Annotated in this window: 101 protein-coding genes, 1 tRNA gene and 2 riboswitches (1 of these 104 running past the window's edge); of the genes, 44 read left to right on the top strand and 58 right to left on the bottom strand. The window is 71.4% G+C overall.

Annotation, left to right across the window (positions count from 1 at the left end):
- Positions 1-1148, bottom strand: the 5' end (the start) of a protein-coding gene (locus LEL83_RS01370; protein WP_225557467.1) for a UPF0182 family membrane protein. It extends 1885 nt beyond the left edge of the window; only the first 1148 of its 3033 coding nucleotides appear in the window; the start codon lies at positions 1146-1148; its stop codon lies beyond the left edge, outside the window.
- 165 nt (positions 1149-1313) lie between these two features.
- Positions 1314-2423, bottom strand: a complete 1110-nt coding sequence (locus LEL83_RS16110) for a YlbL family protein (RefSeq protein WP_225557466.1) — start codon at positions 2421-2423, stop codon at positions 1314-1316.
- Positions 2424-2575: 152 nt separating this feature from the next.
- On the opposite strand from LEL83_RS16110, the gene LEL83_RS01360 reads away from it, so the two are divergent.
- Both LEL83_RS01360 and LEL83_RS01355 read left to right on the top strand, forming a co-directional pair.
- Entirely contained in the window at positions 2576-4015 is a 1440-nt protein-coding gene (locus tag LEL83_RS01360) for a zinc-dependent metalloprotease (RefSeq protein ID WP_225557465.1), read from the top strand.
- Positions 4016-4075: 60 nt separating this feature from the next.
- Positions 4076-4933 carry a TOMM precursor leader peptide-binding protein gene (locus LEL83_RS01355; RefSeq protein ID WP_225557464.1) on the top strand — a complete coding sequence of 286 codons (858 nt, stop codon included), beginning with the start codon at positions 4076-4078 and terminating at the stop codon, positions 4931-4933.
- Here LEL83_RS01355 and LEL83_RS01350 read toward each other — a convergent pair.
- The gene (locus tag LEL83_RS01350) at positions 4824-6590 is read right to left on the bottom strand and encodes an ATP-dependent helicase (protein ID WP_225557463.1); all 1767 of its coding nucleotides are present in this window, start codon (positions 6588-6590) and stop codon (positions 4824-4826) included. The two genes, LEL83_RS01355 and LEL83_RS01350, sit on opposite strands and share 110 nt — an antisense overlap.
- Positions 6587-7522 (bottom strand): NAD(+) diphosphatase, encoded by a 936-nt coding sequence (nudC, locus tag LEL83_RS01345; RefSeq protein ID WP_225557462.1) that lies wholly within the window; start codon positions 7520-7522, stop codon positions 6587-6589. Before nudC ends, LEL83_RS01350 begins: the two co-directional genes overlap by 4 nt.
- A 116-nt stretch (positions 7523-7638) precedes the next feature.
- Between nudC and LEL83_RS01340 the strand changes: the two genes are divergently transcribed.
- Positions 7639-8637 (top strand): phosphotransferase, encoded by a 999-nt coding sequence (locus LEL83_RS01340; RefSeq protein ID WP_225557461.1) that lies wholly within the window; start codon positions 7639-7641, stop codon positions 8635-8637.
- Positions 8638-8748: 111 nt separating this feature from the next.
- On the opposite strand, the gene LEL83_RS01335 is transcribed toward LEL83_RS01340, so the two are convergent.
- Together LEL83_RS01335 and LEL83_RS01330 are read right to left on the bottom strand one after the other, a co-directional pair.
- Positions 8749-12048 (bottom strand): ATP-dependent helicase, encoded by a 3300-nt coding sequence (locus tag LEL83_RS01335; RefSeq protein WP_225557460.1) that lies wholly within the window; start codon positions 12046-12048, stop codon positions 8749-8751.
- Complete coding sequence (locus tag LEL83_RS01330; RefSeq protein ID WP_225557459.1) at positions 12045-15200, bottom strand: UrvD/REP family ATP-dependent DNA helicase; 3156 nt, start codon at positions 15198-15200, stop codon at positions 12045-12047. The genes LEL83_RS01335 and LEL83_RS01330 overlap by 4 nt, the downstream gene beginning before the upstream one ends.
- A gap of 129 nt (positions 15201-15329) precedes the next feature.
- Here LEL83_RS01330 and LEL83_RS01325 point away from each other — a divergent pair, with 129 nt between their 5' ends.
- Positions 15330-15554, top strand: coding sequence for a DUF3107 domain-containing protein (locus LEL83_RS01325; RefSeq protein WP_198657930.1), 225 nt, complete (start codon positions 15330-15332; stop codon positions 15552-15554).
- 4 nt (positions 15555-15558) lie between these two features.
- Positions 15559-15855, top strand: a complete 297-nt coding sequence (locus tag LEL83_RS01320) for a hypothetical protein (protein WP_225557458.1) — start codon at positions 15559-15561, stop codon at positions 15853-15855.
- 58 nt (positions 15856-15913) lie between these two features.
- Here the strand turns inward: LEL83_RS01320 and LEL83_RS01315 are convergent, their stop codons facing one another.
- Entirely contained in the window at positions 15914-16630 is a 717-nt protein-coding gene (locus tag LEL83_RS01315; RefSeq protein ID WP_225557457.1) for a ferritin-like fold-containing protein, read from the bottom strand.
- 104 nt (positions 16631-16734) lie between these two features.
- Here LEL83_RS01315 and LEL83_RS01310 point away from each other — a divergent pair, with 104 nt between their 5' ends.
- Complete coding sequence (locus LEL83_RS01310; RefSeq protein ID WP_225557456.1) at positions 16735-18207, top strand: DEAD/DEAH box helicase; 1473 nt, start codon at positions 16735-16737, stop codon at positions 18205-18207.
- 153 nt (positions 18208-18360) lie between these two features.
- Here the strand turns inward: LEL83_RS01310 and LEL83_RS01305 are convergent, their stop codons facing one another.
- Positions 18361-19233 carry a PHP domain-containing protein gene (locus tag LEL83_RS01305; protein WP_198657927.1) on the bottom strand — a complete coding sequence of 291 codons (873 nt, stop codon included), beginning with the start codon at positions 19231-19233 and terminating at the stop codon, positions 18361-18363.
- 68 nt (positions 19234-19301) lie between these two features.
- On the opposite strand from LEL83_RS01305, the gene LEL83_RS01300 reads away from it, so the two are divergent.
- On the top strand, positions 19302-20786 hold the full coding sequence (locus tag LEL83_RS01300) for an aminopeptidase P family protein (RefSeq protein ID WP_225557455.1): 1485 nt from the start codon (positions 19302-19304) through the stop codon (positions 20784-20786).
- Between the two features lie 9 nt (positions 20787-20795).
- On the top strand, positions 20796-21284 hold the full coding sequence (locus tag LEL83_RS01295) for a GNAT family N-acetyltransferase (RefSeq protein WP_198657925.1): 489 nt from the start codon (positions 20796-20798) through the stop codon (positions 21282-21284).
- A gap of 137 nt (positions 21285-21421) precedes the next feature.
- On the opposite strand, the gene LEL83_RS01290 is transcribed toward LEL83_RS01295, so the two are convergent.
- On the bottom strand, positions 21422-22477 hold the full coding sequence (locus LEL83_RS01290; RefSeq protein WP_225557454.1) for a YflT domain-containing protein: 1056 nt from the start codon (positions 22475-22477) through the stop codon (positions 21422-21424).
- A 132-nt stretch (positions 22478-22609) separates the two neighbouring features.
- On the opposite strand from LEL83_RS01290, the gene LEL83_RS01285 reads away from it, so the two are divergent.
- From LEL83_RS01285 to LEL83_RS01265, 5 genes are all read left to right on the top strand, one after another.
- Entirely contained in the window at positions 22610-23929 is a 1320-nt protein-coding gene (locus LEL83_RS01285) for a magnesium transporter MgtE N-terminal domain-containing protein (protein WP_198657923.1), read from the top strand.
- A 52-nt stretch (positions 23930-23981) separates the two neighbouring features.
- Positions 23982-24482, top strand: coding sequence for a DUF1003 domain-containing protein (locus LEL83_RS01280; RefSeq protein WP_225557504.1), 501 nt, complete (start codon positions 23982-23984; stop codon positions 24480-24482).
- Entirely contained in the window at positions 24475-25635 is a 1161-nt protein-coding gene (locus LEL83_RS01275) for a P-loop NTPase (RefSeq protein WP_225557453.1), read from the top strand. Before LEL83_RS01280 ends, LEL83_RS01275 begins: the two co-directional genes overlap by 8 nt.
- Positions 25636-25645: 10 nt before the next feature.
- Positions 25646-26494 (top strand): class I SAM-dependent methyltransferase, encoded by an 849-nt coding sequence (locus tag LEL83_RS01270; protein ID WP_225557452.1) that lies wholly within the window; start codon positions 25646-25648, stop codon positions 26492-26494.
- A gap of 182 nt (positions 26495-26676) precedes the next feature.
- Positions 26677-27972 (top strand): carbohydrate-binding protein, encoded by a 1296-nt coding sequence (locus LEL83_RS01265; RefSeq protein ID WP_225557451.1) that lies wholly within the window; start codon positions 26677-26679, stop codon positions 27970-27972.
- A gap of 78 nt (positions 27973-28050) precedes the next feature.
- On the opposite strand, the gene LEL83_RS01260 is transcribed toward LEL83_RS01265, so the two are convergent.
- The gene (locus LEL83_RS01260; protein ID WP_198657919.1) at positions 28051-28449 is read right to left on the bottom strand and encodes a twin-arginine translocase TatA/TatE family subunit; all 399 of its coding nucleotides are present in this window, start codon (positions 28447-28449) and stop codon (positions 28051-28053) included.
- Positions 28450-28483: 34 nt separating this feature from the next.
- Here LEL83_RS01260 and LEL83_RS01255 point away from each other — a divergent pair, with 34 nt between their 5' ends.
- Positions 28484-29116, top strand: a complete 633-nt coding sequence (locus LEL83_RS01255; RefSeq protein WP_198657918.1) for an O-methyltransferase — start codon at positions 28484-28486, stop codon at positions 29114-29116.
- 13 nt (positions 29117-29129) lie between these two features.
- On the opposite strand, the gene LEL83_RS01250 is transcribed toward LEL83_RS01255, so the two are convergent.
- The 4 genes from LEL83_RS01250 to dapE form a co-directional block, all read right to left on the bottom strand.
- Positions 29130-29849 carry an AAA family ATPase gene (locus tag LEL83_RS01250; RefSeq protein WP_225557450.1) on the bottom strand — a complete coding sequence of 240 codons (720 nt, stop codon included), beginning with the start codon at positions 29847-29849 and terminating at the stop codon, positions 29130-29132.
- A 105-nt stretch (positions 29850-29954) separates the two neighbouring features.
- Complete coding sequence (locus LEL83_RS01245; protein WP_017887054.1) at positions 29955-30125, bottom strand: DUF3117 domain-containing protein; 171 nt, start codon at positions 30123-30125, stop codon at positions 29955-29957.
- Positions 30126-30231: 106 nt separating this feature from the next.
- The gene (locus LEL83_RS01240; protein WP_225557449.1) at positions 30232-31476 is read right to left on the bottom strand and encodes a putative hexosyltransferase; all 1245 of its coding nucleotides are present in this window, start codon (positions 31474-31476) and stop codon (positions 30232-30234) included.
- The gene (gene dapE / locus LEL83_RS01235; RefSeq protein WP_225557448.1) at positions 31461-32543 is read right to left on the bottom strand and encodes a succinyl-diaminopimelate desuccinylase; all 1083 of its coding nucleotides are present in this window, start codon (positions 32541-32543) and stop codon (positions 31461-31463) included. Before dapE ends, LEL83_RS01240 begins: the two co-directional genes overlap by 16 nt.
- 111 nt (positions 32544-32654) lie before the next feature.
- Here dapE and dapD point away from each other — a divergent pair, with 111 nt between their 5' ends.
- Complete coding sequence (dapD, locus tag LEL83_RS01230) at positions 32655-33620, top strand: 2,3,4,5-tetrahydropyridine-2,6-dicarboxylate N-succinyltransferase (RefSeq protein ID WP_225557447.1); 966 nt, start codon at positions 32655-32657, stop codon at positions 33618-33620.
- 377 nt (positions 33621-33997) lie between these two features.
- On the opposite strand, the gene LEL83_RS01225 is transcribed toward dapD, so the two are convergent.
- From LEL83_RS01225 to typA, 7 genes are all read right to left on the bottom strand, one after another.
- Positions 33998-35296, bottom strand: coding sequence for a citrate synthase (locus tag LEL83_RS01225; protein ID WP_198658609.1), 1299 nt, complete (start codon positions 35294-35296; stop codon positions 33998-34000).
- Positions 35297-35472: 176 nt separating this feature from the next.
- On the bottom strand, positions 35473-36591 hold the full coding sequence (dapC, locus tag LEL83_RS01220) for a succinyldiaminopimelate transaminase (RefSeq protein ID WP_225557446.1): 1119 nt from the start codon (positions 36589-36591) through the stop codon (positions 35473-35475).
- A gap of 14 nt (positions 36592-36605) precedes the next feature.
- Positions 36606-36923 carry a ferredoxin gene (gene fdxA / locus LEL83_RS01215; protein WP_225557445.1) on the bottom strand — a complete coding sequence of 106 codons (318 nt, stop codon included), beginning with the start codon at positions 36921-36923 and terminating at the stop codon, positions 36606-36608.
- A gap of 34 nt (positions 36924-36957) precedes the next feature.
- Complete coding sequence (locus LEL83_RS01210) at positions 36958-38142, bottom strand: PIG-L family deacetylase (RefSeq protein WP_225557444.1); 1185 nt, start codon at positions 38140-38142, stop codon at positions 36958-36960.
- Between the two features lie 18 nt (positions 38143-38160).
- Positions 38161-38721 carry a hypothetical protein gene (locus LEL83_RS01205; RefSeq protein ID WP_225557443.1) on the bottom strand — a complete coding sequence of 187 codons (561 nt, stop codon included), beginning with the start codon at positions 38719-38721 and terminating at the stop codon, positions 38161-38163.
- 164 nt (positions 38722-38885) lie between these two features.
- Entirely contained in the window at positions 38886-40079 is a 1194-nt protein-coding gene (locus tag LEL83_RS01200) for an amidohydrolase (protein ID WP_225557442.1), read from the bottom strand.
- Between the two features lie 100 nt (positions 40080-40179).
- Positions 40180-42102, bottom strand: coding sequence for a translational GTPase TypA (gene typA, locus LEL83_RS01195; protein ID WP_225557441.1), 1923 nt, complete (start codon positions 42100-42102; stop codon positions 40180-40182).
- Positions 42103-42223: 121 nt separating this feature from the next.
- On the opposite strand from typA, the gene LEL83_RS01190 reads away from it, so the two are divergent.
- The 3 genes from LEL83_RS01190 (at position 42224) to LEL83_RS01180 (ending at position 44285) form a co-directional block, all read left to right on the top strand.
- Positions 42224-42973, top strand: a complete 750-nt coding sequence (locus LEL83_RS01190; RefSeq protein WP_225557440.1) for a CPBP family intramembrane glutamic endopeptidase — start codon at positions 42224-42226, stop codon at positions 42971-42973.
- An 86-nt stretch (positions 42974-43059) separates the two neighbouring features.
- Positions 43060-43539 (top strand): peroxiredoxin, encoded by a 480-nt coding sequence (locus LEL83_RS01185; RefSeq protein ID WP_225557439.1) that lies wholly within the window; start codon positions 43060-43062, stop codon positions 43537-43539.
- A gap of 194 nt (positions 43540-43733) precedes the next feature.
- A complete protein-coding gene (locus LEL83_RS01180; protein ID WP_225557438.1) occupies positions 43734-44285 on the top strand; it encodes a PH domain-containing protein in 552 nt (183 codons plus the stop codon).
- A gap of 96 nt (positions 44286-44381) precedes the next feature.
- On the opposite strand, the gene LEL83_RS01175 is transcribed toward LEL83_RS01180, so the two are convergent.
- Positions 44382-46100: an ABC transporter family substrate-binding protein gene (locus tag LEL83_RS01175; protein WP_225557437.1), complete on the bottom strand. Its 1719-nt coding sequence runs from the start codon at positions 46098-46100 to the stop codon at positions 44382-44384.
- 257 nt (positions 46101-46357) lie between these two features.
- Between LEL83_RS01175 and LEL83_RS01170 the strand changes: the two genes are divergently transcribed.
- The 3 genes from LEL83_RS01170 to LEL83_RS01160 are packed head-to-tail and all read left to right on the top strand — an operon-like array spanning position 46358 to position 50417.
- Positions 46358-47338: an ABC transporter permease gene (locus LEL83_RS01170; protein WP_198657904.1), complete on the top strand. Its 981-nt coding sequence runs from the start codon at positions 46358-46360 to the stop codon at positions 47336-47338.
- Positions 47339-47341: 3 nt separating this feature from the next.
- Positions 47342-48280 carry an ABC transporter permease gene (locus tag LEL83_RS01165; RefSeq protein WP_225557436.1) on the top strand — a complete coding sequence of 313 codons (939 nt, stop codon included), beginning with the start codon at positions 47342-47344 and terminating at the stop codon, positions 48278-48280.
- A complete protein-coding gene (locus LEL83_RS01160; RefSeq protein ID WP_225557435.1) occupies positions 48273-50417 on the top strand; it encodes a dipeptide ABC transporter ATP-binding protein in 2145 nt (714 codons plus the stop codon). The genes LEL83_RS01165 and LEL83_RS01160 overlap by 8 nt, the downstream gene beginning before the upstream one ends.
- Before the next feature lie 165 nt (positions 50418-50582).
- On the opposite strand, the gene LEL83_RS01155 is transcribed toward LEL83_RS01160, so the two are convergent.
- The 8 genes from LEL83_RS01155 to gcvT form a co-directional block, all read right to left on the bottom strand.
- Positions 50583-51089, bottom strand: coding sequence for a PH domain-containing protein (locus tag LEL83_RS01155; protein WP_225557434.1), 507 nt, complete (start codon positions 51087-51089; stop codon positions 50583-50585).
- A 62-nt stretch (positions 51090-51151) separates the two neighbouring features.
- Positions 51152-52894, bottom strand: coding sequence for a dipeptide ABC transporter ATP-binding protein (locus LEL83_RS01150; protein WP_225557433.1), 1743 nt, complete (start codon positions 52892-52894; stop codon positions 51152-51154).
- Positions 52891-53841, bottom strand: coding sequence for an ABC transporter permease (locus tag LEL83_RS01145; protein ID WP_225557432.1), 951 nt, complete (start codon positions 53839-53841; stop codon positions 52891-52893). The genes LEL83_RS01150 and LEL83_RS01145 overlap by 4 nt, the downstream gene beginning before the upstream one ends.
- On the bottom strand, positions 53831-54760 hold the full coding sequence (locus tag LEL83_RS01140) for an ABC transporter permease (RefSeq protein ID WP_198657898.1): 930 nt from the start codon (positions 54758-54760) through the stop codon (positions 53831-53833). The genes LEL83_RS01145 and LEL83_RS01140 overlap by 11 nt, the downstream gene beginning before the upstream one ends.
- 224 nt (positions 54761-54984) lie before the next feature.
- Complete coding sequence (locus tag LEL83_RS01135) at positions 54985-56607, bottom strand: peptide ABC transporter substrate-binding protein (RefSeq protein WP_225557431.1); 1623 nt, start codon at positions 56605-56607, stop codon at positions 54985-54987.
- A 349-nt stretch (positions 56608-56956) separates the two neighbouring features.
- Positions 56957-59878 carry an aminomethyl-transferring glycine dehydrogenase gene (gene gcvP, locus LEL83_RS01130; RefSeq protein ID WP_225557430.1) on the bottom strand — a complete coding sequence of 974 codons (2922 nt, stop codon included), beginning with the start codon at positions 59876-59878 and terminating at the stop codon, positions 56957-56959.
- On the bottom strand, positions 59875-60252 hold the full coding sequence (gene gcvH, locus LEL83_RS01125; RefSeq protein ID WP_198657895.1) for a glycine cleavage system protein GcvH: 378 nt from the start codon (positions 60250-60252) through the stop codon (positions 59875-59877). Before gcvH ends, gcvP begins: the two co-directional genes overlap by 4 nt.
- A 4-nt stretch (positions 60253-60256) precedes the next feature.
- Complete coding sequence (gene gcvT, locus LEL83_RS01120) at positions 60257-61375, bottom strand: glycine cleavage system aminomethyltransferase GcvT (RefSeq protein WP_225557503.1); 1119 nt, start codon at positions 61373-61375, stop codon at positions 60257-60259.
- Between the two features lie 49 nt (positions 61376-61424).
- Positions 61425-61526: riboswitch (glycine riboswitch) on the bottom strand.
- Positions 61527-61664, bottom strand: a riboswitch (glycine riboswitch).
- A 95-nt stretch (positions 61665-61759) separates the two neighbouring features.
- On the opposite strand from gcvT, the gene LEL83_RS01115 reads away from it, so the two are divergent.
- Genes LEL83_RS01115 through LEL83_RS01100 form a run of 4 tightly spaced genes read left to right on the top strand, consistent with a single transcriptional unit; the run spans position 61760 to position 63660 of the window.
- Complete coding sequence (locus LEL83_RS01115; RefSeq protein WP_225557429.1) at positions 61760-62134, top strand: BlaI/MecI/CopY family transcriptional regulator; 375 nt, start codon at positions 61760-61762, stop codon at positions 62132-62134.
- 13 nt (positions 62135-62147) lie between these two features.
- Entirely contained in the window at positions 62148-62885 is a 738-nt protein-coding gene (locus LEL83_RS16105) for a M48 family metalloprotease (RefSeq protein WP_225557428.1), read from the top strand.
- Positions 62886-62926: 41 nt separating this feature from the next.
- Positions 62927-63409 carry an FBP domain-containing protein gene (locus LEL83_RS01105; RefSeq protein WP_198657892.1) on the top strand — a complete coding sequence of 161 codons (483 nt, stop codon included), beginning with the start codon at positions 62927-62929 and terminating at the stop codon, positions 63407-63409.
- Entirely contained in the window at positions 63406-63660 is a 255-nt protein-coding gene (locus LEL83_RS01100) for a hypothetical protein (RefSeq protein ID WP_111084959.1), read from the top strand. Before LEL83_RS01105 ends, LEL83_RS01100 begins: the two co-directional genes overlap by 4 nt.
- Before the next feature lie 22 nt (positions 63661-63682).
- Here the strand turns inward: LEL83_RS01100 and LEL83_RS01095 are convergent, their stop codons facing one another.
- On the bottom strand, positions 63683-64567 hold the full coding sequence (locus tag LEL83_RS01095) for a LysR substrate-binding domain-containing protein (protein ID WP_225557427.1): 885 nt from the start codon (positions 64565-64567) through the stop codon (positions 63683-63685).
- Positions 64568-64635: 68 nt separating this feature from the next.
- On the opposite strand from LEL83_RS01095, the gene LEL83_RS01090 reads away from it, so the two are divergent.
- Positions 64636-65136 carry a GNAT family N-acetyltransferase gene (locus tag LEL83_RS01090; RefSeq protein WP_225557426.1) on the top strand — a complete coding sequence of 167 codons (501 nt, stop codon included), beginning with the start codon at positions 64636-64638 and terminating at the stop codon, positions 65134-65136.
- Positions 65137-65218: 82 nt separating this feature from the next.
- On the opposite strand, the gene LEL83_RS01085 is transcribed toward LEL83_RS01090, so the two are convergent.
- A complete protein-coding gene (locus LEL83_RS01085) occupies positions 65219-66406 on the bottom strand; it encodes a MalY/PatB family protein (RefSeq protein WP_225557424.1) in 1188 nt (395 codons plus the stop codon).
- A gap of 112 nt (positions 66407-66518) precedes the next feature.
- Between LEL83_RS01085 and LEL83_RS01080 the strand changes: the two genes are divergently transcribed.
- The 3 genes from LEL83_RS01080 (at position 66519) to LEL83_RS01070 (ending at position 68557) form a co-directional block, all read left to right on the top strand.
- Entirely contained in the window at positions 66519-67295 is a 777-nt protein-coding gene (locus tag LEL83_RS01080; RefSeq protein WP_225557423.1) for an isocitrate lyase/PEP mutase family protein, read from the top strand.
- Between the two features lie 92 nt (positions 67296-67387).
- Positions 67388-67999, top strand: a complete 612-nt coding sequence (locus LEL83_RS01075) for an HD domain-containing protein (protein ID WP_225557421.1) — start codon at positions 67388-67390, stop codon at positions 67997-67999.
- Positions 68000-68269: 270 nt separating this feature from the next.
- Positions 68270-68557 carry a hypothetical protein gene (locus tag LEL83_RS01070; RefSeq protein WP_198657886.1) on the top strand — a complete coding sequence of 96 codons (288 nt, stop codon included), beginning with the start codon at positions 68270-68272 and terminating at the stop codon, positions 68555-68557.
- A gap of 283 nt (positions 68558-68840) precedes the next feature.
- Here the strand turns inward: LEL83_RS01070 and LEL83_RS01065 are convergent, their stop codons facing one another.
- From LEL83_RS01065 to LEL83_RS01045, 5 genes are all read right to left on the bottom strand, one after another.
- Complete coding sequence (locus LEL83_RS01065) at positions 68841-70925, bottom strand: hypothetical protein (protein WP_225557419.1); 2085 nt, start codon at positions 70923-70925, stop codon at positions 68841-68843.
- A gap of 61 nt (positions 70926-70986) precedes the next feature.
- Positions 70987-71925, bottom strand: a complete 939-nt coding sequence (locus tag LEL83_RS01060) for a hypothetical protein (protein ID WP_225557417.1) — start codon at positions 71923-71925, stop codon at positions 70987-70989.
- Positions 71926-72099: 174 nt separating this feature from the next.
- Positions 72100-73173 carry a redox-regulated ATPase YchF gene (gene ychF, locus LEL83_RS01055; protein WP_225557416.1) on the bottom strand — a complete coding sequence of 358 codons (1074 nt, stop codon included), beginning with the start codon at positions 73171-73173 and terminating at the stop codon, positions 72100-72102.
- A gap of 59 nt (positions 73174-73232) precedes the next feature.
- Complete coding sequence (locus LEL83_RS01050; RefSeq protein ID WP_225557415.1) at positions 73233-73442, bottom strand: hypothetical protein; 210 nt, start codon at positions 73440-73442, stop codon at positions 73233-73235.
- Between the two features lie 9 nt (positions 73443-73451).
- Positions 73452-74009 (bottom strand): hypothetical protein, encoded by a 558-nt coding sequence (locus tag LEL83_RS01045; protein WP_225557414.1) that lies wholly within the window; start codon positions 74007-74009, stop codon positions 73452-73454.
- Between the two features lie 72 nt (positions 74010-74081).
- Here LEL83_RS01045 and LEL83_RS01040 point away from each other — a divergent pair, with 72 nt between their 5' ends.
- Both LEL83_RS01040 and LEL83_RS01035 read left to right on the top strand, forming a co-directional pair.
- Entirely contained in the window at positions 74082-74717 is a 636-nt protein-coding gene (locus LEL83_RS01040) for an exonuclease domain-containing protein (protein ID WP_225557412.1), read from the top strand.
- A gap of 59 nt (positions 74718-74776) precedes the next feature.
- The gene (locus LEL83_RS01035; protein ID WP_225557411.1) at positions 74777-76039 is read left to right on the top strand and encodes a DNA recombination protein RmuC; all 1263 of its coding nucleotides are present in this window, start codon (positions 74777-74779) and stop codon (positions 76037-76039) included.
- Positions 76040-76175: 136 nt separating this feature from the next.
- On the opposite strand, the gene glpX is transcribed toward LEL83_RS01035, so the two are convergent.
- Positions 76176-77165 carry a class II fructose-bisphosphatase gene (glpX, locus tag LEL83_RS01030; protein WP_017886722.1) on the bottom strand — a complete coding sequence of 330 codons (990 nt, stop codon included), beginning with the start codon at positions 77163-77165 and terminating at the stop codon, positions 76176-76178.
- A 159-nt stretch (positions 77166-77324) separates the two neighbouring features.
- Between glpX and fbaA the strand changes: the two genes are divergently transcribed.
- Both fbaA and LEL83_RS01020 read left to right on the top strand, forming a co-directional pair.
- A complete protein-coding gene (gene fbaA / locus LEL83_RS01025) occupies positions 77325-78353 on the top strand; it encodes a class II fructose-bisphosphate aldolase (protein WP_198657855.1) in 1029 nt (342 codons plus the stop codon).
- Between the two features lie 105 nt (positions 78354-78458).
- Positions 78459-79718, top strand: a complete 1260-nt coding sequence (locus LEL83_RS01020; RefSeq protein ID WP_225557409.1) for a M18 family aminopeptidase — start codon at positions 78459-78461, stop codon at positions 79716-79718.
- A 375-nt stretch (positions 79719-80093) separates the two neighbouring features.
- Here the strand turns inward: LEL83_RS01020 and LEL83_RS01015 are convergent, their stop codons facing one another.
- Together LEL83_RS01015 and LEL83_RS01010 are read right to left on the bottom strand one after the other, a co-directional pair.
- Positions 80094-80837 carry a DUF6264 family protein gene (locus tag LEL83_RS01015; RefSeq protein WP_225557408.1) on the bottom strand — a complete coding sequence of 248 codons (744 nt, stop codon included), beginning with the start codon at positions 80835-80837 and terminating at the stop codon, positions 80094-80096.
- Positions 80834-81898 (bottom strand): 4-hydroxy-3-methylbut-2-enyl diphosphate reductase, encoded by a 1065-nt coding sequence (locus LEL83_RS01010; RefSeq protein WP_372454423.1) that lies wholly within the window; start codon positions 81896-81898, stop codon positions 80834-80836. The genes LEL83_RS01015 and LEL83_RS01010 overlap by 4 nt, the downstream gene beginning before the upstream one ends.
- Positions 81899-82022: 124 nt before the next feature.
- Between LEL83_RS01010 and xseA the strand changes: the two genes are divergently transcribed.
- The 5 genes from xseA to LEL83_RS00985 all read left to right on the top strand — a co-directional run bounded on the left by xseA (position 82023) and on the right by LEL83_RS00985 (position 86390).
- Positions 82023-83273, top strand: a complete 1251-nt coding sequence (gene xseA / locus LEL83_RS01005; RefSeq protein WP_225557407.1) for an exodeoxyribonuclease VII large subunit — start codon at positions 82023-82025, stop codon at positions 83271-83273.
- A gap of 71 nt (positions 83274-83344) precedes the next feature.
- A complete protein-coding gene (locus tag LEL83_RS01000) occupies positions 83345-83590 on the top strand; it encodes an exodeoxyribonuclease VII small subunit (protein ID WP_198657851.1) in 246 nt (81 codons plus the stop codon).
- Positions 83587-84222 carry a DUF4245 domain-containing protein gene (locus tag LEL83_RS00995; protein ID WP_225557406.1) on the top strand — a complete coding sequence of 212 codons (636 nt, stop codon included), beginning with the start codon at positions 83587-83589 and terminating at the stop codon, positions 84220-84222. The genes LEL83_RS01000 and LEL83_RS00995 overlap by 4 nt, the downstream gene beginning before the upstream one ends.
- A gap of 54 nt (positions 84223-84276) precedes the next feature.
- Positions 84277-84891, top strand: coding sequence for a carbonic anhydrase (locus LEL83_RS00990; RefSeq protein ID WP_225557405.1), 615 nt, complete (start codon positions 84277-84279; stop codon positions 84889-84891).
- Positions 84892-84986: 95 nt separating this feature from the next.
- Positions 84987-86390 (top strand): class II fumarate hydratase, encoded by a 1404-nt coding sequence (locus tag LEL83_RS00985; protein WP_225557403.1) that lies wholly within the window; start codon positions 84987-84989, stop codon positions 86388-86390.
- 160 nt (positions 86391-86550) lie between these two features.
- Here LEL83_RS00985 and phoH2 read toward each other — a convergent pair whose 3' ends face one another.
- From phoH2 to LEL83_RS00970, 3 genes are all read right to left on the bottom strand, one after another.
- Positions 86551-87912 carry an RNA 5'-3' helicase PhoH2 gene (phoH2, locus tag LEL83_RS00980; protein WP_225557402.1) on the bottom strand — a complete coding sequence of 454 codons (1362 nt, stop codon included), beginning with the start codon at positions 87910-87912 and terminating at the stop codon, positions 86551-86553.
- Between the two features lie 336 nt (positions 87913-88248).
- Positions 88249-89358: an aminotransferase class V-fold PLP-dependent enzyme gene (locus LEL83_RS00975; protein WP_225557401.1), complete on the bottom strand. Its 1110-nt coding sequence runs from the start codon at positions 89356-89358 to the stop codon at positions 88249-88251.
- 200 nt (positions 89359-89558) lie between these two features.
- Complete coding sequence (locus LEL83_RS00970) at positions 89559-90344, bottom strand: isoprenyl transferase (RefSeq protein ID WP_198657845.1); 786 nt, start codon at positions 90342-90344, stop codon at positions 89559-89561.
- A gap of 96 nt (positions 90345-90440) precedes the next feature.
- Between LEL83_RS00970 and trhA the strand changes: the two genes are divergently transcribed.
- A complete protein-coding gene (trhA, locus tag LEL83_RS00965; protein ID WP_225557400.1) occupies positions 90441-91154 on the top strand; it encodes a PAQR family membrane homeostasis protein TrhA in 714 nt (237 codons plus the stop codon).
- Between the two features lie 56 nt (positions 91155-91210).
- Here trhA and LEL83_RS00960 read toward each other — a convergent pair whose 3' ends face one another.
- Together LEL83_RS00960 and mca are read right to left on the bottom strand one after the other, a co-directional pair.
- On the bottom strand, positions 91211-91531 hold the full coding sequence (locus LEL83_RS00960; protein WP_198657843.1) for a hypothetical protein: 321 nt from the start codon (positions 91529-91531) through the stop codon (positions 91211-91213).
- Positions 91528-92418 carry a mycothiol conjugate amidase Mca gene (gene mca, locus LEL83_RS00955; RefSeq protein ID WP_225557399.1) on the bottom strand — a complete coding sequence of 297 codons (891 nt, stop codon included), beginning with the start codon at positions 92416-92418 and terminating at the stop codon, positions 91528-91530. Before mca ends, LEL83_RS00960 begins: the two co-directional genes overlap by 4 nt.
- Positions 92419-92604: 186 nt before the next feature.
- Here mca and LEL83_RS00950 point away from each other — a divergent pair, with 186 nt between their 5' ends.
- Both LEL83_RS00950 and greA read left to right on the top strand, forming a co-directional pair.
- Positions 92605-92928 carry a DUF4307 domain-containing protein gene (locus LEL83_RS00950; RefSeq protein ID WP_308009845.1) on the top strand — a complete coding sequence of 108 codons (324 nt, stop codon included), beginning with the start codon at positions 92605-92607 and terminating at the stop codon, positions 92926-92928.
- Positions 92929-92999: 71 nt separating this feature from the next.
- Positions 93000-93488: a transcription elongation factor GreA gene (gene greA, locus LEL83_RS00945; protein WP_198657840.1), complete on the top strand. Its 489-nt coding sequence runs from the start codon at positions 93000-93002 to the stop codon at positions 93486-93488.
- Between the two features lie 132 nt (positions 93489-93620).
- Here greA and ilvA read toward each other — a convergent pair whose 3' ends face one another.
- Both ilvA and LEL83_RS00935 read right to left on the bottom strand, forming a co-directional pair.
- Positions 93621-94880: a threonine ammonia-lyase gene (gene ilvA, locus LEL83_RS00940; protein ID WP_225557398.1), complete on the bottom strand. Its 1260-nt coding sequence runs from the start codon at positions 94878-94880 to the stop codon at positions 93621-93623.
- A 62-nt stretch (positions 94881-94942) separates the two neighbouring features.
- The gene (locus LEL83_RS00935; RefSeq protein ID WP_198657838.1) at positions 94943-96187 is read right to left on the bottom strand and encodes an AI-2E family transporter; all 1245 of its coding nucleotides are present in this window, start codon (positions 96185-96187) and stop codon (positions 94943-94945) included.
- Positions 96188-96279: 92 nt separating this feature from the next.
- Here LEL83_RS00935 and LEL83_RS00930 point away from each other — a divergent pair, with 92 nt between their 5' ends.
- Positions 96280-97578, top strand: coding sequence for a winged helix-turn-helix domain-containing protein (locus LEL83_RS00930; protein WP_225557396.1), 1299 nt, complete (start codon positions 96280-96282; stop codon positions 97576-97578).
- A 7-nt stretch (positions 97579-97585) separates the two neighbouring features.
- On the opposite strand, the gene LEL83_RS00925 is transcribed toward LEL83_RS00930, so the two are convergent.
- Both LEL83_RS00925 and LEL83_RS00920 read right to left on the bottom strand, forming a co-directional pair.
- Complete coding sequence (locus LEL83_RS00925) at positions 97586-98476, bottom strand: M48 family metalloprotease (protein ID WP_225557395.1); 891 nt, start codon at positions 98474-98476, stop codon at positions 97586-97588.
- A gap of 19 nt (positions 98477-98495) precedes the next feature.
- Positions 98496-99077 (bottom strand): LemA family protein, encoded by a 582-nt coding sequence (locus LEL83_RS00920; protein ID WP_198657835.1) that lies wholly within the window; start codon positions 99075-99077, stop codon positions 98496-98498.
- Between the two features lie 293 nt (positions 99078-99370).
- Between LEL83_RS00920 and LEL83_RS00915 the strand changes: the two genes are divergently transcribed.
- A complete protein-coding gene (locus LEL83_RS00915; protein WP_225557394.1) occupies positions 99371-101614 on the top strand; it encodes an Ig-like domain-containing protein in 2244 nt (747 codons plus the stop codon).
- A 122-nt stretch (positions 101615-101736) separates the two neighbouring features.
- On the opposite strand, the gene LEL83_RS00910 is transcribed toward LEL83_RS00915, so the two are convergent.
- From LEL83_RS00910 to LEL83_RS00875, 8 genes are all read right to left on the bottom strand, one after another.
- Positions 101737-103062 (bottom strand): threonine/serine exporter family protein, encoded by a 1326-nt coding sequence (locus LEL83_RS00910; protein WP_198657833.1) that lies wholly within the window; start codon positions 103060-103062, stop codon positions 101737-101739.
- A gap of 81 nt (positions 103063-103143) precedes the next feature.
- Positions 103144-103217, bottom strand: a tRNA-Leu gene (locus LEL83_RS00905).
- A 71-nt stretch (positions 103218-103288) separates the two neighbouring features.
- Positions 103289-104767, bottom strand: coding sequence for an NAD(P)/FAD-dependent oxidoreductase (locus tag LEL83_RS00900; RefSeq protein WP_225557392.1), 1479 nt, complete (start codon positions 104765-104767; stop codon positions 103289-103291).
- 39 nt (positions 104768-104806) lie between these two features.
- A complete protein-coding gene (locus LEL83_RS00895) occupies positions 104807-105355 on the bottom strand; it encodes a DUF501 domain-containing protein (RefSeq protein WP_071406119.1) in 549 nt (182 codons plus the stop codon).
- A gap of 54 nt (positions 105356-105409) precedes the next feature.
- Positions 105410-105943, bottom strand: a complete 534-nt coding sequence (locus tag LEL83_RS00890; RefSeq protein WP_198657831.1) for an FtsB family cell division protein — start codon at positions 105941-105943, stop codon at positions 105410-105412.
- Between the two features lie 341 nt (positions 105944-106284).
- Positions 106285-107568: a phosphopyruvate hydratase gene (eno, locus tag LEL83_RS00885; protein ID WP_198657830.1), complete on the bottom strand. Its 1284-nt coding sequence runs from the start codon at positions 107566-107568 to the stop codon at positions 106285-106287.
- Positions 107569-107676: 108 nt separating this feature from the next.
- On the bottom strand, positions 107677-108921 hold the full coding sequence (hisS, locus tag LEL83_RS00880; RefSeq protein ID WP_225557391.1) for a histidine--tRNA ligase: 1245 nt from the start codon (positions 108919-108921) through the stop codon (positions 107677-107679).
- 268 nt (positions 108922-109189) lie between these two features.
- Positions 109190-109948: a MazG family protein gene (locus LEL83_RS00875; protein WP_225557390.1), complete on the bottom strand. Its 759-nt coding sequence runs from the start codon at positions 109946-109948 to the stop codon at positions 109190-109192.
- Between the two features lie 91 nt (positions 109949-110039).
- On the opposite strand from LEL83_RS00875, the gene nhaA reads away from it, so the two are divergent.
- A complete protein-coding gene (nhaA, locus tag LEL83_RS00870) occupies positions 110040-111218 on the top strand; it encodes a Na+/H+ antiporter NhaA (RefSeq protein ID WP_225557388.1) in 1179 nt (392 codons plus the stop codon).
- Positions 111219-111396: 178 nt separating this feature from the next.
- On the opposite strand, the gene mfd is transcribed toward nhaA, so the two are convergent.
- Positions 111397-115008 (bottom strand): transcription-repair coupling factor, encoded by a 3612-nt coding sequence (gene mfd / locus LEL83_RS00865; protein WP_198657826.1) that lies wholly within the window; start codon positions 115006-115008, stop codon positions 111397-111399.
- Positions 115009-115343 lie beyond the last annotated feature (335 nt).

The raw sequence follows: 115343 nt of genomic DNA, 5'->3' as shown, positions 1-115343 counted from the left end.
TCGGTCTCACCGTCGACGTCGTAGCGGTCGACGTCCAGCTCCTTGGGGAACTGGTAGTACTGCCGGTACTGCTGCAGCTGGCTGAACGTGTCGGAGACGATCTTCGGGTCGATGAGGCGGATGTTCGCCGTGGTCTGCGCGTCCTGCGCGAGGGCACCGGAGCTCGCCTCGGTCGTGGCGTCGTAGTTCTGCTCCTTGACGCCGGAGACCCCGTACGCGTCGCGGGTCGCCTTGATGTTCCGCTCGATGAACGCCGACTCGAAGGTGCGCTCGGACGGCTTGACCTGCAGGCGCTGGACGATCCAGGGGTAGATCCCACCGATGACGATGGCCGCCACGAGGAGCAGGCCGGTGCCGACGATGGAGATGCGCCAACGGCCGATGACCGCCGTGACGATGAAGAGCAGCGCGACGATCGCGGCGATGCCCGCCATGATCTCGCGACCCGGGATCACCGCGTTGACGTCGGTGTACTGCGCACCGGTGATGAGCGAGTTCGACTTCGTCAGTGCCGCGTACTGGTCGAGCCACAGGCTGACGGCCTGCAGGGCGACGTACAGCGCGGCGGTCACCGCGAGCTGGATCCGGGCTGCCCGGGAGATGCGGACCTCGCGACCGCCGAAGCGCAGCGCGCCGTAGAGGTAGCAGGCGGCGAGGGCGGCGAGCCCGGAGATGAGCACGACCGCCGACGAGTAGGCCACGACCGAGCGCCAGAACGGCAGCTCGAACACGTAGAAGCCGATGTCCAGACCGAACTGCGGATCGGTCTTGCCGAACGGCGTGCGGTTGAAGTACTCGAGCACCATGCTCCAGCGGCCGGCCGTCGAGAGGCCGGCGAAGATGCCGAGCACCACGGGGATGCCGATCATCACCGCGCGGCGCAGCGGTTCGATGACCTGCTGGTAGCGGTCGAGCTGCGAGTTCAGCTTCGCGTAGACCGGCCGGAACCGGAAGGCGAGCCCGATGCTCACGAAGACGGGGACGGCCATGCCGAGGAAGCCCGCCAGGAACATCAGGGTCCCTGCGATCCAGCGGACGGTCAGCACCTGCTGGAACCCGAGCTGCGCGAACCACGCGTAGTCGGTGTAGAGGCTGGCGAAGATGAAGAAGCCGATCACCAGTGCGGCCAGCACGATGATCGTGACCACGATCGGGACCCGCGGCGAACGCCGCCCCGAGGTGGACGAGGTTGTCGTCACTTGATGTGCTCCAGACGTGTCGGACCGGCGGGCCCGGCTCGCGGCGGGCCGTCAGTGACTCTGATCCTATGGGACGGGAGCAGACCTGAAGCTGTACGGAGTGTCAGGAACGCGTCAGGAGTCGCAGCGGGCGAGCCCGGCCGTGCTCTCGCCGTCCGCGATCGTCTGCAGGTCCGTCACGGCCTGGTCGAGCGTCGTGACGCTGTACACGTCGAGGCCGTCGGGGACGTGGCCCACGACCTCGTCGCAGTTCTCGGCCGGAGCCAGGAACACCGTGGCCCCCGCGTCCGCGGCACCGTGGAGCTTCTGGCGGATGCCGCCGATCGGCCCGACCTCGCCCTGCGCGGTGATCGTCCCGGTGCCCGCGACGTGCTTGCCGCCGTTGAGCTTGCCCGGGGTGATCTCGTCGATGATCCCGAGCGCGAACATCATGCCGGCCGACGGCCCGCCGACGTCCTGCAGGCGGATGGACACCTTGAAGGGGAAGTCGTAGCGCTCGGTGACGCCGACCCCGAGGAGCGCCGTGCCCTGCTCGCTGCGCGGCGTCACCTCGATCTGCTTCGTCGCCCCGTCGCGTTCGACCGTGACGGTGGCGGGCTTCGCGGTGCCGTGCTCGGCGACCAGTGCGCGGAGCGACGAGGCGTCGGCGTTCACGGTGAGCGGGGTGCCGTCGAAGGCGGTGACGACGTCGCCCTCCTCGATCACGCCGTCGGCGGCGGACCCCTCCTGGACGGTGCCCACCTCGAGCTGCGTCGGCAGGTCGTTGCCCTGCTGGATCAGGGCGGCGGCGACGGCGGACTGCTGCGACGCGCGCATGTCGGCGGAGTCGCGCTCGTTCACCTGTTCGGTCGTGGTGCCGCTCGGGTAGACCGCCTCGACGGGGATGACCGCCTGCGATGGGCTGAAGACCGCGCGCACGACGCTGGTCCACGACGGCCGGTTGGTGGCGTCGCCCTGGATGCCGACGGTCAGCATGTCCAGGGCGCCGCCGGTCGGGTACGTCTCGTGCCCCGAGACCTGGATGAGCTTCACCCGCTCGGCGTCCTTGCCCGTGCCCTGCTCCTGCGTGCCGATCGTGTTGTAGACCGGGCCGGGCACCTCGATGAGGTACGGGCTGGGCAGCACGCTCGCGAGCAGTCCGAGCACCACGGCTCCGATGACGAAGGCCCAACCGACGGTGCGGGAACGGGAGCGACGACGGGGCGCGGGGGCGAAGAGGGTCACGCGGGGTCCTTCCGGGTGGGCACCCGCGCCTGCCGGCGGAGGTGGGGACGCACGCCTGACGGCGGAGCTGTTCGCCCTGGGCGCAGCGCTCCGGGCGTTCCCACGGGGGCGTCCCAGGCGCGGCCACGTGAGCAGCGATTAGCGTAGTCGGCATGCCTGATGAACCACAGCCGGGGCCGGACGACGACTTCCAGGAGATGCTGCGCAAGCTGCTCTCGGGCGAGGGGCAGATCGACCCGTCGCAGCTCGCCGGCGCCGCGGGCCTGCCGAACGACCCGGCGTTCGTGGCGAACCTGATGAGCCAGCTGCAGCGTGCGGCGCAGTCCGGCGGCGACGGCATCGACTTCTCGGCCACGGTGGAGCGCGCGACCGCGATCGCCCGGGAGGGCGGACACCCGGTCGACCCCGCGACCTCGCAGGCGGCCGACCAGGCGTTCCAGGTCGCGGCCCTGTGGCTCGACGAGGTCACGACGGTGGCCGAGCTCACGGCGACGCCGAGCCTCTACACGCGAGAGCAGTGGGCGAAGGCGACGACACCGGTGTGGACCCAGATCGCCGAGCCGGTGGCGTTCAGCATCGCCGACGCGCTCACCGAGGCCATCGACCAGCGCGCGCCGGAGCAGCTCAAGGCCATGCTCGGCGACGTCTCGAAGGCGATGCGCGGCATCGGCGGAGCCCTCTTCGCGATCCAGCTCGGGCAGGTCGTGGGACAGCTGTCGAAGGAGGTCGTGTCCGGCGGCGACGTCGGTGTGCCGCTCCTCGACGAACAGGTCGCCGCGCTCCTGCCGCAGAACGTCGCCGAGTTCGCCGAGGGGCTCGACGTCGCCGAGGACGAGGTCCGCATCTACCTGGCGGTCCGCGAACTGGCGCACGCCCGACTCTTCCGCTCGGCACGCTGGCTCCGGCTGCACATCATCTCGTCCATCACCGACTACGCCCGCGGGATCCACATCCCGTTCGACCGCGTCGAGGAGCTGGCCGCCGACATCGACCCGACGAACCAGGAGCAGCTGCGCGACGCGCTCGCCTCGGGTGCCCTCATCCCGCCGCGGACGCCGGAGCAGGACGCCGCCCTCGCCCGCCTGGAGACCATGCTCGCGCTGGTCGAGGGCTGGGTCGACACGGTCACGGCGGCAGCCACCGCCCGGCTGCCGAAGGCCGGGGCCATCGCCGAGATGGTCCGACGGCGTCGTGCGGCCGGTGGTCCCGCCGAGTCCGCCTTCGCCACGCTGGTCGGCCTGGAGCTCCGCCCGCGTCGACTGCGCGAGGCGGCCGCGATGTGGCAGCGCGTGACCGACGAGCTCGGGGCCGAGCAGCGGGACGCCCTGTGGTCGCACTTCGACCTCGTGCCGACCTCGGAGGACGTCGACGCTCCCGAGGCACTCGTGGCCCGGCTGCGCGATCCCGGGCAGTCCCCCGAGGACGACGCCTTCGACCGTGCACTCGAGGACCTGCTGAACGACGCCACCGGCGCGCGTCCGCACGAGGACGAGTCCGGTCGCGTCGCCGACGACCCGACCGACGGGACCAGCCCCGACGACGCCGACGACGACCACGACGACCAGTCCGGCACCGGCGACCGACCCCGCTGAGTTCTCCACAGATCCACCCCGTGACCCCACGCGTGCCGACCGCTCCGGCACCGTGGGGTCATGGGCATCCGCATCGATCCGACACTCGAGTTCGTCTGGCGTGACCCCGTCACGGTGCAGCTCGGCGTCGATCCCCCGCGTGCCGTCGTGGCCGTCCCGACGACGAGCGAGGAACGGTTCCTCTGCGGCCTCCGCCGCGAGACCGGCCACGAGGCACTGTCCGGCCTCGCTGCCGCGTCGGGCTGCGCACCGCAGACCGCCGCGCGGGTGCTCGGCGCTGCCTCGCCCGCGGTGGTCGAGGTCCTGCCGGAACCGCTCGAACGCATCGAGGTGCACGGGAGCGGCGCCCTCGCCGACACGCTGGCGTCCTTCCTGTCCGGCGAGGGCGTGACCGTCAGCCGGACCGTCCCCGTGCCCGGCGAGCCGGTGCCCCTGCCCGACCCCGAACCCCGGCTCGCCGTGGTGGTCGCCGACCACGTGGTGGACCCGGCGCTCCGCGCCGCGTGGAGCCGCCGCGACGTGCCGCACCTGGCGGTCGTGGTCGGCGACGGACGCGTCCGTCTCGGGCCGTTCGTGGTGCCGGGAGCCGGGCCGTGCCTCCAGTGCGCGGAGTTCGCACGGGCCGACGCGGATCCGGCCTGGCCCGCGATCGCAGCGCAGCTCTGGGGCCGCAGGCCCGCGCCGCTGTCGCCGTGGCGGACCGCGGCGGTGGCCGCGGCCGCGACGCGGCTGCTCGTCCAGCGTCTCCCGCTCCGCACGCAGCGGCCGGACCCCGACCAGCTCGTCTTCGAGCGGGAGGACCTGTCGGTCAGCCGTTCGCCGGTGCGGCCCCATCCGCGGTGCGCGTGCCGAGCGCTGCCAGGAACCGACTCGGAGTCCGGGCTCCCCCACGCGTGGAGCCCTGTTGCGACCACGTGATCGTCACCGAGCGGCGGGCTCGGGTCAGCCCGACGTAGAACAGACGCCGTTCCTCGTCCACCTCGGTGTCCGTCGTCGCGTGCGAGATCGGCAGGAGCCCCTCGGCAGCGCCCGCGATCACGACGTGCGGCCACTCCAGGCCCTTCGACGAGTGCAGCGTGGCGAGGGTCACGGCGTCGACCTCGGGTTCGTGGTGCGTCGCCGCACGGTCCACCAGGTCCTGCGTGAACTGCTGCATCGTCGTGCCGGCCGGGGCGTCCTCGGCGAGCCCCATGATCGCCTGCAGCGCCTCCCACTGCTCGCGCACGGCGCCCGTGCCCTCCGGAGGCGTCGGCGTCCACCCGCTGACCTGCAGCACCAGCCGGACCCGCCGGGTCAGCTCGTCGTCGGTCTGCCGGATCGCCTCGCCGCGCATGTGGTGCACCGCGAGCTTGACCTCGGGACGGTTGAAGAACCGGGTGCCGCCCTGCACCCGGTACGGGATCTGGTTGCGCCCGAGCGCCGACTCGAGCGCGGCCGACTGCGCGCCGACCCGGAACAGCACGGCACAGTCGCCGTACGAGGCACCGGCAGCGACGAGCTCGGTGATCCGACGGGCGATCGTCTGGGCCTCGTCCCCGTCGTGCACGCAGGGCAGCACCTCCGGTTCGGGCCCGGGGCCCTGGGTCTGGGCGACGAGGTCGAGTGCGCCCGGCTGGCCGCGCATCAGGGTGTTGGCCGCGTGCACGACCTCGCGGGTGGAGCGGTAGTTCCGCTCGAGCCGCACGACCGATCCGCGGGGGAACTCCGAGCCGAACCCGAGCAGGTAGTCGCTCGAGGCCCCGGCGAACGAGTAGATCGTCTGGCTGGCGTCCCCGACGACGCACAGGTCGTCGCGGCCGCCCAGCCAGGCCCGCAGCAGGTCGTGCTGCACGGGCGAGACGTCCTGGTACTCGTCGACGACGAAGAACCGGTACTGCTGCCGGACGTACGACGCCACACGCGGCTCGGACTCCACCATGCCGAGGGTCGCGAGCAGGACGTCCTCGAAGTCGAGCTGCCGACGGTCGTCCTTGAGCCGCTCGTACGCCTTCATCAGGTCGATGACCCGGCGGGGCGTGGTGTCGCGCGGCATCACGCGATCGGCCGCGGCGGCCTCGTACTCGTCGAGGGTGAGCATCTGCACCTTGCGCCACTCGACCTCGGCGGCCAGGTCGCGGAGCACGGGGGTGTCGACGTGCATGCCGACGGTGTCCGCCGCGTGCGCGATCATCCGGCCCTTCGACTCCACGATCTTCGGGGCGTGGCCGCCGACGGTGTCGGGCCAGAAGTAGCTGAGCTGGGCCATCGCCGCGGCGTGGAACGTGCGTGCCTGCACGGTGCCGGCGCCGAGCGAGCGCAGCCGGGAGCGCAGCTCACCCGCGGCTCGCGTGGTGAAGGTCAACGCGAGCACGTGGTTGGGCGCGTAGGTCCCCGTCGCGACGCCGTAGGCGATGCGGTGCGTGATCGCGCGCGTCTTCCCGGTGCCGGCGCCGGCCAGCACCGCGACCGGTCCGAGCAGGGTGCGGGCGACGGTGCGCTGTTCGGCGTCGAGCGCGGCGAGCAGTTCGTCGGGCGACGGCGGCCGGGGCTCGACGGACCCTGCTCCGGCGGCAGCGGCCGGACCAACGGTGCTCACGGCAGGTCCAGCGGCCCGCCGTACCACTCCTCGATGACGGCGCGGGCGATCGAGGTACGACCGGGCAGCAGCAGAGTGTCCCCGGCGCGTTCGCGGATCTCGTCGCGCGAGAACCACCGCACGTCCAGGATCTCGACGCCGTCGGGGCGGGCCGTCGTCGGGTCGCCGTCGACCGCCCGGGCGCGGAACCCGACCATGAGCGACGCGGGGAACGGCCACGGCTGCGAGCCGAGGTACTCGGGCTCCTCGACGCGCACCCCGGACTCCTCCCACACCTCGCGCCGGACGGCGTCCTCCAGGGACTCCCCCGGTTCGACGAAGCCGGCGAGCAGCGAGTACCGGTTCGCATCCCACGCGGCGTTCGAGCCGAGCAGGATCCGGTCGTCGGCGTCGACGACCCCGACGATGATCGCGGCGTCGGTGCGCGGGAAGTGGTCGTGGCCTTCCGGGTCGCGACGCACCCAGCCGCCGCTCACGACGTCGGTCGCGGAGCCCGTCCGCGGGGAGAACCCGTGCACCGCGTGCCAGTTCGCCATCGCGACGGCCTCGACGGCCAGGCCCTGGTCGCGCGCGGACAGCTCGGTGCCGAACATGCGCAGGCTCTGCCAGGCGTCGTCGCGGGCCTCGATCGCGGCGGCGGTGGCGTCGTCGACGAGCGCGGCGACGAACCGGGTCCCGGCGGGGGCGTCGGCGGCGTCGGAGACGGCACGGCCCAGGTACAGCGTCACGGTGCCCTCGGGGACCTCGGCGGCCGTGACGAAGCGCAGGGCGCCGTCGGCGTTCCGGAGCATCTCGGCCCCGCGCAGGGGCAGGTACCGGGTGGCCGGGTCCTCGCGCAGGACACGCTCGAGGTCGTCGGTGGTGCGGAACTCGGCGTCGCGGTCGAGTTCGTTGCGGGAGAGCGGGAGCCGGGCGGCGAACTCGACGGTCACGGCGGGAGAGCTCCTCGGATCGGGTGCGGACGTGCGGGGGACGTGCGGCAGGCGTGCGGCCCGCCGAACAGCGTGGCGTGCAGCTCTGTGCGCGTCACCCGCCTACCCTGAGGGGCATGGCGGGATCCCAGTTCACTCTAGCCGCGTTGGCGACGACGGCCGTTCCCGGTCTCCTCGTCACGGGCACGCGCACGCTCGGCTCGGCCGCGGCCGGCGACTACGAGTCGGCGCTCCTCCGCGACGCCGACGGCTCCGAGCTCGTCATCCGCCGTCCGCGCAACCAGCGGGCCGAGGCCCGGCAGTCGGCTGACCTCGTCGCGATCCGTGCGCTGAGCGCCGGCATCCGCACGCGCCTGCCGTTCGGTGTGGTCGAGTACCGCGGCCAGGCCCCGATCGGGTCCACCCGCGCCATCGTGACGACGCGTCTGCCCGGCACGCACCCCACCCTCGCGTCCCTCGTCGACCGCCCCGACCTTGCTACCAGTGTCGGTCGCGCCGTCGCCGCGGTCCATCAGCTGCCGACGAGCTTCGTCTCCGACGCCGGCCTGCCGTCGCTCACCCCGTTCGAGGTGCTCCGGTCCGCGGTCTCGGTGATGGACCGTGCGGTCGCGACGAAGCTCGTCCCCGCCGCCCTGGTGGAGCGCTGGGAGGGCGCCGCGCGCGACCAGCAGCTCTGGCAGTTCACCCCGACCGTCGTGCACGGCTCGCTCGGCACGGGCTCGTTGCTCGCCGACGGCGACGCCGTGAGCGGGATCCTCGACTGGGGCGAGCTCCGGCTCGGCGACCCCGCGAAGGACCTCGCGTGGGTGCTGGCCGGCCGACGCGATGCCTTCGACACCGTGCTCAGCGCCTACGAGGCGAACGGCGGCGGCCGCGACCGGCAGCTCGCCCAGCGTGCCCGGGTGCACCACGAGCTCGAGACGGCGCACTGGTTGCTGCACGGCGTGCAGGCGAAGAGCACCGAGGTCGTCGACGACGCGGTCGCGATGATGCACCGACTCGTCGACCAGGTGCACGCGCCGAGCGCGGAACCGTTGCAGTCGGTGTCGCCCGAGACGATGGAGATCGGCGAGGTCGAGCAGCTGCTGTCCTCCACCGAGCGCCGGCACGGCTGACGCGACCGACTGGAGACCCGGTGCCGGTCCGGCGGACCGACACCGGGCCTCCAGGGCGCAGCGCGACGGGCGCGCTCCGGGTGCAGGACGCCACCCGCGCGACGCAGGACGTCAGCTGCCGACGGCCGCGCTCCAGGCGCGTTCGAGTCCGGCGCGGTCCAGCAGCTCCGTGGGGCGCACCTCGAGGTCGTCGGCGACGAAGTAGAACACCGCGTCGACCTCGGCGAGCGGTCGGCCGGTGAACTCGGCGTAGGCGACACGGTACAGCGCCAACTGCAGGGTCCGGCGCGCGAGGTCCTCGGCTCCCGACGGCGCCTTGCCGGTCTTCCAGTCGACGACCTCGGCACGCCCGTCGATCTCGTACACGGCGTCGAGCTTGCACACGACGCTGTGCCCGAGGAACGGGATGTGGATCTCGCGCTCGACCTCGACCGGCGTGCGCCCCGCCCACCGTGACCGCGCGAACGTGGCCTGGAAGTCGGCGAGCCGCCGAGCATCGTCGTCGGTGACGACCGCGTCCGCGGAGGCGTCGACGCGGTCGTCGGCGTCGAGGTCGAGTTCGCCGTCCCAGACGTCGAGCGTCTCGAGGGCTCCGCCGCTCCGAGCACGCTGCTCCACCCACTGGTGGAACAGCGTGCCGAGTCGCGTCGCCCGGTACGGGCGCTCCGGCATGGGACGACGGAGCCGCTCGGCCACCGAGTCCGGCTCGGTCAGGTAGTCCTTGAAGCCCGACGCGGGGACGCGGTGCGGGACCGCGACCGCGTGCTTCGCGTTCCGGGTCGCGGCCCGCTCGGCGAGCAGCAGGTCGATGTCGGCGGCGAAGCGACCCGCGGCACCCGGGTTGGCGTTCCGCACCCGCTCGGCGGCGGCCAGGACACGGGGTGCGCGCTGCCCGAACGGAACGTGGGGCCAGGACTGGGTGGCGCCACTCTCGCCCATCGGGTTCTCGTCGTGCACGGTGGTCTCGGGGATCACCGCACCGTCGATGACGTCGGCGTCCACCAGGTCACGCAGGTACCGGCTCGGCTCGGTCGGACGGACCCCGCCTGCCCAGAACGAACCGGACACCAGCAGGTCGTGACGCGCGCGGGTGAGCGCGACGTAGGTGAGTCGGCGTTCCTCGTCCTCGTTGCGGGCCTTCACCTGCTCCTTGAAGGCGTCGATCGCCGTGGTGACGTCCTTCTGGGTCTCCTGCCCGCGCCACGCCAGGCGGGGCAGCTCGGCGGCGTCCCCGCGGAACTCGTACGGCAGTCGGCCGAAGCCGAGCCACCCGGAGGCCCCTTCCTGCGGGCGTGCCGGCAGCCCGCCCTCGACCATCCGCGGCACCGCGACGGCGTCCCACTCCAGTCCCTTGGAGCCGTGGATCGTCAGGATCTGGACGGTGCCGGCCTCCGGCTCCTCGGACCGTGGCCCCATGTCGTCGCGCCGGGCCGCGGCGTCGATCCACCCCAGGAACGACCCGAGGTCGGCGCGGTCGTCGGTGGCCACGAAGCCCGCGAGTTCGTCGACGAACGCGTCGAGGTACGCGCCGCTCCCCTGCTCGTGCGCGGCGACCTCGATGTCCAGGCGCATCTCCTGCACCACGAGGGTCACGAAGTCGACCAGGTCGCCGCCGGCCCGCGACCGGAGCACGGCGAGCTGCGCGCCCAGCTCCCGCATCCGCGCACGGCCGGCCGGCGTGATGGCCTCGAGCGCACCGTGCTCGTCGGGAGCCGTCGCGACGAAGTCGAGCGCGTCGACGATCGAACCGTGCTCCCCCGCCGCGACCGACGCCCGGAACGCCGCCGTCAGGTCGTCGTCCAGACGCTGGTGCGTGTGGTCGCGCTGGAACAACCAGCTCGCCAGCCGGTGCAGTGCGACGATGTCCGCCGCTCCCACTCGCCACCGCGCCCCGGCGAGGAGGCGGATCAGGTCGTTGCCGGCGGCCGGGTCGTGCAGCACCCGGAGGCAGGCGACCAGGTCGACGATCTCCGGACGCTGCAGCAGACCGCCGGTGCCGAGCACGTGGTACGGCACGCCGCGTGCGCCGAGCGCCGCCGTGAACGCCGCCAGGTCCTTCCGTGCGCGGAGCAACAGCGCCATCGACGTCGATGCGTCCCGCCGCCGGTGGTCCTGGAACCACGCGGCGACCTCGTCGGCTTCCTCCGGCAGGGTCTCCGGGAACACGACCCGGACGGCCCCGGCGTCGGCACCGGGTCGCGGGGACAGCCGCTCGACGGCGACCTCGGACGCCTCGGACAGCGGCGCGACGACGGCGTTCGCGCCAGCGAGCACGTCGACCGGGTTGCGCCAGCTCGTCGACAGGGCGAACGTCACCGGTCGTGCCGCGTCCGCCTCGTCACCGCCGAAGTCGTGCGGGAACCGGGCGAGGTTCGCGGCACTCGCACCGCGGAAGCCGTAGATCGACTGGTGCGGGTCGCCGACGGCCATCACCGAGTGTCCGCGGAACAGCCGGGCGAGGAACCGCGTCTGCACCACCGAGGTGTCCTGGTACTCGTCGAGCAGCACCACGCGGTACCGCTGCCGCAGGTCGGTGACGACCCGCGGGGCGGACTCGGCCGCCGCGAGTGCGAGGGCGATCTGGTCGGAGAACTCCACGAACCCGCGGTCGATCTTCTGCCGACGGAACTCCGCGACCAGGTCGGCCAGCGGGTCGAGCGCACCGATCGCCGCGACCGCGTCGGTGATGGCCTTGTACGGCTTGCCACGGTTGCCGGGCAGCTCGAGCAGGCCGGAGAACTCGACGGCGAACCGGCGCAGGTCCTCCGGTTCGACGAGGTGCTCGGACGTGGCCCCGGCGAGCGCCACGACGGCGGCGGTCAGGGTGTCGACGTCGCGGTCGAGGCCCGCCAGGCGGTCGTCGCGGGCGGCCACCACGACCCGGCGGGCGAGCTGCCACGCGGATGGTTCGGTGAGCACCTGCGACTCGCCGTCACGGCCGACGAGCAGTGCGTTCTCGCGGAAGACGGCGTTCGCGAAGGCGTTGTACGTCGAGACGGTGGGGGCCTCGAACGCGTCGCCCGGCGTGATCAGGCCGACTTCCTCCAGCGCGCGGATGCGGTCGTTGATGCGGACGGACAGTTCGCCGGCGGCCTTGCGCGTGAACGTCAGTCCCAGGACCTCGTCGGGACGGACGAGCCCGTTGGCCAGCAGCCAGACCACGCGGGAGGCCATGGTCTCGGTCTTCCCACTGCCGGCGCCCGCCACGACCAGGGCCGGCACGAGCGGCGACTCGATGACGGCGCGTTGCTGGGCCGTGGGCCGCGGGCGACCGAGTGCGTCGGCGACGGCGTCGGCCCCGTGCCGGATGACGGGCGGCGCAGCGGCCGGGTCCGGCACAGCAGCCGTGCTCGCCGTGTCCGCCGCGTCGGACGTGCCGACCGTGCCCGCGGCGTCGGACGTGTCGCTCACCAGGTCACCTCCGCCACCACGTGGATCCGGCACTCGACGCCGGTCCGGGCCTTCTCGCAGTGGTCGTCCACGTTGGCCACGAAGGTCCGCCCCGCCATCCCACGGGCCACCCCGTGCAGACGCTCACGGTAGGCCTCGCGCGCGACCTCGTCGAAGGCGTGCTGGGTGCGCTCCGAGAAGGCGTTCCCCCCGCGGGCGTTCTGCACGAACACCAGCCGCGCATCGGTCATCGGTGACCCGGCGGGGACGCCCTCGACGGCGCCGTCCTCGACCGCCAGCTGGTAGGCGCCGAGCTGCGGGTGTTCCGGCATGTCCTTCTTCTCGCTCGGCATCCACCGCCCGGTCTTCAGGTCGACGACGCTGACCCGCCCCTCCGGGTCGACCTCGATGCGGTCGATGCTGCCGCGGATCCGGGCGGGGCCGGTGACGAGCGCGAACGAGGTCTCGGCGCCGAGCAGTCGACGGCCGGCGCTGGCGAACGTCCGCAGGTAGTCGCTGAGCCCTTCGATCATCCGACGGGTCCGTGCGCGCTCACGGTCCGCCACCCACGGCGACTCGAAGGTCAGCTCGTCCCAGCGCCCCTCGACCCGCTCCCACAGCGACTCGACGTCGATCGCGGTCGCGTGCTCCATCGCCTCGTGCACGATCGTCCCGATGCCCATCGCCGGACTCGGGGCGCCGCCGCCGAAGGTCTGCGCGAACCAGTGCACGGGGCACTCCTCGAACGTCCCGATCCGCGACGGTGACACCGAGACGGTCGGCGGGACGGGCTCGCCGTCCTCGACCTCCGGCACCGGTTCGGCGTCGAGGTCGACCAGCGGGGCCTCGGTCGTCGGCTCGGCGAGTCCGTACCACTCGCCGGGGTCGGCCCCGGGCACCTCGGCCGCGGCGAGCCGCGCCAGGGCCGATGCTGCCTCGTGGTCACCGGACGCCACGACCCGGCGGCGGAGCGATCCGGCCAGACCGCGCAGCGACAGCGGGTGCACGGTCGGCTGTCGGTCCGGCGGCACCGGCACCAGTCGGACGAAGGGCGACGGGGACTCGTCGTCGTTGGCGACCGTGCCGATCACGACCTGGGTGGTGGCGCGGGACACCGCGCGGGCGAACAGCCGGAGTTCGTCGGCGACCACCGCGGCGCGGTCGTCGATCGGGGATCGCTCGACGCCGGCGGCTGCGCGTACCAGGCCGTCCGGGTCGAGCAGGCTGCCGCGCACCCGGGTGTTCGGCCAGACGCCGTCCTGCAGACCGAGCACCACGACGACGTCGCACTCGAGTCCGATGGTGGCCGACGGGGTGAGGACCCGGACCCGCCCGGCCGTGCGGTCGGGACCGATGGAGTCCTCGGGCAGGTCAGCGCCGAGCAGGTCGTCGACGAAGACCCGGGCGGGGGCGTCCGGCGTGCGCTCGACGAACCGCTTCGCCGCCGTGAAGAGCCCGACCACCGCGTCGAGGTGCCGGTCGGCCTCGCCGGCACCGACGCCACCCGCGGCGGACTGCGCACCCCAGGACCCGGCCAGCCCGCTGCGCTCCCAGAGCCCCCAGAGGATCTCCTCGATGCTCGAACCGGCCTGCGCGTCGGCCCGGGCCTGCACCAGGCTGCGCGCGAGCCGGGTGGCACGCCGCGCGAACCCGGCGTCGACCGTGGCCAGTCGTTCCGGTGCGCCGAGGGCGTCGACCAGCAGCTCGTCGGCCGTCCGGGTGCCGTCGCCCGCGAGCTCCTCGCGACGCAGGGCGAGCCGGAGCCGACGCATGGCCAGGGTGTCGAGCCCGCCGAGCGGCCCGGTCGCGAACGCGGTGGCCAGGGCGGCGTCGAGCGGCAGGACGTCGAGCGCCACCGCCGCCGCGTCGAGCAGCGCGCGTGCCGCGGTGTCGTCGCGCGGGCGGACGGGCGCGGCTCCCGCCGTCGCGGGGACCTCGGCGACGGAGAGCGCACGGACGAGTTCCGGGATCGCGGCACCGCTGCGGGTGACGACGGCCATCCGGTGCCACGGCACACCGTCGAGCAGGCGGTGTTCGCGCAGTCGTCGGGCGATGGCCACCACGAGCGCGGAACGGCTCGGTGCCTCCAGGTGGAGCACCGCGTCGGGACGGGTGTCCGCGTCGTCCGCCGTCGCGCCGCGCTGCCGGCCGGCGGCGGCGGTGCCGATCCGTCCGGTGACCGCCGAGACGAGGGCGCGGACCGGAGCGCTGTGGCGGTGCACGGCGCTGAGGAACAGGGTCTCGACGTGGTCGACGCCGAGCCGCGTCGCGAGCCGGCCGAGCACGTCGGGTTCGGCGCCGCGGAAGGCCGACGCGGCGATGTCGGGGTCGCCGAACGCCACGACCTGCACGCCCGACCGCGCGAGCGCCCCGAGCAGGGCGACCTCGCCCTCGACGAGTTCCTGGGTGTCGTCGACGACGACCATCCGCAGCGCGGCGATGCTCGCGGGGAGTTCGCCCCGCAGCACGGCGGCGGTGGCGAAGGCGACGAGCTCGCCGGAGTCGAGCGCGGTGGGCCGGAACGCGGTGACGGACGCCCGGTACTCGTCGACGAAGTCGCCGACCGCCCGCCACTCGGGTCGGCCGAGCTCGCCGCCGAGGTCGCGCATGTCGTCGGGCTCGACGCCGGCGGCGACCGCGCGCATCATCACGTCACGGAGCGCGGTCCGGAACCCGGCACGCTCCCGCACCACGGCCGTGATGGGGTCCGGCCAGTCCGGACCGGTGCCGTCGAGCTCGTGCCCGGCGAGCAGGTCGGCGATGATGCGGTCCTGCTCGCCACCGGTCAGGAGCGTCGGCGGCTCCTGTCCCTGGACGTCGGCGGCGTGCGTCACGATCTGGAAGGCGAGCGAGTTGACGGTGCGGGCCAGCGCTCCCGGCACCACGCGGTCGACCGCGACCGCCAGCCGGTCACGGAGCGCCGTGGCCGCGGTGCGGGCCGAGGTGAGCGCGAGCACCGTCGCGTGGCCGTCGGGGCTGATCGCGCCGGGACGGTTCATGCGTGCCGCCACGAGCCGCGCCAGCGTCGTGGTCTTGCCCGTGCCCGGTGCGCCGATCACCGCCGCGTGGCGGTCGTCGGGCAGTGCCAGGACCGCGGCCTGGGAGGGGTCGTCGACCAGTGCCCGCGCGACCCCGGTGTCGGCGGGGGCGGGCGTCAACGTGGTCTTCGGCACGCTCGTACGGTACCCAGGACCGCCGACAGCACGGGTGCGCAACGCGCGGGGCGGGAACCGCGCGATGGGTGGTGTGCGCCGGCGGCGAACGCCCGGTACCGCACGGGGCCGCTCGGATACGCTGTGCTCGTGGACATCAAGATCGGCATCATCAACAGCCCGCGCGAGATCGCGTTCGAGACCGCCCAGACCGCGGACGAGGTCGAGAAGGCCGTGTCCGAGGCCCTCGCGGCGAAGTCGACCCACCTGTCGCTGCAGGACGAGAAGGGCCGCCGGTTCATCGTCCCCGTCGCAGCACTGGCGTACGTCGAGGTCGGCGCGGAAGAGGCACGGCGCATCGGCTTCGTCGCCTGACGACGTGGAACTGCTCCTCGCCGTCATCGGCGGTCTGGTCCTCGGGGCGATCGCCCACGTGGTCCTGCCGTGGCGGTCCAGTCGCGGTGTGCTCGTCGGCCCCGCGGTCGGCGGCATCGCCGCGGCCGTGCTCTGGGAGGCCCTGACCTGGGCGGGCTGGCGGTACGACGGCACCTGGATCTGGGTCGTCGCCCTGATCGGTGCCGGACTCGTGGCGGTCGTCGTCGCGTGGCTGCTCGGCACCCGACGTGAGCGGCAGGACGCCGCGTACTACGAGCAGCTCGCCGCCCGCGGCGCCTGAACCACCGAGCACCGGGGCCGCCCGGGCGAGACCTGACTCCCGGACCGTCCGACGCTGCTCAGGCCGTCAGGCCGAGGGCGTCCATCCGCCGGGTGTGCGCGGCGATGAGTTCCGTCCACACCGGCTCGAGCCGCTCCTGGTCCTCACGGGCGTGGGACGCGAGCGCCGACCGGGCCACGAGCAGGGTGTCCCCGACGAGCCGTCGGCCCCACATCGCCAGGCGCGACCCGATCTGCGGGTCGTCCTCGATGTGGGCCGTGAGCTCCTCGACGACCGCGGCCTCCTCGCGTGCGTCGAACACCGAGCGCAGCCGCTGGCGGACGTCGATCGGCAGCGAGCGCAGCAGGTTGCCGAACAGGTCGTTCAGGATGCCGGCCGTGACGTACCCGGTGAGCATCGATTCGTACCAGTCGGCACCGCTCGTGCGCTCGAGGAACAGGTCGATCGCCTCGCGGTGCGGAGCCATCAGTGCCGCGGGGTCCTCGCCGATGCGCTCGATCTCGGCCACGATCGTGCGGTGCCGCTCGAGCGCGGTGGTCGCGAGCACGCCCGTGACGAGCCGACCGGACAGCGTCGGGGCCGATGCGCCGGCACGCCCCATCGTCTCGTAGACCGAGAGCTGCAGGTAGGCGGCCTGCCCGAGGTACACGTCGAGTTCAGGACTGACGTCGTCGAGCGCGAGGCGCCCGACCTGAGCGGCTCCGCGCGGGTTCCGCGACGCGAGCCACGCGGCTGCGAGCTGCGCCGCGCGCTTCCGGTTCCACCACGACACCACGCCCCAAGCATACGGGTCGCACCGGCCCGCGCCGCCCGTCGCACCCCGGAGCACGCGCCCGTCGGTAGACTGGCCCGGACTTCCACCAGAACTAAGGTGATCCTTTGACTTTCGCAGAACTCTCCATCGAGCAGGACATCGTCGACGCGCTCGCGACGAAGGGCATCCACGAGCCCTTCCCGATCCAGCAGCAGACGATCCCGCTCGCCCTCACCGGCCAGGACATCATCGGTCAGGCCAAGACGGGTACCGGCAAGACCTTCGGGTTCGGCCTGCCCCTCATCCAGCGCCTCGGTGCCGACCCGGAGCCCGGTGTGAAGGCGCTCGTCGTCGTCCCGACGCGCGAACTCGCGGTCCAGGTCACCGAGGACCTCGAACTCGCGACCTCGAACCGTCCGACGACCATCGTGTCGATCTACGGCGGCAAGGCGTACGAGGGGCAGATCGAGCAGCTGAAGGCGGGCGCCCAGATCGTCGTGGGCACGCCGGGTCGACTCATCGACCTCCAGCGCCAGCGCCTGCTCGACCTGTCCCACGTGCAGGAGGTCGTGCTCGACGAGGCCGACCGCATGCTCGACCTCGGGTTCCTGTCCGACATCGAGCGCATCTTCCAGGCCGTCCCGGACGTCCGGCACACGATGCTGTTCTCGGCGACGATGCCCGCGCCGATCGTCGCGCTCGCCCGCCGGTTCATGAGCCGTCCGGTGCACATCCGGGCGACCGACCCGGACGAGGGCCTCATGCAGGCCAACATCAAGCACGTCATCTACCGCGCGCACTCGCTCGACAAGGACGAGGTCATCGCCCGCATCCTGCAGGCCGAGGGCCGCGGCAAGACCGTGATCTTCACGCGCACCAAGCGTGCGGCGGCGAAGCTGGTCGAGGAGCTCAAGGACCGCGGGTTCAACGCCGCTGCGGTGCACGGTGACCTCAACCAGGAGCAGCGCGAGCGCGCGATGGCCGCGTTCAAGGCGGGCAAGCGCGACGTCCTCATCGCCACCGACGTCGCGGCCCGCGGCATCGACGTCGACGACGTCACGCACGTGATCAACCACACGATCCCGGACGACCCGGACACCTACCTGCACCGCGCCGGCCGCACCGGCCGTGCGGGCAAGACCGGCATCGCGGTGACGTTCGTCGACTGGGACGACCTGCACAAGTGGACGCTGATCGACAAGGCCCTGGAGTTCGGCATCCCCGAGCCCGTCGAGACCTACTCGTCGTCGCCCCACCTGTTCGAGGAGCTCGACATCCCGAAGGGCACCAAGGGTCGCCTGCCCGGCGCCTCGTCCCACGCCGCGTCCGCCGGCGCCCCCGAGAAGCGCAGCAGCGACCGGCCCGCCGGCGGCTCGCGTGACGCGTCGCGCTCACGGTCGCGCAGCCGCACCCGGTCGGGAGGCTCGGAGCAGCCCGCCGCGTCGGCACCGGCGTCCGAGTCGGTCGCCACCACCGAGGACGGCACGACCACCGACGGCGCCGCGAAGCGTCGCCGTCGTCGCCGCCGCCGCGGGGCCGGCACCGGGGACGCCTCGGCGACCGCCTCGTCGCCGCAGGGCACGTCGGACGGCGAGTAGCGCCTCCAGGCCGGAGGGTCCGTCGCTGACGCGACGGGCCCTTCGTCGTTCCGCCCCGCGAACCGCGCCCGCACGATCCGCGCTGGACGACACCGCACGGTCTCGCGCGTCCGCGAACCGTCGCTGCGCGCGAAGCGGCGACGGCGACCGGTGTCAGGCCAGGCGGGAACCGGCGCCGACCACGGGAGCGCTGCCGGTGGCCTCGGACAGGATGGCGTCGAAGGCGACGCGCGCGGTGCGGTGTTCGCCGAGCCGGTTCGGCTTGCCGGTGCCGTGGTAGTCGCTCGACCCCGTGACGAACAGGCCGTAGCGCGTCGCCCAGTCGAGCAGCGTGCGCTTGCCGTGGGCGAGGTTCTCGCGGTGGTCGACCTCGAGCCCGCCGAGCCCGGCGTCGACCAGGTCGCGGAGCATCGGCTCGTCGATCACGATCCCGCGGGACGACGCCGCGGGGTGGGCGATGACGGGGACGCCGCCTGCCTGCCGGATGAGCTCCACGCCGCGCAGGGGCGACGGTGCGTCGTGCGGTTCGTAGTAGCCGGAAGCGGGGTGCAGGATGCCCCGGAAGGCTGCCGACCGGTCGGACTCGAGCCCGCGGGCGACGAGCGCGTCGGCGATGTGCGGCCGGCCGATCGTGGCACCGGGGCTCGACTGTGCCAGGACGTCGGCCCAGGTGATCGGGTGGTCCTCGCCGATGCGGTCGACCATGCGGTGCGCGCGGGACATCCGCCCCTCGCGGATGCGTGCCGTCTCCTCGACCAGGCCGGGGTGCTCCGGGTCGACCAGGTAGCCGAGGACGTGCACGCTGCGGTAGCCCACCCGCGTGCTCAGCTCGAGCCCGGGGAGCAGGGTCAGCGGCAGCGATCGTGCGGCTCCGGCGGCGTCCGACCAGCCCGCGGTCGTGTCGTGGTCGGTGAGCGCGACGGCGTCGAGGCCGGCGGCCGCGGCCGCTCGGACGAGCTCCGCGGGTCGCTCGGTGCCGTCGGAGACACTCGAGTGCGCGTGCAGGTCGATGAACGGGTCGGGCACGCGACCATGCTATCCACAGGTGGGCCGCCCGACCGGCCGGGGTCAGCGGGCGGTGCGATGATGGACGCATGGCCGACACGACTCCCCGCGCGACGAGCAACCGATCCACGACCCCCGGGTCCTCGACCTTCAAGGACTTCATCGGGTCGCAGTGGGCCGACCGTGCCGAGGAGCAGCCCGCTCCCCGCGAGCAGGCCGCCTTCGCCGCGGAGCGTCGCGCCCGCATCTCGGAGCTGCACCCGGGCCGCACCATCGTCGTCCCCGCCGGACAGGCCAAGGTGCGCTCGAACGACTGCGACTACCCGTTCCGCCCGCACTCCACGTTCGCGCACCTGACCGGCTGGGGCACCGACACGGTCGTCGGCTCCGTGCTCGTGATGACGCCGAACGGCTCCGGACACGACGCCACGCTGTACTTCCGCGCCACCGCCGGCCGCGACTCCGAGGAGTTCTACGCGAACCCCGAGATCGGCGAGTTCTGGGTCGGCCCCCGCCCCTCGCTCGACGCCGTCGCCGCCGACCTCGGTCTCGCCACGGCCGACCTCGGGGCGTTCGCCGCCGTCGCCGACACGCTCGACGCCTCGGCCCTGCTCGTACGCGAGGCCGACGACGACCTCACCCGCTCGCTCGACGCGCGCATCGGCACCGCGGTCGGTGGTGCCGACGAGACCGACGGTGCCCCGGCGACCGACGACCTGCTCGCCCGCGACCTGTCCGAGCTGCGGCTCGTGAAGGACGCGTACGAGGTCCGTGAGCTCCGCAAGGCCGTCGACGCCACGAAGCACGGGTTCGACGACGTCATCGCCGACTTCGACGCCGTCCTCGCCCACCCGCGCGGCGAGCGCATCGTCGAGGGCACCTTCAACCGACGGGCCCGCGCCGACGGCAACACCGTGGGCTACGACACCATCGCGGCCTCGGGCCACCACGCCTGCATCCTGCACTGGACCCGCAACGACGGCGCCGTGCAGCCCGGTGACCTCATCCTGATCGACGCCGGGGTCGAGGTCGACTCGTTCTACACGGCCGACATCACCCGCACCCTGCCGATCAGCGGGACGTTCTCGCCCGTGCAGCGCATGGTCTACGAGGCCGTGCTCGAGGCAGCCGACGCCGCGTTCGCGATCGTCAAGCCGGGCATCACCTTCCGCCAGGTGCACGCCACGGCCATGGAGGTCATCGCCCGCAAGACCGCCGAGTGGGGGTTCCTGCCGGTCTCCGCCGAGGAGTCCCTCGAGCCCGACAACCAGTTCCACCGCCGCTACATGGTCCACGGCACGAGCCACCACCTCGGCCTCGACGTGCACGACTGCGCCAAGGCCCGCCGCGAGATGTACCTCGACGGCGTCGTGCAGCCCGGCATGGTCTTCACGATCGAGCCCGGCCTGTACTTCCAGCAGGACGACCTGACCGTGCCGGAGGAGTTCCGCGGCATCGGTGTCCGGATCGAGGACGACATCCTGGTGACCGAGGACGGCGCCGAGAACCTGTCGGTCGGCATCCCCCGGACCCCCTCGGAAGTGGAGGGGTGGATCGCCCGGTCGGGCCGCTAGCCTGAGCGGGTGACGACGCCCGAGGTCTCCCCCAGCACGAACGCGAACACCTTCTCGATCGAGGTCGAGCACTTCGACTCCCCCGATGCGCAGCGCCTGCGGACGGCGCAACGCCTGGAGATCGACCGGGCGTACGGCGGCGACACCGAACCGGGTGAGAAGCCGACCGCCGACTCGATCGCGGTGTTCTTCGTCGCGCGCAACGAGGCCGGAACGCCCCTCGCCTGCGGGGGGCTGCGGATCATCGACGACGGGATCGCCGAGATCAAGCGGATGTACGTCCGTCCGGAGTCGCGTGGCTCGGGCGTCGCGGCGGCGGTGCTCCGTCGGCTCGAAGAGGCCGCGCTCGACCTCGGGTCACCGGCGCTCGTGCTCGAGACCGGCACGGAGCAGAAGCGCGCCGTGGGCTTCTACCAGCGTGAGGGCTTCCGCCGCATCGCGAACTTCGGCCCGTACGTCGGGGCACCGCTGTCGGTCTGCTACTCGAAGATCCTGTAGCCGCCCGCGCCAGCGCCCGCGTCAGGCGCCCCGCGCCCGCGCCGGGCGCCGCGCGCCGACGAGATCGCACTCCGCCCCGGTCCAGCAGATGTGGACCGGGGCGAAGTGCGATCTCACCGAACTGCGGCAGCGGCCCGTCAGCCCCGGGCACCGTCCTCGGGACGCTCCGGGTCCGACTCCGGCGGCGTCGCACCGGGCACCCGCTCGCCGTACTGCGGCGGGTCGGAGGGACGACGCTGCGGGACGGCCGGAGCGTCGGGTGCGGGCGTCGCCGCAGGGTCCTGCCCGTACCGGGGTCCGTCGTTCGTGCCGTAGCGCGGCGGCTCGGTCGGACGGTGCTGCGGCGTGGTCGAGGCATCGGGGGCGGGAGCGGCGGCCGGGTCCTGGCCGTAGCGCGGCCCGTCGTTCGTGCCGTACCGCGGCCCGTCGTTCGTGCCGTACCGGGGCGCGCCCTGGTCCCCGCCTTGCTGCGGGCCGGGACCCGGCGTGCCGGACTGCTGCGGGCCTCCAGGCTGCTGGTGGGGCGTGGCGTGGCCACCGTACGGCGGCTGCTGCGGCGGGACCCCACCGGGGCCCGGACGCCACGGCTGCTGCCCGGGCGCACCGGGGCCGGAACCACCGGGGCCGAACCCACCCTGGCCGGGACCACCCGGGCCGCGCCCACCGGGGCCACCCTGCTGCCCGTCGTTCCAGTGCGTCGACGGCGTCGCGCCGTGCTGGCCGAGGATCCGCTGCGCCTGCCCGGTCAGCTGCGGGTTGACGACGATCTGGTAGGTCGTGGCGAGCACCTGGTGCACGCTCGTGAAGTCGCGCTGCCGCTTCGTGATCGCGAACGACACGATGCCGTAGAGCATGCCGAAGGCGGCACCGATGATGGCGGCGGCGAAGAACAGCCCGCCGGCCTGGGGCGAGAACAGGGTGAGCACGATGCCGAAGAAGAACCCGAGCCAGAGACCGGACAGCGCGCCGGCGATCGCGGCACGGCCGTAGGTCATCTTGCCGGTGACCCGCTCGACGGTCTTCAGGTCGTTGCCCACGATCGAGAGCTGGTTGACCGGGAAGTCCGCCTCGGCCAACTTCGCCACGACGCGCTGCGCGTCGGGGTAGGTGTCGTACGTTCCGAGGACGTCACCCTTGGGCAGCGTCGGGAACGCCTGGGCGGTCCTGCCCGCGAAGGGGCTCTGATTGCTCACACAGCCACTATCCACCGCACACCTTGCGATCGCACGTGCGCTCTCCGGGAAGCCGCCCACCGATCGGCGCCGTCCACGAGCAACCGGCCGGCGGGGGCGAACGCCCACACCCGAGCGACTACGCTGGGTCGGGTGAGCGCCACGAAGGTCTTCGTCGCCCGCCTCGCCGGGTGCTCCGTCTTCGACCCCGCGGGCGACCGCGTCGGCAGGGTCCGGGACGTCCTGGTCGTCTACCGCCGGGCCGATCCCCCGCACGTCGTCGGGCTCATCGTCGAGGTGCCGGGCAAGCGCCGCATCTTCGTGAGCATCGGCCGGATCACCTCGATCGGCGCCGGGCAGGTCATCACGACCGGCCTGGTGAACATGCGCCGCTTCGAGCAGCGCGGCGGCGAGGTCCGCGTCATCGCCGAGATGCTCGGTCGCAAGGTGCTCATCAAGAACCAGCGGATCCGCGCCACCATCGAGGACGTCGCGATCGAGGACCGCGGGCAGGGCGACTGGGAGGTCGCGCAGCTCTTCCTCCGCAAGCCGAAGACCACGCCGTCGCCGTTCGGCAAGGGCCCGACGACCTTCGCGACCTGGAACGAGGTCACCGAGGACGAGCTCCCCGGCGAGGCGCAGTCGGCCGAGCACGTCATCGCCGCCTACTCCGACCTGCTGCCCGCCGACCTCGCGTCGACGCTGCTCGACCTGCCCGCCGAGCGCCGGTTCGAGGTCGCTGAGGAACTGCCCGACGACCGCCTCGCCGACGTGCTCGAGGAGATGCCCGACCACGAGCGCATCGAGATCCTCACCCGCCTCGACGACGCCCGCGCCGCCGACGTGCTCGACCAGATGCAGCCGGACGACGCCGCCGACGTCCTGGCGCAGTTCTCGGACGAACGTTCCGAGGCCCTCCTGCAGCTCATGGAGCCGGAGGAGGCGCAGGACGTCCGCATGCTCCTGGAGTACGAGCCGGACACCGCCGGTGGGCTCATGACCACCGAGCCGGTGATCGTCTCGGCCGACGCGACCGTGGCCGAGGGCCTCGCCCTGGTGCGTCGGCACGAGCTCGCCCCGGTGCTCGGCGCCGCGGTGTGCGTGACCCTGCCGCCGTACGAGCCGCCGACCGGCCGCTTCCTGGGGCTCGTGCACTTCCAGCGCATGCTCCGCTACCCGCCGAACGAACGGCTCGGCACCCTCATCGACCAGCAGACCGAGCCGGTCCGCGTCGATGCGAGTGCCGCCGAGGTCACCCGCATCATGGCGACCTACAACCTGCTGTCCGTCCCCGTGGTCGACGACGCCCACCGTCTCGTCGGGGTGGTGACGATCGACGACGTCCTCGACCACGTCCTGCCCGACGACTGGCGAAGTCAGGGCGAGGGGGAACCCTCACCACTCCCACGCCAACGCCAACGCAGGACTCCCGTGACGACGGGAAGGAGGACCACCCGTGGCACGAACGGATGAGAACCGCCGCGAGCGGGACCGCCAGGAGGTCCGACTCGACTCCCCCAAGGGCATGCGCACGCGCGTGCTCCCCACCCGCCGACGCGGTCGTGGTGACACCTTCGGCCGGGCGACCGAGGGCATCGCGCGTGCGATGGGCACGCCGTGGTTCCTGGTCGGCCTGACCCTGTTCTGCGTGGTGTGGATGGGCTACAACACGCTGGCCCCCAAGCCGTGGCAGTTCGACTCGGCGGCGATCGGCTTCACCGCCCTCACCCTGGTGCTGTCGCTGCAGGCCTCGTACGCGGCGCCGCTCATCCTGCTCGCGCAGAACCGGCAGGACGACCGCGACCGCGTGCAGTTCGAGCAGGACCGGCAGCGCGCCGAGCGCAACCTGGCGGACACCGAGTACCTGGCCCGCGAGGTCGTGGCGCTGCGGCTGGCGATGCGTGACATGGCGTCGAAGGACTTCATCCGGGCCGAGCTCCGCTCCCTGCTCGAGGAGATCGACCGGCGCGACGCGTCCGACGCCGCCTACGGCGACGAGTCGGGGGCGACGAACGCCCGTGGCTGACGCCGTCCCCACCGACGAGCAGCTGGGCACGGCGGTCCTCGCCGCGCTCGGCCGCGTCATCGACCCCGAGATCCGTCGGCCCGTCACGGAGCTCGACATGATCCGTGGTGTCGACGTGCAGCCGGGAGGCTCGGTGCGCGTCGACCTGCAGCTCACGATCGTGGGGTGCCCCGCCGCCGACACCATCGAGCGCGACGTGCGCGTCGCCGCCGGTTCGGTCGCGGGGGTCTCGACCGTCGCGGTCGACGTCTCGGTGATGGACCCGGCGACCCGTGCCGCGCTCACCGACCGGCTGCGCGCCGGCCGGCCGCAGGGCGTGCAGTTCACCGCGGACTCGCTCACCCGCGTCATCGCCGTCACGAGCGGCAAGGGCGGCGTCGGCAAGTCCACCGTCACCGTGAACCTCGCCGTGGCCCTCGCCCGCCGCGGTCTGCGGGTCGGGGTCGTCGACGTCGACGTGCACGGCTTCAGCGTGCCCGGGCTGATGGGCCTGACCGACGAGCACGGGGTCGCGCCCCGTCCGACCCGGGTGGACAGCATGATCCTGCCCCCGGTGGCGCACGACGTGAAGGTCGTGTCGATCGGCATGTTCGTCGACGACGTCTCGACCGCGGTCTCGTGGCGCGGTCCGATGCTGCACCGCACGGTGAACCAGTTCCTGACGGACGTGTTCTTCGGCGACCTCGACGTGCTGCTCCTCGACCTGCCCCCTGGCACCGGCGACGTGGCGATCTCCGTCGGCCAGCTGCTCCCCCACGCCGAGGTCCTGGTGGTCACGACACCCCAGACCGCCGCGGCCGACGTCGCCGAGCGGAGCGGGATCGTCGCGCGCCAGACCGGCCAACGGGTGATCGGCGTGGTCGAGAACATGGCGGGACTCGTGCAGCCCGACGGCTCGGTCCTGCACCTGTTCGGCGAGGGCGGTGGCGCCGAGACCGCGGCGCGGCTGTCCCGCGGCCAGGACGCCCCCGTGCCGGTGCTCGGCAGCGTGCCGCTGTCGGTGCCGCTCCGACAGGGCGGTGACGCGGGGGTGCCGGTGGTGCTCGGCGCCCCGGAGGACCCGTCCGCCGTGGCCCTCAGCGCGATCGCCGACCGCATCACCACGATGGGCCGCGGACTCGCCGGCCGGAAGCTCGGGTTGTCGCTGTCCTAGGCTCGGGGTCATGAGCACGGATCACGTCGACGTCGACTGGGACCAGGCCCGCGACACCAACCGCGCGAACTGGGACGACCGCGTCCCGATCCACGAGGGTGCGTACGCCGTCGACGCACTGTCCGACCCCGACCACCGCTCGGACGTCGTGCGCGAGGACCTGCCGGCGCTCACGACCTGGCTGCCCGGCGCGTCCCTCGCCGGGCTCGACGTCTGTCACCTGCAGTGCCACATCGGCACCGACACGGTGTCCCTGGCGCGGGAGGGCGCTCGCCTGACGGGCGTCGACTTCTCCCCCGCCGCACTCGCGTCGGCCGCCGGGCTCGCGGCGCGCCTCGGGCTCGACGTCACCTGGGTCGAGACGGACGTCCTCGATGCCCGGGCCGCGGTCACCGGCGACTTCGACGTCGTCTACACGAGCATCGGCACGATCTGCTGGCTGCCGGACCTGGACCGCTGGGCTGCGCAGGTCGCCGGCCTGCTGCGCCCCGGCGGGGTGTTCTTCATCCGCGACGGTCACCCGGCGATGTACGGCCTGGACGAGGACGCCGACGAGCTCGTCACCCGATACCGGTACTTCCCGGACGGCACGGCACAGCAGTGGGTCGGCGACGGCACCTACGTCGGCGAGGGCACGGTGGCGAACACCCGGACGTTCGAGTGGCCGCACCCGCTCTCCGAGATCGTGAACGCCCTGCTCGGAGCCGGGCTGCGGCTCCGGCGACTCGACGAGGGACGGACCCTGCCGTGGCGGTTCAGCCCGCGCATGCAGGAGACCGGCGACGGATCGTGGGCGTGGCCCGAGCCGGACCGCGACCGGGTGCCGACCACCTACACGATCGTCGCGACGCGGGACTGACCGCGCTTCCGGGCACTCCCTCGGCTGGGAGAGCCCCGGAACGCGATGCTGTGCGTTCGTTCATGGACAGGTCGTTCCACCGCGGCGCATGATGCAAGGGCATTCCACAAGGCTCTTGCGGAATCAGGCGCAAGAGCTCCACCCGCCGGACGACGACGTCCGGCCGAGGACAGGAGAACCGTGTGAACAGGAACACCCGAGTGCGGACGGGCCTCGTGGCCGCCGTCATCGCGGCCGTCGTGGGCGGCACGATCGCCGCCGCCCCGGCGGTGGCCGCGACCCCCGCGTGCGCGTCCGCCTGGAACGCCGGCACCGCCTACAACGGCGGCGCGACCGTGAGCGAGAACGGCTCGAACTACCGGGCGAACTGGTGGACCCAGGGCGACGACCCCGCGACCCACTCCGGTGCCACCGGGAGCGGGCAGCCGTGGACGTCGACCGGCGCGTGCACCGGCGGCGGCACGGGCGGTGGGACGACACCTCCGGGCGGCGGCACGACGACCCCCGGCAACGGCAGCACGGGGACCGCGAGCGGGCTGGTCTTCAGCCCGTACAAGGACATCACCGTGAACCTCGACTGGAACACGAACGTGATGAACACGGCGGTCACCGGCACCCGTATCCCGGTCGTCGGCTCGAGCAACAGCCTGGTCTCGACGCGGGAGCCCGGTCTCGAGGCCATCACCCTCGCCTTCGCCACCGGCACCTGCGGCAGCGAGAACTGGGGCGGGGTGGCCGCCGACGCGTTCGCCAGCGCGAACATCGCGAAGCTCGATGCCGCCGGCGTGGACTACATCATCAGCACCGGTGGCGCAGCCGGCTCCTTCAAGTGCTCCGGCACGGCGCTGCAGTCCTTCATCGCCCGCTACGCCTCCCCGCACATGATCGGTGTCGACTTCGACATCGAAAGCGGGCAGTCCGCAGCGGACGTGCAGAACCTGGTGAGCGCCGCAGCACTCGCCCAGGCGAAGTACCCGGGCCTGCGCTTCTCGTTCACCCTCGCCACCCTGGCCGCCTCGGACGGCTCGTTCGGCGGGCTGAACAGCACCGGTGACGCCACCGTCAAGGCGATCAAGGCGTCGACCCTGACGAACTACACGATCAACCTCATGACGATGGACTTCGGCCGGGCGAGCGCCGCGAACTGCGTGCTCTCCGGGTCGACCTGCCAGATGGGGCAGTCCACGATCCAGGCGGTGACGAACCTGCAGCACACCTACGGGATCGTGTCCTCGAAGATCGAGGTCACGCCGATGATCGGTGTGAACGACACCCAGGACGAGGTCTTCACCCTCGCCGACGTCGACACCGTGGCCGCCTACGCGAAGTCGCACGGCCTCGCCGGCGTCCACACCTGGTCCCTCGACCGCGACACCCCGTGCCCGGCACCGCAGAGCACGGCGTCGCCGACGTGCAACTCCGTGACGGGGTCGACGCCGCTCGCGTGGACCGACCGGTTCCTGGCGGCGCTGCGGTAGGCCCGCGCCGGACGGACGGGAGGCCCGGTGCCAGCTGGCACCGGGCCTCCCGTCCGTCCCGCGGTCACGTGACGGACGTCAGGTCGCCTCGGAGTCGAAGGGCGCGGCCTCGCCGGCGGCGAGGGGCACGACCGGCGCGGTCGCCCGCACCTTGGACGCCGTGACCTGTGCCGTCTGCACGGCAGCGGCGCTCGTGCCGGAGTCCAGGAGCGCGTCACGGATGATGCGACGCGGATCGTACTGACGCGGATCGAGCTTCTGCCACTCGATGTCGTCGAACTCGGGACCCATCTCCTCGCGCATGCGGTCCTTCGCCGTGTCGGCGAACCGACGGACCGCCTTGACGAACTCGGCCAGCTTCTGGGCGTACGTGGGCAGACGCTGCGGCCCGAGCAAGAGGACGCCGATGATCCCGATGATCAGGATCTTGTCGAGCGGGATGTCCACGCAAGCGAGCCTAACCCGTGCGGAGGGCATGCACCCCTAGAGTTGTCTCCCGAACGGAGTGTGCGTGTCAGAGAAAGAGTCGAACTGGAAGTTCGCCGAGGACATCGTCTCGGAGACCGAGGCGATCGCCCGGGCTCGTGAGCACTCCCTGGAACTCGGGGTCGAAGCCGTCTCCCCTGCCGTCGGCGCGCAGATCGGCGTCATCGCCGCCGCGTCCCGTGCCACGAGCATCATCGAGATCGGCACCGGTCTGGGCGTCTCCGGGCTGTACCTGCTCGGCGGGGCCCCCGATGCCACCCTGACGACGATCGACATCGAGGTCGACCACCAGCAGTCCGCCCGCGACGCCTTCATCAGCGCCGGCACCGCCCCCGCACGGGTCCGACTCATCCCCGGCCGGGCGAACCAGGTGCTGCCGCGGATGAACGAGGCGTCGTACGACGTCGTGCTCGTGGACGCCGATCCCGAGCACGTGATCGAGTACGTCGAGCACGGCCTCCGACTGGCCCGTCTGGGCGGCACGGTCCTGGTGCCGCACGCCCTGTGGCGCGGACGTGTGGCGGACCCGGTCAAGCGCGACCGGGCGACGTCGGACTTCCGACTGCTGCTCACCGAGGTCTCGACGTCGGGCGCGGTGCGCAGCGCGCTGTCGCCGGCCGGTGACGGCCTGCTGCAGCTGACGAAGGTCACCGACTAGCGCTCGACGCGGGTCAGCGGAGGTGCCGGAGGTACCGCTCCGGCGACTCGAGGAACGCGCGCTGGTTCCGCACCAGGTCGAGGTCGCTCCACGCGGTGCGTCGCAGCCCCCACTCGCCGACCTCGTGGATCTCGGCGCCGGGGAACGCCGCGAGCACGGGCGAGTGCGTCGAGAGCACGACCTGGCCGACGCCCGTGTCGACGATGGCCTGCAGGAGCCCGAGGAGCGCCAGGCAACCGGAGAACGACAGCGCCGACTCCGGCTCGTCGAGGATCCAGAGCCCGGGCCACTGCGACCGGTGGATCACGAAGTCCAGGAACGACTCCCCGTGGCTGCGCTCGTGGAGCAGCGGCTCGGCGCCACCCGGGTGTTCCTCGAGGTAGGTGAACACCCCGTGCATCGTCTCGGCCCGCAGGAAGAAGCCGGACCGGACGGCGCCGGGCTCACGGTGCAGCGCGATGTGCTCCCAGAGCGGGGACTCGCTGGGGCGGGTGCTGTGTCCGGACTTCGTCGAGCCGCCCTCGGGGCCCATGCCGAACGCCAGCGCCAGCGCTTCGACCAGGGTCGACTTGCCGACACCGTTCTCGCCGACCAGCACCGTCACCGGGGCGAGGTCGATCCCGTCGTCGAGCAGCTGCCGCACGGGCGCGAGGGTCGCGGGCCAGGCGTCACGGGGCATCGGATCGGGCGCGTACTCCTCGACGCGGCGGATCGGCAGTCTCGTCCTCGGCACGGCCCCATCCTGCCGGAGCCGACCGACACCGCTCGTCCGCCCGCGCACAGACGGGAGGCCCGGAGCGTACACGCTCCGGGCCTCCCGTTCTGGTGCTTCGACGTACTAGGCCGAGACGACCTCGGCGAGTGCGTCGTGGAGTTCCTTGGCCTCGGCATCGTTGACCGAGACGACCAGGCGGCCTCCACCTTCGAGCGGAACCCGCACGATGATGAGTCGACCCTCCTTAACAGCCTCCATCGGCCCGTCACCGGTCCTCGGCTTCATGGCTGCCATCAGATGTCCCCTTTCGTGCAGTAAATGCAGCCCCATTATCCAGTACGGAGGGGGCAACTGCGAAACCGCCCAGGTTGGGGGTGTCGGATCGGCCCGGCGACGGGCATCACGGCGGGGTCCAGTCGTAGCCGTCCACCCACCACGTCGACGACAGCCAGACCCACTGCAGTCCGACGAACGCGACGACGACGGCCACGCGGTAGACCCACGACCGCGGCAGGGCGACGATGCCGAGCAGCGGTGCGATCGGCACGAGGATGCGCCAGGTGCTCGACTGCGGGAAGAACACCGCGAGCAGGTACACCAGGTACGCGACGCCCCAGAGCCGGAGCTCGATCCCGATCCGTCGCGCCGCGGGCATGCACACGAACGCGCCGAAGCCCGCGAGCACGATCACGAGCAGGACGGTCCCGCCCGGCTGCCCGAACCACCACCCGAACCCCTGCACCCACGGTGTGAAGGGCACGAGCTCCTTCCAGCCGATGTACGACGACCGCCAGGCGAGCTCGGTGTCGGTGTAGGCGGTCACCACCCCGGTGACGGCCCAGGCGATCGCCGGCCAGGCCAGGCCGACCAGCCCGGACACCACGGCCACCACCGCTGGCGGGACGAGCCGGCGCAGGGTGAGCGGCTCGGTCGAGCGCACCCAGGCCGGCCGGATCGCCCAGGCGCCGACGAAGAGCACCACGAGGAACGCGAAGGCGAGCCCGGTCGGACGGGTCATCCCGAGCAGGAGCACCACCGGCAGCATCGCCCACCACCGTCGGTCGACCATGAGCAGGAGCGCGACGAGCAGCAGGAGCAGCCCCATCGACTCGGCGTAGGCCACCTGGAACATCGCGGACACCGGCGCGACGCAGAACAGCACCGTGGCGAACGTCGCGCGTGCCGGGTCGAGGAACCGGCCCATCAGCCTCCGGAACACGAGCGCTGCACCCCAGCCCGCGAGCAGTGAGACCGACACGGCCACCAGCTCGAAGGACGCGCCCGTGAGCAGCATGAGCCCGCGCACGGTGAACGGGTAGGCGGGCATGAAGGCCCAGGCGTTCTCGGTGACGTGCCCCGCCGGGTCGATCGGCAGGGTCGACGGGTACCCGCTCGTCGCGATGACGCGGTACCAGGCGCCGTCCCAGATCGAGGCGAACGACAGGTACCCGGGGCGCTGCACGGTGAACGAGTTCGCCGCCTGCACCCGCGCGAAGGCCAGCAGCATCAGGCCCGTGAGGACCCGGGCGAGCACGTAGACGACGGTGATCCGCACCCACCACGGCACCACGCGGTAGCGGGCGCGCCAGCGGTTCCGAGCAGGGGTGCTCCGCGTGCCCCCCGCCGTCGTCAGGCCGTCAGCCACCGACGGAGGCCGGCCTCGACCGCGGTGATCTGCTCGACCGGGACCTGCTCGTCGTCGTGGTGGGCGAACACCGGTTCGCCGGGGCCGTAGTTCACCGCGGGGACGCCGAGTGCCGAGAAGCGGGCGACGTCGGTCCAGCCGTACTTCGGGCGGGGAGCCGGGCCGCCGACGGCTGCGACGAAGTCCTGCGCGAGCGGGGCGTCGAGACCGGGACGGGCACCGGCGGCCAGGTCGACGATCATCACGTCGTACCCGTCGAACAGCTCGCGGATGTGGGCGACGGCCTCGTCGGCCGACCGCGACGGGGCGAACCGGTAGTTCACGTGCACCATCGCCTCGTTGGGGATGATGTTGCCCGCGATGCCGCCGCTGATGCCGACCGCGTTCAGACCCTCGCGGTACTCGAGCCCGTCCACCGTGACGGTCCGGGGCTCGTACGCGGCCAGGGTGGCGAGGATCGGGGCCGTCTTGTGGATCGCGTTGTCGCCGATCCAGCTGCGGGCGCTGTGCGAGCGCTTGCCGAACGTGCGGACCTCGGCGCGCAGGTTGCCGTTGCAGCCACCCTCGATCTGGGCGCCGGAGGGCTCCCCCAGGATCGCGAAGTCGGCGGCGAGCAGCTCGGGCCGCGTGCGGGCCAGGCGGCCGAGCCCGTTCAGGGCGTCGCTGACCTCCTCGTGGTCGTACCAGACCCACGTGACGTCGACGCTCGGCTCGGCGAGGTCGTACGCGAGCTTGAGCTGCACCGCGCAGCCGGCCTTCATGTCGACGGTGCCGCGGCCCCAGAGGATCTCGGTGCCGTCCTCGGCGGTGCGGAACTCGGTGGGCAGGTTGTCGTTGAGCGGCACGGTGTCGATGTGCCCGGCGATCACCACCCGGCGGTCGCGGCCCAGGTTCGTGCGGGCGACGATCGCGTCGCCGTCGCGGATCACCTCGAGGTGCGGCAGCGGCGCGAGCACGGCCTCGATCGCGTCGGCGAGGGCCTGTTCGTTGCCGGACACCGATTCGATGTCGCAGATGGCACGGGTGATGTCGATGGACGAGGCGGTGAGGTCGAGCTGCTCCGGCATGCGGGCAGCCTACCGGCCGCCCCTCGACGGCCCCCGCCCGTCGAGCCACGGTGGTCCACGGCCCGTCCGACCGGACGGTGCTCGGACCGTGCGCCTCGGTAGCCTGGTGCCGTGACCGACTCGACTGCAACCGACCGCCCGACCCACGCCTGGGGCCACGGCCTCGCGACGATCGCCGCCGACGGCACGGTGCTCGACACCTGGTACCCGGAGACGCACCTCGGACCGCTGCCGGTCGACGCCGTGTTCCCCGCTGAGCTGCAGGCGCACGTCGGTGACGACCCCCGCCGTGAGGTCCGGATCGAGGCGGTCACCACCGAGATCGCGATCGACGCCGCCCCGGCGAGCACGCCGGACGCCTACCTGCGCCTGCACCTGCTGAGCCACCTGCACGTGCGGCCGAACACGATCAGCCTGGACGGCGTCTTCGCCCACCTGCCGATCGTCGCGTGGACGAACGCCGGCCCCGTGCACCCCGACGCCCTGACGCGCCTGCGCCCCCAGCTGCAGCGCGCCGGCATCGCCGTGCACGCGATCGACAAGTTCCCCCGACTGGTCGACTACGTCGTGCCGGACCGCGTCCGCATCGGCGACGCGAACCGGGTCCGCCTCGGCGCACACCTCGCGCCGGGCACGACGGTCATGCACGAGGGCTTCGTGAACTTCAACGCCGGCACCCTCGGCGACGCCATGATCGAGGGCCGCGTCTCGCAGGGCGTCGTCGTCGGGCACGGCACCGACATCGGCGGGGGTGCCTCGATCATGGGCACGCTGTCCGGCGGCGGCACCCACCGCGTCTCCCTCGGGGAGCGCGCGCTCCTCGGGGCGAACGCGGGCCTCGGCATCTCGCTCGGTGACGACTCCGTCATCGAGGCCGGGCTCTACGTCACCGCCGGCACGAAGGTCGTCCTGGTCGGCGCCGCACCGAACCCCGACGGCACCCCGAGGACCGTCAAGGCCGCCGAGCTCTCCGGCACCCCGAACGTCCTGTTCCGCCGCAACAGCGTGAGCGGCGCGGTCGAGGCCCTGCAGCGCGCGGGCGAGGGCATCCAGCTCAACACGGCGCTGCACGCGTAGCGCGTCGCCCTGCCCCGCGAGCGGTCACGACACGTCGTCCGCGTGCGCCGAGGGCGCACGAACCGTCGCCGCGGCACCCGCCGGTCGACCGTTCCCGACCACTCGGCGGAGGTGAGCGGCGCGTCCCGCCGCGCCGCGCCGATCGACGCACGCACGGGAGGCCCGGTGCCGGTCCACGAGACCGCCGCCGGGCCTCCAGGCCGCCGCGTCCAGAGCCCGCCCCCGCGAGCGGTCACGACACGTCGTCCGCGTGCGCCGAGGGCGCACGAACCGTCGCTCCGGCACCCGCCGGTCGACCGTCCGCGACCACTCGGCGGAGGTGAGCGGCGCGTCCCGCCGCGCCTCCCCGCCGGCACCAAGCGCGACGCCGCCGAGCGTCAGCGCGCGGGGACGTCGCGCTCGGGCGCACCCACGTACAGCTGCTGCGGGCGACCGATCTTGTTGAGCGGGTCGTTGTTCAGCTCGCGCCACTGGGCGATCCAGCCGGGCAGGCGACCGATCGCGAACAGCACCGTGAACATGCGCGGCGGGAAGCCCATCGCCTTGTAGATGATGCCCGTGTAGAAGTCGACGTTCGGGTAGAGCTTGCGGCTGACGAAGTACTCGTCCTCGAGCGCGATCTGCTCCAGCTCCATCGCGATGTCGAGCAGGTCGTCCTGCACGCCCAGGGAGTCCAGGACCTCGTGCGCGGACTCCTTGACGAGCTTGGCGCGCGGGTCGTAGTTCTTGTAGACCCGGTGGCCGAAGCCCATGAGCTTGACGCCCTGCTCCTTGTTCTTCACCCGCTCGACGAAGCGCGACACGGGCTCGCCGGAGTCCTTGATCTGCTGCAGCATCTCGAGCACGGCCTCGTTCGCGCCGCCGTGCAGCGGGCCGTACAGGGCGTTGATGCCGGCCGAGATCGACGCGAACATGTTCGCCTTCGTCGACCCGACCATGCGGACGGTCGACGTCGACGCGTTCTGCTCGTGGTCCTCGTGCAGGATGAGCAGCCGCTCGAGGGCCTTCGAGAGCACCGGGTTCGGCTGGTAGGTCTCGGCCATGGTGCCGAAGTTCAGGCGCAGGAAGTTGTCGACGAACGACAGCGAGTTGTCCGGGTACAGGAACGCCTGGCCGATGGCCTTCTTGTGCGCGTACGCGGCGATGACCGGCAGCTTGGCGAGCAGCCGGACGGTCTGCAGCTCGACCTTCTCCGGGTCGTCGACGTCCATGTCGTCCTCGTAGTACGTCGACAGTGCGCTCACGGCGCTCGACAGGACGGACATCGGGTGCGCGGAGTGCGGCAGGGCGTCGAACAGACGACGGAGGTCCTCGTGCAGCAGGGTGTGCCGCCGGATGCGCGCGTCGAACTGCTCGAGCTCCGTCGGCGTCGGCAGCTCGCCGTAGATCAGGAGCCAGGCGACCTCGAGGAAGGTGCAGTTCGCGGCGATCTGATCGATCGGGTACCCGCGGTACCGCAGGATCCCCTGGTCGCCGTCGATGTAGGTGATGGCGCTCTTCGTCGCCCCGGTGTTCACGAAGCCGTAGTCGAGCGTGTTCATCCCGGTCTGCTTCTTGAACGTCGAGATGTCGATCGCGGACGCCCCGTCGACGCTCGGCAGGATCGGGAACTCTGCACTGCCACCGGGGAACGTCAGCGTCGCGGTCTCGCCCTGCTGCTCGGCAGCGGGGCTCACGGGGACGGGCGTGGTGGGCGGTGTGGCCGTCTTCTGAGCGTCGTTGGCAGTGTCAGTCACGAGGACAGCCTAATCGCGGCCCATGTCGCTCGTGCACACATCCGTGGTCACGGATTCGTGGGAACCGCGGATTGCGCGCGCCGCCGGAGCCTGCCTGGAGGCGCGGTGCCGGTCCGTCAGACGCCGTTCACGCGGCGTCCACTCGCCAGACGCTGCGCGGCCGCCGCGATCCGTTCGTCGGTCGCCGTGAGCGCCACGCGCACGTGCTCGGCCCCCGCTGCACCGTAGAACGTGCCCGGGGCGACGAGGATCCCGCGGTCGGCGAGCCAGTCGACGGTGTCGAGCGCGGGTTCGCCGCGGGTCGCCCAGAGGTACAGCCCGGCCTCACTGTGGTCGACCCGGAAGCCCGCACCCTCGAGTGCCCGTCGGAGCATGTTCCGCCGGGCCCGGTACCGCGCCTTCTGCTGCTGCACGTGGGAGTCGTCCTCGAGCGCGACGACCATCGCCTGCTGCACGGGCAGCGGCGGCATCAGCCCCGCGTGCTTCCGGACCGTCAGGACGTCGGCCAGGATCGCGGCGTCACCGGCGACGAACGCGGCCCGGTACCCCGCGAGGTTCGACTGCTTCGACAGCGAGTACACGCTGAGGACCCCGTCGAACGAGTCGCCGACGACCCGGGGGTCGAGGACGGTCGGCGTCGGCGTGGTGGCGTAGGCGTCGTCCCAGCCGAGTTCGGCGTAGCACTCGTCGCCGACGATGACGGCGCCGAGCTCGCGCGCCCGGGCGACGGCGATGCGGAGCTCCTCGACCGACAGCACGCGGCCGTCCGGGTTGCCCGGGGAGTTCAGCCAGACGAGCTTCGTGGTCTCGGGCCAGGCGGCCGGGTCGTCGGAGGCCAGGGCATCCGCGCCGACCAGGGCGGCACCGAGCTCGTACGTCGGGTACGCGGCCGCCGGGAACACCACGGTGTCGCCGCGGCCGATGCCGAGCCAGAGCGCGAGCCCCGCGATGAACTCCTTCGAGCCGATCGTCGGCAGGGTGTTCGCCTCGGTCAGCGCGACGCCGTGCCGGCGGCCGTACCAGTCCGCGATGGCCTGGCGCAGGGCGGGGGTGCCGGCGACCTGCGGGTAGGCGTGCGCGTCGGTCGCCTCGGCCAGCGCGGTGCGGACGACCTCGGGCGTGGGGTCGACGGGCGAGCCGACGCTCAGGTCGACGATGCCGCCCTCGTGCGCCGCCGCGCGCTGTTTGAAGGGGACGAGCTGGTCCCAGGGGAAGTCCGGCAGGTCGAGCGCCACGGTGCTGACCGGCTTCAGGCGCGCGGGGGCTCGGCCATGACGACCGGGTGGTCCTTGTGGATCACACCGACCTTCGCGGCACCGCCGGGCGAGCCGACCTCCTGGAAGAACTCGACGTTCGCCTTGTAGTAGTCGGCCCACTCGTCGGGCAGGTCGTCCTCGTAGTAGATGGCCTCGACGGGGCACACCGGCTCGCACGCACCGCAGTCGACGCACTCGTCGGGGTGGATGTAGAGCGACCGGTCGCCCTCGTAGATGCAGTCGACGGGGCATTCGTCGATGCAGGCGCGGTCCTTGACGTCGACACAGGGCTGGGCGATCACGTAGGTCACGTTCGGGTGCTCCCTTCGACGAGCGGGTCCGAGTCTACCCGCGGCCCGCTGTCGGTCGGGACCGCACTCCCGACAGGTCCGGCCAGGCGAGCACCAGGGCCGCGATCACCGCGGGGGCGAAGGTCCAGACGTACCCCGCGGCGTTGGCGAGGACGAGCGGCGAACCGGCACCGCCCACCGACACGAGCGTCTGCGTCGCGACGAGGATCCCGATGCCCGCCGCCGCGACCATCGCGCGCGACCGGTACACCAGCCTCAGGCCCACGGTCAGCCCGAGCACGATCAGGGTGGTGAGCACCAGCCCGACCGGGAACGAGCCGAGCGTCTGCTGGTGGGTCACCGTGCCGAGCGCGCCGGCGACCAGGCCGAGCAGCAGCGACACGACCACCGCGGCGACCTTGCCCTGGCCGGTCATGTCGGCGTACGTCTGCGGGGCGGGCAGTTGCGCCTCGGCGTCGTGCCGGAACGCCTCGACCGCGGGCGCCTGCTGCCGGACGCCGTGCGGCATCACCCACGACAGCGCGCTCGGGTCGGTCGGGTCGGCGGGATCGACGGCCACCTGGGAGCGGTACTGCTCGATCGCGGCCCGCACCTTCGCCCGGACCGGCAGCACGTCGACGGTCACGTCCGCCTGGCCGCCGTCCGGGTCCACGATCATCGAGAACGCGACCTCCTCGGCGCGTGCGGCGTACCGGGCCGCGTGGTGCATCCGCACGTGGTCGGGGTGGCCGTAGCCGCCGTCGTCGGCGTAGCTCACCACGGCGTCGGCGCCGGTGGAACGGATCGCGGCCCGGACATCGTCGACGACCTCGCCGAGGTCGGCCGCGGTGAGCGAGTCGACCGGGGCGTCGTCCGCCGCGGTGGCGCGGCCGTCCGGCCCCCACTGCATGCCGGAGTCGACGTAGCGCCGCTCGGGCAGGTCGGTCGGTCGGGCCCCGCGCCCGCCGAGCCACAGGTGCTGCGGGCCGCCGAGGGCCGCGAGTGCAGCCGCGATCTCGGTCTCCCGGTGCCGGGCGACACGGGCGCCGTCGCCGGCCAGCGGGGCGAGCTGCGGGGTGAGCATCTCACCGCGCTCGCCACGGGTCGCGGTGAGCACCGTCACCTCGGCGCCGAGCTCGAGCAGGGTGGCGATCGTCCCGCCCGACGCGAGCGTCTCGTCGTCGGGGTGGGCGTGCACGAACAGGACGCGCTCGGGGCGGGAGACGGGGGCCTTCGACATCGTCTCCAGGGTACGGGACTAGCGGGGCGTGACGATGTAGGTCGCCGTCACGGAGCCCGAGCCGCCGCCGCTGTCCTGGTTCTCCGAGAACGTCAGCACCACGCGGTACCCGTCGCTCCGGAACATGCCGAACGCGCTCGACCCGTCCGCACGCTTCGCCGACTCGGTGTACCCGGCGTCCGTCAGCTGCTGCGCGGCCGTGGCGAAGTCGTCGACGGAGCCGGCCCGGACCTGCACGACCCAGCCGGACCCGTTCGGCCCCGCTCCCCCGCCGAGCACGGTGCCGTCGACGAGCGGGACGGCAGCGGACGGGAAGCCCTCCGGCACCACGCCGTCCGAGGTGACGTCCGCGCCCTCGAGCGCCGTGTCGAGCGCGCCGTCGATGCCGCCCGCGACCGAGGACATGCCGTCCTGGATCGCCTTGCCGTCGATGCCGGCGACGCCGTCGGCCACGTCCGAGGCGACGGAGGACCCGAGGTCGGTGGCCTGCTGCACGGCCTCGGACGAGCAACCGGTGAGTCCGGCCAGGGCGATGCCGGCAGCGACGGCGGCGATCAGCGGGGTACGGAGGGAACGCATGGCGCGACCGTAACGGACCAGCCGGGAGGCCCGGCGCGAGTTGGCTGTGAACGTCCCGTCCCCGGGACGGTCACGTGCGGGGCGGGGCCGCCCCGAGCCTCCCCACCGGCACGGCCGCCGCGCCGCGGGCGCGTCGCGACGGAACCGGCGGCGTGGGTCCCCTGTCAGGCGACGTAGGCGCGCGTCGCGGCGACCAGCGCGTCGACGCCGACCGGGATCGCCGTCTCGGCCTGCGGTGCGTAGAACGGCGAGTGGTTGCTCGGGATCTCCTCGCCGCGGCGGAAGCGCTCCGGGTCGGTGATGCCGGTGAACCAGTAGACGAGCGGGGCGCCGGCGGCGGTGGCGAGCTGGCCGACGTCCTCCGACGCCATGGCCAGCCCGATCTCCAGGTCGCGGGCACCCGGCACGTCGGCGCGGATGGCGTCGAGCACCGTCGCGGCCGCGTCGGCGTCGTTCACGGTGACCTCGGCGCCCGGCGCGCGGACGATCGTCGGCTCCGCCAACCCGCCGGCGGTGCTCTCGGCACGGACGATGCGCTCGATCGAGGCGATGATGCGCTGCCGGGTCTCCTCGTTGCGGGCCCGGGTCGAGATCTCGATGACCGCGGTGTCCGGGATGATGTTCGCGCGCGTGCCGGCGTGGAAGCTGCCCACCGTCACGACCCCGGCGTCGCTCGGCGAGACCTCGCGTGCGACGACGGTCTGCAGCCGCACGACGGCCGACGCCGCGGTGACGATCGGGTCGAGGGACGCCTGCGGGGCGGAACCGTGCGCGCCACGGCCGTTGAAGGTCACGGTCAACCGGTCGCTCGACGCCATCACGGGGCCGGTGCCCACGGCGACGATGCCGACCGGGGCCGGTGCGGAGTGCTGGCCGAGCACGACGTCCGGCTTCGGGAACCGCTCGACCAGGCCGTCCTCGACCATGGCGCGCGCGCCGGAGATGACCTCCTCGGCGGGCTGGAAGACGGCGACGACCGTGCCGTGCCAGTCCCCCGTCGTCGCGACGAGGCGCTCCAGCGTGCCGAGCAACCACGTCACGTGGATGTCGTGCCCGCAGGCGTGCATCGTCGGCACGTCCTTGCCCTCGTCGTCGGTGCCGGTGTGCTCGCTGGCGTACGACAGACCGGTGCGCTCCTGCACCGGCAGGCCGTCCATGTCGGCACGGAGCCAGACCACGGGGCCCTCGCCGTTCGACACGACACCGACGACGCCGGTGCCACCGACGCCCGTCGTCACCTCGATCCCACCGATCTCGGCGAGCTTCGCAGCGATGACACCGGCGGTGCGGTGCTCCTGGAAGCCGAGCTCCGGGTGGGCGTGCAGGTCCTGGTAGATCGAGAGCAGGTCGAGAGTCACGCAGACCACGGTACAACCGCCGACGGCCCGACCACCTGCTGCAGGTGACCGGGCCGTCGGACGGAGGACGGGCCTCCGCGGGTGTCGCGTGTGCTGGTGCCTACGCGTCCTGGCGCTTGAGGCGGGCGTAGGCGCGCTGGCGGGCCTGCGCGTCGAGCTCGACCTTGCGGATGCGGACGGCATCGGGGGTGACCTCGACGCACTCGTCCTCGCGCGCGAACTCCAGGCACTCCTCGAGGGAGAGCTGGCGCGACGGCGTCATCGACTCGAAGGAGTCGGCGTTCGCCGAACGCATGTTCGTGAGCTTCTTCTCCTTGGTGATGTTGACGTCCATGTCGTCGGCGCGCGAGTTCTCGCCGATGACCATGCCCTCGTAGACCTCCTCGGTGGGGTTGACGAAGAACGTCATCCGCTCCTGCAGGTTCGTGATGGCGAACGGCGTGACCACACCGGAGCGGTCGGAGACGATCGAACCGTTGATGCGGGTCTGGATCGGGCCGGCCCACTCGTCGTAGCCGTGCGAGATCGCGTTGGCGATGCCGGTGCCGCGGGTCTCGGTCAGGAACGACGTGCGGAAGCCGATGAGGCCACGCGACGGCACGATGAACTCCATGCGGATCCACCCGGTGCCGTGGTTCGTCATGTTCTCCATGCGACCCTTGCGCGCGGCCATGAGCTGCGTGATCGCGCCGAGGTGCTCCTCCGGCGTGTCGATCGTCATGTGCTCGTACGGCTCCTGCAGCTTGCCGTTCTCGTCGCGCTTGGTGACGACCTGCGGCTTGCCGACGGTGAGCTCGAAGCCCTCGCGACGCATCTGCTCGACCAGGATGGCGAGCGCGAGCTCACCACGGCCCTGGACCTCCCACGCGTCCGGACGACCGATGTCCAGGACCTTGAGCGAGACGTTGCCGATGAGCTCGCGGTCCAGGCGCTCCTTGACCATGCGGGCGGTCAGCTTGTGGCCCTTGACCTTGCCGACGAGCGGGCTGGTGTTCGTGCCGATCGTCATCGAGATCGCCGGGTCGTCGACCGTGATGGTCGGCAGCGGACGGACGTCCTCGGGGTCGCTCAGGGTCTCACCGATGGTGATGGTGTCGAAACCGGCGACGGCCACGATGTCACCGGGGCCGGCGGACTCGGCCGGGTAGCGCTCGAGCGCCTTGGTGATGAGGAGCTCGGTGATGCGGGCGTTCGCGACGGTGCCGTCGTGCTTGACCCAGGCGACCGTCTGGCCCTTCTTCATGGTGCCGTGGAAGATGCGGAGCAGCGCGAGGCGGCCGAGGAACGGCGAGGCGTCGAGGTTGGTGACGTGCGCCTGCAGCGGGTGCTCGTCGTCGTACTTCGGGGCCGGGACGTGCTGCAGGATCGCCTCGAACAGCGGCTCGAGGTCGTCGTTGTCGGGCAGCGAGCCGTCGGCCGGCTTGTTGCGGCTCGCGGCACCGGCACGGCCCGATGCGTAGACCACCGGGACGTCGAGGATCGCGTCGAGGTCCAGGTCGTCGACCTCGTCCGACAGGTCGGAGGCCAGGCCGAGCAGCAGGTCCTGCGACTCGGAGACGACCTCGTCGATGCGGGAGTCGGGGCGGTCCGTCTTGTTGACGAGCAGGATCACCGGGAGCTTGGCGGCGAGCGCCTTGCGGAGCACGAAGCGGGTCTGGGGCAGCGGGCCCTCGGACGCGTCGACGAGCAGGACGACACCGTCGACCATGGAGAGGCCGCGCTCGACCTCACCACCGAAGTCGGCGTGACCCGGGGTGTCGATCACGTTGATCGTGATCGGGCCGTCCGAGCCGAACTCCGTCGCGTGCTTGCCGTTGTAGAGCACCGACGTGTTCTTCGCGAGGATCGTGATGCCCTTCTCGCGCTCGAGGTCGTTCGAGTCCATCATGCGGTCTTCGCCCTCGAAGTGGGCGTCGAACGAGTTGGTCTGCGTGAGCATCGCGTCGACGAGGGTGGTCTTGCCGTGGTCGACGTGTGCCACGATGGCGACGTTGCGCAGGTCGGACCGGGTGGCGAGCGCCATACAGGACATCCTTCAGGTTCTGGGAGAGTGTCGGGCCAGCGACATGACTGCACCGCACCCGTGGGCGGAACGCCCGACACGCCAGTCTACCGGTAGTTCGCAACCGACAGGAGTACAGCCCATGAGCCGACGGCGAACGTGGAGCGAGATCACGATCGTCCTGCTCCTGTCGCTCGGTGCCAGTGCCCTGTACTCGATCCTGCAGATCATCGACGACCTGGCGCAGCCGACCCCGCTCGGCGAGCAGTCCACGGCGTTGAACACCTCGTCGACGACGGTGGAGTACGTCGACCTGGCGCGGCAGCTGCTCGGCATCGCGGTCGACCTGGCGCCCGTCGCGCTCGTCTGCTTCCTGCTGTGGAGCACGAGCCGCCCGCACCTCGGACGGCTCGGCATCGACCGGTTCCGGGTCCGGCCCGACCTGGGCGGCGCCGCGCTCATCGCGCTCGCCATCGGGGTCCCCGGGCTCGGCCTGTACTTCGCCGGCCGCGCCCTCGGCGTCACGGTGGCCGTCGACCCGGCCGCGCTCGAGCCGGCGTGGTGGACGATCCCGGTGCTGCTGCTCTCGGCGGTCCGGTCCGGCCTGCAAGAAGAGGTCATCGTCGTCGGCTACCTGTACGCGCGGCTCGGCGACCTCGGCTGGGGACGGTGGCAGGTCATCGTGTCCACGGCGCTGCTGCGCGGGAGCTACCACCTGTACCAGGGCTTCGGCGCCTTCGTCGGGAACGCCGTCATGGGCATCGTGTTCGGGTGGATCTACACGCGGTGGGGACGACTGCTCCCCCTCGTGATCGCGCACTGCCTGCTCGACGCCACGGTGTTCGTCGGCTACCCCTGGGTGGCGAACGCGTTCCCCCAGCTGTTCGCGTAGCCACCCAGCGCACCCGTGGTCGATCCACAGGCCGTGTCCAGCGCGCCGATGGGCAACCACCGATCCCCCGCCCTACCGTGAGACCCATGAGCATCCCCGCGGTCGGCGAGCACGCACCGTCGTTCACCCTGCCCGGGATGATCGTGCGCGCCGGGGTCCGCACCGACGACGAGTACGACCTGTCCGCTCAGGTCGGCCGTCCCGTCGTCCTCGCCTTCTACCCCGGCGACGCCACCGCGGTCTGCACGGCCCAGCTCTGCAGCTACCAGGCCGAGCTCGACGAGTTCACCGACCTCGGGGCGACCGTCTGGGGCATCAGCCCGCAGGCCCTCGACTCGCACGAGGCGTTCGCTCGCGACGCGTCGCTCGCCTTCCCCCTGCTGAGCGACACCGCCGGCTCGGTCGTCCGTGCGTACGGCGTGCAGGCGCCGGGCATCGGCCTGCGCCGCTCCGTGTTCGTGATCGGTCCGGACGGCGTGCTGCGCTGGCGGCACATCGGCCTGGTCGGACTGCGGTTCCCGAAGGCCGAGACCATCCGCGAACAGATCGACCTGCTCGTCTCCTAGCCCACGGGCTGGGGGTTCGCCGAACAGCCGCGACGGGGGTGTTGACACCCGAAGTGGGGGCGACGACCATGGTCGGCACGAGCGATCCGTCACGGATCAGCCTTCCCGGAGAATCGGGTCGTCCGAGGGTACGCGCCGGTGTGTCACACCCGCTCCCCGGGCGTCTCCGGGGAGGCATCTCGTACCCTCGTCCGGTGCACACCACCATCTTCGCCCCGGGCCTGCGCCGTCTCGCCCTCGTCCTCTGGGTCGTGGCCGTCGTGCTCGTCCCGCTCGCCCTGGTGGGCGGCGGGTCCCCCTGGCTGGCGATCGTCCCGAGCCTGACGGTCGCGTTCGTCGCGTGGGCGGCGCTGTGGCGGCCCCGCATCGAGCTGACCCCGGAGCACCTGCGCATCGTGGACGTCCGCCGGACGAGCACCTACACGTGGTCCCGGATCACCGAGGTGCGCACGAAGTACGGCATCGAGGTGGTCACCAGCGAGGGCGTCCGCCGTGTCTGGATCGCGACCCGCCCGACCGCGCGCCTCGCCGCGCGCTCCGGTGACCAGCCGGGAGGCCCGGATCACCTCGACGTCGAGGCTGCGGCCGCGCGCGTGCTCGCCCACGTGCCCGCCGCGGCCGTGCAGGAGGGCCCGCCCCCGGCGACCGTCGTCGCCGCACCGATCACGCACCGCACCCACGGGTGGACGATCCTGGCGATGGTCGTGCTCGGCGTCGCGGCGTCGTTGGCGTCTGCGCGGTTGTGACCGGCGCTCCGGGCAGGGGCGGGTGCGGACGCAGAACGACACCCCCGACGTCGTGCGACGTCGAGGGTGTCGTTCCGGGTCGGTGCGACCGCGTGACTACTTCGTGTAGCCCACGTCCTGCCACTTGACCGAGGACTGCTGGAACTGCGCCGGGCCGTAGTTCACCAGGTCCTTGCGCACACCCCAGGCGTACGGCTCGGCGAACAGCGGGATCGTGCCGGCGACGGCGACGATCTTCTTGTCGATCTCCTGCGCGTCCTTGATGCGGGCGTCGGCGTCGAGCTCACCGTTGGCCGTGTCCCAGGCCTCGCCGAGGGAGTCGTCCGTCACACCGGCGTAGTTCTGACCGGCGTCGGCGGGGTAGAAGATCGACTTGAGCGACGAGATCGGGAACGGCGTGCCCTGCCACGCGAAGTACGTGGCGTCGAAGTCACGCGTCTCGGTGGTGATGTACTTCGTGAAGAAGTCGTCGGTGGGCACGGTGTCGATCGTCACCTTGAAGCCGGCCTGCTTCGTCTGCTGCTGGACGAGCTGCGCGATGTTCGCCGAGTTCGGGTTGTCCGACGGGATCACGAAGCGGACCTCGAGCGGCTTGCCGCCCTTGGTGGCGTAGCCGTCCGAGCCGATCTCGTACCCGGCGTCCTCGAGCTTGCCCTTCGCCTTCTCGACGTCGTAGCCGTAGACGCTCGACGCGTCGTCCGTGTAGCCCTCCTGGCCCGGCAGGTACACCAGGTTGTTCAGGACGTCACCGGGGCTCTTCACCGGCGACAGGATCGCCTGGGCGAGGACCTTGCGGTTGATGGCCTGTGCGAAGGCCTGGCGGACGTCCTGGTCCTTGAAGACCTCGGACGTGCCGTTCAGGGTGACGTGACGCCAGGTGGTGCCGAGCGAGCGCTCGATCTTCGAGTCCGACCGCGAGTTCGCCGTCTTGAAGTTGTCGGCGCTGCCGTTCAGGTTGAAGGCGTCGAGCTCCTTGTTGGCGTACGCCTGGGCGACACCGTCACGGGACACCGTTTTGAAGACGATCGTGTCGAGCTTGCCCTCGTCGCCCCACCACTTCGGGTTCTTCTCGAAGGTCACGACGCCGCCGTTGGCGTCGAAGGACTTGAGGATGTACGGACCACCGGAGACGTACGTCTTGCCGTCGGCCGCGTACGGGCCCTTGGCCCACGCCGTGTTGAAGTGGTCCGGGGTGTCGACGGCCCAGTACGGGTAGATCGCCGTGAAGACCGACGCCCAGTCGGCGTTGGTCTTCGAGAACGTCATGATGACGTCACGCTCGTCGGAACCCTGCTCGACCGAGTCCACGTCCTCCCACACGTTGGTGGCGAGGGGCGCGAAGTCCTTGTTCGAGCCGTTCAGCGCCTTCCAGTTCGCGATGACGTCCTTCGCGCTGATCGGGGTGCCGTCCGACCACACGGCCTTCGGGTTGATCTTGATCTCGACGGTCTGGGGCGAGTCCTTCGTCAGCTCGATCGAGTCGACGAAGTCCTTGTTCGCCTCCCACTCGCCGTTCTCCTTGAACTGGATGAAGCTCGGCAGGTAGGTGCCGGAGATCGTGTTGTCGTCGACCGTCCCCGAGTCCAGGTTCTGCAGCTGCCAATTGGCCGGAGCCGTGTCGATCGGCAGGGTGATCGATCCGCCGTCGGTGACGTCGGCGCGGTCTGCGACGGTCCAGCCGGTCGACTTCAGCGACGACTCGGCCACCGCGGAGCTGCTGTTGCCCGCCTGCCCGCCGCCGGAGCAGCCCGCCAGCACGACGGCTGCGGCCGCGGCAGTGGCCAGGACGGCGATGCCCTTGATCCTCTTTCGCATGACGAGGATTCCCTTTCGTTGTGGTTCGCGCCGGAGCGCTGGACCGCGCACGGCCCCCGCCGTCGCGTCTGTTGGTTGAGAACCATAGCCACATCCAGGGGCAGCACAAGAGGTCGTGTCGGGAATCGAAACACGCTCGTAACGAATGTTGCATAACGTCACTTCCCACGTCCCACCCCGCCGCCGCGAGCGGCTAACCTGTCGCCACCGACAACGCTGTCCGGACGGATGGCCGTACCCCAGAGGTCACGAAGTACATGCTCGCCTTCATCGCAAAGCGGATCGTCAACTACGTCGTCCTGACGATCGTGGCGACCACGCTCGGCTACATCCTCGCCAGCAGCACGCTCAACCCGGCCGCCCGCTTCCTCGGTCGCAACCCCGCCGTTCCGCAGGGCACGATCGACGCGTCGCTCCGCAAGCTCGGTGCCGATCCGGACACCCCGCTCCTCGTCCGCACCTGGGACTGGTGGGTGGGCCTGGTGACGCACGGCTCGCTCGGCATGAGCACCCGCGGCACCGAGGTGACGGCCGACATCATCGCCCGGTCCGGCACGAGCCTGCGGCTGCTCGTCATCGGCACGTTGCTCGGCGCGGTCCTCGGTGTGCTGCTCGGTGTCTGGAACGCGGTCCGGCAGTACCGCACCTCGGACCAGGTGTCGACGTACCTGTCGTTCGCGGTGCTCGCCACCCCGACCTTCGTCATCGCGGTGATCCTGATGATCCTCGCGACGATGCTGAACCAGGGCGTCGGGACGCAGGCGATCCGCTTCACGGGTGAGTACACCCCGGGGGTGAGCGGGTTCTTCCCGGTGCTCGGCGACCGGCTCGTGCACCTGTTGTTACCCACGATCTCGCTGACCATCGGTGCCGTCGCGACCTACTCGCGGTACCAGCGCTCGGCGATGCTCGACGTGCTGTCGAACGACTTCATCCGCACCGCGCGGTCGAAGGGACGGACCCGCGGTGCGGCGATCATGCGCCACGGCGTGCGGGTCGCGCTCATCCCGATGTCGACGTTCTTCGCGTACTCGTTCGGGTTGATCCTGACCGGCGCGAGCATCACCGAGCTGGTCTTCAGCTGGCACGGCATGGGTGAGTACTTCGTCCAGAGCATCAGCAACAACGACATCAACGCGGCATCGGGCACGATCCTCTTCACGGCGATCCTCGTGCTCATCGCAGGGACCCTCGCGGACCTGCTCTACGCCGCGCTCGACCCGCGAGTGAGGGTGTGACCCGTGTCTGTTCTCGACCCCACGACCACGACCACCGCCGGTGACCCCGGTGACGGCGACGCCGGCGTCCCCGCACACGTCATCGAGGCGAAGGGCGGCCGCACCCCCCTGTGGCGCAAGGTGTTCCGCACCTGGCGTGCGCGCATCGGCGGTGGCGCCCTGCTGCTCATCATCCTCTGGGCGTTCGTCGGCCCGCAGCTGTACCACTGGAACGCCGTCGACTCCGACGGGCTGGCGTTCGGCATGCCGCCGAGCGCCGCGCACTGGTTCGGCACGAACGACATCGGCCAGGACATCTACGCGCAGACCCTGGTCGGGCTGCAGAAGTCGCTGCTCATCGGGCTCATCGCCGGCCCGGCCGCCACGCTCATCGCCGGGATCGTCGGTGCGATCGCGGGCTACTTCGGCGGCACCACGGACCGCCTGCTCGTGTGGGTCATCGACCTGCTGCTCGTGATCCCGTCGTTCTACGCGCTCGTGCTCCTCAGCCCCGTGTTCAAGGACCTGACCTGGGTCGCGCTCATCGTCGGCCTCGCGGTGTTCAGCTGGATGGTGATGGCCCGCGTGATCCGCGGCCAGACGATGTCCCTGCGCGAGCGCGACTACGTCAAGGCCGCCCGGTTCATGGGGGTCCCGTCGTTCACGATCATCCGGCGGCACATCCTGCCGAACGTGGCGTCGCTGCTCATCATCGACGCGACGCTCGGCGTCGGCGCCGCCATCCTGGCGGAGAGCTCGCTGAGCTTCTTCGGCTTCGGCATCCAGGTGCCGGACGTCTCCCTCGGCACGCTCCTCGCCGCGGGCAGCCAGTCCGCCGTCACCCGCCCGTGGCTCTTCGTCCTGCCGGCCGCGACCCTCGTCGCGACCGTGCTCTCGACGAGCCTCCTCGGCGACGCCCTGCGCGACGCCATCGACCCCACCTCCGGAGCCAACCGTGACTGAGCCGCTGCTGACCGTCTCCGACCTCTCGGTCACGTTCAACCCGAAGACCAAGCCCGTGTACGCCGTCCGCGGTGTCGACTACTCGGTGGCACCCGGCGAGTTCCTCGGCATCGTCGGCGAGTCCGGCTCCGGCAAGTCGGTGTCCTCGATGGCCGTGATGGGGCTGCTGCCGTCGTCGGCCCAGGTCACCGGGAGCATCCGGTTCGACGGTCAGGAGCTGCTGGGCCAGAACGACCGCGAGCTGTCTCGCCTGCGCGGACGGGACATCGCCATGGTGTTCCAGGACCCGCTGTCGGCCCTGACGCCCGTGTACACCATCGGGCAGCAGATCATCGAGGGTCTCCGCCTGCACGACCGCGCCCTGACGCAGCAGGCGGCCCGCGTCCGCGCCGAGGAACTGCTGCGCGTGGTCGGCATCCCGAACCCGGCCCGACGGCTCGACGCGTTCCCGCACGAGTTCTCGGGCGGCATGCGGCAGCGCGCGATGATCGCGATCGCCATCGCGAACGACCCCAAGCTCATCATCGCCGACGAGCCGACCACGGCCCTCGACGTCACGATCCAGGCGCAGATCCTCGACGTGCTGCAGACCGCGAAGGACATGACCGGCGCCGCCGTCGTCCTCATCACGCACGACCTCGGCGTCGTCGCCGGCAACGCCGACCGCGTCGCCGTGATGTACGCCGGTCGCATCGTCGAGACGGCACCGGTCGAGCCGCTCTTCCGCGAACCGGTGATGCCGTACACGATCGGGCTGCTCCGATCGATGCCGAACATGACGGCCGCGCGGACCGAACGCCTGGTGCCCCTGGACGGCCGCCCGCCCCTGCTCACCCAGAAGCCGACCGGCTGCCCCTTCGCCGACCGCTGCCCGGCCGTCATCGACGCCTGCCGCGACGGCGAACCCGCCCTCGTCACGCCCACCGTGCCGCCGAGCGCCGACAACCCCGTGCTCACCGGCGCGACGCCGACGATCACGAACGGCCTCCCCGACGACGAGCACACCGCGGCCTGCATCCGTCGTGACGAGATCGCGGCCGGCACCCTCGCCCGGTCCGAGATCTTCCCCCGCCCCGACGACGTCCCCGAGGCGGTCGTCGACCACGGCGACGACGTGGTGCTCGAACTCGACGACGTGGTGAAGACGTTCCCGCTCACCAAGGGCGCGCTGTTCCGTCGGCAGATCGGCGAGGTGCACGCCGTCGACGGCATCTCCCTGACGCTCAAGCGCGGACAGGTGCTCGGTCTGGTGGGCGAGTCCGGCTGCGGCAAGACCACGACGATCATGGAGATCCTCGAGCTCGCCGGCGCCCAGCACGGCACCATCCGGGTGAACGGCGTCGACACCGCCTCGCTGTCGAAGCGCGACCGGCTCGCGCTGCGCAAGGACATCCAGGTCGTCTTCCAGGACCCGATGGCCTCGATCGACCCGCGGCTCGACATCGGCTCGGTGATCGGCGAACCCCTCACCGTGCACGGGGTCCCGAAGGACGAGATCCGCCGCCGGGTGCGGGAGTCGCTCGAACTCGTCGGCCTCGAGCCGAGCTACATCGACCGCTACCCCCACGAGTTCTCCGGCGGCCAGCGGCAGCGCATCGGCATCGCGCGGGCGCTCATCGTCGAGCCGAAGATCCTCGTGCTCGACGAGCCGGTGTCGGCGCTCGACGTCTCCGTGCAGGCCGGCGTCATCAACCTGCTCGAGGACCTGAAGCACCGACTGGGCCTGTCCTACCTGTTCGTCGCCCACGACCTGTCCGTGGTCCGGCACATCGCCGACGACGTCGCGGTCATGTACCTCGGACGGATCGTGGAGTACGGCGACGGCGACGCGGTGTTCTCGGACCCGCAGCACCCGTACACGCGTGCACTGCTGTCGGCGGTGCCGGTCCCCGACCCGTCGGCCGAGGCCGCGCGCGGTCGGATCCTGCTGCAGGGCGACCTGCCCTCCCCCACCGAGCGCATCGAGGGCTGCCGGTTCCGGACGCGCTGCCCGCTGTACCAGCTCCTCGACGAGGGGCGGCAGGAGCAGTGCCGCACGATCGACCCCCGGCTCGAGCCGGTGCACGGTCGCGGGGTCGCCTGCATCCAGACGGACCAGGAGCACCTGCTCACCGAACGCGTGGGCGCGGTCGTCTGACGACGCTGGTCACGCCGTGGACGTGACCAGCAGACGGACGGGAGGCCCGGCGCGCGTCGTGCGCCGTCCCTCCCGGCACGGCCGTCACCCCGCTGGCGCGGTGCGCCGGTACCGGCGGGATGGGTCCACCTCCCGTCCGTCGTGTGGTCGCGATCGCGAGCCGCGTCAGGCTCCCAGCCACAGGCTGAGCAGCGAGACGGCGAGGAGCGCCAGCGCGCCGGCGCCGACCAGCACCGCCGGTCGGTCCCAGCCGCGGACGACGTCGCCGCCGGTCGCGTCGTCGCGGCGCTCGGACCACCGGTCGAGCAGCACGACCATCTCGTCGGGCTGCCGCAGCACGGCCCGCTCACCGCGTCGGGCCGGCTTCGGCCGGGGCAGCGACGGGCCGCCCCAGCACTGCACGGTCCGGCCACCGACGGTCTCGACCACGATCTGCCAGCGCAACCGGACGTCGGCGACGGCGTGCCAGGGCACGACGGTGCGACGGAGCGGGTTGACGACGGTCACCGCATGGTCGTCGAGCCGGATGCACGGGCGGTACGTGAGGACCCAGAGCGCCCAGACCAGCACCGCGACCGGGCCGACGGCGCGGAGCACGACGTCCCAGCTGCCGCGGACGGCCGCGTCGCCGAGCAGGAAGACGCCCAGGACGGCGACGAGGCCGGCCGCCACCGCACCCCCGCGACCAGCGCGGAGGACGACGGGACGACCGGCCTCGTTCGTGTCCAGGTGGATCAGCGTCCGAACTCGAACCCGGCGCCGGGGATGGCGGCCAGGAGGTCCTTCGTGTACTGCTCCTTCGGGTCGGCGAAGACCTCGTCGGTCGTCGCCTTCTCGACGATCTGCCCACGACGCATGACGCACACGTTGTCCGCGACGAGGCGGACCACCGCGAGGTCGTGCGTGATGAACAGGTACGTCAGGCCGAGCTCGGTCTGCAGCTCGGTGAGCAGGTCGAGGATCTGCCCCTGCACGAGCACGTCGAGCGCGGAGACGGCCTCGTCGAGGACGATGACCTCCGGCTTGAGCGCGAGCGCGCGGGCGACGGCGATGCGCTGCCGCTGCCCGCCGGACAGCTCGTTCGGGTACCGGTTCACCATCGACTTCGGCAGCGCGACCTGGTCGAGCAGCTCGAGCACCCGGGCGCGACGGGAAGCCTTGTCGCCCACCTTGTGCGTGGCGAGCGGCTCGGCGATCGTGTTCCCGACGTTGTACATCGGGTCCAGGGAGCCGTACGGGTCCTGGAACACCGGCTGCACGCGGCGGCGGAAGTCGAAGAGGTCCTTGCCCTTCAGCGCGCCGATGTCGATGCCGTCGAACTGCACGGAGCCGCTCGTGATGCTCTCGAGCTGCAGGACCAGCTTCGCGACGGTCGACTTGCCCGAACCGGACTCGCCGACGAGCGCCGTGGTGGTGCCCTTCTGGATCGAGAACGACACGTCGTCGACGGCCTTCAGCTCGCGCGTGGCGAGGTTCTTGCCGCGCAGCTTGTAGACCTTCTCGAGGTTCTTCACCACGATGAGGTCCTCGGCCGGGCGGTGCTCGCGCTCCTGGGCACGGGCGATCAGCTCGGCGTCGTCGTTGCCGGCGTCCGCGATGTCGACCCGCTCGTGCTGCACCTTCGACTGGATGCGACGGCTGGCCAGCGACGGCGCCGCCGCGACGAGGCGCTGCGTGTAGGGGTGCTGCGGGTTCGCCAGGATCTCCTTCGAGGGACCGGCCTCGACGACCTGGCCCTTGTACATCACGACGAGCTTCTCGGCGCGCTCGGCGGCGAGCCCGAGGTCGTGCGTGATGAACAGCACCGAGGTGCCGAAGTCGCGGGTCAGGGTCTCGAGGTGGTCGAGGATGACGCGCTGGACGGTCACGTCGAGCGCACTCGTCGGCTCGTCCGCGATGAGCAGCTGCGGGCGGCTCGACAGACCGATGCCGATGAGCACGCGCTGCCGCATGCCGCCGGAGAACTCGTGCGGGTACTGCTTGAGCCGGCTGGAGGCGTCGCCGAGGCCGGCTTCCTGCAGGACCTCGACGGCACGGTCACGGACGGCCTTCTTGCCGGTGGCCATGCCGTTCGCCCGGATGGCCTCCTCGACCTGGAAGCCGACCGACCACAGCGGGTTGAGGTTCGACATCGGGTCCTGGGGGACGTAGCCGATCTCCTTCCCGCGGATCTCCGACATCTCCTTGTCGTTCAGCCCGACGAGCTCGCGCCCGTTGAACTTGATCGACCCGCCGGTCACCTGTCCGGCGCCGGGCAGGAGCTTGATGATCGCCTGGGCGCTCGTCGACTTGCCCGAACCGGACTCGCCGACGATGGCCAGGCGCTCGCCCTGCTCCAGGGTCATGTTCACGCCGCGGACGGCCTGTACAAAGCCGCTCTGGGTCTTGAAGCCGACCTGCAGGTCCGTGATCTCGAGCAGCGGGGCGCCCTCGGATCCGGCGCGGCGGCTGGTGGGGTTGGTCAGCGTCTCGCTCATCGGCGGGCCCTCGCCTTCGGGTCGAGCGCGTCGCGCACCACGTCACCGAGGAGCAGGAACGCGAGCACGGTGATGGACAGCGCGGCCGACGGCCAGAAGATCGTCGACGGGTTGGTCCGGATCGACGTCTGCGCGGTGCCGATGTCGAGGCCCCAGCTGAGCGCCGACGGCGGCAGCCCGATCCCGAGGAACGACAGCGTCGCCTCGGCGACGATGAACGTGCCGAGCGACACGGTGGCGACGACGATGACCGGCGCCAGCGCGTTCGGGATGACGTGGCGGACCAGCGTCGTGAAGCGGCTGACGCCCAGGGCGGCGGACGCCATCACGTAGTCGGACTGCTTGGCGCTGAGGACCGCACCGCGCATGATGCGGGCGATCTGCGGCCACGCGAACGCGGCGAGCACGAGCGCGACGGTGATCGCGTTCCGGGCGGGGATCACCGACATGATCACGATCGCGCCGAGGATGGTCGGGATCGAGAAGAAGATGTCCGCGATGCGGGACACGATGGTGTCGAGCCAGCCGCCGTAGAAGCCGGCCAGCGCACCGATCACGATGCCGACGATCGACACCAGGACCGTCGCCACGAGGCCCACGATGAGCGAGTTCTGGGCGCCCCAGATCACGCGTGCGTAGACGTCGTAGCCCTGGCGGGTGTAGCCGAGGGGGTGCCCGGCGCGCGGGCCCTCGTCGCTGAAGTCGAGGTTCGAGGCCCGCGGGTCGACGTGCGTGAAGAGCCCGGGGAAGATCGCGACGACGACGATCAGCAGGATGAGGACCGAGGAGACCCAGAACGTCGGACGACTCCGCATGGACTCCCACGCGTCGGTCCACAGGGAACGGGTCTTCTCGTCCATGTTGACCTGGTCGACCGCCTGGAGCGGCGTCTCCTCGATCGGCGCGACGTAGTGCGTCGCCGAACGGGATGCGGGGTTACTTGGCATAGCGGATCCTCGGGTCCAGGACGGCGTAGAGCAGGTCGACCAGGAGGTTGGCGAGCATGAAGATGATGACCATCACGGCGACGAACGACACGACCGTGGGGCCTTCGCCGAGCTTGACGGCACGGAAGACCGTGCCGCCGACGCCGTTGATGTTGAAGATGCCCTCGGTGACGACGGCACCGACCATCAGGTTGCCGATGTCGACACCCAGGTAGGTCACCACGGGGATGAGCGAGTTGCGGAAGATGTGCACCCCGACGACGCGACGGCGCGGCAGGCCCTTCGCGGTGGCGGTCCGCACGAAGTCGGCGTTCATGTTCTCGGCGACGCTCGCGCGGGTGAGCCGCACGATGTAGGCGAAGGACACCGATGCGAGCACGATCGCCGGCAGGACGAGTTCGCTCCAGGGCGCCTCACCCGAGACGGTCACGCGGAACAACCCGAGCTGGATGCCGAACACGTACTGCAGGACGAACCCGACCACGAAGGTCGGCACCGAGATGAGCAGCAGCGAGACGACGAGCGCGGTGGCGTCGAACAGCTTGCCCTTGCGCAGACCCGCGATGACGCCGACGACGATGCCGGCGACGGCCTCGAACACGAGCGCCAGAAGAGCCAGACGTGCGGTGATCGGGAAGGCCTGGGCGAGCTGCGAGCTGACCGGCTGACCCGAGTAGGTCAGGCCGAGGTCGCCGCGGAACACGCCGCCGATCCACAGCAGGTACTGCACGAGGAACGGCTTGTCGAGGTTGTACTGCTGCCGGAGCGTCTCGATGACCTGCGGCGAGGGCTGCCGGTCGCCGAAGAGCGCGGCGATCGGGTCGCCGGGCAGCGAGAAGACCATGAAGTAGATGAGGAACGTGGCCCCGAAGAACACGGGGATGAGTTGCAGGAGGCGCTTGCCGAGGTACCAGAGCATCAGATCACTGCCCGGTCCGGAGCGATGTCGATCAGGTTCATTGTGGTGAGGGGTGGACGGTCCGAGGGTCGGCACGGATGTCCGGTGCGGGAGGGCGCCCGCGGTGTGGGGAGGGTGTTGCCGCCGCGGTACGGGGGTTCGGGGACCGAAGTGGTCCCCGAACCCCCGTCCGGTGGTCGCGGAGCAGGATACCTGCCCGCGGAGTGGTCTCTACGAGACCAGGGTCAGTTCTTGACCTCGATGTCGTAGTACAGCGGCACCGAGTTCCAGCCGAACTCGACGTTCGACACGTTGTCCGCGTTCCAGACGCCGGTCACGTTGGAGTACCAGAGCGGGATCTCGGGCAGGTCCTCGAACAGCAGCTCCTGGGCCTGGTCGAAGATCTTGTTGCCCTCTTCGACGGTCGCAGCCGAACGGCCCTCGGCGAGGAGGTCGTTGTACTCCTTGGAGTCGTAGCGCGAGTAGTTGTTCGACGAGCCCTCACCCATGGTCGGGCCGAGGAAGTTGTACAGCGACGGGTAGTCGGCCTGCCAACCGGTGCGGCTGCCGCCCGTGAGCTTGTCGTTCGTCTGCAGGTCCAGGGCTTCCTGGAACGTGGGGATCGCGTTGCCCTCGGCCTTGATGCCGAGCGTGTTCGAGATCGAGTTCGTGACCGCGGTCACCCAGGCCTCGTGGCCACCATCGGCGTTGTACGTGATGGTGAGGGTGTCGTCGTACTTCGAGATCTCGTCGGCCTCGGCCCAGAGCTTCTTGGCCTCGGACTCGTTGTACTCGAGCACGTCGGCGCCGTCGAGGTCGTCACTCCAGCCGTCGATCACCGGGGAGGTGAAGTCCTTGGCCGGGGTGCGGGTGCCGTCGAAGATCTTGTCGGTGATCTGCTCGCGGTTGATCGCCATCGAGACCGCCTCGCGACGGAGCTTGCCCTCTTCACCCTTCCAGTGGTCGAGGTAGTAGGGCAGGTAGATGGCCTGGAAGATCGCGGCCGGCTGGTTGACGTTCGAGTCCGGGAAGTCGGACTTGTACGTCGCGAAGGCTGCGTCCGGCACGGCGTCGAGGACGTCGAGGTTGCCGCCCTGGGCGTCGGAGTACGCGGTGTCCTGCGAGGCGTAGAACGTGATCGTCAGACCACCGTTCTTCGGCTTGCGCTTGCCGACGTAGTCCTCGTTGGTGACGAGCTTGATGGACTGGTTGTGGGTCCAGGCGTCCGCACCGTCGAGCTTGTACGGGCCGTTGCCGATCGGGTTCTCGCCGAACGCCTTGGTGTCGTCGTAGAACGACGAGGGCAGCGGCACGAAGGCCGAGTAGCCGAGCGACAGCGGGAAGTCGGACTGCGCCGACTTCAGCGTCACGGTGAACTCGTCGTCGTCGACGACCTTGAGGCCGGTCAGCTTCGAGTCCTTCTCGGCGTTGTAGCCCTCGATGTTCTCGAAGAAGTACGACGCGCCCTGCGCGTTCGACTTCTGCGCAGCCCAGTCCCACGCCTTCGTGAAGGACTCGGCGGTGACCTTCTCGCCGTCGGTGAAGGTGTAGTTCGTGTTGAGCGTGATGTCGAACGTCTTCGAGTCGTCGGTCTCGATGCTCTTCGCGACCTCGTTGACGGGCTTGCCGTCGGCGTCGTACGAGACGAGCCCTTCGAAGAGCGAGTCGATGATCTTGCCGCCACCGGTCTCGGTGGTGTTCGACGGGATCAGCGGGTTCTGCGGCTCGCTGCCGTTCGTGGTGACGATGCCGGACGCGTTGGACGAACCGGAGCCACCCCCACTGTTGTTGCTGGAGCAGGCGGTCAGGGCGAGTGCTGTGGCCCCGAGCACGGCGAGGGCTGCGAGCCCGGCGCGCTTCTTGATCAAGGTTCCTCCTGGTGCATGGGACGCACAGGGCACAGCGGTGTCGCCCTGCGCGTTTGACATCTGCACTGTAGGCAAGGTGAACAGCGCCATCCAAACCCTGGGGCGAACGGTTACAAGCCGGTAACCAACTTGCACGATCGTTGCGAGAAGATGCAAGATTCGCGCGCGGGTGCGCAACACCTGCCTGTTTGTTGCAGCCGCATGAAAGGCGTTGCACTCCGACACACTTCTGTGCAAGTCGCGCAGCCTGACTCGCGTCGTCCTCGTCGGGCTCCCCGGACGCAGGCGTGCCCCGCCCGGCGGACCGGACGGGGCACGTCGCGCGGAGCCCGAGGGCACCGCGGGAGCGTCAGGCGAACGCCTCGATCGGCGGGCAGGCGCACACCAGGTTGCGGTCGCCGTAGGCCTGGTCGATGCGGCGCACCGGCGGCCAGTACTTGCGGCCGCTGATCCCCGGCAGCGGGTAGACGGCCTGCTCGCGGGTGTAGGCGTGCGCCCACTCGCCCGAGATCACCGACGAGGCCGTGTGCGGCGCGTGCACGAGCGGGTTGTCGTCCGCGGGCCACTCCCCACGCTCGACCGCTGCGGCCTCGGCCCGGATCGCGAGCATGGCGTCGACGAAGCGGTCGAGCTCGGTCAGGTCCTCGCTCTCGGTCGGTTCGACCATGAGCGTGCCGGCGACGGGGAACGACATCGTCGGGGCGTGGAACCCGTAGTCGACCAGGCGCTTCGCGACGTCGTCCACGGTGATGCCCGTGGTGTCGCGCAGCGGTCGGAGGTCGAGGATGCACTCGTGCGCCACGAATCCGTCCTCGCCCGTGTAGAGCACCGGGAACGCGTCGCGCAGGCGTGCCGCGATGTAGTTCGCCCCGAGGACGGCTGCCTCGGTCGCGCGGGTGAGCCCGTCGAGCCCCATCATCCGGACGTAGGTCCACGTGATCGGCAGGATGCTCGGGCTGCCGTAGGGCGCCGCGCTGACCGGACCGCCGGCGTGTGCCAGGCGGCCGTCGGCGTCGGCGGCGGTCGCTCCCGTGCGCCGGTCGGCCTGCTGGGCGAACGGGTGGCCCGGCAGGAAGGGCGCGAGGTGCGCCTTCGCCGCGACGGGGCCGACACCGGGGCCGCCACCGCCGTGCGGGATGCAGAACGTCTTGTGCAGGTTGAGGTGCGAGACGTCGCCGCCGAAGTCGCCGAACCGTGCGTGCCCGAGCAACGCGTTGAGGTTCGCCCCGTCGACGTAGACCTGGCCGCCGGCGTCGTGCACGGCGTCGCAGACCTCGCGGATGTCGTGCTCGTACACGCCGTGGGTGGACGGGTACGTGATCATCAGGGCTGCGAGCTGCGCACCGTGCTGCACGGTCTTCGCGCGGAGGTCCTGCAGGTCGACGTTGCCGTCCTCGTCACAGGCGACGACGACGACCTTCATGCCGGCGAGCACGGCCGACGCGGCGTTCGTGCCGTGGGCGCTCGACGGGATGAGGCAGACGGTGCGGTCGGTGTCGCCGTTCGCCAGGTGGTAGCCGCGGATGGCGAGGAGGCCGGCGAGCTCACCCTGGCTGCCGGCGTTCGGCTGCAGCGACACGGTGTCGTACCCGGTGACCTCGGCGAGCCACGACTCGAGGTCGCCGATCATGTCGAGGTACCCCTCGACGTCCTCGCGCGGTGCGAACGGGTGGATGTTCGCGAACTCCGGCCATGTCACGGCGGCCATCTCGGTCGCCGCGTTGAGCTTCATCGTGCAGCTGCCGAGCGGGATCATCCCGCGGTCGAGCGCGTAGTCCTTGTCGGACAGGTGCTTGAGGTACCGCATCATGCGGGTCTCGCTGCGGTGCGCGCTGAACACGGGGTGCGTCAGGTAGTCGCTCTCGCGCTGCAGCCCGGCCGGGAGGCCCGTGGCCGCGTCACGCACGGCGGACTCGGTCGCCGGGACGGTCACGTCCGACGCCCCGAACACACCGGCGAGCGCCGCGACGTCGTCGGGCGTGGTCGTCTCGTCGACGGACACCTGGAACGTGTCGGCGTCCACCACGTGCAGCAGGTAGCCGGCACGCTGGGCGTCGGCGACGATGGCCTCGGCGCGGCCGTCGGCACGCATGGTCAGCGTGTCGAAGAAGGCGTCGTGCACGACCTGCACGCCGGCGTCACGGGCGACCGCGGCGAGCGCCGACGTCGTGCGGGCGACGCGGTGCGCGATGAAGCGCAGCCCCTCGGGCCCGTGGTAGACCGCGTACATCGAGGCCATGACGGCGAGCAGGACCTGCGCGGTGCAGATGTTGCTCGTCGCCTTCTCGCGGCGGATGTGCTGCTCGCGGGTCTGCAGGCTGAGGCGGTAGGCCATCTGCCCGTCGGCGTCGAAGGACACCCCGACCAGGCGGCCGGGCAGCTGGCGCTCGAGTCCGGCGCGGACGGCCAGGTACCCGGCGTGCGGGCCGCCGAAGCCGAGCGGGACACCGAAGCGCTGGCTCGTGCCGACGGCGACGTCGGCCCCGAGGTCGCCCGGGCTGGCGAGGAGCGTCATCGCGAGCAGGTCGGCCGCGACGACGGCGATGCCACCGCCGGCGTGCACCCGCTCGATCACGGAGGACGGGTCGACGACGCGCCCCGAGGCCCCGGGGTACTGCACGATGACGCCGAAGGCACCGTCGAGCTGCTCGTCGCTCGGCCCCCCGACGGCGTCGAACGTCCGGAGCTCGATGCCCACGGCGTCGGCACGGTGGTCGAGCAGCGCCCGGGTCTGCGGCAGCAGGTCGGTGTCGACCAGGAACGCGTCACCCTTGACCTTGGACGCGCGGCGGGCGAGGAGCATGCCCTCGACCACGGCGGTGCCCTCGTCGAGCATCGAGGCGCCGGCGGTGGCCATACCGGTCAGGTCGGACACCATCGTCTGGAAGTTGATGAGCGCCTCGAGCCGACCCTGCGAGATCTCCGGCTGGTAGGGCGTGTACGCCGTGTACCAGCTCGGGTTCTCGAGCACGTTGCGCTGGATCACCGCGGGGGTGTGGGTGCCGTGGTACCCGAGGCCGATCATGGCGCGACGGACCGTGTTGCGGCCGGCCTTCGCGCGGAGCTCGGCGAGTGCCTCGGTCTCGCCGACGGCGGCGGGGATCACCGAGTCGGAGACGGGGCCGACGTGGATCGACTCCGGGATCGCGGCACGGACGAGCGCGTCGAGCGACGGCTGCCCCACCGCGTCGAGCATCGTCTGCTGGTCGGCCGGGGTGGTGCCGATGTGGCGGTCGGCGAACGACGTCTGCAGGTTCTCGGACGCGGTCATGCGATGGACGCCCGGTACGCGTCGTGGTCCATCAGGTCCTCGGGGAACGAGGTGCCCTCGACCTTGATCTTCACGAGCCAACCGGCGCCGAACGGGTCCTGGTTGACGGTGTCGGGGGCGTCGACGACGGCGTCGTTGATCGCGACGACCTCGCCCTCGATCGGGGCGAACAGCTCGCCGACGCTCTTGGTCGACTCGATCTCGCCGATCTGCGTGCCGGCGGTGGTGGCCGTGCCGACGGCCGGGAGCTCGACGTAGACGACGTCACCGAGTTGTTCGGCCGCGTGGTCGGTGATGCCGACGGTGACGGTGTCGCCCTCGACGAGGAGCCACTCGTGGTCGGCGGTGTACTGGAGTGCGGTCTGGTCGGTCACGAGCTCAGCCTTTCGGAGTGCGGCGGTAGAAGGGGAACGCGGTGACCGTGCTGGGGATGGCCGTTCCGCGGACGTCGATGTGGAGGAGCTGCCCCGCTTCGGCGACCGGCGGGTCGACGAAGGCCATGGCCACGGGGTGCCCGAGCGTCGGGGAGAGCGCGCCCGAGGTCACGGTCCCGACGACCTCTCCCTCGTGCACGACGTCGTAGCCGGCACGCGGCGCGCGACGGCCCTCGGTGACGAGGCCGACGAGCACGCGGGCGCCCTCGGCCGGCGAGACGCCGGCTGCACCGACGAAGTCGCCCTCGGCCGCGACGACCCGGCCGAGGCCGGCCTGGGCCGGACGCACGTCGGTGTCGAGCTCGTGTCCGTACAGGGGCATGCCGGCCTCGAGCCGCAGGGTGTCGCGGGCCGCGAGTCCGGCCGGCACGACGCCGCGGTCGGCACCGGTCTCGAGCAGGGCGTCCCAGAGGGCCGGCGCGGTGTCGGGGTGGCAGTAGAGCTCGAAGCCGTCCTCGCCGGTGTAGCCGGTCCGGGCGATCAGCACGTCAGCCCCGTCGAACAGGGCGTGCAGCACGCGGTAGTAGCGGAGCTCGTCGAGGGGGCTCTCGGGCTGCAGACGGTCGGCGACGACGAGGGCGTCGAGGGTGCCGGCGGCGGCGGGGCCCTGGATCGCGACGAGCGCCGTGGTGTCGGAGTCGTCGGAGACCTCGACGTCGAACCCGGCGGACCGTGCGGTCAGGGCGTCGACCGCGACGTCACGGTTCGAGGCGTTGGCGACCACCAGGAAGACGTCCTGGTCGGTGCGGTAGACGACGAGGTCGTCGAGGATCCCGCCGTCCTCGGCGAGCAGCAGGGAGTACTTGGCCCGGCCGACGGTCATGGCACCGAAGGACCCAGCGAGCGCGTGGTCGAGGAAGGCGACGGCGTCGGGGCCGGTCACCCCGACCTCGGCCATGTGCGACAGGTCGAAAACACCGGCGGCCTGACGGACCGCGTGGTGCTCGGCGAGGTCGGACGAGTAGCGCACGGGCATGCGGTACCCGGCGAAGTCGGTGAAGGTCGCGCCGGCGGCCTCGTGCACGGCTTCGAGCGGTGAGGACCGCAGTGGGGACGGACTCATGGCGGAGTTCTCCTGGCGTCGGCAGGGCCCGGCGACCATCGCCGGGTGGAACTCCCCCTCTGTCATGGGCCTGAGAGTTTCACCGCGGCCCGTGAGGTCCGGCGGCTTTCACCGTGGGCGAGACGACCGAGCGTCTGCTTTTCAGAGTGGCCTGTCCGCTGCGGTGTGGGACCTGAGAGATTGACGGGGGGATTGCTCCTTCGGTGCCGTGCGCGTGCCGGGGGCACGGTGTACCCGAGGGCACGACGTACCCGGGGGCACGATGCACGGCGTCTCCCGCGACGGATGAGCGGCCGGTGTTCAGTTGTCCGCGCACGAGCATAGCGAGGCCGCGTTACGGGCGTGTGTCGGCCGCTGGCGTTCGACATCTCGTAGAATGCGGGGATGGCCGGACAACGATCGCGTCCCAGGGGACAGCTCGAGCAGGCGGTGCTCGACGCGCTGCGGTCCGCCGACGGTGGGCGCACCGCGCGGCAGGTGCTCGACGCGTTCCCCGAACCCCGCCCCGCGGTCACGACCGTGCTCACCGTGCTCGACCGTCTGCGCCGCAAGGGCCAGGTCGAACGGGAGCAGCACGACGACGCCCCGCTGACGTTCCGTGCGGTGCACAGCCGCGACGAGCAGACGGCCTCGCTCATGTCGAGCGCGTTGGCCGCCTCGGCCGACCGTGAGGCCGCACTGTTGCAGTTCACCGGCTCGCTCGCCTCGGACGACCTCGAGGCCCTGCGCCGCGCGCTCGACGCCCGCGGCCGTTCCTGACCGGAGCCCGCCCGTGGTCGTCGCCGGCATCGCGCTCATCGCCCTCGCACTCGCGGTGGTGGTGTTCGCGCCCCGGGTCCTGACCCGGTCCGCCTGGACGATCGACCTGCCCCGGACCGCGCTGGTGTGCTGGTCGGTCGCCGTCCTGCTCGGCGTCGTGGGCTTCGTCGTGGGCATCGCGCTCGTCGTGCTGGCGGACCGGCCGGTCACCGAGGTCTTCGGCGGCGACGGCTCCCCCACGCACGGCTTCAACGTCGGCGTCGCGGTGCTCGCGGTCGTCGCGTTCGTCGTCGCCGTCCGGGTGCGTCCCGGTCCGGAGCACGAGGCCGTCCGACAGGCCATGCGCAACGGCGTCGCGCCGCACCGCGAGATCGACGGCACGCCGGTCGCCGTGGTCGAGGCGGACCACGCCCTGGCGTGCGCCGTGCCCGGTCGCAGCGGCGGCGTCCTCGTGAGCACCGGCCTGGCGGACCGGTTGCGCACCGACGAACTGGAGGCCGTGGTCGCCCACGAACGCGCCCACCTGACCCAGCACCACGCGGCTGCGGTCGCGGTCGCCGAATCGATCGAGCGTGCGGTCCCGTGGGTGCCCGGGGCGCGGGCGATGGCACGCTCGACGCGCGTGCTCGTGGAGTTCGCGGCCGACGACGCGGCCGCGCGCCGCGTCGGGCGCGACGCCCTGCGCCGGGCCGTCCTGGTGGCGGACGGGAGCAGCGCGCTCGGGGCGATCCGCGCCTCCCGGCTGTCCTGACGACCCAGCTGTCGGTGGCGAGGCATAGGGTGTCAGGCACCGTGAAGCCACTGACCGAAGCCGACATCCGATCGTCGTTCGTGAACGCGACGCCCGACGAACTCGAGCAGCTGCCGATCCCCGGCCTGCACGAGACGCTCTGGGACGACCGCGAGTTCCTGGGTTGGCGCGACCCGCAGGCCGCCCGCCGGGGCTACATCGTGTCCTGGATCGACGAACGCCCCGTGGGCATCGTCGTCCGCTCCGCCGGGGGCTCCCTGCGCCCGGGGATCGCCGCGATGTGCTCGTTCTGCCACTCCCCGCAGCCCGCCACACAGGTCCGCCTGTTCTCGGCCGCCCGCGCTGGCGAGTCCGGACGCAACGGCAACACCATCGGGTCGTACATCTGCGAGGACCTCGGGTGCCCGATGCTCATCCGCACCGCGCCGCCGCACCTCAACCCGCCCGCGACCATCGCCATGCGTGGCGCTGCTCTGCTGCAGCGCGTGCAGAACTTCACCGCGGACATCATGAAGACGGCGTGAGCCGCTTCGGCACCGCCCGCTGGGCCGTGGTCGAGGAACTCGGCGACGGCCGGTGGCGACTCACGCTGCGGGACGAAGCCGACGACGAACTCGGGGCGTTCGGCCTGGGTGTCGAGGGGCCGTGGGACCCGGACGTCGAACCCCACGTGGGGTTCGTGCTCGTGCAGCTCGGGTTGACGCTGCGCGGGGCTCGGCCGTGGCACGTCGACGAGCTCGGTGACCACCGGGCGCCGGTGCTGGCGCTGGGCTGAGCGGCGGTCAGTCCGCCGTCGGTCAGTCCGCCGCCACGAAGTTCTGCAGGATGGCGCGGTCGTCGTCCGCCCGCATCGCCCACGACAGCTCGCTGCGGTGGTCGCTGCCCTCGAGCGGCAGGAGCGCGACGGTGTCCGGTGCTGCCAACGCCGCGCTCACCGGCACGACCGTGACCCCCAGGCCGACGCCGACCAGGTGCAGCACCGTCGCCCAGGTCGTGGCCTCCTGCACGATCACCGGACGACGACCACCCGCCGTGACCGGAGCGAGGTTCCGCTCCGTCGCGAGCGCCCCCGCGACCGCCGGGAAGAACACGAAGGGCTCGTCGACCAGCTCGGTACCGCGGATGCTCGGCCGTCCGGCGAACCGGTGACCGCGCGGGACGGCGGCGACGAACGCCTCGGAGCGGAACGGCAGCAACCGGACGGCGGGGTCCGGGTCGGGGTCGCGCACGACGGCCAGGTCGAGCTCGCCGCGGACGATCCGGGCGAGCAGCGTCGACGAGTAGCCCTCGGTCAGCTCCACCCGGACCAACGGGTACCGATCGCGGAACGCCTGGACACGCTCGATCGGGCCGAGGGGCAGGGCGGAGACCACGAATCCCACGTCGAGCCGGCCGACCTCACCGCGCCCGACGCGGACGGTCTCGTCGAGGTCGCGCCGCACCTGACCCAGCAGCGACCGCGCCCGCCCCTGCAGCACCCGACCGGCGGCCGTCAGAGCGACGCTGCGGCTGGTCCGGACGAACAGGTCGACACCGAGTGCCCGCTCGGTGCGCTTGATCTGCTGCGACAGCGCCGGTTGCGCGATCCGGAGCCGCTCGGCCGCCCGACCGAAGTGCAGTTCGTCGGCGACGGTGAGGAACGCTCGGAGCTGGCGCAGGTCGACGTCCGGGTCCCGATCCATGCACGCAGCCTATCGATCCACCCGAACGAGTATTGGACGTGACCTCATCCTGCTCCGAGGATGGAGCCATGCCCGAAGCGACCACGACCACGACCACGACCGTCACCATCGCCGACCTCGCCTCCCCCGCGGACGCCGAGGCCTTCCGCACCCTCAACGAGGCGTGGATCACCCGGTACTTCACCCTCGAGGACGAGGACCGCGTGTTCCTCGGCGACCCGGTCGGCCGCGTCGTGGACCGCGGCGGCGCCGTCCTGGTCGCCCGGCTCGACGACCAGGTAATCGGGTGCATCGGCGTCGTGCCGACGATGCCCGGCGTGTTCGAGCTCGTGAAGATGGCGGTCTCCCCCGACCACCAGGGACACGGCACCGGGCGGAAGCTCATCACCGCGGCACTGGACCGGGCACGAGCGCTCGGTGCGCACCGGATAGACCTGGAGAGCAACGCGCAGCTCACGAGCGCCGTGCACCTGTACGAGGCGTTCGGGTTCCGGCACCTGCGCGAGGACGAGCTCGTCCCGAGTCCTTACGTGCGCGCCGACGTGCACATGACGCTCGACCTGCGCTGACGGCAGCCCCCTGCCCGAGTGAGCAGAAGACGACGGGTCCGAGCCAGCGACCCGGCGTCTTCTGCTCGCTCGACGGCCGCGCTCACGCGACGCGCCAGACCAGCCCCTCCTGCGCACTCGACGGGTACGCCGAGGCGATCCGGAACACGGCCTCGCGCAGGGTCTCCGGCGAGCACGCCAGGTTGAGCCGCACGAAACCACGTCCCTGGGCCCCGAACCCGAGCCCGGAGTTGAGCGCCACGTAGGCGTTCTCACGCAGTGGCACGGCCGGGTCGTCCCCGAGCCCGATCCCCCGGAAGTCCAGCCACGCCAGGTACCCGGCGCGTGGCCGCGTGTAGACGACGCCGGGCAGGTGTTCGGCGAGCAGCTTCGCGAGCAGCCGGTCGTTCGCCACGATCCGAGCGACCACGTCGTCGAGCCAGTCCGTCGCCAGCGTGAAGGCCGCCAGGTTCGCGTGCAGCCCGAGGATGCTCGTGCGGCAGGCGACCTCCTCCCACAGGGTGTCGAGGAGTGCGGCGGTCCGGGCATCCCCGGCAACGATGACCGAGCACTTCACCCCGGCCAGGTTCCACCCCTTGCTCGCACTCGTCACGCACACGCTCCGTGCCCCGAGCGGCTCGGCGACCATCGCGAAGGGGGTGAACTGCACACCGGGGTGCGTGAGCGGCGCGTGGATCTCGTCGCTGATGACCAGGACGTCGTACCTCGCCGCGAGTTCGGCCAGCGCCACGAGTTCGGCCCGGTCGTGCACGAGGCCGACGGGGTTGTGCGGGTTGCAGAGCAGGAAGACCCCGACCCCGCCGGCGAAGGCCCGCTCGAGTCCCTCGAGGTCGAGTCGGTACCGTCCCCACTGCTCGAGCAGCGGGACCTCCTCCACCTGACATCGGGCTTCCTCGACGAGCTCGAAGAACGGCGGGTACACCGGCGGCGTGATCGCCACACGACCGCTGTCCGGCAACGCGAGCCGCAGCGACTCGACGATCCCCACACTGACGTCGGTGGCCAGGTGGATCCGCGACGGGTCGACCTGCCACCCCCAGCGGTCGAGGGCGAACTGCGCGAACGCCGGAGCGAGCGGGCCGGGGCCGTCCAGGTAGCCGAGGTCCGACTGCGCGACCCGTTCGATCAGCGCCTGCCGGATCGCCGGCGCGACGTCGTGGTCCATCTCGGCGACGAACAGGGGCAGCACGTCGGGCGCGTACCGCGTCCACTTGATGCTCGTCCGGACCCCGCGGAGCGTGCCGACCGGATCCTGCTCGTCGCTCGCCATGCGTCCCAGCATGCATCCGCCAGGAGGCCCGGCGCGACTCCCGACGTCATCCTGCGTCGTCTTCGACACGCGTCGCGGCCGGGGGCCGCCCCGTCGGCCTACTGTCGGCCGCATGAGCACGAACACCGCCGACAAGGCGACCACCCTCAAGCAGCTGCACGAAGCCCCCGAGATCCTGCGCGTCGTCAACGTGTGGGACGCGATCAGCGCCAAGGTCGTCAGCGACCTGCCCGAGACGAAGGCGATCGCGACCGCCGGCCACTCGATCGCCGCGTCGTACGGGTACGAGGACGGCGGCATGCCCCTCGACCTCGCCCTGTCCGGAGCCGCGATCGTCGCCGCCGCGACCGACCTGCCCGTCACCGCCGACCTGGACGACGGGTACGAGGACCCGGCCGAGACCATCCGCCGCGCGATCGGTGCCGGCATCGTCGGCGCGAACGTCGAGGATCGCCTGCGCCCCTTCGACGAGGCCGTCGCCCGGGTCGCCGCGATCACCGCCGCCGCCCGGGCCGAGGGCGTCGACTTCCAACTGAACGCCCGCACCGACGCGATCGCCCGCGGCGGCGACCGTCCGATCGACGAGAGCATCGAGGACGCCATCGCCCGCGGCAAGGCGTTCCTGGACAACGGCGCAGCGCTCGTCTTCGTGCCCGGCGCGATCGAGCGGTCCGTCGTCGAGCGCCTCGTCGACGGGCTCGGCCGGGGCAAGCTGTCCGTCATCGGCCTGCCGGGTGCGCTGCCTGCCGCCGAGTACGAGGCGCTCGGCGTCGCCCGCATCTCGTACGGTCCCCTCACGCAGCGCGTCGCGCTGCGCGCGCTCCGCGACCTGGCGACCGATCTGTACGCCGACGGCGTCGTGCCGGAGGACACCCCGACCCTGAACTGAGCCGCCTGGCGGACTGGAGGCGCGACACCAGCTGGTGCCGCGCCTCCAGTCAGGTCGTGGTCGCGCCTGCACGGGGTCGGTACTGTCATCCCATGTCGCTCGACGTCGACGCCCTCCTCACCCCGCCCTCCCCCGTCGCCGCGCGGGCACTCGAGGTCCTGCGCACCTGGTCGTCACCGCCCCTGGTGCACCACTGCCTGCGGTCCTGGGCGTGGGCCGTCCTGCTCGCACCGACGATCGACCTCGAACCCGACCCCGAGCTGCTCTTCGTCGCGGCGATGCTCCACGATCTCGGCGTCACGCCCGCGTTCGACGCCCACCAGGTCCCCTTCGAGGACGCCGGCGGCGCGGTCGGAGCCGTCTTCGCGATCGGTGCAGGGTGGGACCCGGTCCGCGCGCGCCGGGTGGGCGAGGTCATCGAGCGGCACATGTGGACCTCGGTCGACCCGGCCGTCGACCCCGAGGGGCACCTGCTCGAGGTCGCCACGTCCCTCGACGTCTCAGGCGCCGGGTTCTCCCGCTGGCAGGCGGCCGACCTGCGCGCGGTCACCGCCGCCCTGCCGCGCGACGGGTTCTCCGCCTCGTTCGACCGGCTCATCCACCAGCAGGCCGGGCGGAAGCCGGGGTCCGCGGCCGCTCGACTCGACGGCTCCGGGAACGTGACTGCCGGTGGCGCCCGGTGGGACGCGTTCCTCGCATCCTGAAGCCGTCACCCGGTTCCCTGGACTTCTCGACAGCGGGCACGTATAGTGTGTCTTTGGTGCACTGCAGCGAACCCATCTGACTCGCGCACACCACCCTCTCGACACCGACTCACCCGAGTCGCATTCCACTCGAGACACCGCTCGATCCGAACGGACGAGCTGCACGTCGAAGCTCGACGTGTGCGCCCCGCACTCGATGCGTCGCGCCGGACTGAGACGTCCGCCGACACCGAGTCGCCCTGGCGCCGAACGACCAGGAAGTACAGCACCATGACCAGCAACGAACGCATCACCGTGTTCGGGACCGCACTCGCGGCCCCGACGATCACCCCCGACCGCATCGCCGAATTCCCCGTGCGCGACGACCGCTCGCAGCGCGAGTACCTCGTCCGCATCGCGGCCGACGACCTGTCCGTCTTCGTCACGCGGGGCACGCGCCTCGACGCCGTCGGCGAGGCCGGCTGGACCGTGCCGGGCCGCTCCTGGGCGGGCGAGGCCAGCCGCACCCTGCTGCAGGCGCAGTCCGTCCGCGCGGGCGAGCTGGCCCTCGCGGCCTAGGTTCCGCCAGTACGAACGCGAAGCGCCGTCGAGCACCTGCTCGGCGGCGCTTCGTGGTGTTCGAGGGAAGCGTGCCTCAGTCAATGAACGGACGAAAAGCACGTTGTACTCGCAACCCTGAGCCCTCCCACGCCCCACACGCGTGCCCGTCCGCCCACGAACGGAAGGCCGCTCGCAAACCCGCTACTAGCCGGATCCACCTAGCTGGAGAGACATAACGTCAACGCATTGTCGGGACACCCCTGATCTGCCGTCTGCCAGTGCTCCCTATATCGACCTGACACTAGCCGGCAACCTCTGCGCGATTAGAGCGCCGCCATACTACGTACTCCTCGAGCAGGCGACGATAGGAAGGACTATCCAGGTCGACCTGAAGAATAGCTGTCGTCGGGAACGAGAAAGTGAGCGTGTACGACTCTCCGCGCCGCCCGAGGACTCCTGTCTCTTCGAAGAAACGGAAGACTTCAGCCGATACGCGACGCTTCTTCAGAATGACGTCAAAAGCAGCAGCAGGATAGGATAGGGAACCTGCAACCATTGACGCACGCGCAAACCAAGACACCAGACGCCGCACCTCGATACCCGCGCCCGTGAGATCACGTCCAGTCACTTCCGAAATCGGGTTTCCCCGGACGACATGAGGAGACCATGGATGTCCCGCATTGGAAGTCTCGAGTTCAATCAGAGACTGCGCTTTGACGATCAAGCGCTGAGTCGCTCCCTGTATTCTCGAAGCACGGACACGGACCACGGTCGAAGGGGAATAGGCAAGCCGCACCTCTACTGCCTCCGAAACGAACGCGGCACAACTAATTAGCGCGTCCGGACCGAGCACAAAGTCTAAGGCTCCTGCTCCTAAAACAATTCGACGTTCTGGCGAATCAACAACAACGCGCGCTAGACTTCGATGGAACTCGAGGTCGCCTTCGCCATCCTCACCCACGAACACAAGCCAAGCAGAAGCCGAATGCATACGACCAGTTCGGTCAAGTGACGCTCGGATAACAGAGCCTTCGTTCTCGTCACCTTCCCACTCTTCCGAGATGCGAAGGATCGCTTCCGCGTCGAGATTCACCGCCGAAGCGTGAGAATCCGCTACGAGGCCGAGCGCCGCGAGCGGCAGGAGATCCTCGACTCCATACATGGTGAAGATAAATCGCGAGAGCATGAGCGAGGGATTGACCGTCGGAGAACGCCAGTAGTCGTTGACTCGAGTGACGGCATCGCTATCGCCCCAACCGAGCATCGACGCGATTGCGAAATCCCTGAAAGCAGCATTCGCGAAGCCATCGAGCGGGTTCGCACCGGATGATAGAGGCTTATGCTTCCGGAGCGGGTGCTCAACGAACCACCGACGCAGTTGCTCTTCGAGATCGTTGAGCCAGTCGTCGTTCTCGGTGTCGGGAAGTTCTGGCAAGAAGGTCTCGGGTTCGTCGGTTAGCAGGTACTCGAGCTGCGCACGTCGGTCATAGACTTCTCGGCCGTACGCTATCTTCCCTTCATCGCCATCACCAAAAGCATCGGCGAATTTGTCCGTCTCCCGATCAAGAATCTCGTTGATTATCTTGATGAGAAGCGTCCACACATGCCCAAAGGACTGCTCCTTATGAAGATCGCTCATCAGGCGCATCGGGTTGGGCGCATCGTTATAGAATGTGGCCAGTGCATCAAGAACTGGGGAGTACCCCAAAAAGTCATCACTTTGGTCCCACGAACTTGTTTGAAGGGCACTCTTCACATTGTCGAAGAATTCCGTCAAGAACGGATCTAGCTCAGACACGACCTTGAACTTAGTGCTACTCACTTTCGTTCGTACGAACGCGCGAGCTTGGTCTTCACTGAAGAACTTGACCCTCAGCTCAATAACGGAAAGTCCAGCTTCAGAGAGTATTTTCTTCGACTCAGCGATCGTTTCAGGGCGACCGAGGATCACTGCCCCTGTCGTCGCCTCCATCTGCGGATTCGAGCCGAGAAGCTTGGCAAGATTCTCAAGTCCCACCTGGAAGCTGTTCGACCCAACACGCACGAGAGCCTCGTCAGCAGCATCGAGAATCAGGCAGGCTTCACCCGCCCGAAGGCGGTCAGTGAAGGTGCTGAAACCTGAGGCTCCGTAGACGTCCGTGATAGTTCCGGTGAAGAAGTTGGACCCGACGCTGAACCTACTCAAGTCCCAAAGCGGGTTGAATGTTCGAGCACTGAGCTCGGCTGCAAGCCAACTCTTGCCCACCGCCGCGGGCGCGGAAATCAGGATTACCCTGCCACCTCGGAGCGGCGGGTTGTCGTCTGAATAGTCGAAATCGGGAGCAATAAATGCTTGACGTTTCTTCCCGCGGGGGGATATTGCACCCGGTGCCTCCGATTCGTCCACGATATCTGGAAGACCTCGACCAGAGGGAAGTGTCTCACTGAACTCTTGGAAGCTTATCAATTCATCTCACCTTGATTCCTCGGAAAACCCATCCAACCGCGAACCACCCCGCGACTCCAGAAAGCAACGTCCCTCCTAGCGCAAAGCCAGTCGCTATCTCGCCAGGTATGGCGACACCGAGCAGATTCGTGGGCAGTACATTCGTTCCTAGAAAGGACAACCACAACGTAGGCAGAACGAGGGCAGAAACGACACGCGCTAATCGCGTTTCGGCCGCTTGCGCCTTCGAAGCCAACTCTGCCTCCTTCGCCCCCGATAATGCTGCGGCGCGGTGCAAGCGCGAAAGAAGGAATGCAGACTGGCTACCGATTAGGGCGTCGAGGTCGGCAAGCGTTTGGCGTATCGCGGACTCTATCCGAGGAGAGATCGGCCGATAAGCGTACAGAAGTGACAGCAACTGCGAATAGCGATTGCGCGTTGCGATCACACGCAGAAGCGTGATATCCAATCGTTCGTCGCTGCTTTCAGCAACCTGCCCTGACAGTTCTCTGTACAGCGACTGCTGCTCAAGAGCGGCTTGCATCTCCACGATCTGCTCGAGTTCCTCGACGAGTGCCGAGTGGACTGCGGAGAAGTCGACTGAATCGCGGCCGATTCGCAAAGCGATAGAAAATATGGATGTTTCTGACACTGGAACGAGCTCAGCTGGCCAAACAGAAATGGAATCCACTGAGTCAGCTGTGAGGTGCATACCGATGAGGTTCGCACTCTTCGTGAAGCGGACCATGCCCAGCCCAGGCTCCCCGTGATCCGTCTGCAATCCTGGAATTGGAATGTACAACTGGTCAACTTTTTCATCGGTCAGGCCTAGCTCGAGGCGAACCCAATCGAATTCAGCACGTCCCGCGTCGTGATCAGAAGAGCGAGACGCGACCCCACTGCTGCTATTTATGACAATTAGCCCGCCGCTGACGGTACGTGCCAGTTGCTTCAGCGCCAAGTCCGCATGACGGAAGGTCCTTGGAACGTCGCCGCCCACGACTACAAATCTGCTTCCGCGCAAGCTCACAATGCCACGTTACCGGTTGGAGTCCGCGATGGCGAGCCCTTCTCATGAACTCGTCGTGCCGGCTCACGAAACCGGTACTTCACCACTCCGCCGCAGCACGACCACCTAGTTGTTGAAGCGGAACTCCACCACGTCGCCGTCCTGCATGACGTAGTCCTTGCCCTCGATGCGGGCCTTGCCGGCAGCGCGGGCCTCGGCTATGGAACCGGTCTCCACCAGGTCCTCGAACGAGATGACCTCGGCCTTGATGAAGCCCTTCTCGAAGTCGGTGTGGATGACGCCGGCGGCCTGGGGAGCCTTCCACCCCTTGCCGATCGTCCACGCGCGGGCTTCCTTCGGACCGGCCGTCAGGTAGGTCTGCAGCCCGAGGGTGTCGAACCCGATGCGCGCGAGCTGGTCGAGTCCCGACTCGGTCTGGCCGGTCGACTCGAGCAGCTCCGCGGCGTCGGCCGGGTCGAGGTCGATGAGTTCCGACTCGACCTGGGCGTCGAGGAACACCGCCTTCGCCGGGGCGACGAGCGCGGCGAGCTCGGCCTTGCGGGCATTGTCGGTCAGGATCGCCTCGTCGACGTTGAAGACGAAGATGAACGGCTTGGCGGACAGGAGCCCGAGCTCGGCGATCGGCGACAGGTCGATCGAGGTGGCCGACAGCAGCGTGCCCTGCTCGAGTGCGGCACGGGCCTCGCGAGCGGTCTCGAGCACGATCGGCTCGGCCTGCTTCAGCTTGAGCATCTTCTCGTACCGCGGGAGCGCCTTGTCGATGGTCTCCATGTCGGCGAGGATCAGCTCGGTGTTGATGACCTCGAGGTCGTCCTTCGGCGAGACCTTGTTCGCCACGTGCACGACGTCGTCATCGGTGAAGCCGCGGACGACCTGCGCGATGGCGTCGGCCTCGCGGATGTTCGCGAGGAACTTGTTGCCGAGCCCCTCGCCCTCACTCGCGCCCTTGACGATGCCCGCGATGTCGACGAACGACACCGGCGCCGGCACGGTCTTCTCGGAGTGGAAGAGCTCTGCGAGCTCGTCGAGCCGCGAGTCGGGCAGGTTCACCACCCCGACGTTCGGCTCGATCGTCGCGAACGGGTAGTTCGCGGCGAGGACCTGGTTCTTGGTCAGGGCGTTGAACAGGGTCGACTTGCCGACGTTCGGGAGACCGACGATTCCGATGGTGAGAGCCACGGGAGCACAGCCTACCGGCGGCCGCACGCCGGAGCCGACCCGTGCCTCCAGTCCGTCCGTCAGAACAGCGGACGCGACCCGCCCAGCGTGGCCAACCACAGGACCGCGACCAGGAGGCCGTGGGCCGACCCGGTCAGCGCGATCGCGACGGCTGCGCCGGACGCGAGGAGCGCGGTCGCCAGCCCGACCGCCCGTCGGGCGGTGTGCGGCGCTGCGTCGACGGGATCGGCCTGTGCCAGCAGCTCGTCCATGTCCTGCGGTTCCCTCATGTGCCGAGGCTAGTCCGTCGTCGCTGCCGGGCGAAGGGCAGCGATGCGGCGCTCCACGACGTCGAGGACGTCCGCGTGCAGCTGCTGCGACCTCCGCCAGTCCCCCGGGACCTGCAGCGTGTGGTCGGCTCCGGCGACGGTCTGGAGGCGCGCAGCCGTCCCCGACGCCCGTCCCGGCCGCCACAGCCGGTCCTCACCACCCCCGATCGCGTCGTGCGCGTCGGTCGCAGCTGCGAGCGCCGTGGCGACGTCATCGTGGGTGAGGACCGGCGTCAGCCAGACCCCGGGGACCTCGTGGCGGATCGCCCAGGGCAGGGCGAAGCACCCGAACGACTTCGCGACGACCAGGTCGGGCAGACGATCGCCGAGTGCCGAGCCCACCGCGGCCTCGACGAACGACACCGGTTCGGCAGCGGCGGCCTCGTCGACGGACCAGGCAGGAGCGACGACATCGCACCCGCTCGAGACGGCGATCTGGCGCGACCACCACAGCAGTGGTGCCTGCTGCCCGTACCCCGCTCCGGCCAGCACCAGCACGAGCGGGCGATCATCGGCGTCGGTCCCCATCGCCCCACAGTAGGGCCGCAACGCCGAGCGGGCGTTCCGACGATGTCGGCACCGCGTGCGACGATCGAGAGCGTGCCGTTGAACTTCACCGCGATCGACTTCGAGACCGCCAACAGCTCGCCCGCCAGTGCGTGCTCCGTCGGACTCGTGAAGGTCCGCGCCGGACGGGTCGTCGACCGGGCCTCGTGGTTCATCCGCCCGCCGCTCGGCCACGACGCCTTCCTCGAGTGGAACACGCGCATCCACGGGATCGTCGCCGAGGACGTCACGCACGCCAAGACGTGGGAGCAGCAGTACCCCGACCTGGTCGCCTTCGCGGAGGGCGACGTGCTGGTGGCGCACAACGCCCGCTTCGACATGGGGGTCATCGCCGGCGGGTGCTCCGCGACGGGCATCGACCTGGCCGAGCACCACTCGCTGTGCTCCCTGGCCGTTGCCCGAAAGACCTACACGCTCGACTCCTACCGCCTGCCGGTCGCCGCGATGGCCGCCGGGTTCGAGGGCTTTCAGCACCACGACGCCGCTGCCGACGCCGAGGCCTGTGCCGCGATCGTCGTGCACGCCGCCGGGCACCACGGGGTCGAGACGGTCGAGGCGCTCGGGGCGGTCACCCGAGTGACGATCGCGCCGGTACGGGTGCGCGCCGACAAGCCGCGGGCCGCGAACCAGCCGCGGCTGTCCAACCGGCCCATGGTCTTCGCCGACTGACGTCGGCTGGACGAGCAGCCGGGAGGCGCGGTGTCGGTGGGGTCTGCCAAGGTCACGTCATGCAGATCCTCGCCCTGGTCATCGGTCTCCTGATCGGCGTCGCCGTCGGGGCGGTCGTCGCCTGGTCGCTCGCCCGCTCGCGCGCTGGCGTCGACGCCGCCTCGGCCCGTGCGACCGCCGAGGCGCTGCGCGGGCAGCTCGAGGCCGCGCGCCACGACGCCGAGGAGCGCCTCGACGCGCAGGACGCCCAGTACCGCCGGCAGGTCGACTCGCTCGAGCGTCGGTCCGCCGAGCTCGAGCACCTGGTGCAACGGATGCACGGCGTCGACGCCGCCCGGAACCAGAACGAGTCGAAGGTGCTCTCCGCGCTGAGCCCGGTGGCGCAGACCCTCGACGTCATGCGCACGAAGATCGCCGAGCTCGAACAGTCGCGCAGCGAGCAGTACGGCGCGCTGTCCGCCCAGCTGCGCTCGGCCGCCGAGTCCGAGGAACGCCTCCGCGCCACCGCGGACACCCTGGCGAGTGCCCTGTCGTCGAACAGCACGCGCGGGGTCTGGGGCGAGACCCAGCTGCGCAACGTGGTCGAGGCCGCCGGCCTGCTGGAGCGGGTCGACTTCGACGTGCAGTCCTCCGTCACGACCGCCGTCGGCACCGCGCGCCCCGACATGGTCGTGCACCTGCCCGGCGGCAAGACCATCGCCGTCGACGCCAAGGTGCCGTTCAGTGCCTACCTGCAGGCGGCCGAGATCCCCGCGACCGCGACCGGTGCCGAGGGTGCGCGCCGTGACCAGCTCATCGCGCAGCACGTCAAGGCGCTCCGCGCGCACGTCGACGCCCTGGCCGCCCGCGAGTACTGGACCGGGTACGACGCATCCCCCGAGCTCACCGTCGCGTTCATCCCGTCCGAGTCGCTCGTGTCGAGCGCCCTCGCCGCCGACCCCGGTCTGCTCGACCACGCCTTCCGCAAACGCATCGCGCTCGCTTCACCCGTGACCCTGTGGTCGGTGCTCAAGACGGTGGCGTTCTCGTGGCAGCAGGACGTCGTGTCGCAGGAGGCGCACGAGCTCTTCCGGGTCTCCCGTGAGCTGTACGGCCGGCTCTCGACGATGGCCGGGCACGTCGACAAGCTCGGCCGCTCGATCCGCGGTTCGGTGGTCGACTACAACCGGTTCGTGGGGTCGCTCGAACGACAGGTCCTGCCGAGTGCCCGACGGTTGTCGCTGCTCGACGAGTCGAAGGTCATCGCGGACCCGGCGTCCATCGAGGACGAGCCGCGGTTGCTGACGGCGCCGGAGCTCGTCGGCGCGGTCGACGAGGACTGACTGCTCCCTCGTCCTGCCCGCTCCCACCGCCCGAGCCCCGCAACGAGTCGCGCCCCCGTGCGGGCGTCGCGCCCCGGAGTGCGGGGGCGCGACGACTGTCAGGGGGCGCGAAGCGAACTGCGGAAGAACGTCCGGCCTAGAACCACTTCTCCGCACGGTGGTCCGCCTGGATCCGGCGGATCGTGTTCGAGCGCGAGCGGAGCACGAGCGAGTCGGTGTGGATGACACCGCGCGAACGACGGACCCCGTCGACCAGGACGCCGTCGGTGACACCGGTGGCGACGAAGAATGTGTTGTCGCCGGTGACCAGGTCGTCCTGGTCGAGGACCTTGTCCAGGTCGTGGCCAGCGGCGATCGCGCGCTCGCGCTCCTCGTCGTCCTTCGGCTGCAACTTGCCGAGGATCACGCCGCCGAGCGCCTTGATCGCGCACGCCGTGATGATGCCCTCCGGGGTGCCGCCGACACCGACGCACATGTCGATGGTCGAGCCGGGCAGGGCGGCGGCGATGCCACCGGCGACGTCGCCGTCGAGCAGCAGGCGCGTGCCGGCACCGGTCGCACGGATGGCGCGGATCAGCTCGTCGTGGCGGGGACGGTCGAGCACGGCGACGACCATGTCCTCGAGGTCCTTGCCCTTGGCCTTCGCCAGCGCGCGGATGTTGTCACCGATCGGCTTCTCGAGGTCCAGGACACCGCGACCCTCGGGGCCGGCAGCGATCTTGTCCATGTAGAACACGGCAGACGGGTCGTACATCGAGCCGCGGTCCGAGACGGCCATCACGGAGATGGCGTTCTGGCGGCCGGCGGCGGTCAGCGAGGTGCCGTCGATCGGGTCGACCGCGATGTCGCAGGCCGGGCCGTGCCCGTTGCCGACGTGCTCGCCGTTGTAGAGCATCGGGGCGTTGTCCTTCTCGCCCTCACCGATCACCACGACGCCGTCGAAGTTCACCGTGCCGAGGAACTTGCGCATCGCGTCCACCGCGGCGCCGTCGGCGAGGTTCTTCTCACCACGGCCGACCCACGGCTGCGCACGGATCGCCGCGGCCTCCGTCGCACGCACGAGCTCGAGCGCGAGGTTGCGGTCGGGCTGGAGGAACAGGGAGCCGGTTTCCGTCGTGGGAGTCACGGATCGAGCCTAGCGACCGGCGGCCGATCCGGGGTCCCGACCGGGGGCCCGTGAACGCACGTGCACACCGGGAGTGAGCGAACCGCCCGGACCGCACCGCGCCTCCAGAGCTTCTGACTACGATCGGCGGGGACACCATCGAAGTCGAAGGAGATCCACGTGCCCATCGCAACGCCGGAACAGTACGCCGAGATGATCGAACGCGCGAAGGCGGGCAAGTTCGCGTACCCCGCGGTCAACGTGTCCTCGTCCCAGACCATCAACGCGGTCCTCCAGGGTCTGCAGGAAGCCGGCTCGGACGGCATCCTCCAGGTCACGACGGGCGGTGCCGACTACTTCGCCGGCCACACGGTGAAGAACCGCGCCGCGGGTGCCCTCGCGATGGCGAAGTTCGCCCACGAGGTCGCGAAGAACTACGACATCACGGTCGCCCTGCACACCGACCACTGCCCGAAGGACGCCCTCGACGGCTTCGTCCTGCCGCTCATCGCCGCCAGCGAGGAAGAGGTCCGCGCCGGTCGCAACCCGATCTTCCAGTCGCACATGTGGGACGGCTCGGCCGTGCCGCTCGACGAGAACATCGAGATCGCGAAGACGATGCTGTCGAAGACGCGCAACATCAACGCGATCCTCGAGGTCGAGATCGGCGTCGTCGGCGGCGAAGAGGACGGCGTCGAGCACGAGGGCACGAACGACGCGCTCTACACGACCCCGAACGACGTCGAGAAGGTCGTCGACGCGCTCGGCCTGGGCGACAAGGGCCGCTGGATCGCCGCACTCACCTTCGGCAACGTGCACGGCGTGTACAAGCCGGGCAACGTGAAGCTGCGCCCCGAGCTCCTCGGCGAGATCCAGGCCTCCGTCGCGGCGAAGCACGGCACCGGTGAGAACCCGCTCGACCTCGTGTTCCACGGCGGCTCCGGCTCGACCGACGACGAGATCCACGAGGCCGTCCGCAACGGCGTCATCAAGATGAACATCGACACGGACACGCAGTACGCGTTCACGCGCTCGATCGCCGACTCGATGTTCCGCAACTACGAGGGCGTGCTGAAGATCGACGGCGAGGTCGGCAACAAGAAGCAGTACGACCCCCGCGCCTGGGGCAAGGTCGCCGAGACCGCCATGGCGGCCCGTGTCGGCGAGGCCGCGAAGGTCCTCGGGTCGGCTGGTCACACCCAGGGCTGAGCAGGTCCGTCGGGTCGGGTCCACCGGCCGGGAGGAACGGGGTGCGTCCGACGGACGCGCCCCGTTCTGCGTCGGGTCGCCCTGACCGCGTGACACGATGGGCGGGTGACCGTCGACGCCATCGCCTCCGAGTTCGCCCAGTTCGTCACCGAGTCGCCCACCGCGTTCCACGCGGCAGCGGTCGCCCGGGACCGCCTCGTGCGGGCCGGGTTCACCGAGCTGTCCGAGCTCGACGCCTGGCCGACCGAGCCGGGTGCGTACGTGGTGGTCCGCGACGGTGCGGTCATCGCATGGCGACTGCCGTCCGGTGCCACGGCGACGACGCCGTTCCGGATCCTCGGAGCCCACACCGACTCCCCCGGGTTCCGCATCAAGCCGAACCCGGGTGTCCGCACCGGCGGGTGGGAGCAGCTGAACGTCGAGGTCTACGGCGGCGCGCTCCTGTCGACCTGGTTCGACCGCGACCTCCGCATCGCCGGCCGGGTCGTCGACGCCGACGGTTCCGTGCGGCTGATCAGCACCGACGCCGTCGCCCGGATCCCGAACCTCGCCATCCACCTGGACCGCGGGGTGAACGACGGCAAGGAGATCGACCGCCAGCGTCACACGCTGCCGATCGTCGGCGTGGACGGCGACGCCGGCGGCACGGACGTGGTGTCCTGGCTCCGCGCCCGACTCGGCGAGGGTGCGGTGTCGTGGGACCTGTTCCTCGCCGACACCCAGGCTCCGGCGCGGATCGGCATCGACGCGGCGTTCCTGGCGTCCGGTCGGATGGACAACCTGACGAGCGTGCACGCCGGACTCCGCGGCATCGTCGACGCCCCCGCCGACGGCGACCACATCCCGGTGTTCGCGGCGTTCGACCACGAGGAGATCGGCTCGTCCACGCCCTCCGGTGCCGGTGGACCGTTCCTGGAGGACGTGCTCGGCCGCGTGCAGGAGGGCCTCGGCGCCTCCCGCTCCGAGGCGGCGCGGGCGTTCCGCGCTTCGTGGCTGCTGTCGAGCGACGCCGGGCACCTGGTGCACCCGAACCAGCCCGAGAAGCACGACCCGACCAACCGGCCGCGCCCCGGCGCCGGCCCGCTGCTGAAGATCAGTGCGAACCAGCGCTACATGACCGAGGCGAAGGGCGAGGCCGTCTGGGCTGCGGCCTGCGACACGGCCGGGGTGCCGTGGCAGCCGTTCGTCAACGTGAACACCATCCCTGGCGGCTCGACGATCGGCCCGATCGCGGCGACCCGGCTCGGCATCCCGACGATCGACATCGGCGTGGGGCTGCTCTCGATGCACTCGATCCGTGAGCTCGTGCACGTCGACGACCTGGCGGCGCTGCACGGGGCCGTCGCCGCGTTCCTGGCCGGCTGACCTCCGGCGCGCTCCGGCTGGCCGGGGTCCGACGGGCCGAGTCCGACGGGCCGAGTCCGACGGGCCGAGTCCGACGGGCGGAGTCCGACGGGCCGGGTCCGACGGATGGAGTCCGACGGGACGGGTCCGACGGGACGGGCCCGACGGGCGGAGTCCGACGGCCGGGCCCGACGGCACGCCTGGGCCCGGCGCCGACTGGTCACGACTCCCCGCGCGCGCAGGGTCGAGTGGTCGCGAACGGTCGATCGCTCCGGCGCCGGGCGACACGACGTGACCCCTCAGCGTCGAGGCTGCGGCGTATTGTGACCGTTCGGCTGCGGCAGCTGCGCCAGGCGGTGCGACTGCGGCAGCGGCAGCGGCAGCGGCGTCGGGCCGTCAGACGCCGGACTGGCGCAGCATGAAGTCGACGAAGGCCGGGTCCTGCATGACCACGACGACGAACGCGATCGTGCTGACCGCCGTGGCGACGACCGCGCCGACGAGCGGCACCCAGAACGTCCGCTTCTGTGCGCGGAGCCGACGGATGGACCACCAGGCGACCAGGGCGAACACGACGACGTTGCTGATCGCCACGACGGCAGCGGCCGTGCTCAGCGCGCTCGGGTCGTTCAGCTCCGTGTACTGGGTCTCGAGGGTGCGCCGCACGGTCGAGGCGACCTGTCCGACGGACAGGGACTGCACCACGGAGACGAGCCCGAAGGCGAGCAGTCCGACGGTGAGCACGAAGTCGGCCGGGGTCCGACCGAACCGGCTGCGCGCCATCGACCGCTGCGCTCCGCCGGGGACCGTACCGGACGGAGCGTCCCTGCCGGGGAGGCCGCCGCGAGCACCGTCGCGCACGCGAGCGACCGGAGCCGGGTCCTGCTGTTCCCCTGCCTGGCGCTCCCGCTCCTGGCGTTCCTGCTCCTGCCGTTCCTGCTCGACGAGCACCGGGTTCACCCAGCCCTCGGGCGCGTACTCGCCGTACCCGGGCGCCGGGCGGCCCTGGGGTCGGCCGTCCCCGGTGACGGGAGCCGACATCGTGGACACACCACGGGCCTCCAGGCCGACGCTCGTGCCGGGGTCCTGGTCCGCCGGTTCACGCCGCGGGACCGACGACCAGTTGCCCACGCCGCTCATGCCCGACGCCCGCCGAGTGCGCGCGTCGCGTTGCCCGACGCATCGGTGCGGAGCTCCTTCGGGAGCGAGAACATGAGGTCCTCGTGCGCGGTGACGACCTCTTCGACCGAGGCGTAGCCCGCGTCGGCGAGCTGCTCGAGCACCTCGGCCACGAGTTCCTCCGGCACGGACGCACCGCTCGTGACGCCGACGGTGCCGACGCCGTCGAGCCACTCCTGCTGGATCTCCTCGGCGTAGTCCACGCGGTGCGCGGCACGGGCGCCGTGCTCGAGCGCGACCTCGACCAGGCGGACGCTGTTCGACGAGTTCGCCGAACCGACGACGATCACCAGGTCGGCTGCCGGCGCGACCTTCTTGATCGCGACCTGGCGGTTCTGGGTGGCGTAGCAGATGTCGTCCGACGGCGGGTCCTGGATGGCGGGGAACCGCTCGCGCAGCAGGCGGACGGTCTCCATCGTCTCGTCGACGCTCAGCGTGGTCTGCGACAGCCACACGAGGTTGTCCGGATCGTCGACCTGGAGCGCGGCGACGTCCGCCGGGCCGTTGACCAGGATCGTGCGGTCCGGGGCGTGCCCCATGGTGCCCTCGACCTCTTCGTGGCCGGCGTGCCCGATCAGGATGATGGTGCGGTCGGCCTTCGCGAACCGGGTGGCTTCGCGGTGGACCTTCGTGACGAGCGGGCAGGTGGCGTCGATGGCATGCAGGTCGCGGTCAGCAGCACCGGCGACGACCGCCGGGGAGACACCGTGCGCGCTGAACACGACGTGCGAGCCGCGCGGGACCTCGGCCACGTCGTCGACGAACACGGCACCACGCTGCTCGAGCGTCGACACCACGTGCACGTTGTGGACGATCTGCTTGCGGACGTAGACGGGCTCGCCGTACTGCTCGAGCGCTTGTTCGACGGCGACGACCGCCCGGTCCACGCCCGCGCAGTACCCGCGGGGCGCCGCGAGCAGGACCTTCTTCGGGCCGGCGACCGGTTCGTCCCGCAGGCGACCGCGCGCCGCGTGCACTCGCGGCGGGGCGAGTGGGACCGTGTGGCCGTTGGTGATCGTCACGTCCCCGATGATAGGTGAGCGGGACGCGCGCGACCTGGGCGTGCAGGCCCCTGTGGAGAACCCGAGGACGACCCCTGTCACCGGTCTCGTGCACGATGGACGTCCCAGTTGGACAAGGAGCGACATGGCGATCGAACAGGGCCCGCCGACGGCCGACAACCCGTGGCCCGTGGCGCTCCTCGGCGCGAAGCTCCGGGACTGGATCGACCGCCTCGGCACCGCCTGGGTCGAGGGCGAGATCACGCAGTGGAACGTCGCCGGCGGCAACGTCTACGGCAAGCTCAAGGACGTCGAGGTCGACGCCACCGTGTCGTTCTCCATCTGGTCGAGCGTGCGCTCCCGGGTGCCGGCCGACATCAAGCAGGGCGACCGCGTGGTGGCGGCGCTCAAGCCGAACTACTGGGTCAAGGGCGGCTCGCTCACCATGCAGGTCGTCGAGATGAAGCACGTCGGCCTCGGCGACCTGCTCGAACGGCTCGAACGCCTGCGCCGCACCCTGGCCGAGGAGGGCCTGTTCGACCCCGCCCGCAAGAAGCGCCTGCCGTTCCTGCCGCACCGCATCGGACTCGTCACCGGCAAGGACTCCGACGCCGAGAAGGACGTCAAGCGGAACGCGCAGCTGCGCTGGCCCCAGGTGGAGTTCCGCACCGTGCACACCGCCGTGCAGGGCGAACGGACCGTCGGCGAGGTCACGGCCGCGATCCTCGAGCTCGACGCCGACCCCGAGGTCGACGTCATCATCATCGCCCGCGGTGGCGGTGACTTCCAGAACCTGCTCGGGTTCAGCGACGAAGGACTCGTCCGCGCGGCGGCGTCCGCGTCGACGCCCATCGTCTCCGCCATCGGCCACGAGGCCGACCGGCCCATCCTCGACGAGGTCGCCGACCTGCGCGCCTCGACCCCGACCGACGCGGCCAAGCGGGTCGTGCCCGACGTCGCCGAGGAGCTGGCGAACGTGCGACAGGCCCGTGCCCGGCTGGGCCTGCGCCTCTCCCACACGCTGTCGGTCGAGGCGGACCGGCTGGCCGCGCTCCGGTCGCGGCCGGCGCTCGCCTCGACCGCGTGGCTCGTCGACACCCGCGCGGAAGAGGTCGCCCGCGACCTGTCCCGTGCCCGGGAGCTCCTCGACCGCCGGCTCGAACGCGGTCACTCCGAGGTCGGCCACCTCACCGCGCGGCTCCGCGCGCTCTCACCGCGGGACACCCTGCGTCGGGGCTACGCGATCGTGCAGCGCACCGACGGCGGAGTGGTCCGCGGGGCGGCCGACCTGACCGGTCCGACGGCCGTGCAGGTGACGCTCGGGGCCGGCACCGCGACGGGCACGCTCGAGCCCGAGGGCCCCGGTCCGGACGGCTCCGGTCCGGCGGCCCCGTGAACGCCGTGGGAGTTCTCCACAGGCGCACCCGTCACGGCCGGGCACGAGTCGACGCTCGGTAGGATCGACCCGTGCCATCCCAGCAGGAACCCGAGCAGACCGACGTCCAGTCGCTGAGCTACGAAGCAGCCCGCGACGAACTCGTGCGCGTGGTGAGCGAGCTCGAGCAGGGGTCCGCCACCCTCGAACGCTCGCTCGCACTGTGGGAGCGGGGCGAGGCCCTCGCCGCGCGGTGCGAGGAGTGGTTGGTCGGTGCCCGCGCACGCCTCGACGCAGCCCGCGCCGCCAGCAGCGCCGAGGACGGCTCCGGCCGATGACCGACGCGAACGGCCGCCCGATCGTCGCGGAGCTCGGTCGCCCCGAGACGCCGGAGGAGACCTGGGCCCGCAAGGACGCCGCCCGGACCGCCCGCCGACAGCACCAGACCGCCTTCAACCTGGTCATCGCCCTCGTCGCTTCCCTGGCCATCGTGCTGGTGCTGGTCGCGGTGGTCGTACGTCCCGACAACACCGTCGACCGCTCGGTCGACTACCAGCAGGTGGCGGCGAAGGCGAACGTCGACGACGTCACGCTCGCCGCGCCCACCCTGCCCGACGGCTTCAGCTCGAACCGCGCGGACTTCGCGAGCAAGACCACCGACGGGGTCGACGTCTGGACCGTCGGACTCGTCACCCCGGACAAGCAGTACCTCGGCCTGCAGCAGGGCATCGACGCCAACGCCTCGTGGGTCGCCAACCAGCTCGACCAGCGCCCCGCGACCGGCACGCGCACGATCGGCTCGACCGAGTGGACCGTGTACGACCGTCGGAGCGAGGGCTCCGACGCCGGCAACCACGCGTACTCGCTCGTGTCGACCTTCGGGCAGGACACGATCGTGCTCTCCGGCACGGCCGACGACGCGTCCTTCCGCACGGTCGCGACGGCCGTCGCCCGGCAGCTGGACGAGTAGCAGCACCCACCTCCGCAGCCGCCCCGAACCCGACCCACTCACCCGAGGAGCCCCATGCCCGACCGTGCCGCTTCCACCCCGTCCGACGCCCTGCGCCTGCTCGTCGAGGGCAACGCGCGTTTCGCCGCCGACAAGCGCCGGATGGGGCGCATCGACCCCGACCGCCGGACCGAGCTCGAGGGGTCGCAGGCGCCGTTCGCGACCGTCCTGGGCTGCTCGGACTCGCGGGTGCCGTTCGAGCACGTGTTCGACGCCGGCATCGGGGACCTCTTCGCCATCCGCAACGCCGGGCAGATCGTCGACGACGTCGTGCTCGGCTCGATCGAGTTCGCGGTCGTCGCTCTGGGCACGCCCCTGGTCGTCGTGCTGCGCCACACCGGGTGCGGTGCCGTCGCGGCCGCGCGCTCCGGCGAACCCGTCCCGGCGCCGCACCTGCAGGCCCTGGTCGACGCCATCGCACCGAGCGTCGAGCGCGTCCGCGCCACCGACCCGGAGCTGCCGCAGGAAGCCGTCGGCGCCGCCCACCTCGAGGGCACGCTCCGCCAGGTGATCGAGCGCTCCGGCGCCGTCTCGGACGCGATCGCCGAGGGTAGATTGGCCGTCGTCGGGGCGACCTACGACCTCGCGACGGGCGAGGTCACCATCGACACCGTCGTGGGCCAGGTCTGACCGACCACCACGACGCCCGCCCCGGCGACCCCGGGGCGCGAGCACGGGCCGGCGCGACCGCGACCGGCGAGCACCCCAGGAAGGACCACGACGACGTGACCGACACCACCGAGACCGAGTTCCGCATCGAGCACGACACCATGGGCGAGGTGCGGGTCCCGAAGTCGGCGCTCTACCGCGCCCAGACCCAGCGTGCGGTCGAGAGCTTCCCCATCTCCGGTACGGGGCTCGAGTCGGCGCAGATCGTCGCCCTCGCCCGCATCAAGCGTGCGGCGGCGATCGTGAACGGCGAGCTCGGCATCGTCGAACCGGCCGTGGCGGACGCCGTGGCGCGGGCGGCGGACCTGGTCATCGGCGGCCAGCACCACGACCAGTTCCCCGTCGACGTGTACCAGACCGGCAGCGGCACCTCGTCGAACATGAACATGAACGAGGTGCTCGCGACGCTGGCGTCCGACATCGCGGGGTCGTCCGTCCACCCGAACGACCACGTCAACGCCTCGCAGTCGTCGAACGACGTCTTCCCGACCTCGGTGCACGTCGCCGTGACCGAGGCGCTCATCCGCACGCTCGTGCCCGCGCTCGAGCACCTCGCCGAGTCGCTCGAGGCGAAGGCGACCCTCTGGGCGGATGCCGTGAAGTCCGGGCGCACGCATCTGATGGACGCCACCCCGGTCACCCTCGGCCAGGAGTTCGGCGGCTACGCACGGCAGATCCGCCTCGGCATCGAGCGCGTGCAGGCCACGCTCCCCCGCGTCGCCGAGGTCCCGCTCGGCGGTACCGCGGTCGGCACCGGCATCAACACCCCGACGGGCTTCCCGCAGCGGGTCATCGCCCAGCTCGCGAGCGACACCGACCTGCCGATCACCGAGGCCGTCGACCACTTCGAGGCGCAGGGCGCGCGCGACGCCCTGGTCGAGGCGTCCGGGGCGCTCCGGGTGCTCGCGGTCAGCCTGACCAAGATCAACAACGACCTGCGCTGGATGGGTTCCGGCCCGAACACCGGCCTCGGAGAACTGCACATCCCCGACCTGCAGCCGGGCTCGTCGATCATGCCCGGCAAGGTGAACCCGGTGATCCCCGAGGCCACGCTCATGGTCGGCGCCCGGGTCATCGGCAACGACGCGACTATCGCCTGGGCCGGCGCCTCCGGTGCGTTCGAGCTCAACGTCGCGATCCCGGTGATGGGCACGGCACTGCTCGAGTCGATCCGCCTGCTGGCGAACAGCTCGCGCGTGCTCGCCGACAAGACCATCGACGGGCTGCAGGCGAACCTCGAGCGGGCACGTGCCTTCGCGGAGTCGTCCCCGTCGATCGTCACCCCGCTCAACCGGGTCATCGGCTACGAGGCTGCTGCCAAGGTCGCGAAGTACGCCGTCGCCGAGGGCATCACCGTGCGCGAAGCCGTCGTGGCCCTCGGCCACGTCGAGCGTGGCGAGGTCACCGAGGCGCAGCTCGACGAGGCGCTCGACGTGCTGTCCATGACGCACCCGAACTGACGCACACACACGCACACACCGGACGGGAGGCCCGGTGCCAGCTGGCACCGGGCCTCCCGTCCGTCCGGTGGCAGCTCGACCCGCCTCACGCACTGAGCGACAGGTCACGCGCCTGGAGGCGCGTGACCTGTCGGTGAGCGCGAAGACCCGCCGCCCGCCGCTACGGCAGGTCGGGCGAGTCGAGCAGGTCCGTGACCAGGGCGGCGATGGCGGACCGCTCGGATCGCGTCAGCGTGACGTGCGCGAACAGCGGGTGCCCCTTGAGCCGCTCGATCACCGAGGCGATGCCGTCGTGCCGCCCGACCCGCAGGTTGTCCCGCTGCGCGACGTCGTGGGTGAGCACGACCCGCGAGTTCTGGCCGATGCGCGAGAGCATCGTGAGCAGGACGTTCCGCTCGAGCGACTGGGCCTCGTCCACGATCACGAACGCGTCGTGCAGGGACCGTCCGCGGATGTGCGTGAGGGGCAGCACCTCGATCAGGCCGCGCTCGATCACCTCGTCGAGGACGTTGTCGGACACCACCGACCCGAGGGTGTCGTACACCGCCTGGGCCCACGGGTTCATCTTCTCGCCAGCGTCCCCGGGCAGGAAGCCCAGATCCTGCCCACCCACCGCGTACAGGGGTCGGAACACCATGATCTTCTTGTGCTGCTGTCGTTCGAGCACCGCCTCGAGCCCGGCGCACAGGGCGAGCGCCGACTTGCCGGTGCCGGCGCTGCCGCCCAGGGACACGATGCCGATCTCGGGGTCGAGCAGGGCGTCGATCGCCAGCCGCTGCTCGGCCGAGCGACCGCGCAGCCCGAACACCTCGCGGTCACCGCGCACCAGGGACACGGCACCGGCGACGTGCACCCGGCCCAGCGCCGACCCCCGCTCGGAGTGGATGACGACCCCGGTGTTCACGGGGACGTCCGTGAGATCGGCGGAGCGGATCTCCTCCGTCTCGTACAGGTGGGCCATCTGCTCGCCGGAGACCTGCAGGTCGGCGATGCCCGTGTAGCCGGAGTCGACGGCGAGCTCGGCGCGGTACTCCTCGGCCGCCATGCCGATCGACGACGCCTTCACCCGCAGGGGCAGGTCCTTCGAGACGACGACCACGTCGAGCCCGTCGTTCTGCAGGTTCGAGGCCACCGCGAGGATCCGCGAGTCGTTGTCGCCGAGCTGCAGCCCCGACGGCAGGACGGACTGGTTCGAGTGGTTCAGCTCGACCCGGAACGAGCCGCCGTCGCCGAGTGCGATCGGGAAGTCGAGCCGTTCGTGTTCGATGCGCAGTTCGTCGAGCAGCCGCAGGGCCTGCCGGGCGAAGTACCCGATCTCCGGGTCGTTGCGCTTCGACTCGAGCTCGCTGACGACGACCACGGGCAGGACGACCGCGTGCTCGGCGAAGCGGAACAGTGCCCGCGGATCGCTGAGGAGCACCGATGTGTCGAGCACGTACGTGCGCTGGGCGACCGATGTGGACGAGTCCGCGGTGTGCTGGTGCTGCGTTCCGCGAGAGACGTTCTGAGAGGTCACGACCACTCCATCCCCGGGCCGCGACCGGCCCGGTCCATGTCCTCGAACGCGGCCACTGGAGCGGTCCCGAAGCACCGTTGCGTGGCCGCTTCGATCGGGCGCGGTGCCCGATGGGGACAACGTACGTCCGGCCTCCGACAGCCCGGCAGCGACACGCGGTTGCCCAGGTGTCGCGCGTCTGAACAACGCGAGCGCGGCTCGCGCCGCGGTCGGGCGGGTCGCCCCGACTGGTCACGAACCGTCGGGTGCGACGGTGCCAGCCGACAGGTGGTGACCACCCGGCGGACGTGAGCGGGGTGTGGTGACCGCTCGCCGGCTGCGGACGGGCGACACGAGACGCTGCTACTGCATGGTGGCGTACGAGACGCAGGCGTCGCGGAACATGTCGAGCGTCGCGTCCGTGGTCGACGCGAAGACCGACACCCGGGCGACACCGAGCCGCGTCGTCGCCGTCACGCCGTGGTTGTGCATCGCCGCGGAGAGCGCCGTCAGTCTGCCCTGCGCCGGGCGCAGCACGACGATGCCGGCGCGCTCGGCGGGGTCGCGGCTCGACTCGACCTCGAGCCCGAACTCGTCGGCGATCGCGAAGACGCGCTCGACCCGCTCGGACACACGCTCGGCCACCGCGCGGACACCCACCGCGGTGAGGCGCTCGAGGGACACGGCCAGCCGGGCCTGGGCGACGGGGTCGATGCGGGACATCTGGTACCCGGCGGCACCCGGACGGACGGACGGTACCTCGGCGGGCCAGCCCGAGGTGCCGTGCGGACCGGACAGCGCCGGACGCAGGCGGTTCAGCGCACGGTCGCTGAACGCGACGAACCCGGTGCCCCACCCGGCGTGCAGCCACTTCTGGCCGCCGGTGGCGACGACGTCGGCGACCTCGTACGGAGCGTCGACGACGCCGAAGCCCTGGATCGCGTCGACGACGAGCAGGCGGTCCCCGATGACCTCGCGGATGGCGGCGAGGTCGGTCAGGTAGCCGGTGCGCCAGTCGACCAGGGACACCGCGACGGCGGTCACCTCGTCGGTCAGGCGGTCACGGATCAGCTCGGGGGTCACCCAGCCGGCACCCGACTCGATGACGACGGGCTGCACCCGCCCGCCGGTGGCCGAAGCGGCGCTGGCGAGTGCGAGCGGCAGCGACGGGTACTCGTCGGCGGACACCAGCACGCCGCCGGTCAGCCCGAAGGCGGTGTGCAGCAGGCCCGGGGTCGTCGCCGGCTGCGAGACGACCTGGTCCTCGCGGCGACCGACCAGACGTGCGGCGACGGCGCGGACGCGGGCGTCCTGCTCGTCGAGGGTCTCCATCGACCCGAAGCGCATGTGCGCCTGGATGGTGCCGAGCACGCGCTGCTCCTCGAGCACGGCGGTCTGCACGGGGCCGAACGCAGCGTGGTCGAGGTAGCCGGGGTCTTCTGCGAAGCCGGCGGCATAGTCGCTGATGTTCACGAGGGCAACCTTCCGTGGGACGAAAACCCTGAGAGCCTACTGGGACGGCACTCGTGCGGACGAACCCGGTGCGGGACCTGGCTGGTGTCCTGCGCCCGCGGCAGCGCTCACGGGTTGCACGAGCCGCCCGCCCCGGTGCGGCGGCGGGAGACGGCGCGAGCCGGACGCGACCGGCCGTGGCACAACCGGCGGTGGCTCGGTCAGCCGCCGAAGCGACGGGAGCGCAGGCCGAAGTCACGGACCGCGCGCAGGAAGTCGACCTCGCGCAGGTCCGGGTAGAAGGCCTCGACGAAGTAGAACTCGCTGTGGGCGCTCTGCCACAGCATGAAGTCCGACAGCCGCTGCTCCCCCGACGTCCGGATCACCAGGTCCGGGTCGGGCTGACCCTGCGTGTACAGGTGGTCGCCGATGAGCTCCGGCGTCAGGACCTCGGCCAGGGTGTCGATGGTGCCGCCGCCCGCGCCGTGCGCCTGCACGATGCTGCGCATGGCATCGGCGATCTCGCGGCGACCGCCGTAGCCGACGGCCAGGTTGACGTGCAGCCCGGTGCGGCCGGCGGTGCGCTGCTCGGCCCGCTCGAGCGCCGTGACCAGGTCCGCCGGCAGGCCCTCGTTCGACCCGACGTGTTGCACGCGCCAGTCACGGTCGTCGGCGAGCACCCCGGCGAGGTCCGCGATGATGCCGACGAGCTCGTCGAGCTCTTCGCCGCCGCGGCCGGTCAGGTTGTCGGCGGACAGCAGGTACAGCGTGACGACCTCGACGCCGAGTTCGTCACACCAGGTCAGGAACTCGGGGATCTTCGCGGCGCCGGCGCGGTGTCCGTGGGCGGCCGACTCCAGCCCGAGCTGCTTGGCCCAGCGGCGGTTGCCGTCGACGATCATGGCGACGTGCTTCGGCTTCGCGGCGCCCTCGAGCTGGCGGCGGATGCGACGCTGGTAGGCGCGGTAGAGGATCCCGCGCCCTGTCCATCCCGCCGTCCCGGTCACGCACTGAGCGTAGTGCACCCGGTGGACGAGCGTCCTGGGCGCCCCGCTGCGCGGACACGTGGCTGTCGTTCGGACTCAGGCCCTATGGTCGGGTCCATGCAGGACGAGCACGAGACCGGCACGCTCCCCCACGTCCCGTTCACGGAGGAGGCGTCGGCGACAGCGACCGCTGCCGAGCCCCGTCCGGCCTGGCGCGGCTGGATCCACCTGGGTGCGTTCCCCTTCGCCGTCGCGATGGGCGTCGTGCTCATCACCCTGGCGGACAGCACGGCGGCGAAGGTCGGCAGCGCGGTGTTCATGGCGACGTCGCTCGCGATGTTCGGCGTCTCGGCGACCTACCACCGGTTCCCCTGGGGGCCGCGGGTCAAGGCGGTGCTGAAGCGGATCGACCACACGAACATCCTGCTGCTCATCGCCGGGACCTACACGCCGATCGCGCTCTGTGCCCTGCCGCACACGCTGATGGTCGTGGTGCTCTGGGTGATGTGGTCCGGAGCGGCGCTGGGCATCGCGTTCCGGGTGCTCTGGATCAACGCACCGCGCTGGCTGTACGTGCCGATCTACCTCGTGCTCGGGTGCGCGGCCCTCGGGTTGCTGCCGCAGTTCTTCGCCGCGAGCGTGCCGATGACGGTGCTGATCCTGTCGGGCGGTCTCGCGTACGTCGTGGGTGCCCTGGTCTACGGCTTCAAGCGGCCGAACCCGGTGCCGACGCAGTTCGGGTTCCACGAGGTCTTCCACGCCCTGACGGTCGTCGCCTTCGGTGCGCAGTGGGTCGGCGTGCTCATCGTCGCCCTGGACCCGGTGCGCTAGGGACGGGAGGCCCGTGGCGATGCCACCACGGGCCTCCCGTCCGCAAGGCGGTCGCGTCAGCCGCGCTCGGTGTCGTCGCCCACGTCGGCCCGGCCGTCCTCGGCCGCGCGGCGGTCGGGCTCGTCCGTCGCGGCGCCGTCGCCCGCGGTGCCGTCCGTCGCGGTGCCGTTCGCCTCGGACTCGAGCCGTTCGCGCACCTCGGCGCGGTAGCGGGTCCGGCGGATCCGTCGGGTCATGTCGACGATGAGCAGGATCGTCAGGACGGCGACGAGCGCGATCGCGACGAAGCCGATGACACCCGGGGTGACGTCGACGTCCGGCACGACGGAGGGGCTGGGGCTGGGCTGGGCGACGAGTGCGGTCGCGATGGTGCTCACGGGGTGGGTTCCTTGTCGGCTGGGATCCCGGCGAACAGGTCGGTCTCCGGGAGTTCGGTCGGCACGCGTGCCTCGACGAGCTGGTAGTCCTCGGTCGGCCACACCGTCGCCAGCAGGTCGTTCGGCCAGTAGAAGAACGCGCTGTCCGGCGGCACCTGGCTGGCGTGCGCGCGGAGTGCGGCGTCGCGCTGGTCGAAGTACTCGTGCACGTCGACGTGGGTGGTCGCCAGGTCGGGCCGGTCGGCGGACCGCTCGACCCACTCGCGCAGCTGCTCGACGGCCGGGCTGTCCGGGTCCCGCTCCTGCAGCGCCTCGAAGACGGTGCGGAAGCGCCGCGGGTTCATCGTGCGCTCGTAGTAGAGCTTCGCGATCGACCAGGGGGCACCGGCGGACGGGTACGCCGAGGGGTCGGCGGCGGCGGACCACGCGGCCATCGAGACCTCGTGCGTCCGGATGTGGTCGGGGTGCGGGTAGCCGCCGTTCTCGTCGTAGGTGACGAGCACGTGCGGCCGGAAGCGGCGGATCACCCGGACGAGCGCCTCGGTGCTGTACTCGAGCGGCACCGTGGAGAACGTGCCGGGTCGGACGGTCTCGCCCTGCTCGGCGTCGGGGAGACCCGAGTCGTGGTAGCCGAGCCAGACGTGGTCGATGCCGAGCGCGGCCTGCGCACCGGCCATCTCGGACCGACGGTAGCCGGCCATGTCACGGTGTGCGCGACTCGTGGCGGGCTCACCGAGCTGGTCGTTGAGGATGTCGCCGGCCTCGCCGCCCGTGCACGAGACGACGAGCACCTGGTGTCCGTCGGCCACGTACTTCGCGGCGGTCGCGGCACCCTTGCTCGACTCGTCGTCGGGGTGGGCGTGGACGGCCAGCAGACGGTAGGGCACGTGGGTTCCTCACAGCGGGTGAGCGACGTCGGACGCGGGCAGCGCACAGCGTCGCGTGAACTACCCTGGGATCAGGATATCCACCCCGGGAGCCCCGAACTGTCCGATCAGCAGCAGACCGTCACCCTCGACGAACGGTACGGCCGCACGCCCGAACGCCGGCGTCGCAGCCGGATCATCGCGATCGTGGCGGCCGTCGCGGTCGTCGTGGTCTTCGCCGCGTGGGTGGTCTGGGCCGGGCTCGACCAGTCCGACCGCGGGCTCGACCACGACGTCGTCGGGTACGAGGTCCTGTCCGAGCACGACACAGTGGTGCACTCGCAGGTCTCCGTCGACCCCGGCGTCGAGGCGAAGTGCGCCGTCCAGGTCCTCGACAAGGGGTACTCGATCGTGGGGTGGCGCGAGGTCACCCTGCCGGCCGCCGAGCAGCGCACCCGCAGCATCACGACCGAGGTCACCACGACGACCCGCGGCGTGACCGGGTTGATCCACGACTGCTGGATTCCTTAGACTGCTGTGATTCGCCTTTCGAGACCGACCACTCGGCCGGTCTCGTTTTTTCATGGTCGAAGGGACAGAACATGAGCAACGACACCCAGGTCACCTGGCTGACCCAGGAGGCACACGACCGTCTCCAGGCGGAGCTCGAGGAGCTGAGCGGCGAGGGCCGCGCCGAGATCGCGCGCCGCATCGAGGCCGCGCGTGAAGAGGGCGACCTCAAGGAGAACGGCGGCTACCACGCCGCGAAGGACGAACAGGGCAAGATCGAGGCCCGCATCCGCGTGCTCACGGAGCTGCTCAAGCACGCCACGGTGAGCGAGGCCACGTTCGACGGGACCGTCGAGCCGGGCACGGTCGTGACGGCGGTCATCGCCGGTGACGAGTCGACGTTCCTGGTCGGCAGCCGCGAGATCGTCGCCGAGGGGTCGGACCTGACGGTCTACAGCCCGGTCAGCCCGGTCGGTGCCGCGATCATCGGCCGCAAGGCGGGCGACAAGGCCACCTACACGGCGCCGAACGGCAAGGAGATCGCCGTCGAGGTCGTCAAGATCGAGCGCTACGAGCCGTAGGCCGCAGCACTGCAGACGGGAGGCCCGTGGCGACGCCGCCACGGGCCTCCCGTCTGTCTGCTGGTCGCGCCCACGGCGCGCACCGCGCGTCCGACGGTCCACGCGTCGATCGACGCGTGGATCGTCGCGGTCTCAGTGCTCGAGCAGCTCCGGGCGGAACCCGACCTCGTGCAGGCGCTGGATGACCTCCTGCGCGTGCTCGGGGCCCCGCGCCTCGATCGACAGGTCGAGCGCGACCTCGTTGATCACCAGGCCCTGCCCGTGGCGGGTGTGCAGCACCTCGACCACGTTCGCGCCGGCGTCCGAGATCACCTGCGCGACGCGCGCGAGCTGGCCCGGACGGTCCGGCAGCATGATCCGGATGCCGATGTAGCGGGACGCCGCGACCAGGCCGCGGGTGATCACGCGCTCCATCATGAGCGGGTCGATGTTGCCGCCGCTGAGCAGCACCACGGTGCGGCCGGTGTCGCGGACGGCCCCGGCCATGATGGCGGCGACGCCGACCGCACCCGCTGCCTCGACCACGAGCTTCGCGCGCTCCAGCAGCACGAGCAGGGCGCGGGCGGTGTCGTCGTCCGAGACGGTGACGATGTCGTCGACCAGGTCGCGGATGATGGGGAAGTTCAGGTCGCCCGGGCGGGCCACGGCGATGCCGTCGGAGATGGTCGGCTTCGTGGTGATCGTCACGGGCTCGCCCGCGGTGATCGACGACGGGTAGGCGGCGGCGTTCTCGGCCTGCACGCCGATGACCCGGATCGGCCGGCCGAGCCGCTCGGCCATGCCCTTCACCGCGAGCGCGATGCCGGAGATGACGCCGCCGCCGCCGATCGGCACCACCACGGTGTCGACGTCGGGTACCTGGTCGATGATCTCGAGGCCGAGCGTGCCCTGCCCGGCGATGACGGCCGGGTGGTCGAACGGCGGGATGAACACGGCGCCGGTGTGCGCGGCGAAGTCCTTCGCGGCGCTCAGCGCCTCTTCCACGGAGTGCCCGCGCAGCACCACGTCGGCACCGTAGTGGCGGGTGGCCTGCAGCTTCGGCAGCGCGACGCCCACCGGGGTGAAGATCGTCGCGGGGATGCCGAGTTCGCGGGCGGCGAGGGCGACCCCCTGCGCGTGGTTGCCGGCGCTGGCGGCGACGACGCCCGCGGCCCGCTGTTCCTCGGACAGGGCGGACAGGCGGTTGTAGGCGCCGCGCACCTTGTAGGCGCCCGTGCGCTGCAGGTTCTCGCACTTCAGGTGCACCGGGGACCCGAGCAGCTCCGCCAGGAACTGCGACGTCTCCATCGGCGTGACCCGTGCGACGCCCTTGATCGTCTCGCGCGCCGCCTCGATGTCCGCCAGGGTCGGGATCGCGGCGAGCGTGTTCGGGGAGGCGCTGGTGTCGGTCACTCCCCCATCATCGTCGCTCGGGGCCGCGGCGGCGAACTCGTGACGCGGCCGGTCGGTGTCGCTCAGCCCGCCGTCCCCTTCACGGCCGTGGGCTGCTCGTCGACACCGGGCGGCGGCACGTCACCCCGACGACGACGCAGCTTCATCACCCGACGGCGGCGCTTCGACGCGACGTTGGCGTCGTGGGCTTCCTGCCGGGCCTCGCGCACGTGGTCGGAGTCCATCGTCTTCCAGCGACCGCTCGCGATCGTCGTCACCATCGAGTTCACGGTCGCGATGAGCGGCACCGCGAAGAAGGCGCCGGCGATGCCCGCGAGCCCCGACGCCGCGGTGACGCCGAGGACGACGGCGAGGGGGTGCACCTTGACCGCGCTGCCCATCACCAGCGGCTGCAGGATGTGTCCCTCGACCTGCTGCACGATGAGGATCACCAGGAGCATCCACACCGCGGCGACCCAGCCGTTGAAGACGAGTGCCACGAACACGGCGAGGAAGCCGGTGACGATCGCGCCGACGACCGGGATGAAGGACCCGAGGAACACGAACACGGCGATCGGCACCACGAGCGGCAGCTGCAGGATGAACGCCCCGAGCCCGATGCCGACCGCGTCGACGAAGGCCACGAAGATCTGCACCCGGATGAAGCTCGTCAGGGTCGTCCACCCGGCGACACCGGCGCCGTCGATGGCGCTGCGGGCGTTCTTCGGGAACAGCCGCACCGCCCAGCGCCAGACGTTCTTGCCGTCGATGAGCAGGAAGATGACCGTGAAGATGACGATGAACAGGCCGGTGAGGATGTGCGTCAGCGACGACCCGGCACTCGCCACCCCGGACAGGATCGACCCGGAGTTGCTCTGCAGCCAGTCCGTGGCCTGGTCGAGGTAGGAGTTGAGGTCGCGCTGGCTGATGCCCAGGCCGGAGTTCAGCACGAAGTCGCGGATGGTGTCGTACTGCGACAGCGTGCGGTCACGGAGCGAGGGGTAGGCGGCCGCGATCTGGTCGACGACGAGCCAGATGAGCGCACTGACGGCAGCGAGCCCGCCGACCAGGCTCACGATGACGGCGAGCCACTTCGGCACGTGGTGGCGCTGCATCCAGTTCGACAGCGGCACGAGGAGCGCGGCCACCACGATGCCGATGAGGAACGGGATGAGGATCTCGCTGAACAGCGTGACGAGGTAGATGACCACCGCGACGACCCCGACCACCACGAGGATCCGCCACGACCACGCTCCCGCGATCCGCATGCCCTCGGGCACCGCCGCGTCGACGACGGGTTCCGGTTGTGTCTTCTTGCCCCAGGCCATGGGCCGAGTGTAGCGACGCGCCCTGCGGCAGGTGCCGGACGCGGCATGTGTCCGTGGACGCCCGTGTCGGCGGGAGTCGGTAGCGTCGCGGCATGGTCAGGACGACGCTCTCCGCCGCCGAGGCACGCCGGGTCGCACTCGCCGCGCAGGGCTTCGGCCGACCACCGGCGGACACCGTCTCGACGCGGGCGCTGAACGCCACGATCGGCCGGCTCGGGCTGCTGCAGATCGACTCCGTCAACGTGTTCGAGCGCAGCCACTACCTGCCGCTCTTCGCCCGGCTCGGCGCCTACGACCGGTCGACGCTGGACCGTCTGACGTTCCACCGCTCGGGCCCGTACACCGAGTACTGGGCGCACGAGGCCGCGATCGTGCCCCGGGACGACCTGCGGCTGTTCCGCTGGCGGATGGACGCCCTGCGGGAGCGCGACGCCGGACCGACACGGATCGACGGGGTCACCCGGACCGCCACCGTGCGTCGTGAGCTGCAGGCCCTGCTCCGTGCCGAGGGACCGATGCCCGCCAGCGCCGTCGAGCACGAGTCGAACGTCCGCCGGGGGCCGTGGTGGGGCTGGAGCGACGTGAAGCTCGGGCTCGAGCAGATGTTCCGCTGGGGCGAGGTCGTGAGCGCCGGGCGATCGGGCTTCGAGCGGGTCTACGCCCTGCCCGAGCAGGTCCTGCCCGCCGGGTTCCTGGACGCCGCACCGGACCGGCGGACGGCCGTGCGCGAGCTCGTGCAGCGGGCGACGCGTGCGCTCGGCGTCGGGACGCGCGCCGACGTCGCCGACTACTACCGGCTGCGCTCCGACGACACCGCGGCCGCCCTCGCCGACCTCACCGACGCCGGCGTCCTGTTGGCGGTCCGGGTCGAGGGCTGGCGCGAGCAGGCGTGGATGCACGCGGACGCCCGGGTGCCGCGACGGGTCGACGCCGACGCCGTGCTCAGTCCGTTCGACCCGGTCGTGTGGTTCCGGCGCCGGGCCGAGCGGATGTACGGCTTCCACTACCGGATCGAGATCTACACACCGGCACCGAAGCGGGTGTTCGGGTACTACGTGCTGCCGGTGCTGCAGGACGACCGGCTGGTCGGGCGCATCGACCTGAAGAGCGATCGGCAGCGCGGGGTGCTCCGGGTCCGGACCGCGTGGCAGGAGCCCGGTGAACGCCTGGACGCCGAACGGCTGGCCGAGACCCTGCGGCGCACGGCGGCCTGGCAGGGGCTCGGTGCGGTCGAGGTGACCGACCGTGGCACCGCGGCGGCGGACGTCGCCGGGGCGCTCGGCGTCAGCCTGGTGCCCCACCGGTCGGCCGACGACGCGGACGCCCCGGCACCTGTGGCGGACGCACCGGCGCCCGACGTCGGCGCCGACGCCGCGGCCCTCGGGGACTGACCCCGGGTCAGAACCGCTCGGCGGACGCCCGCAGCCGCGCGATCCGGTCGGGCAGCGGCGGGTGCGTCGAGAACAGCCGGTCCATCACGCCGGGCCGCATCGGGTCGGCGATCCACAGGTGCGCCATCGACGAGTTCTGCGTCTGCATCGGTCGGCCGTGCGCCCCGAGCTTCTCGAGCGCACGCGCCAGCCCCTCGGGGTACCGGGTCGTCATCGCGCCCGTCGCGTCGGCCAGGTACTCCCGCTGCCGCGACACGGCGGCCTGCACCCCGGCCGCGGCGATCGGTGCGACCAGGACCGCCACGATGCCGGCGACGAGCAGCACCGGGTTCGCGCCGCCGCCGTTGTCGGACCCCCGACCTCGACCCCCGAAGAACGAGATGCGCAGGAGCACGTCGGCGATGAGCCCGACGGCGACGACCAGGCCGAAGACCATCGTCGAGACCCGGATGTCGTAGTTCCGGACGTGGCCGAGCTCGTGCGCCATGACGCCCTGCAGCTCCTGGTCGTCCATCAGCTCGAGCAGACCGGTCGTCGCCGCGACGACCGCGTGCTCGGGGTCACGCCCGGTCGCGAAGGCGTTCGGCGACGGATCCGGGATGACGAACACGCGGGGCATCGGCATGCCCGTCGAGATGGCGAGGTTCTCGACCGTGCGCCAGAGCCGTGGCTCCGAGGCCCGGTCGATCTCGACGCCGCCGGCGATCGCGGTCGCCTGCCGTGCGGCGGAGAAGTACTGCAGCACCGCGTACCCGAGTGCGACCACGAGCGCGATGACCCCGATCGACACGTTGCCGGCCAGGTAGCCGCCCAGGAACCCGAGCGCGCCGATGATCAGCAGGAACACCAGCACGATGAGCACGGTGTTCCGCTTGTTCCGCGCGATGGCGCTGTACACGTCGGCCCCGACGCTGGGATCAGAACTGGACGCGCGGCGGTTCGGCGATCGCTGCCGGTTCGGCCGTCTCGAAGAAGGTGGCCTCGGTGAACCCGCGGTTCTTCGCGAACGCGGAGTTCGGGAAGACCCGGATCTTCGTGTTCAGCTCGCGCACCCCGCCGTTGTAGAACCGGCGGGAGGCCTGGATCTTGTCCTCGGTGTCGACGAGCTCCGACTGCAGCTGCAGGAAGTTCTGGCTCGACTGCAGCTGCGGGTACCCCTCGGCCACCGCGAAGACGCTCTTCAACGCCTTCTGCATGTGCCCCTCGGCGGCGGAGGCCGATCCGGCGTCACCGGCCGTCAGGGTCTCGGACCGGGCCTTCGTGACGTCGTCGAAGACGGCCTTCTCGTGGGTGGCGTACCCCTTGACCGTGTCGACGATGGTCGGGATGAGGTCGGCGCGACGCTTCAGCTGGACGGAGATGTCGCTCCACGCCTCGTCGACGCGGACCTTGAGCGTGACCAGGGCGTTGTACGTCACCCAGAGGTAGATCCCGATGATCACCAGGACGACCACCACCACTCCGACGACGATGAGCGTCGTGACGAGTCCGGTGTCCATGAGGGCGTACTCCTTTGCGCGTCGGGATCCGCGGTGCTGCGACGGCCTGATCGGCCATCGGGAAGTCTATCGATGCGCCGACCGCGCTCTGTTCCATGAGCAGTGTTCACGGGCGATTCCCGAGTCACGCACACCGGGCGCTCGGACTGCGGGCCGATCGTGGTCATCATCCGCGGGGAGTGTTGACCGGACGCCGTCGATCCCGTGGGATGGACCCGGTGAGGACGCGCGGGGAGCACGTGGACGAAGGGGCCGTCGGGGGCGACGGCCCTCGTCGTCGTGCCCGGATCGCCGTGCTCGCCACAGCCGCGACCCTCCTCGCCGCGGCACTGCTGAGCACGATCGCCGCCCCCGCCACCGCCGCCCCTGCCGTCGCTGCCGCCGGGCCGACCGCGACCGAGAGCCCCGCGCCGAGCGACGGTGCGCCGCCGAGCGTCGGACGCCCGGGCGCCCCGACCCCACCCCCGACACCGTCGCCCGCCGTGCGCCTCACCATCGCCGACCCCGGCGACGTGACGACCGGGACCACCCGCTTCCACGGCACGGCTGCGCCGGGACACAGCGTCCGCGTGAGCGGACCGGCCGGGGGCGGGACCAGCGGGTGCACCGCCGCGGTCGGGCCGGACGGACGGTGGGCCTGCCTGGGCTCGGTCCGTTCGGGCCCCCAGCAGGTGTTCACCGTGCGCGACCTGACCGTCCCGACGGCGTCGGGAGTGGACGCGCCCGCGGCGGACGTCATCGTGCCCCCGACCATCGCCGGCGGTCGGCCCACGGGTGGCACGGTGTCCGGCACCGGGTTCCCCGGGGCGACCGTGACCCTGTCGGTGTCCGGCTCGTCGGCGCAGCAGGACGCGCCGGTCGGGGCCGACGGCCGGTGGGTCGCCGCACTCCCGGTGCGGGCGGACGGCACGGTCACCGCGACCGCCTCGCAGACCGCCAGCACCGCTCGCGGGTTCCGGTCCGACCTGCGCAGCGCCGCGTCCGCGCCGGTCGCCCTGACCCTCGACCGCACCGCTCCGGACGCACCCGACATCACGTCGCCGCAGGACGGGCAGCGGGTGGGTGCACGGACCACGACCGTCCGGGGCACCGGCGAACCCGGTGCCGGCGTCACCGTGTACGTGGACCGCGCGCCCGTCTGCGGGGCGACGGTCAGTGCCGACGGCGGGTGGTCGTGCGCGACGACCGGGTCGACGATGCGCGCTGGCGTGCACCGGCTCACCGCGACGCAGCACGACGCGGCGCACAACTACTCGCGGTCGTCGGCGCCCGTCCGGATCGTGGTGTTCGCGACGACGGCCGCACCGACCACCGAGCCCGGCGGCACGGGCGGGGCGACGCCGGGCTCGCCGAGCGCCGGCACCCCCGGCGCACCGGGGAGCACCGGCAGCGCACCCTCGCCCGCCGACGGATCCGGCAGCCGGCCGGGCAGTGACGACACCACCGGTGCGACCGGCGACGACGGGACCGGCAGCGCTGCCCCGGCCGGTGGCACGGACGGCGGCCACGACGGTGCGGCCGGCGCACGCGGTGCCGACGGTCGCCCCGACTGGTCCGGGCCCGCCGGCGACTGGACCGCCGCGACCTCGTACGACGGCACCGTCCCGTCCATCCGGGCGGCGTTCTCGTGGCGGACGGTCCTGGTCGCCACGGCCGTGGCAGCCGGGTTCCTGTTGCTGATCGCCGCACCGCTCGCCCTCGTCGCCGCCGTGGCAGGTGGCCGCCTCCGCTCCCCGCTCGCCGGGTTGCTCGGCCGGAACCGGACCCGCTCGGACCGCACCCGCGGCGACGTCCTGCCGACGTGGGTGTCGATCGGGACGGCCGTGGTCGTCGCCACGCTCTGCACCCTGCTCGGCGTCGGCGTCGAACTCGAGGCGCGCTACGTCCGCCTCGCGATCGCCGTCCTGCTCGGCACCGCGGTGCTCACCGCGGCCGTCGTGCTCGCGACCCGCTGGTCCGCCGGCCCCGACCACCGCAGCGTGGGCTTCCGGGTCTCACCGTGGCTGGTGCTCGCCGCCGTCGCGGCGTGCGGGCTGACCCGGGCCGCCGACCTCTCCCCCGCGCTGGTCGTCGGCGTCGTGCTCGTGCCGTCGGGGCGCCCCGACCTGGGCACCGGGGCACTCCGCCTCGGCTCGGGCATCGCCGCCAGCGCGCGGACCGCGACCTGGCGCGTCGTCGCGCTCCTCGGGCTCGCCACGGCCGGCTGGGCGCTGCACAGCACCGGCACCCCCGGCGGCTTCTGGGCGGCACTCGCGTCGGAGTTCGCCACCACGCTGTGCATCGGCGGGATCGGGGCCGTGGTCGCGACCCTCCTGCCGCTCGCCGGGTCCGCCGGCAGTGCGCTCCTGGCTGCCTCCCGCGCCCGGTACGTCGCCCTCGCCGTGCTGGCGGTCACGGTGACCGCGGCCGTCTACTCGGGCTCGACCGGCACCCACGCCCCGCCGGCACTGCTCTGCGGCCTCGCCGCAGCCTGCGTGGCGGCCGCGGTCGCGGCCGTGGTCTGGGCGCGCACCACGGGACGCACCGCGCGCGGTTGAGCCGCACCGCGCCTCCCGGCCGTCCGCCTGGGCTGCGGACCCGGATCAGCGCGTGCCGTCGGACGGGAGGCCCGTGCCGGCCCCGCCTCGCGCCTCCGGTCCGCCGCCCTGTGCTCTCGCCGCTACGGGCGGTGCGGCGCGTTGCGCGCGAAGAGCCCGGGCAGGAGCCCGCCGATCTTCGTGCCGATGCACAGGCTGACGAACGTCGCGAGCGGGGTCGCGAGGGCCTGCGCGTCGAACGTCGCCACCGCGACCAACCCGACCGTCCCCGGCACGAGCAGCAGGAACGCCGGGAAGAACGACACCGTCGCCGGGATCGCCGGCGCGAGCCGCTCGAGCAGCCGAGTGCCGACGAACAGCAGCGCCGCCGTCGCGCCGGTCGCCACGACGCTGCCCCACACGGGCGTCGTCCCGCTCACCAGCGCGTAGGCCGTCACCATGACCGCGACCGACACGAGCGTCAGTCGCCAGCCCGACCGGAACACCAGACCGAGTCCGACGGCCAGGACCACCACGGCCACCCACGAGACCCAGTACGAGGGGACGGCCTCCCAGCCGTCCAGGGACGTCCCGACGCCGGCGACCTCGCCGACGAGCGCCGCCGACGACGGGTCGACGTGCAGCCCGGTCAGCGCACTGCCCGAGGCGATGCCGGCCGCCATGAAGCCGAGCATGATGAGCCCCTGCACCAACCGCGAGGCCCCGGTGACGATGTCGGCCGCCGTGAGCTCGAGCAGGGCGTTGGTGATGAGCGCTCCCGGGACGAACACCGCGACCGGCGCGCACACGGCGAACAGGGGGACCTGGTCGAAGCCGGTGCCCGCGGCGACGAGTCCGACGACGGTGGTCGACACGAACGCGGCCAGGAACGGGATGATCGCGACGGCCTCGCGGAACCGGCGGAGCACCAGGCCGATGACGCCGACGACCGCACCCACGGCGAGAGCGACGAGGATCGCCCACCACGGGCAGCGGAAGACGACCGCGAGGCCGGCGGACGTCAGGGCGTTGCCGAGGATCCACGGCAGCGCGGGCGGTGGGATCGTGCCGGCACGGATGGCGCGCACACGGGCGGGGATCTCGGCGAGGGCGATCGAGCCGCTCTCCAGGCCGAGCACGACACGGTTCGCCCGCGCGGCCTGCCGTGACGAGAGCTCCACGCCCTCGGCGTTGACGATGGTGGCCGCGCCCGTCGCCACCTCGCTCACCATCACGAGCGCCGGCAGGACGCCGATGGCGAGCGTGGGCCCCACGCCGGCGGCGTCACGGGCCTTCTCGAGTGCCGAGCGGACGTCGGTGACGGAGCTCCCGGCGTCGAGCAGCAGGGCCCCGAGCGTGCCGAGGAGCATGCCGACGGGCACGGTCTCGCCGTCGACGACCTCGACGTGGGCCTCGGGCCGACGCAGGGCGTGCTGCAGGTTCGCGAGCGCGCTACCGAGTCCGACCACGAGGACGATCGTAGGTGGTCACGGGGTGCGGTGCCGAGTCGCGGCTCCGCGGACAGCCTCGCGCCCCGCCGGGTCGCGCGGTACCCCCGGTGGGACTCGAACCCACAACTCAGCGATTTTAAGTCGCGTGCCTCTACCGATTGGGCCACGGGGGCGGGCCGCAACAGCCTACCGATGCACGACGGCGGCCACCCCGTCGGGGCGACCGCCGTCGTGACGCGCGTTGCTACTTCGCGGCGTCGGCCTCGGCCTTCACCGGCTCGGCCTCGTTGGAGACGTCCTTCGCGGGCTCGCCGTACGCGGGGCCTGCGGCACCGGCGGGCTGACCCTCCTGCGGAGCCTGGGCAGCGGCCGGTGCGGCGGGCGCCTCGGCAGCTGGCTTCGGGCGCGACGCGAACGCCTCGAACGCGGCACGCGGGGTCTCGCGGTCGTCGAGCGACACGATGTCGCGGCCCAGGAAGAAGCCGCCGACCCAGTCGCCGATGACGCGCCACTTGCGCTCCCACGACGGCATCGCCAGGCCGTGGTAGCCGCGGTGGGCACCCCAGGCCAGGAAGCCCTTCATGGCGAACTTGCCGGACTGGAACACACCGGTGCCGAGACCGAGGCCCGCGACGGCGCCGAGGTTCTCGTGCTTGTAGTCGGTCGTCGCCTCGCCGCGGATCGTCGCCACGAGGTTCTTCGCGAGCTGCTTCGCCTGACGCACCGCGTGCTGGGCGTTCGGCACGCAGAAGCCGCCGACACCGCCGCCGGTCAGGTCCGGGACCGCCGCGACGTCACCGCAGGCCCACGCGTCGGCGATCACGCCGTTGTCGTCGACCACGCGGAGGTCGGGCTGCACACGGATGCGGCCGCGCTGCTCGAGCGGGAAGTCGGTGCCCTTGACCATCGGGTTCGCCATGACGCCGGCGGTCCAGATGATGAGGTCGGACGGGATCGTCTCGATCGCGCCGTCGCTCGTCTTGAGCTCGCAGACGCCGCCGACGGCCGAGGCCAGCTGGGTCTCGAGGTGCACGGTCGCGCCGCGCTCCGCCAGGTTCTTGAGCACCCAGTGCGAGGTCTCGAGCGAGACCTCGGGCATGATGCGGCCCATCGCCTCGACGAGGTGGAAGTGCGTGTCGTCGAAGGACAGCTGCGGGTAGCTCTTCAGCAGGTCGGTGACGAAGGAGCGGAGCTCGGCGAACACCTCGATGCCGGCGAAGCCACCACCGACGACGACGACGGTGAGCAGGCGGTCGCGCTCGGGACCGGCCGGCAGGTTCGCCGCCTTGTGGAAGTTCGTGAGGATCTTGTCGCGGATCGCCGCGGCCTCCTCGATGGTCTTCAGGCCGATGGCCTCGTCCGCGACACCCGGGATCGGGAACGTGCGGGACACCGCGCCGGCCGTCATGACGATCTGGTCGTAGGACTCCACCCACGGCTCGCCCTCGGCCGGGGTGATCGTCGCCGTCTTGGTGGCGTGGTCGACCCCGGTGACCTTCGCCGTGACGACGCGGGTCTGCTTGAGGTGGCGACGGTGGGCGACGACCGCGTGGCGCGGTTCGATCGAACCGGCGGCGACCTCGGGCAGGAACGGCTGGTACGTCATGTACGGCAGCGGGTCCACCATGACGACCTCGGCTTCGCCCTGGCGAAGGTGCTTCTCGAGCTTCCATGCGGTGTAGAAGCCGGCGTAACCGCCGCCGACGACGAGGATCTTGGGCACGGGGGATGTTCTCCTTGGATGGGGGTGTGCGGAGTCGAGTCAGACTTCGCCGCCACCCGCCCCGACTCCAGCGTCTGCACCGTCATCATACGCCCGGCACTCGCACCGGGAGGGCGACCAGTCCGCGCGCTCGAGCGCGAGGTCACCGATGGGGTTGACGCCGGGTCCGGCGGCGAGGGCGTGACCGACGAGGGCGTGCAGGCACTTCACGCGGGTGGGCATGCCACCGGCGCTGATGCCGTCGATCTCGTCGACGTGCTCGATCGACTCACGGTCGGCCAGGTAGGACTCGTGGGCCGCGCGGTACTGCGCGGCGACCTCGGGGTCCTCGAGCAGGGCTGCCAGCTCGGGCATCACCTGGTTCGCCTCGAGGGTGCTGACCGCGGCGGTGGCCGCGGGGTGGCACAGGTAGTAGAACGTCGGGAACGGGGTGCCGTTCGACAGTCGGGGCTTCGTGGAGACGACGGTGGGGTTGCCACAGACGCAGCGTGCCGCGATCCCGATGACGTCGCGCGCCGGCCGGCCGAGCTGCGCCGACACGACCTGGACGTCGCGGTCGGAGGGCGGGTCGAAGGGAGGGGTCGTCACGGGAACGTGAGCCTACCGGAGACACGGCACCCGGCGCACCGTCGGACCGGACGGCTACTTGCTCTCGCCCGTGCCGGACACGTCCGGGGCCACGAGGTCCGCGGCCGTCTTCTCGGTCAGCCCGGACTCGAGCACGGACGACAGCATCGCCTGCACCCAGTCCACCTTGGGGGTCTGCACCTTCGCGCTCACGGGGGTGCCGGAGTCGGTCCGCGGGGTCGCCTCGGACGCGTCGTCCTCGGCACCCATGACGAGGTAGCTCTCCTCGCCCGGGTACACGTAGAGCAGCCGGTCGCGGGCCTGCGCCTCGATGTACGCGGGATCGTCCCAGCGCGCGACGTCCTTCTTCTTCTGCGCGACGTCGGCCTTCTGGCTCGCCACCTCGTGCTGCTGCTGGGCGATCTGCTCCTGCTGCTGGATGAGCGTCCGGAGCGACGGCGCGAGGACGACCACGAACAACACGATGATCGCGAGCATGAGCAGGCTGAAGCCCGAGAAGTGGATCGAGCGGTACCAGGGCTGCTCGTGCGTGCTGCCGTCGGGCATCGCCACGGGGACGCGGCGGACGCGGGGCTTCTGGCTGGGCACGTCCCGACGATAACCCGGCGTCGCCGGTCGCGCCGCCCGGCACGCGGCTGTTCGGTGCCCTCCCAGCGTCCCGCCCCGTCACGTCGAGGCGGTCGGGAGGCACGACTTCGGCCCGCCCCTCCCGTTCCGCACCTGGAGTGGTCACCACACACCGCCCGGTGCACGTCCGGTGGTCACGTCCCGTCGGCCAGGCCCGCGCCAGCCGACGACTCGTGACCACTCGACGCAGCGAGCGCGGCACGTCCTGACCGCTCGGCCCTCGGGGGCGCGCACACGACGAGACGCCGCCCTCCCGGAGGAGGACGGCGTCTCGGTGGTGCGGCTGCTGCTGCCCGGACTGCCTACTGGGCGGCGGCGCGCGGGAAGGCCGAGCGGCCGGCGTAGACCGCCGCGTCGCCGAGCTCTTCCTCGATGCGCAGGAGCTGGTTGTACTTCGCGACGCGGTCCGAGCGGGCCGGGGCGCCGGTCTTGATCTGGCCGCCGTCGACCGCCACCGCGATGTCGGCGATGGTGGTGTCCTCGGTCTCGCCGGAGCGGTGCGACAGGATCGAGGTCAGGCCGTGACGGTGCGCGAGCGAGACCGCGTCGAGCGTCTCGGTGAGCGTGCCGATCTGGTTGACCTTGACGAGGATCGAGTTCGCGGCCTTCTCGTCGATGCCGCGCTGCAGGCGCTTCGGGTTCGTGACGAACAGGTCGTCGCCGACGATCTGCACCTTGTCGCCGAGCTCGGCGGTCAGGTGCGACCAGCCCTCCCAGTCGTCCTCGGCCAGCGGGTCCTCGATGGTGACGAGGGGGTAGTTCGCGACGAGGTCGGCGAAGTACGCGGTGAACTCCTGGCTCGACAGCTGCTTGCCCTCGAACTGGTACTTGCCGTCCGAGAAGAACTCGGTCGACGCGACGTCCAGGCCGACCGCGATGTCCTTGCCCGGGGTGTAGCCGGCCTTCTCGATGGCGGTGAGCAGGAAGTCGAGCGCCGCGCGGTTCGACGCGAGCTCCGGGGCGAAGCCGCCCTCGTCGCCCAGGCCGGTGGCGAGGCCCTGCTTCTTCAGCTCGCCCTTGAGGGCGTGGTAGGTCTCGACGCCCCAGCGGAGTGCCTCGGAGAAGGACCCGGCGCCGTAGGGCACGAGGAAGAACTCCTGGATGTCGACGTTGGTGTCCGCGTGGGCGCCACCGTTGACGACGTTCATCAGCGGGACGGGCAGCGTGTGCGCGTTCGGGCCGCCGAGGTAGCGGAACAGCGGCAGGTCGACCGAGTCGGCAGCGGCGCGGGCGACGGCGAGCGAGGCGCCGAGGATCGCGTTGGCGCCGAGGCGGGACTTGTTCTCGGTGCCGTCGAGCTCGATGAGCGCGGCGTCGACGAGGCGCTGGTCGGAGGCGTCGAAGCCCTCGAGCGCCGGGCCGATCTCGTCGAGCACGGCGTCGACGGCCTTGAGCACGCCCTTGCCGCCGTAGCGCGAGGCGTCGCCGTCGCGGAGTTCGTACGCCTCGAAGGCGCCGGTGGAGGCACCGGACGGGACGAGCGCGCGGGACACGACGCCGTCGTCGAGGAGGACCTCGACCTCGACCGTCGGGTTGCCTCGGGAATCGAGGACTTCGCGTGCGCCTACGGCATCGATCAGGGCCACGGGGTACTCCCTACACATTGGTTGTGGTGATTGCGGTGTCGATCCTAGCGAGCCGAGGTGAACACGACGTCGGCCGTGACGCCGTGTGTGGAGAACTCGGCGACCGGGTCAGTCGAGCGGTCGGAACTCCACGCCCTCGAGCGATCCGGTGTCCGCGCCGACGGAGGCGAACGCCGTGAAGCCCTGTGCGGCGAGGCCGGCGAGCAGGTTCTTGGTGTTCTTCGTGCGGCGTTCGAGCCGGACGCGTCGGTGGGACGCGAGTGCCTCGTCCTTCAGCGCGGCGAGCCGGACCGGGTCGACGTCCTTGTCGTACAGCAGCACGACGGCGTCGGACTCGGCCGACTCCGGGAGCGTCACGAGGTCGACGAGCCGCTCGAACCCGAGCGAGAACCCGACCGCCGGGACGTCCTGTCCCAGGAACCGGCCGATCATCCCGTCGTAGCGTCCGCCACCGCCGAGGCTGTACCCGAAGTCGGGGTGCGCGACCTCGAAGATCGTGCCCGTGTAGTAGCCCATGCCGCGCACGAGCGTCGGGTCGAAGCGCAGGTCGACGCCGGGCAGCGCGTCACGCAGGCGCAGGAGGTCGGCGAACGCGTCGGCGTCGAGCCACGGCGCGTTCTCGACCGAGGACCAGTCGGCGGCCTCGAGCGCGCGGATCGTGTCCTCGAGTCCGGGCAGGTCCGCGCCCAGCGTCGCGCGGAGTTCTGCGGCGACACCGTCCGGCCCGATCTTGTCGAGCTTGTCGATCGTGATGAGCGCCCGGTCCGCGACGGCCGGCTCGACGATCCCCCACGACGCGAGGAGCGCCAGCAGGATCCGCCGGTCGTTGATCCGGATCGTCGTGCCGGCGATGCCGAGGGCGTCGAGCGCCGCGGTGGTCGCACGGATGAGCTCGATCTCGGCGAGCTGGCCGGGCTCCCCGAGGATGTCGATGTCGCACTGCACGAACTGGCGGTAGCGTCCCTTCTGCGGACGCTCGGCACGCCAGACGGGTGCGATCTGCACGGAACGGAAGACACTCGGCAGCTCGGCGCGGTGCGAGGCGTAGAAGCGGGCGAGCGGCACGGTCAGGTCGAACCGCAGGCCGAGGTCGGCGAGGTCCAGCGGTGCCTCGGCCGAACGGAGGTCCTCCGTGGTGAGCCCCCGCTTCATGACCGCGAACGCGAGCTTCTCGTTGTCCCCACCGAGGCCGGAGTGCAGCCGGGCGGCGTCCTCGACGACGGGGGTCTCGATCTCGTCGAAACCGTGCCGCGCGTAGACGTCGCGCACGACGCCGAGCACGTGCTCGCGGCGGGCCTTGTCGGCCGGGAGGAAGTCGCGCATGCCACGGGGTACGGTCACGGTCGTCGCCATGAGGGCAATTCTGGCAGACCGAGGATCGGGGCTTGCACTCCCACCGAGCCACTGACATACTGCATCCAGAACCTCGGTCCGGAACGTGCCTGATCCGCGCTCCGGACCGAACGCGGGGCGACGTGCTGCAGTGCGTCCCGCGGTTCGAGCGGGTCTCCTGTCGGCGCCTCTCCCTGGTGGAGCCGACGCCCGCTCACGGGCGCCCTCCTTTTTTCGGGTTGGGAGGGCGCCCGCTCTCCCTGCCCGGGTCGGGAACGTCCGCGCGCCCTCAGCGCTCCGCAGCGCGCCCGGCCTGCTCCAGGGCCGACACCGCCGCGCGCAGACTCGCGACCGGGTCGACACCGCGACGGACCGCATCCGCGACCTCGCCCAGCACCGCACTCCCCCACGCCGGTTCGACCGCACCGGCGGCCTCGGAGAGAACCGCTCCGCCCCCGACGGACGGCCCGTCCACCACCGACGGCCCGTCCCCGACGGGAGCCGCGCCCACCGCAGCCTCCGCGATCGACGCACCACGGGCCTCCGGGCCGACCCCGGCGACGGACGCGACCACCGCGTCGACGTCGCCCCGTTCCTCCAGGCGTTCGAGCAGCTTGACCGCCCGCTCGAGCGGCGGCATCGCCCGCGGCACGCCGTCGAACGCACTGCGCCGACCTGCCTTCTCGGCGGCCTTGGCCGCACGCCAGACGCGGACGACGTCCTCGACGGTGTCCGCGGTCTCCTCCCCGAACACATGGGGGTGCCGCCGGGTCATCTTGTCGCGCACGCCGGCGGCGACGTCCTCCAGGGTGAACTCGCCGGCCAGCGCGGCGATCCCCGCGTGCAGCACGACCTGGTAGAGCAGGTCGCCGAGTTCCTCGCGCACGTCGTCCGGGTCGCCGTCGTCGATCGCGTCGACGAGTTCGTACGACTCCTCGACCGCGTACCGCGCGAGCGACGCGTGGGTCTGCGCCCGGTTCCAGACGCACCCGCCGTCCTCGGCGAGCAGGCGGTCGACGACGGTCACGAGGTCCGGTACAGCGGTCATGCGGCCATCGTCGCACTCGCGTAGGCTGGCTGCTGGTGTGTCGGGAAGTCTGGTCGACGGACACTCACCCGACCCCTCGAGACGGAGATCCATGTCGTCCCTCGTCCGCTCCCCCCGCTTCAGCGCCATCGCGCTCCTCACCGCCGCCGTGCTCGGCCTGGTGGTGGCGAACTCCCCCGTCGGCCCGGGCCTCGAACGCCTGCTCGACGCACACCTGCCGCTCGGAGCCCTCGGCCTCGACCTGTCGATCGCGCACTGGATCAGCGACGGTCTGCTCGCGGTCTTCTTCCTGCTCGTCGCCATCGAGCTGAAGCAGGAGCTCGTCGACGGCGAGCTGTCGAACCCCAAGACCGCGATCATCCCCGCCATCGCGGCGGTCGGCGGCGTGCTCGTCCCGGCCGGCATCTTCCTGCTCGTCACCGCGGGCACGCCGTACACGCACGGGTGGCCGATCCCGACGGCGACCGACATCGCGTTCGCGCTCGGGGTCCTGGCGATGTTCGGTCGGGGCCTGCCGTCCGGCATCCGGGTGTTCCTGCTCGCCCTGGCCGTGCTCGACGACCTCATCGCCATCGTCATCATCGCGGTCGTCTTCGCGCACGACACCGACTTCCTGGCCCTCTCCGGGGCCGTCGTCACGCTCGCGGTGTTCTGGCTGCTCGGCCGGATGCTCCGTCCGGGGCGCAGCGGCCAGACGCTGATCATCGTGGCGATGGTCCTGGTGGGGCTCGTGACCTGGTGGCTCGTCTACCACTCCGGCGTGCACGCCACGATCGCCGGTGTCGCGCTCGGCCTCGTCCTGCCCCGCCGGCCGGGCCACACGCTGCACGAGAACGTCGAGCCGTGGTCGAACGCGATCGTGCTGCCGGTGTTCGCGTTCGCCTCCGCCGCCGTGGTGATCCCGGCCGTCGGCATCAGTGAGCTCTCGCCCACCTTCTGGGCCGTCGTCGTCGCGCTGCCGGTCGGCAAGGTCGTCGGCATCACGCTGTTCGGCGTGGTCGCCACCCGCCTGTTCCGCTCACCGGGTCGGTCGTCGCTGTCGCTCTTCTCGATCGTGACGGTCGGCGTGCTCGGCGGCATCGGGTTCACGGTGTCGCTGCTCATGAACGAGCTGGCGTTCGCCCGCAACGAGGAGATCCTGGACGAGGGTGTGCTCGCCGTGCTCGTCGGCTCGGGCATCGCCATCGTCGCGTCCGCGGTCGTGGTCACCCTGCGGGCCCGGACCTACCGCGCCCGCCGCGAGCTGTCCGAGGCCGAGGCGACCGAGTAGCGGTCACGGGCGGCGCGGTGCTGTCGTTCCGAGTCCGCGCGAGGGCGCGTGCGACAGTGTCGACGTCGTACGACAACGGGGCTGTCGTTCCGAGTCCGCACCGGCCCCGGACGCCCCCACCAACGGACGGGAGGCACGGTGCCAGCCGGCACCGTGCCTCCCGTCCGTCCGTGGCCGACTACGAGACCGCCGGCGCCTCCGCCGGGGTCGTCGCGCCGTACACGGCGGTGAGGATGCTCTCCACCCACCGGATGAACGCGTCGTCCGGGAGCGCCTGGTCGTGCGGGCGCGGGATCGGGATGCTCGTCGCGTTCTGCTGCGCGAACCACCGGGCGCCCGGGAACATGCGTCCGAGCCGCACCTGCGCCGAGTCGGCGAGCTCCTTGCCCGCGACACGCAGGTTCGAGCCCATCACCACGACGTCGGACAACCCGACCTGCTGGGCCATCCGGCGCAGACGGGAGACCTCGACCAGGGTCTGCACGGCCTGCGGCGGCTGCCCGTAGCGGTCGGTGAGCTCGTCGAGCACCATGTCGATCGCGGTCGGCTGCGCCGTCGGGGCCGAGGCCGCCGAGAGCTTCTGGTACGCCTCGAGCCGGAGTCGCTCGGACTCGACGTAGTCCTCGGGGATGTGGGCGTCGACGGGGATCTCGAGTCGGAGTTCGGTCTGCCCCTCGGCGACGTCACCGCGGAACTGCGAGACGGCCTCGCCGATCATGCGGAGGTACAGGTCGAACCCGACGCCGGCGATGTGGCCGGACTGCTCACCGCCGAGCAGGTTGCCCGCCCCGCGGATCTCGAGGTCCTTCATCGCGACCTGCATGCCCGCACCGAGCTCGTTGTTGGCGGCGATGGTCTCGAGGCGGTCCTGCGCGGTCTCGGACAGCGGCTTGTCGGAGTCGTAGAGGAAGTACGCGTACCCGCGCTCCCGCCCACGGCCGACACGACCGCGCAGCTGGTGGAGCTGCGACAGCCCGTACTTGTCCGCCTTGTCGATGATGAGCGTGTTCGCGTTCGCGATGTCCAGACCGGTCTCGATGATCGTCGTCGAGACCAGGACGTCGAAGCGGCGCTCCCAGAAGTCGACCATGACCTGCTCGAGGGTGCTCTCCGCCATCTGCCCGTGCGCCACGGCGATGCGGGCGTCCGGCACGATCTCGGCCAGGTGCGCGGCGACCGACTGGATGTCCTTCACGCGGTTGTGCACGTAGAACACCTGGCCCTCGCGCAGCAGCTCGCGCTTGATCGCGGCGGCGACCTGCAGGTCGGACTGCGGGCCGACGAACGTCAGGATCGGGTGGCGGTCCTCCGGCGGGGTGGCCAGGGTGGACATCTCGCGGATGCCCGTGACCGCCATCTCGAGGGAGCGCGGGATCGGGGTCGCCGACATCGCCAGCACGTCGACGTTCGTCTTGAGCTTCTTCAGCTGGTCCTTGTGCTCGACGCCGAACCGCTGTTCCTCGTCGATGATGACGAGCCCGACGTCCTTGAACTGGACGTTCTGCGACAGGATGCGGTGCGTGCCGATGACGATGTCGACCGTGCCGTCGGCGAGCCCGGCGACGGTCTCCTTCGACTCCTTCTCGGTCTGGAACCGGCTCAGTGCCCGCAGGTGCACGGGGAACCCGGCGAAGCGCTCCTGGAACGTCTCCATGTGCTGGCGGACGAGCAGCGTCGTCGGCACGAGCACGGCGACCTGCTTGCCGTCCTGCACGGCCTTGAACGCCGCGCGGATGGCGACCTCGGTCTTGCCGTAGCCGACGTCGCCGGACAGCAGGCGGTCCATCGGGACCGGGCTCTCCATGTCGCGCTTGATCTCGTCGATGGTGGTGAGCTGGTCGACGGTCTCGGCGAACGGGAACGCCTCCTCCAGCTCACGCTGCCACGGGGTGTCGGGGCCGAACGCGTGCCCCTTCGACGCCATGCGGGCGGAGTAGAGCTTGACGAGGTCGACCGCGATGTCGCGCACGGCCTTGCGCGCCTTCGACTTCGCCGCGGACCAGTCCGACCCGCCCATCTTCGACAGGGTCGGGTTCTCGCCGCCGACGTACCGGGACAGCTGGTCGAGCTGATCGGTCGGCACGAAGAGCTTGTCACCGGGGTAGTTCCGCTTGGACGGTGCGTACTCGAGGACGAGGTACTCGCGCTGCGTCTTCACGGCGTTGCGGCCGCCGGAGCTGACCTCCCGGCTGACGAGCTCGACGAACTTGCCGATGCCGTGGGTCGCGTGCACGACGACGTCGCCCGGCTTGAGCTGCAGCGGATCGACGACGTTCTTGCGGCGGCTGGCGAGCTTCTTGACGGTGCGGGCGCCCTGCTGCACGCTCCGCCCGTAGAACTCGGCCTCGCTGAGCACCACGATGCGTGGGTCGGGCACGGCGAACCCGTGCTCGACGGCGGCCGTCGTGACGACCGCGACGCCCGGCTGAGGGGGCTCGGTCAGGGACTCGGCGCGGGCCGCGACCCCGGCGTCGGCCAGGACCTGCACGGCGCGCTCGACGAGCCCCTGGCCCTGTGCGGTCACCACGACCGCCCACCCGTCGTCGGTCAGTGCCTTGACGTGCGCCACGGCGCCGTCGGCACTGCCCGCGAAGCTCGGGACCGCCTCGGCGCGGACGCGGATGTACTCCCCCGCCTCGGCCGCGGCCTCGGCGTCGGTCAGGATGCGGTCGTCGTCGCCCTCGTCGAGGCCGGAGTCGAACGGCGAGACCGTCCACCAGGTGCGCTGGCCGCGGGTGTTCTTGAGCTGCTGGACGGTCAGGAAGTTGCCGGCGTCGAGGTCGATCGGCGCCTGCGCACCGGCGACCGCGGCGCTCCACGCGGCCTGCAGGAACTCCGTGTTCGTCTCGGCCAGGCTGTTGGCTCGCCCGTTCACCCGCTCCGGCGAGAACACCGCGATGGTGGCCTCGTCGGGCAGGTAACTCGTGACGGGGACGAGGTCCTGCACGAGTGCGGGTGCGAGGGACTCCATGCCCTCGACCGGGATCCCCTCGGCGATCTTCGCGAGCATCTGCGACAGGTTCGGGAACTCGTGCAGCATCTCGCGCGCCCGCTGTCGGACGTCGTCGGACAGCAGCAGTTCGCGGGACGCCGTGAGCTCGACCGAGCCGAGGTCGTCGTCCGTCGTGCGCTGGTCGGCGACGGAGAAGGCCTTGATCGCCTCGATCTCGTCGCCGAAGAAGTCGACGCGCACCGGGTGGTCGGCGGCCGGCGGGAAGACGTCGAGGATGCCGCCGCGCACGGCGAACTCACCGCGCCGGGTGACGAGGTCGACCCGCGCGTACGCCAGGTCGACCAGCTGGGACGCGATGCCGGCCAGGTCGTTGCCCCGCGAGTCGGTCCGCAGCACCACGGGGGCGAGCTCGGTGAGGTTGCCCGCGATCGGCTGCAGCGCCGCACGGACGCTCGCCACGACGATGGTGGTGCGCCGGTCGGCGGGTGCCGCGGCCTGCCACGCACCCAGGCGGCGCAGGGTCGCGATCCGGGTGCCGACGGTCTGCGCGCTCGGGCTGAGGCGCTCGTGCGGCAGGGTCTCCCACGCGGGGAACTCGAGCACGTCGGCGTCCGGCAGGTAGCTGCCGACGGCGTCACGGACCGCCTCGGCCTCGCGCCCGGTCGCCGTGATCACGAGGACGCACTGCGGCCCCTTCCGCTCCGCGACGAGCGCGCCGAGCAGCGGGACCCGGAGGCCGTCCACCACGGAGAAGTCGGCGTCGCGCGGCGCGGCGCGCAGCACGCGATCGAAGGCGGAGGCGCGCGAGAGCGCAGGGATGATGCCCGAGATCGTCACTCAGCAGATGGTACCGGCGGGGACCGACAGACGGCCCGGTGTGCGCAGCGGGCGAACACCGGATCGCACGGGTCGGGTCGCGCCGGGTGACGCGGGGCGGACGGGAGGCGCGGGTCGGGCCGGCACCGCGCCTCCCGTCCGTCGTGGCGGCGCGACCACCGCGCGGGACGGGCGTGCCCGTCGGCTGCGGGCACGTGCTGCCGGTGTGGGCCGGTCAGGGGGCGGGACGGTGGCGGGTCGCGTCCAGGGAACGGCGGCCTCGACCGCGGTGGCGCGGGCGCCGGTCGCGGGTGACGAGGAGCACGACGCCGATCCCGAGGAGGACCGCCGCGGCG

The sequence above is a fragment of the Curtobacterium oceanosedimentum genome (genome assembly GCF_020297365.1).
Taxonomy (GTDB): Bacteria; Actinomycetota; Actinomycetes; order Actinomycetales; family Microbacteriaceae; genus Curtobacterium.
Note: the sequence above shows the minus strand (reverse complement) of the source record. Positions and strands in the feature narration are given on the sequence as shown.

Excerpts from the sequence above, each read along its gene's own strand:
- LEL83_RS01360 (WP_225557465.1), top strand. The coding sequence starts at position 2,576 with ATGCCTGATGAACCACAGCCGGGGCCGGACGACGACTTCCAGGAGATG.
- LEL83_RS01355 (WP_225557464.1), top strand. The coding sequence starts at position 4,076 with ATGGGCATCCGCATCGATCCGACACTCGAGTTCGTCTGGCGTGACCCC.
- LEL83_RS01340 (WP_225557461.1), top strand. The coding sequence starts at position 7,639 with ATGGCGGGATCCCAGTTCACTCTAGCCGCGTTGGCGACGACGGCCGTT.
- LEL83_RS01300 (WP_225557455.1), top strand. The coding sequence starts at position 19,302 with ATGGCCGACACGACTCCCCGCGCGACGAGCAACCGATCCACGACCCCC.
- LEL83_RS01280 (WP_225557504.1), top strand. The coding sequence starts at position 23,982 with ATGCGCACGCGCGTGCTCCCCACCCGCCGACGCGGTCGTGGTGACACC.
- LEL83_RS01270 (WP_225557452.1), top strand. The coding sequence starts at position 25,646 with ATGAGCACGGATCACGTCGACGTCGACTGGGACCAGGCCCGCGACACC.
- LEL83_RS01260 (WP_198657919.1), bottom strand. The coding sequence starts at position 28,449 with ATGCCCTCCGCACGGGTTAGGCTCGCTTGCGTGGACATCCCGCTCGAC.
- LEL83_RS01245 (WP_017887054.1), bottom strand. The coding sequence starts at position 30,125 with ATGGCAGCCATGAAGCCGAGGACCGGTGACGGGCCGATGGAGGCTGTT.
- dapE (WP_225557448.1), bottom strand. The coding sequence starts at position 32,543 with ATGCCGGAGCAGCTCGACCTCACCGCCTCGTCCATCGACATCACCCGT.
- LEL83_RS01210 (WP_225557444.1), bottom strand. The coding sequence starts at position 38,142 with ATGTCGAAGGCCCCCGTCTCCCGCCCCGAGCGCGTCCTGTTCGTGCAC.
- LEL83_RS01205 (WP_225557443.1), bottom strand. The coding sequence starts at position 38,721 with ATGCGTTCCCTCCGTACCCCGCTGATCGCCGCCGTCGCTGCCGGCATC.
- typA (WP_225557441.1), bottom strand. The coding sequence starts at position 42,102 with ATGGCGCTCGCCACCCGGTCCGACCTGCGCAACGTCGCCATCGTGGCA.
- LEL83_RS01190 (WP_225557440.1), top strand. The coding sequence starts at position 42,224 with ATGAGCCGACGGCGAACGTGGAGCGAGATCACGATCGTCCTGCTCCTG.
- LEL83_RS01185 (WP_225557439.1), top strand. The coding sequence starts at position 43,060 with ATGAGCATCCCCGCGGTCGGCGAGCACGCACCGTCGTTCACCCTGCCC.
- LEL83_RS01175 (WP_225557437.1), bottom strand. The coding sequence starts at position 46,100 with ATGCGAAAGAGGATCAAGGGCATCGCCGTCCTGGCCACTGCCGCGGCC.
- LEL83_RS01170 (WP_198657904.1), top strand. The coding sequence starts at position 46,358 with ATGCTCGCCTTCATCGCAAAGCGGATCGTCAACTACGTCGTCCTGACG.
- LEL83_RS01150 (WP_225557433.1), bottom strand. The coding sequence starts at position 52,894 with ATGAGCGAGACGCTGACCAACCCCACCAGCCGCCGCGCCGGATCCGAG.
- LEL83_RS01145 (WP_225557432.1), bottom strand. The coding sequence starts at position 53,841 with ATGCCAAGTAACCCCGCATCCCGTTCGGCGACGCACTACGTCGCGCCG.
- LEL83_RS01140 (WP_198657898.1), bottom strand. The coding sequence starts at position 54,760 with ATGCTCTGGTACCTCGGCAAGCGCCTCCTGCAACTCATCCCCGTGTTC.
- gcvP (WP_225557430.1), bottom strand. The coding sequence starts at position 59,878 with ATGACCGCGTCCGAGAACCTGCAGACGTCGTTCGCCGACCGCCACATC.
- gcvT (WP_225557503.1), bottom strand. The coding sequence starts at position 61,375 with ATGAGTCCGTCCCCACTGCGGTCCTCACCGCTCGAAGCCGTGCACGAG.
- LEL83_RS01115 (WP_225557429.1), top strand. The coding sequence starts at position 61,760 with ATGGCCGGACAACGATCGCGTCCCAGGGGACAGCTCGAGCAGGCGGTG.
- LEL83_RS01095 (WP_225557427.1), bottom strand. The coding sequence starts at position 64,567 with ATGGATCGGGACCCGGACGTCGACCTGCGCCAGCTCCGAGCGTTCCTC.
- LEL83_RS01090 (WP_225557426.1), top strand. The coding sequence starts at position 64,636 with ATGCCCGAAGCGACCACGACCACGACCACGACCGTCACCATCGCCGAC.
- LEL83_RS01085 (WP_225557424.1), bottom strand. The coding sequence starts at position 66,406 with ATGGCGAGCGACGAGCAGGATCCGGTCGGCACGCTCCGCGGGGTCCGG.
- LEL83_RS01080 (WP_225557423.1), top strand. The coding sequence starts at position 66,519 with ATGAGCACGAACACCGCCGACAAGGCGACCACCCTCAAGCAGCTGCAC.
- LEL83_RS01075 (WP_225557421.1), top strand. The coding sequence starts at position 67,388 with ATGTCGCTCGACGTCGACGCCCTCCTCACCCCGCCCTCCCCCGTCGCC.
- LEL83_RS01070 (WP_198657886.1), top strand. The coding sequence starts at position 68,270 with ATGACCAGCAACGAACGCATCACCGTGTTCGGGACCGCACTCGCGGCC.
- LEL83_RS01050 (WP_225557415.1), bottom strand. The coding sequence starts at position 73,442 with ATGAGGGAACCGCAGGACATGGACGAGCTGCTGGCACAGGCCGATCCC.
- LEL83_RS01045 (WP_225557414.1), bottom strand. The coding sequence starts at position 74,009 with ATGGGGACCGACGCCGATGATCGCCCGCTCGTGCTGGTGCTGGCCGGA.
- LEL83_RS01035 (WP_225557411.1), top strand. The coding sequence starts at position 74,777 with ATGCAGATCCTCGCCCTGGTCATCGGTCTCCTGATCGGCGTCGCCGTC.
- LEL83_RS01015 (WP_225557408.1), bottom strand. The coding sequence starts at position 80,837 with ATGAGCGGCGTGGGCAACTGGTCGTCGGTCCCGCGGCGTGAACCGGCG.
- xseA (WP_225557407.1), top strand. The coding sequence starts at position 82,023 with ATGGCGATCGAACAGGGCCCGCCGACGGCCGACAACCCGTGGCCCGTG.
- LEL83_RS00995 (WP_225557406.1), top strand. The coding sequence starts at position 83,587 with ATGACCGACGCGAACGGCCGCCCGATCGTCGCGGAGCTCGGTCGCCCC.
- LEL83_RS00990 (WP_225557405.1), top strand. The coding sequence starts at position 84,277 with ATGCCCGACCGTGCCGCTTCCACCCCGTCCGACGCCCTGCGCCTGCTC.
- trhA (WP_225557400.1), top strand. The coding sequence starts at position 90,441 with ATGCAGGACGAGCACGAGACCGGCACGCTCCCCCACGTCCCGTTCACG.
- greA (WP_198657840.1), top strand. The coding sequence starts at position 93,000 with ATGAGCAACGACACCCAGGTCACCTGGCTGACCCAGGAGGCACACGAC.
- LEL83_RS00935 (WP_198657838.1), bottom strand. The coding sequence starts at position 96,187 with ATGGCCTGGGGCAAGAAGACACAACCGGAACCCGTCGTCGACGCGGCG.
- LEL83_RS00930 (WP_225557396.1), top strand. The coding sequence starts at position 96,280 with ATGGTCAGGACGACGCTCTCCGCCGCCGAGGCACGCCGGGTCGCACTC.
- LEL83_RS00920 (WP_198657835.1), bottom strand. The coding sequence starts at position 99,077 with ATGGACACCGGACTCGTCACGACGCTCATCGTCGTCGGAGTGGTGGTG.
- hisS (WP_225557391.1), bottom strand. The coding sequence starts at position 108,921 with ATGGCGACGACCGTGACCGTACCCCGTGGCATGCGCGACTTCCTCCCG.
- LEL83_RS00875 (WP_225557390.1), bottom strand. The coding sequence starts at position 109,948 with ATGACCGCTGTACCGGACCTCGTGACCGTCGTCGACCGCCTGCTCGCC.
- nhaA (WP_225557388.1), top strand. The coding sequence starts at position 110,040 with ATGTCGTCCCTCGTCCGCTCCCCCCGCTTCAGCGCCATCGCGCTCCTC.